The 112,175-nt window shown below is 72.4% G+C and carries 103 protein-coding genes (2 of these 103 cut by a window edge); 45 read left to right on the top strand and 58 right to left on the bottom strand.

Features of this window, described 5'->3' with window-relative positions; translation table 11 throughout:
- Nucleotides 1-18 carry the 5' end (the start) of an ABC transporter substrate-binding protein gene (locus tag ABD140_RS06185; RefSeq protein ID WP_344237661.1) on the bottom strand. The gene continues 1,506 nt to the left of window position 1, outside the view, so the window shows 18 of its 1,524 coding nt (coding positions 1-18); its start codon is at nucleotides 16-18; the stop codon falls past the left edge of the window.
- A 203-nt stretch (nucleotides 19-221) separates the two neighbouring features.
- On the opposite strand from ABD140_RS06185, the gene ABD140_RS06180 reads away from it, so the two are divergent.
- Genes ABD140_RS06180 through ABD140_RS06165 form a run of 4 tightly spaced genes read left to right on the top strand, consistent with a single transcriptional unit; the run spans nucleotide 222 to nucleotide 4,966 of the window.
- Nucleotides 222-908: a TetR/AcrR family transcriptional regulator gene (locus ABD140_RS06180; protein WP_344237659.1), complete on the top strand. Its 687-nt coding sequence runs from the start codon at nucleotides 222-224 to the stop codon at nucleotides 906-908.
- 19 nt (nucleotides 909-927) lie between these two features.
- Complete coding sequence (locus ABD140_RS06175; RefSeq protein ID WP_344237657.1) at nucleotides 928-3,165, top strand: glycoside hydrolase family 3 C-terminal domain-containing protein; 2,238 nt, start codon at nucleotides 928-930, stop codon at nucleotides 3,163-3,165.
- 10 nt (nucleotides 3,166-3,175) lie between these two features.
- Nucleotides 3,176-3,754, top strand: a complete 579-nt coding sequence (locus ABD140_RS06170) for a TetR/AcrR family transcriptional regulator (protein WP_344237655.1) — start codon at nucleotides 3,176-3,178, stop codon at nucleotides 3,752-3,754.
- A gap of 21 nt (nucleotides 3,755-3,775) precedes the next feature.
- On the top strand, nucleotides 3,776-4,966 hold the full coding sequence (locus ABD140_RS06165; protein WP_344237653.1) for a serine hydrolase domain-containing protein: 1,191 nt from the start codon (nucleotides 3,776-3,778) through the stop codon (nucleotides 4,964-4,966).
- 51 nt (nucleotides 4,967-5,017) lie between these two features.
- On the opposite strand, the gene ABD140_RS06160 is transcribed toward ABD140_RS06165, so the two are convergent.
- Nucleotides 5,018-6,547 (bottom strand): CocE/NonD family hydrolase, encoded by a 1,530-nt coding sequence (locus ABD140_RS06160; RefSeq protein WP_344237651.1) that lies wholly within the window; start codon nucleotides 6,545-6,547, stop codon nucleotides 5,018-5,020.
- 144 nt (nucleotides 6,548-6,691) lie between these two features.
- Between ABD140_RS06160 and ABD140_RS06155 the strand changes: the two genes are divergently transcribed.
- Complete coding sequence (locus ABD140_RS06155; RefSeq protein WP_344237649.1) at nucleotides 6,692-7,402, top strand: trimeric intracellular cation channel family protein; 711 nt, start codon at nucleotides 6,692-6,694, stop codon at nucleotides 7,400-7,402.
- A 7-nt stretch (nucleotides 7,403-7,409) separates the two neighbouring features.
- Here ABD140_RS06155 and ABD140_RS06150 read toward each other — a convergent pair whose 3' ends face one another.
- A complete protein-coding gene (locus ABD140_RS06150) occupies nucleotides 7,410-8,831 on the bottom strand; it encodes an MFS transporter (RefSeq protein ID WP_344237647.1) in 1,422 nt (473 codons plus the stop codon).
- Nucleotides 8,828-10,024, bottom strand: a complete 1,197-nt coding sequence (locus tag ABD140_RS06145) for a M20 metallopeptidase family protein (protein WP_344237645.1) — start codon at nucleotides 10,022-10,024, stop codon at nucleotides 8,828-8,830. Before ABD140_RS06145 ends, ABD140_RS06150 begins: the two co-directional genes overlap by 4 nt.
- Before the next feature lie 58 nt (nucleotides 10,025-10,082).
- Here ABD140_RS06145 and ABD140_RS06140 point away from each other — a divergent pair, with 58 nt between their 5' ends.
- Together ABD140_RS06140 and ABD140_RS06135 are read left to right on the top strand one after the other, a co-directional pair.
- A complete protein-coding gene (locus ABD140_RS06140; protein WP_344237643.1) occupies nucleotides 10,083-11,270 on the top strand; it encodes an Lrp/AsnC family transcriptional regulator in 1,188 nt (395 codons plus the stop codon).
- Nucleotides 11,243-11,860, top strand: coding sequence for a TetR/AcrR family transcriptional regulator (locus ABD140_RS06135; RefSeq protein ID WP_344237641.1), 618 nt, complete (start codon nucleotides 11,243-11,245; stop codon nucleotides 11,858-11,860). The genes ABD140_RS06140 and ABD140_RS06135 overlap by 28 nt, the downstream gene beginning before the upstream one ends.
- Here ABD140_RS06135 and ABD140_RS06130 read toward each other — a convergent pair.
- Entirely contained in the window at nucleotides 11,829-12,494 is a 666-nt protein-coding gene (locus ABD140_RS06130; RefSeq protein ID WP_344237639.1) for a TetR/AcrR family transcriptional regulator, read from the bottom strand. The genes ABD140_RS06135 and ABD140_RS06130 overlap by 32 nt on opposite strands.
- Before the next feature lie 258 nt (nucleotides 12,495-12,752).
- Here ABD140_RS06130 and ABD140_RS06125 point away from each other — a divergent pair, with 258 nt between their 5' ends.
- Nucleotides 12,753-13,568 carry a hypothetical protein gene (locus ABD140_RS06125; RefSeq protein ID WP_344237637.1) on the top strand — a complete coding sequence of 272 codons (816 nt, stop codon included), beginning with the start codon at nucleotides 12,753-12,755 and terminating at the stop codon, nucleotides 13,566-13,568.
- 31 nt (nucleotides 13,569-13,599) lie between these two features.
- On the opposite strand, the gene ABD140_RS06120 is transcribed toward ABD140_RS06125, so the two are convergent.
- Together ABD140_RS06120 and ABD140_RS06115 are read right to left on the bottom strand one after the other, a co-directional pair.
- A complete protein-coding gene (locus tag ABD140_RS06120; protein ID WP_344237635.1) occupies nucleotides 13,600-14,421 on the bottom strand; it encodes a cytochrome c biogenesis CcdA family protein in 822 nt (273 codons plus the stop codon).
- Nucleotides 14,422-14,979, bottom strand: a complete 558-nt coding sequence (locus tag ABD140_RS06115) for a TlpA family protein disulfide reductase (RefSeq protein ID WP_344237633.1) — start codon at nucleotides 14,977-14,979, stop codon at nucleotides 14,422-14,424. It abuts the gene before it with no gap.
- Nucleotides 14,980-15,282: 303 nt separating this feature from the next.
- On the opposite strand from ABD140_RS06115, the gene ABD140_RS06110 reads away from it, so the two are divergent.
- The 5 genes from ABD140_RS06110 (at nucleotide 15,283) to ABD140_RS06090 (ending at nucleotide 19,481) form a co-directional block, all read left to right on the top strand.
- Nucleotides 15,283-16,200, top strand: a complete 918-nt coding sequence (locus ABD140_RS06110) for an alpha/beta hydrolase family protein (protein ID WP_344237631.1) — start codon at nucleotides 15,283-15,285, stop codon at nucleotides 16,198-16,200.
- A 79-nt stretch (nucleotides 16,201-16,279) separates the two neighbouring features.
- Entirely contained in the window at nucleotides 16,280-16,486 is a 207-nt protein-coding gene (locus ABD140_RS06105; RefSeq protein ID WP_344237629.1) for a hypothetical protein, read from the top strand.
- Nucleotides 16,487-16,568: 82 nt separating this feature from the next.
- Nucleotides 16,569-17,981 (top strand): MFS transporter, encoded by a 1,413-nt coding sequence (locus ABD140_RS06100; RefSeq protein ID WP_344237627.1) that lies wholly within the window; start codon nucleotides 16,569-16,571, stop codon nucleotides 17,979-17,981.
- 138 nt (nucleotides 17,982-18,119) lie between these two features.
- On the top strand, nucleotides 18,120-18,611 hold the full coding sequence (locus ABD140_RS06095) for a hypothetical protein (protein ID WP_344237625.1): 492 nt from the start codon (nucleotides 18,120-18,122) through the stop codon (nucleotides 18,609-18,611).
- A 99-nt stretch (nucleotides 18,612-18,710) separates the two neighbouring features.
- Nucleotides 18,711-19,481, top strand: coding sequence for an SDR family oxidoreductase (locus ABD140_RS06090; protein ID WP_344237623.1), 771 nt, complete (start codon nucleotides 18,711-18,713; stop codon nucleotides 19,479-19,481).
- 122 nt (nucleotides 19,482-19,603) lie between these two features.
- Here the strand turns inward: ABD140_RS06090 and ABD140_RS06085 are convergent, their stop codons facing one another.
- Nucleotides 19,604-20,803: a CaiB/BaiF CoA transferase family protein gene (locus ABD140_RS06085; protein ID WP_344237621.1), complete on the bottom strand. Its 1,200-nt coding sequence runs from the start codon at nucleotides 20,801-20,803 to the stop codon at nucleotides 19,604-19,606.
- On the bottom strand, nucleotides 20,800-21,441 hold the full coding sequence (locus ABD140_RS06080) for a GntR family transcriptional regulator (RefSeq protein WP_344237619.1): 642 nt from the start codon (nucleotides 21,439-21,441) through the stop codon (nucleotides 20,800-20,802). The genes ABD140_RS06085 and ABD140_RS06080 overlap by 4 nt, the downstream gene beginning before the upstream one ends.
- A 95-nt stretch (nucleotides 21,442-21,536) precedes the next feature.
- Between ABD140_RS06080 and ABD140_RS06075 the strand changes: the two genes are divergently transcribed.
- Both ABD140_RS06075 and ABD140_RS06070 read left to right on the top strand, forming a co-directional pair.
- A complete protein-coding gene (locus tag ABD140_RS06075) occupies nucleotides 21,537-22,415 on the top strand; it encodes a hydroxymethylglutaryl-CoA lyase (protein ID WP_344237617.1) in 879 nt (292 codons plus the stop codon).
- 148 nt (nucleotides 22,416-22,563) lie between these two features.
- Nucleotides 22,564-23,370: an SAM-dependent methyltransferase gene (locus ABD140_RS06070; protein WP_344237615.1), complete on the top strand. Its 807-nt coding sequence runs from the start codon at nucleotides 22,564-22,566 to the stop codon at nucleotides 23,368-23,370.
- A gap of 88 nt (nucleotides 23,371-23,458) precedes the next feature.
- Here ABD140_RS06070 and ABD140_RS06065 read toward each other — a convergent pair whose 3' ends face one another.
- The 13 genes from ABD140_RS06065 to ABD140_RS06005 all read right to left on the bottom strand — a co-directional run bounded on the left by ABD140_RS06065 (nucleotide 23,459) and on the right by ABD140_RS06005 (nucleotide 37,346).
- Nucleotides 23,459-24,265 carry a MaoC/PaaZ C-terminal domain-containing protein gene (locus ABD140_RS06065; RefSeq protein WP_344237613.1) on the bottom strand — a complete coding sequence of 269 codons (807 nt, stop codon included), beginning with the start codon at nucleotides 24,263-24,265 and terminating at the stop codon, nucleotides 23,459-23,461.
- A gap of 17 nt (nucleotides 24,266-24,282) precedes the next feature.
- The gene (locus ABD140_RS06060) at nucleotides 24,283-25,458 is read right to left on the bottom strand and encodes a lipid-transfer protein (RefSeq protein ID WP_344237611.1); all 1,176 of its coding nucleotides are present in this window, start codon (nucleotides 25,456-25,458) and stop codon (nucleotides 24,283-24,285) included.
- The gene (locus ABD140_RS06055) at nucleotides 25,455-25,877 is read right to left on the bottom strand and encodes a MaoC family dehydratase (protein ID WP_344237609.1); all 423 of its coding nucleotides are present in this window, start codon (nucleotides 25,875-25,877) and stop codon (nucleotides 25,455-25,457) included. The genes ABD140_RS06060 and ABD140_RS06055 overlap by 4 nt, the downstream gene beginning before the upstream one ends.
- On the bottom strand, nucleotides 25,874-26,968 hold the full coding sequence (locus ABD140_RS06050; protein WP_344237607.1) for an acyl-CoA dehydrogenase family protein: 1,095 nt from the start codon (nucleotides 26,966-26,968) through the stop codon (nucleotides 25,874-25,876). Before ABD140_RS06050 ends, ABD140_RS06055 begins: the two co-directional genes overlap by 4 nt.
- Nucleotides 26,968-27,924 (bottom strand): bifunctional MaoC family dehydratase N-terminal/OB-fold nucleic acid binding domain-containing protein, encoded by a 957-nt coding sequence (locus tag ABD140_RS06045; RefSeq protein ID WP_344237605.1) that lies wholly within the window; start codon nucleotides 27,922-27,924, stop codon nucleotides 26,968-26,970. The genes ABD140_RS06050 and ABD140_RS06045 overlap by 1 nt, the downstream gene beginning before the upstream one ends.
- Nucleotides 27,921-29,090 carry an acyl-CoA dehydrogenase family protein gene (locus ABD140_RS06040; RefSeq protein ID WP_344237603.1) on the bottom strand — a complete coding sequence of 390 codons (1,170 nt, stop codon included), beginning with the start codon at nucleotides 29,088-29,090 and terminating at the stop codon, nucleotides 27,921-27,923. The genes ABD140_RS06045 and ABD140_RS06040 overlap by 4 nt, the downstream gene beginning before the upstream one ends.
- Before the next feature lie 21 nt (nucleotides 29,091-29,111).
- Entirely contained in the window at nucleotides 29,112-30,767 is a 1,656-nt protein-coding gene (gene casI / locus ABD140_RS06035) for a steroid-22-oyl-CoA synthetase (protein WP_344237601.1), read from the bottom strand.
- 229 nt (nucleotides 30,768-30,996) lie between these two features.
- On the bottom strand, nucleotides 30,997-31,359 hold the full coding sequence (locus tag ABD140_RS06030; protein WP_344237599.1) for a hypothetical protein: 363 nt from the start codon (nucleotides 31,357-31,359) through the stop codon (nucleotides 30,997-30,999).
- A 5-nt stretch (nucleotides 31,360-31,364) separates the two neighbouring features.
- Nucleotides 31,365-32,111, bottom strand: a complete 747-nt coding sequence (locus ABD140_RS06025) for an ABC transporter ATP-binding protein (RefSeq protein WP_344237597.1) — start codon at nucleotides 32,109-32,111, stop codon at nucleotides 31,365-31,367.
- Complete coding sequence (locus ABD140_RS06020) at nucleotides 32,108-32,839, bottom strand: ABC transporter ATP-binding protein (RefSeq protein ID WP_344237595.1); 732 nt, start codon at nucleotides 32,837-32,839, stop codon at nucleotides 32,108-32,110. The genes ABD140_RS06025 and ABD140_RS06020 overlap by 4 nt, the downstream gene beginning before the upstream one ends.
- On the bottom strand, nucleotides 32,826-35,090 hold the full coding sequence (locus ABD140_RS06015; protein ID WP_344237593.1) for an ABC transporter permease: 2,265 nt from the start codon (nucleotides 35,088-35,090) through the stop codon (nucleotides 32,826-32,828). The genes ABD140_RS06020 and ABD140_RS06015 overlap by 14 nt, the downstream gene beginning before the upstream one ends.
- Before the next feature lie 90 nt (nucleotides 35,091-35,180).
- Complete coding sequence (locus tag ABD140_RS06010; RefSeq protein ID WP_344237591.1) at nucleotides 35,181-36,557, bottom strand: ABC transporter substrate-binding protein; 1,377 nt, start codon at nucleotides 36,555-36,557, stop codon at nucleotides 35,181-35,183.
- Between the two features lie 48 nt (nucleotides 36,558-36,605).
- Nucleotides 36,606-37,346, bottom strand: a complete 741-nt coding sequence (locus ABD140_RS06005) for an SDR family NAD(P)-dependent oxidoreductase (RefSeq protein WP_344237589.1) — start codon at nucleotides 37,344-37,346, stop codon at nucleotides 36,606-36,608.
- Between the two features lie 246 nt (nucleotides 37,347-37,592).
- On the opposite strand from ABD140_RS06005, the gene casG reads away from it, so the two are divergent.
- Nucleotides 37,593-39,260: a steroid-24-oyl-CoA synthetase gene (casG, locus tag ABD140_RS06000; RefSeq protein ID WP_344237587.1), complete on the top strand. Its 1,668-nt coding sequence runs from the start codon at nucleotides 37,593-37,595 to the stop codon at nucleotides 39,258-39,260.
- Nucleotides 39,261-39,283: 23 nt separating this feature from the next.
- Here the strand turns inward: casG and ABD140_RS05995 are convergent, their stop codons facing one another.
- From ABD140_RS05995 to ABD140_RS05975, 5 genes are all read right to left on the bottom strand, one after another.
- Complete coding sequence (locus ABD140_RS05995) at nucleotides 39,284-39,883, bottom strand: TetR/AcrR family transcriptional regulator (protein ID WP_344237585.1); 600 nt, start codon at nucleotides 39,881-39,883, stop codon at nucleotides 39,284-39,286.
- Between the two features lie 125 nt (nucleotides 39,884-40,008).
- Nucleotides 40,009-40,620: a PaaI family thioesterase gene (locus tag ABD140_RS05990; protein ID WP_344237583.1), complete on the bottom strand. Its 612-nt coding sequence runs from the start codon at nucleotides 40,618-40,620 to the stop codon at nucleotides 40,009-40,011.
- Between the two features lie 5 nt (nucleotides 40,621-40,625).
- The gene (locus ABD140_RS05985; RefSeq protein ID WP_344237581.1) at nucleotides 40,626-42,836 is read right to left on the bottom strand and encodes an acyl-CoA dehydrogenase family protein; all 2,211 of its coding nucleotides are present in this window, start codon (nucleotides 42,834-42,836) and stop codon (nucleotides 40,626-40,628) included.
- An 8-nt stretch (nucleotides 42,837-42,844) separates the two neighbouring features.
- On the bottom strand, nucleotides 42,845-44,005 hold the full coding sequence (locus ABD140_RS05980; protein WP_344237579.1) for a steroid 3-ketoacyl-CoA thiolase: 1,161 nt from the start codon (nucleotides 44,003-44,005) through the stop codon (nucleotides 42,845-42,847).
- On the bottom strand, nucleotides 43,998-45,641 hold the full coding sequence (locus ABD140_RS05975; protein ID WP_344237576.1) for an acyl-CoA synthetase: 1,644 nt from the start codon (nucleotides 45,639-45,641) through the stop codon (nucleotides 43,998-44,000). Before ABD140_RS05975 ends, ABD140_RS05980 begins: the two co-directional genes overlap by 8 nt.
- A 169-nt stretch (nucleotides 45,642-45,810) precedes the next feature.
- Between ABD140_RS05975 and ABD140_RS05970 the strand changes: the two genes are divergently transcribed.
- The gene (locus tag ABD140_RS05970; protein WP_344237574.1) at nucleotides 45,811-46,737 is read left to right on the top strand and encodes a 3-oxoacyl-ACP reductase; all 927 of its coding nucleotides are present in this window, start codon (nucleotides 45,811-45,813) and stop codon (nucleotides 46,735-46,737) included.
- Nucleotides 46,738-46,807: 70 nt separating this feature from the next.
- Here the strand turns inward: ABD140_RS05970 and ABD140_RS05965 are convergent, their stop codons facing one another.
- The 3 genes from ABD140_RS05965 to ABD140_RS05955 all read right to left on the bottom strand — a co-directional run bounded on the left by ABD140_RS05965 (nucleotide 46,808) and on the right by ABD140_RS05955 (nucleotide 49,035).
- Nucleotides 46,808-47,584 (bottom strand): SDR family oxidoreductase, encoded by a 777-nt coding sequence (locus ABD140_RS05965; RefSeq protein WP_344237572.1) that lies wholly within the window; start codon nucleotides 47,582-47,584, stop codon nucleotides 46,808-46,810.
- A 16-nt stretch (nucleotides 47,585-47,600) separates the two neighbouring features.
- Nucleotides 47,601-48,350 (bottom strand): SDR family NAD(P)-dependent oxidoreductase, encoded by a 750-nt coding sequence (locus ABD140_RS05960; RefSeq protein WP_344237570.1) that lies wholly within the window; start codon nucleotides 48,348-48,350, stop codon nucleotides 47,601-47,603.
- Between the two features lie 64 nt (nucleotides 48,351-48,414).
- On the bottom strand, nucleotides 48,415-49,035 hold the full coding sequence (locus ABD140_RS05955; RefSeq protein ID WP_344237568.1) for a TetR/AcrR family transcriptional regulator: 621 nt from the start codon (nucleotides 49,033-49,035) through the stop codon (nucleotides 48,415-48,417).
- 150 nt (nucleotides 49,036-49,185) lie between these two features.
- Between ABD140_RS05955 and ABD140_RS05950 the strand changes: the two genes are divergently transcribed.
- The gene (locus ABD140_RS05950) at nucleotides 49,186-50,727 is read left to right on the top strand and encodes an FAD-dependent oxidoreductase (protein WP_344237566.1); all 1,542 of its coding nucleotides are present in this window, start codon (nucleotides 49,186-49,188) and stop codon (nucleotides 50,725-50,727) included.
- Nucleotides 50,724-51,896: an alpha/beta hydrolase family protein gene (locus tag ABD140_RS05945; RefSeq protein ID WP_344237564.1), complete on the top strand. Its 1,173-nt coding sequence runs from the start codon at nucleotides 50,724-50,726 to the stop codon at nucleotides 51,894-51,896. Before ABD140_RS05950 ends, ABD140_RS05945 begins: the two co-directional genes overlap by 4 nt.
- 109 nt (nucleotides 51,897-52,005) lie before the next feature.
- Here the strand turns inward: ABD140_RS05945 and ABD140_RS05940 are convergent, their stop codons facing one another.
- Nucleotides 52,006-53,931: an acetate--CoA ligase gene (locus ABD140_RS05940; RefSeq protein ID WP_344237562.1), complete on the bottom strand. Its 1,926-nt coding sequence runs from the start codon at nucleotides 53,929-53,931 to the stop codon at nucleotides 52,006-52,008.
- Nucleotides 53,932-53,989: 58 nt separating this feature from the next.
- A complete protein-coding gene (hsaA, locus tag ABD140_RS05935; RefSeq protein WP_344237560.1) occupies nucleotides 53,990-55,156 on the bottom strand; it encodes a 3-hydroxy-9,10-secoandrosta-1,3,5(10)-triene-9,17-dione monooxygenase oxygenase subunit in 1,167 nt (388 codons plus the stop codon).
- A 148-nt stretch (nucleotides 55,157-55,304) separates the two neighbouring features.
- Between hsaA and ABD140_RS05930 the strand changes: the two genes are divergently transcribed.
- The 5 genes from ABD140_RS05930 to ABD140_RS05910 all read left to right on the top strand — a co-directional run bounded on the left by ABD140_RS05930 (nucleotide 55,305) and on the right by ABD140_RS05910 (nucleotide 58,672).
- Complete coding sequence (locus ABD140_RS05930) at nucleotides 55,305-56,456, top strand: 3-ketosteroid-9-alpha-monooxygenase, oxygenase component (protein WP_344237558.1); 1,152 nt, start codon at nucleotides 55,305-55,307, stop codon at nucleotides 56,454-56,456.
- Nucleotides 56,453-56,698: a ferredoxin gene (locus tag ABD140_RS05925; protein WP_344237556.1), complete on the top strand. Its 246-nt coding sequence runs from the start codon at nucleotides 56,453-56,455 to the stop codon at nucleotides 56,696-56,698. The genes ABD140_RS05930 and ABD140_RS05925 overlap by 4 nt, the downstream gene beginning before the upstream one ends.
- Nucleotides 56,691-57,497, top strand: a complete 807-nt coding sequence (locus tag ABD140_RS05920) for an SDR family NAD(P)-dependent oxidoreductase (RefSeq protein ID WP_344237554.1) — start codon at nucleotides 56,691-56,693, stop codon at nucleotides 57,495-57,497. Before ABD140_RS05925 ends, ABD140_RS05920 begins: the two co-directional genes overlap by 8 nt.
- Nucleotides 57,494-58,288, top strand: a complete 795-nt coding sequence (locus ABD140_RS05915; RefSeq protein WP_344237552.1) for an SDR family NAD(P)-dependent oxidoreductase — start codon at nucleotides 57,494-57,496, stop codon at nucleotides 58,286-58,288. Before ABD140_RS05920 ends, ABD140_RS05915 begins: the two co-directional genes overlap by 4 nt.
- A 201-nt stretch (nucleotides 58,289-58,489) precedes the next feature.
- On the top strand, nucleotides 58,490-58,672 hold the full coding sequence (locus tag ABD140_RS05910) for a hypothetical protein (RefSeq protein WP_344237550.1): 183 nt from the start codon (nucleotides 58,490-58,492) through the stop codon (nucleotides 58,670-58,672).
- A gap of 623 nt (nucleotides 58,673-59,295) precedes the next feature.
- Here ABD140_RS05910 and ABD140_RS05905 read toward each other — a convergent pair.
- Complete coding sequence (locus ABD140_RS05905) at nucleotides 59,296-60,423, bottom strand: TetR family transcriptional regulator (RefSeq protein ID WP_344237548.1); 1,128 nt, start codon at nucleotides 60,421-60,423, stop codon at nucleotides 59,296-59,298.
- Nucleotides 60,424-60,513: 90 nt separating this feature from the next.
- Between ABD140_RS05905 and ABD140_RS05900 the strand changes: the two genes are divergently transcribed.
- The 6 genes from ABD140_RS05900 to ABD140_RS05875 all read left to right on the top strand — a co-directional run bounded on the left by ABD140_RS05900 (nucleotide 60,514) and on the right by ABD140_RS05875 (nucleotide 66,638).
- Entirely contained in the window at nucleotides 60,514-61,479 is a 966-nt protein-coding gene (locus ABD140_RS05900; RefSeq protein ID WP_344237546.1) for an ATP-binding cassette domain-containing protein, read from the top strand.
- The gene (locus ABD140_RS05895) at nucleotides 61,476-62,273 is read left to right on the top strand and encodes an ABC transporter permease (protein WP_344237544.1); all 798 of its coding nucleotides are present in this window, start codon (nucleotides 61,476-61,478) and stop codon (nucleotides 62,271-62,273) included. The genes ABD140_RS05900 and ABD140_RS05895 overlap by 4 nt, the downstream gene beginning before the upstream one ends.
- Nucleotides 62,270-62,548: a hypothetical protein gene (locus ABD140_RS05890; protein ID WP_344237542.1), complete on the top strand. Its 279-nt coding sequence runs from the start codon at nucleotides 62,270-62,272 to the stop codon at nucleotides 62,546-62,548. Before ABD140_RS05895 ends, ABD140_RS05890 begins: the two co-directional genes overlap by 4 nt.
- Nucleotides 62,545-63,171 carry a transcriptional regulator gene (locus ABD140_RS05885; RefSeq protein WP_344237540.1) on the top strand — a complete coding sequence of 209 codons (627 nt, stop codon included), beginning with the start codon at nucleotides 62,545-62,547 and terminating at the stop codon, nucleotides 63,169-63,171. Before ABD140_RS05890 ends, ABD140_RS05885 begins: the two co-directional genes overlap by 4 nt.
- Nucleotides 63,168-64,574: a PEP/pyruvate-binding domain-containing protein gene (locus ABD140_RS05880; protein WP_344237538.1), complete on the top strand. Its 1,407-nt coding sequence runs from the start codon at nucleotides 63,168-63,170 to the stop codon at nucleotides 64,572-64,574. The genes ABD140_RS05885 and ABD140_RS05880 overlap by 4 nt, the downstream gene beginning before the upstream one ends.
- Nucleotides 64,575-64,709: 135 nt before the next feature.
- Nucleotides 64,710-66,638 (top strand): primary-amine oxidase, encoded by a 1,929-nt coding sequence (locus ABD140_RS05875; protein ID WP_344237536.1) that lies wholly within the window; start codon nucleotides 64,710-64,712, stop codon nucleotides 66,636-66,638.
- Between the two features lie 23 nt (nucleotides 66,639-66,661).
- On the opposite strand, the gene ABD140_RS05870 is transcribed toward ABD140_RS05875, so the two are convergent.
- On the bottom strand, nucleotides 66,662-68,284 hold the full coding sequence (locus ABD140_RS05870) for an AMP-binding protein (RefSeq protein ID WP_344237534.1): 1,623 nt from the start codon (nucleotides 68,282-68,284) through the stop codon (nucleotides 66,662-66,664).
- A gap of 158 nt (nucleotides 68,285-68,442) precedes the next feature.
- Nucleotides 68,443-69,873 (bottom strand): MFS transporter, encoded by a 1,431-nt coding sequence (locus tag ABD140_RS05865; protein ID WP_344237532.1) that lies wholly within the window; start codon nucleotides 69,871-69,873, stop codon nucleotides 68,443-68,445.
- A 161-nt stretch (nucleotides 69,874-70,034) separates the two neighbouring features.
- Between ABD140_RS05865 and ABD140_RS05860 the strand changes: the two genes are divergently transcribed.
- On the top strand, nucleotides 70,035-70,637 hold the full coding sequence (locus ABD140_RS05860) for a TetR/AcrR family transcriptional regulator (RefSeq protein WP_344237530.1): 603 nt from the start codon (nucleotides 70,035-70,037) through the stop codon (nucleotides 70,635-70,637).
- Nucleotides 70,638-70,734: 97 nt separating this feature from the next.
- Nucleotides 70,735-71,118: a hypothetical protein gene (locus tag ABD140_RS05855; protein WP_344237528.1), complete on the top strand. Its 384-nt coding sequence runs from the start codon at nucleotides 70,735-70,737 to the stop codon at nucleotides 71,116-71,118.
- A 73-nt stretch (nucleotides 71,119-71,191) separates the two neighbouring features.
- Here ABD140_RS05855 and ABD140_RS05850 read toward each other — a convergent pair whose 3' ends face one another.
- A complete protein-coding gene (locus ABD140_RS05850) occupies nucleotides 71,192-71,566 on the bottom strand; it encodes a YybH family protein (RefSeq protein ID WP_344237526.1) in 375 nt (124 codons plus the stop codon).
- A 71-nt stretch (nucleotides 71,567-71,637) separates the two neighbouring features.
- On the opposite strand from ABD140_RS05850, the gene ABD140_RS05845 reads away from it, so the two are divergent.
- Nucleotides 71,638-72,528 carry a LysR family transcriptional regulator gene (locus ABD140_RS05845; protein WP_344237524.1) on the top strand — a complete coding sequence of 297 codons (891 nt, stop codon included), beginning with the start codon at nucleotides 71,638-71,640 and terminating at the stop codon, nucleotides 72,526-72,528.
- Between the two features lie 94 nt (nucleotides 72,529-72,622).
- On the opposite strand, the gene ABD140_RS05840 is transcribed toward ABD140_RS05845, so the two are convergent.
- The 5 genes from ABD140_RS05840 to ABD140_RS05820 are packed head-to-tail and all read right to left on the bottom strand — an operon-like array spanning nucleotide 72,623 to nucleotide 77,185.
- Nucleotides 72,623-73,432 (bottom strand): SDR family NAD(P)-dependent oxidoreductase, encoded by an 810-nt coding sequence (locus tag ABD140_RS05840; RefSeq protein WP_344237522.1) that lies wholly within the window; start codon nucleotides 73,430-73,432, stop codon nucleotides 72,623-72,625.
- A gap of 22 nt (nucleotides 73,433-73,454) precedes the next feature.
- Nucleotides 73,455-73,916, bottom strand: coding sequence for a nuclear transport factor 2 family protein (locus tag ABD140_RS05835; protein ID WP_344237520.1), 462 nt, complete (start codon nucleotides 73,914-73,916; stop codon nucleotides 73,455-73,457).
- Complete coding sequence (locus ABD140_RS05830; protein WP_344237518.1) at nucleotides 73,913-74,800, bottom strand: LLM class F420-dependent oxidoreductase; 888 nt, start codon at nucleotides 74,798-74,800, stop codon at nucleotides 73,913-73,915. Before ABD140_RS05830 ends, ABD140_RS05835 begins: the two co-directional genes overlap by 4 nt.
- 7 nt (nucleotides 74,801-74,807) lie before the next feature.
- Nucleotides 74,808-76,271, bottom strand: a complete 1,464-nt coding sequence (locus ABD140_RS05825; RefSeq protein ID WP_344237516.1) for an FAD-dependent oxidoreductase — start codon at nucleotides 76,269-76,271, stop codon at nucleotides 74,808-74,810.
- Between the two features lie 5 nt (nucleotides 76,272-76,276).
- Entirely contained in the window at nucleotides 76,277-77,185 is a 909-nt protein-coding gene (locus tag ABD140_RS05820) for a VOC family protein (protein WP_344237514.1), read from the bottom strand.
- Nucleotides 77,186-77,358: 173 nt separating this feature from the next.
- On the opposite strand from ABD140_RS05820, the gene ABD140_RS05815 reads away from it, so the two are divergent.
- The 3 genes from ABD140_RS05815 to ABD140_RS05805 all read left to right on the top strand — a co-directional run bounded on the left by ABD140_RS05815 (nucleotide 77,359) and on the right by ABD140_RS05805 (nucleotide 80,110).
- A complete protein-coding gene (locus tag ABD140_RS05815; RefSeq protein ID WP_344237512.1) occupies nucleotides 77,359-78,192 on the top strand; it encodes an SDR family NAD(P)-dependent oxidoreductase in 834 nt (277 codons plus the stop codon).
- A gap of 104 nt (nucleotides 78,193-78,296) precedes the next feature.
- Nucleotides 78,297-78,884, top strand: coding sequence for a TetR/AcrR family transcriptional regulator (locus tag ABD140_RS05810; protein ID WP_344237510.1), 588 nt, complete (start codon nucleotides 78,297-78,299; stop codon nucleotides 78,882-78,884).
- Nucleotides 78,881-80,110, top strand: coding sequence for a cytochrome P450 (locus tag ABD140_RS05805; protein ID WP_344237508.1), 1,230 nt, complete (start codon nucleotides 78,881-78,883; stop codon nucleotides 80,108-80,110). The genes ABD140_RS05810 and ABD140_RS05805 overlap by 4 nt, the downstream gene beginning before the upstream one ends.
- Before the next feature lie 100 nt (nucleotides 80,111-80,210).
- Here ABD140_RS05805 and ABD140_RS05800 read toward each other — a convergent pair whose 3' ends face one another.
- The 4 genes from ABD140_RS05800 to ABD140_RS05785 are packed head-to-tail and all read right to left on the bottom strand — an operon-like array spanning nucleotide 80,211 to nucleotide 85,000.
- Nucleotides 80,211-81,395, bottom strand: a complete 1,185-nt coding sequence (locus ABD140_RS05800) for an acyl-CoA dehydrogenase family protein (RefSeq protein ID WP_344237506.1) — start codon at nucleotides 81,393-81,395, stop codon at nucleotides 80,211-80,213.
- 31 nt (nucleotides 81,396-81,426) lie between these two features.
- Complete coding sequence (locus tag ABD140_RS05795) at nucleotides 81,427-82,458, bottom strand: 2Fe-2S iron-sulfur cluster-binding protein (RefSeq protein ID WP_344237504.1); 1,032 nt, start codon at nucleotides 82,456-82,458, stop codon at nucleotides 81,427-81,429.
- Nucleotides 82,455-84,131: an FAD-binding protein gene (locus ABD140_RS05790; RefSeq protein WP_344237502.1), complete on the bottom strand. Its 1,677-nt coding sequence runs from the start codon at nucleotides 84,129-84,131 to the stop codon at nucleotides 82,455-82,457. The genes ABD140_RS05795 and ABD140_RS05790 overlap by 4 nt, the downstream gene beginning before the upstream one ends.
- Nucleotides 84,128-85,000 (bottom strand): alpha/beta fold hydrolase, encoded by an 873-nt coding sequence (locus ABD140_RS05785; protein WP_344237500.1) that lies wholly within the window; start codon nucleotides 84,998-85,000, stop codon nucleotides 84,128-84,130. Before ABD140_RS05785 ends, ABD140_RS05790 begins: the two co-directional genes overlap by 4 nt.
- A 236-nt stretch (nucleotides 85,001-85,236) precedes the next feature.
- On the opposite strand from ABD140_RS05785, the gene ABD140_RS05780 reads away from it, so the two are divergent.
- Nucleotides 85,237-85,791, top strand: a complete 555-nt coding sequence (locus ABD140_RS05780; protein WP_344237498.1) for a flavin reductase family protein — start codon at nucleotides 85,237-85,239, stop codon at nucleotides 85,789-85,791.
- A gap of 5 nt (nucleotides 85,792-85,796) precedes the next feature.
- On the opposite strand, the gene ABD140_RS05775 is transcribed toward ABD140_RS05780, so the two are convergent.
- Nucleotides 85,797-86,696, bottom strand: a complete 900-nt coding sequence (locus ABD140_RS05775; protein ID WP_344237496.1) for an IclR family transcriptional regulator — start codon at nucleotides 86,694-86,696, stop codon at nucleotides 85,797-85,799.
- 203 nt (nucleotides 86,697-86,899) lie between these two features.
- Here ABD140_RS05775 and ABD140_RS05770 point away from each other — a divergent pair, with 203 nt between their 5' ends.
- On the top strand, nucleotides 86,900-87,775 hold the full coding sequence (locus ABD140_RS05770) for a TIGR03619 family F420-dependent LLM class oxidoreductase (protein WP_344237494.1): 876 nt from the start codon (nucleotides 86,900-86,902) through the stop codon (nucleotides 87,773-87,775).
- Entirely contained in the window at nucleotides 87,772-88,275 is a 504-nt protein-coding gene (locus tag ABD140_RS05765; RefSeq protein ID WP_344237492.1) for a nuclear transport factor 2 family protein, read from the top strand. The genes ABD140_RS05770 and ABD140_RS05765 overlap by 4 nt, the downstream gene beginning before the upstream one ends.
- A gap of 94 nt (nucleotides 88,276-88,369) precedes the next feature.
- Here ABD140_RS05765 and ABD140_RS05760 read toward each other — a convergent pair whose 3' ends face one another.
- Nucleotides 88,370-88,954, bottom strand: coding sequence for a TMEM165/GDT1 family protein (locus tag ABD140_RS05760; RefSeq protein ID WP_344237491.1), 585 nt, complete (start codon nucleotides 88,952-88,954; stop codon nucleotides 88,370-88,372).
- Between the two features lie 249 nt (nucleotides 88,955-89,203).
- Nucleotides 89,204-89,995, bottom strand: a complete 792-nt coding sequence (locus ABD140_RS05755; protein WP_344237489.1) for a TetR/AcrR family transcriptional regulator — start codon at nucleotides 89,993-89,995, stop codon at nucleotides 89,204-89,206.
- A 92-nt stretch (nucleotides 89,996-90,087) separates the two neighbouring features.
- Here ABD140_RS05755 and ABD140_RS05750 point away from each other — a divergent pair, with 92 nt between their 5' ends.
- A complete protein-coding gene (locus ABD140_RS05750) occupies nucleotides 90,088-92,394 on the top strand; it encodes an ATP-binding cassette domain-containing protein (RefSeq protein WP_344237487.1) in 2,307 nt (768 codons plus the stop codon).
- A 15-nt stretch (nucleotides 92,395-92,409) separates the two neighbouring features.
- On the opposite strand, the gene ABD140_RS05745 is transcribed toward ABD140_RS05750, so the two are convergent.
- The 4 genes from ABD140_RS05745 to ABD140_RS05730 form a co-directional block, all read right to left on the bottom strand.
- Nucleotides 92,410-93,213: an SAM-dependent methyltransferase gene (locus ABD140_RS05745; protein ID WP_344237485.1), complete on the bottom strand. Its 804-nt coding sequence runs from the start codon at nucleotides 93,211-93,213 to the stop codon at nucleotides 92,410-92,412.
- A gap of 105 nt (nucleotides 93,214-93,318) precedes the next feature.
- The gene (locus tag ABD140_RS05740) at nucleotides 93,319-94,380 is read right to left on the bottom strand and encodes an AI-2E family transporter (protein ID WP_344237483.1); all 1,062 of its coding nucleotides are present in this window, start codon (nucleotides 94,378-94,380) and stop codon (nucleotides 93,319-93,321) included.
- 62 nt (nucleotides 94,381-94,442) lie between these two features.
- Nucleotides 94,443-95,081 (bottom strand): response regulator, encoded by a 639-nt coding sequence (locus tag ABD140_RS05735; RefSeq protein WP_344237481.1) that lies wholly within the window; start codon nucleotides 95,079-95,081, stop codon nucleotides 94,443-94,445.
- A complete protein-coding gene (locus ABD140_RS05730) occupies nucleotides 95,069-96,307 on the bottom strand; it encodes a sensor histidine kinase (protein ID WP_344237479.1) in 1,239 nt (412 codons plus the stop codon). The genes ABD140_RS05735 and ABD140_RS05730 overlap by 13 nt, the downstream gene beginning before the upstream one ends.
- A 172-nt stretch (nucleotides 96,308-96,479) precedes the next feature.
- Between ABD140_RS05730 and ABD140_RS05725 the strand changes: the two genes are divergently transcribed.
- From ABD140_RS05725 to ABD140_RS05715, 3 genes are read left to right on the top strand one after another with little or no spacing between them, the layout of a single operon-like run.
- A complete protein-coding gene (locus tag ABD140_RS05725; RefSeq protein WP_344237477.1) occupies nucleotides 96,480-97,208 on the top strand; it encodes an ABC transporter ATP-binding protein in 729 nt (242 codons plus the stop codon).
- Nucleotides 97,205-99,628 carry an FtsX-like permease family protein gene (locus ABD140_RS05720; protein WP_344237476.1) on the top strand — a complete coding sequence of 808 codons (2,424 nt, stop codon included), beginning with the start codon at nucleotides 97,205-97,207 and terminating at the stop codon, nucleotides 99,626-99,628. The genes ABD140_RS05725 and ABD140_RS05720 overlap by 4 nt, the downstream gene beginning before the upstream one ends.
- A gap of 12 nt (nucleotides 99,629-99,640) precedes the next feature.
- Nucleotides 99,641-99,808 carry a hypothetical protein gene (locus ABD140_RS05715; RefSeq protein WP_344237474.1) on the top strand — a complete coding sequence of 56 codons (168 nt, stop codon included), beginning with the start codon at nucleotides 99,641-99,643 and terminating at the stop codon, nucleotides 99,806-99,808.
- A 40-nt stretch (nucleotides 99,809-99,848) separates the two neighbouring features.
- On the opposite strand, the gene ABD140_RS05710 is transcribed toward ABD140_RS05715, so the two are convergent.
- Complete coding sequence (locus tag ABD140_RS05710) at nucleotides 99,849-102,128, bottom strand: hypothetical protein (protein ID WP_344237472.1); 2,280 nt, start codon at nucleotides 102,126-102,128, stop codon at nucleotides 99,849-99,851.
- Nucleotides 102,121-104,805, bottom strand: coding sequence for an MMPL family transporter (locus ABD140_RS05705; protein ID WP_344237471.1), 2,685 nt, complete (start codon nucleotides 104,803-104,805; stop codon nucleotides 102,121-102,123). Before ABD140_RS05705 ends, ABD140_RS05710 begins: the two co-directional genes overlap by 8 nt.
- A gap of 285 nt (nucleotides 104,806-105,090) precedes the next feature.
- Between ABD140_RS05705 and ABD140_RS05700 the strand changes: the two genes are divergently transcribed.
- Both ABD140_RS05700 and ABD140_RS05695 read left to right on the top strand, forming a co-directional pair.
- Nucleotides 105,091-105,531 carry a YunG family protein gene (locus tag ABD140_RS05700; RefSeq protein ID WP_344237469.1) on the top strand — a complete coding sequence of 147 codons (441 nt, stop codon included), beginning with the start codon at nucleotides 105,091-105,093 and terminating at the stop codon, nucleotides 105,529-105,531.
- A gap of 125 nt (nucleotides 105,532-105,656) precedes the next feature.
- A complete protein-coding gene (locus ABD140_RS05695; RefSeq protein WP_344237467.1) occupies nucleotides 105,657-107,969 on the top strand; it encodes a PASTA domain-containing protein in 2,313 nt (770 codons plus the stop codon).
- A 100-nt stretch (nucleotides 107,970-108,069) separates the two neighbouring features.
- Here ABD140_RS05695 and ABD140_RS05690 read toward each other — a convergent pair whose 3' ends face one another.
- The 4 genes from ABD140_RS05690 to ABD140_RS05675 form a co-directional block, all read right to left on the bottom strand.
- Nucleotides 108,070-109,503, bottom strand: a complete 1,434-nt coding sequence (locus tag ABD140_RS05690) for a family 2B encapsulin nanocompartment shell protein (protein WP_344237465.1) — start codon at nucleotides 109,501-109,503, stop codon at nucleotides 108,070-108,072.
- A 61-nt stretch (nucleotides 109,504-109,564) separates the two neighbouring features.
- Nucleotides 109,565-110,431: a geranyl diphosphate 2-C-methyltransferase gene (locus ABD140_RS05685; RefSeq protein ID WP_344237463.1), complete on the bottom strand. Its 867-nt coding sequence runs from the start codon at nucleotides 110,429-110,431 to the stop codon at nucleotides 109,565-109,567.
- An 11-nt stretch (nucleotides 110,432-110,442) separates the two neighbouring features.
- Nucleotides 110,443-111,576 (bottom strand): family 2 encapsulin nanocompartment cargo protein terpene cyclase, encoded by a 1,134-nt coding sequence (locus tag ABD140_RS05680; protein WP_344237461.1) that lies wholly within the window; start codon nucleotides 111,574-111,576, stop codon nucleotides 110,443-110,445.
- 156 nt (nucleotides 111,577-111,732) lie between these two features.
- Nucleotides 111,733-112,175, bottom strand: partial view of an AI-2E family transporter gene (locus ABD140_RS05675; protein ID WP_344237459.1) — the end only. It continues 619 nt past the right edge of the window; the window shows 443 of its 1,062 coding nt (coding positions 620-1,062); its start codon lies beyond the right edge, outside the window; the stop codon is at nucleotides 111,733-111,735.

The following is a 112,175-nucleotide window of genomic DNA, read 5'->3' as shown; positions in this document are numbered from 1 at the left end:
CCTCGCGGATCTCTGCATGTCACTCACTCCGGATCAGGGGCGGAAATGGGGGATTCCGCCTGGATGTTGGGCGAGCATACACACGGAACTAACCACGTGGTAGGTTTTGCGCCATGAAATCTACCAAGTGGTAAGTTCCGCTCTCGACCTGGGGTGATCACCAAGGTCGTAATGTCTTACGGCGACCCTCACCGAGCCGAGCAGCATCCCAGGAGCCCTCCGTGACCGACCAGATCAGCCCGACGGAACCGGCGAAACCCGCCAAGCCCACGAAGGGGCAGCGCACCCGCGCCCGCGTTCTGGACGCCGCCGCCGAGCTGTTCTCCGGCTCCGGCTTCCACGCGGTCTCGCTGCGGGACATCGCCGCCCGGGCCGGGATGACCCACGCCGGGCTGCTGCACCACTTCCCCGGCAAGGAGGCACTGCTCATCGAGGTGCTGGGGCGGCGCGACCGCGAGGACGCCCACGTGATCTTCCGGCTCGACCCCGACACCGAGCCGAGGGACTTCCTGGCCCAGCTCGTCGGCATCGCCCACCGCAACATGAACACCCCCGGCCTCGTCGGCCTCCACGCCAAGATCTCGGCCGAGGCCGCCGACCCCGAGCACCCCGCCCACCGCTACTTCGTCGAGCGGTACCGGCTGCTGCGCGACCGCCTGACCCGCGCCTTCGCCGCGCTGGCCGCCCGCACCGACCCGCCCGGCGACTACGACCCCGCGCTGACCGCGCAGATGCTCCTCGCCCAGATGGACGGCCTGCAGACCCAGTGGCTCCTGGAGCCCGACGCGGTCGACATGCGCGCCGCCATGGTCGCCTTCTTCGCCCGGCTCGGCCTGGACTTCAGCGACGTGCCGGCCTTCCCCAACCTCCACTCCGGCGCGCCGCCGGAGCCTCCCCACCACCCGTGACGACCAGAGGCCCGAACGTATGAACCTCCCCGCACCCAGCGACCTCACCCTGGCCGAGAAGGCGTCCCTGACCTCGGGCGACAGCACGTGGGAGACGTCCGCCGCCGGCGGCCGGGTGCCCGCGGCCGTCCTGGCGGACGGGCCGCACGGCATCCGCCGGCAGGACCCCGCCTCGGGCGACGCGCTCGGACTGCGCCACAGCGTCCCGGCGACCTGCTTCCCGCCCGCCGTCACGCTCGGCTCGTCCTGGGACGCCGAACTGGCCCGCCGGATCGGGGCGGCGCTGGCCGCCGAGGCGTCCGCGCTGGACGTCCACGTCGTCCTGGGGCCCGGGGTGAACATCAAGCGCTCCCCCCTGTGCGGGCGCAACTTCGAGTACTTCTCCGAGGACCCGCTGGTCAGCGGGGTGATGGGCGCGGCCCTGGTCACCGGGATCCAGTCGCTGGGCGTCGGCGCCTGCGTCAAGCACTTCGCGGTCAACAACCAGGAGACCGACCGGATGCGGGTGAGCGCCGACGTCGACGAGCGGACGCTGCGCGAGATCTACCTGCCCGCGTTCGAGCGCATCGTGCGCGAGGCGCGGCCGTACGCGGTGATGACCTCCTACAACAAGATCAACGGCGTGTACGCGAGCGAGAACCGCTGGCTGCTGACCGAGCTCCTGCGCGAGGAGTGGGGCTTCGACGGGCTGGTGATGTCCGACTGGGGCGCCGTCAACGACCGGGTCGCCTCGCTGGCCGCGGGCCTGGACCTGGAGATGCCGCCCACCGGCACCGACGAGCGGATCGTCGCGGCGGTCCGCGCCGGCGACCTGGACGAGGAACTGGTCACCGCCGCCGCCGAACGCGTCATCCAGCTGGTGCGGCGCGTCCAGGACGTCCCGCGCCGCGACGGCTGGGACGTCGACGCCCACCACGAACTGGCCCGCGAGGCCGCCCGGTCGGCGGCCGTGCTGCTGAAGAACGACGACGGCCTCCTGCCGCTCGACCCCGGGGCCGCCCAGCACGTCGCGGTCATCGGCGAGTTCGCCCGCACCCCCCGCTACCAGGGGCACGGCAGCTCCCACGTCGTGCCCACCCGGCTGGAGAACTCCTGGGACGCGCTGCGGGCGGCCGTCGGCCCCGCCACCGAGCTGGCCTTCGCGCCCGGCTTCACCCTCGACGGGAAGCCCGACGCCGCGCTGCTCGCCGAGGCCGTCGCCGCGGCCCGCCGGGCCGACACCGCCCTGGTGTTCCTCGGGCTGCCCGACCAGGCCGAATCCGAGGGCTACGACCGCACCACGCTCGCGCTGCCCGCCGACCAGATCGAGGTGCTGCGGGCCGTCTCGGCCGTCTGCCCCCGGGTCGCGGTGGTGCTGGCCAACGGAGGCGTCGTCGACGTCGCGTCCTGGCGGGACGCCGCCGGGGCGATCCTGGAGGGCTGGCTGCCCGGGCAGGCGGGCGGGGCCGCGCTGGCCGACCTGCTCCTGGGCTTCCACAGCCCGTCCGGGCGGCTGACCGAGACCATCCCGCTCCGCCTCGCCGACACCCCCGCCCACCTGCACTTCCCCGGAACCGACGGGCACGTCGTCCACGGCGAGGGCCGCTATGTGGGCTACCGCCACTACGACACCCTCGACGTCGAGGTCGCCTACCCCTTCGGCCACGGGCTGAGCTACTCCCGCTTCTCCCACACCGACCTCGAGGTCACCGGGACCGGTGACAACACCTGGACGGTCGAGGCGACCGTCACCAACACCGGCGATCGGTTCGCGCACGAGGTGGTGCAGCTCTACATCGCCTTCGACGAGGAGGCTCCCTCCCGTCCCCGGCACGAACTGCGCGGCTTCACCAAGGTGGGGCTGGCGGCCGGGGAGTCCCGGCGCGTCTCCTTCGCCCTCACCGGACGCGACCTCGCCCGCTGGTCCCCGTCCCGGCACTGCTGGCGCGTCGACCCCGGCACGTTCACCGTGGAGATCGGCGCCTCCTCCCGCGACATCCGGCTGCGCGCCGAGGCCGCCACCCCCGGCGACGGCCTGGTCGACGAGCTCGGGCCGATGTCCACGCTCGGCGAGTGGCTGGACCACCCGGACGGCGGGCGGGTCCTCGGCGAGCACCTGAAGCGCGCGGGAGCCGCGGGGCTGGCGCGCGAGGACTCCCCGCTGATCGGCCTTGCCCGCGGCATCCCCCTCATCAAGTTCTCCACCTTCGGCATCGGCCTGAGCCCCGGGACCGTCGCCGAACTGGTGGCCGCGGTGCGCGGGACCGCCACGCATTAGAGTGCGGGTCATGACCAAGCGCGGCCCCTACCGGAAGGGCGAGACCAAGCGCGCCGAGATCCTCCAGGCGGCACTGGAGATCTTCGCCGAGGAGGGGTACCGGGGGACGTCGCTGCGCAAGGTCGCCGCCCGGTGCGGGCTGAGCCTGCCGGGCGTCATGCACTACTTCGAGTCCAAGGAGGACCTGCTCGTGCAGGTCCTCCGCAGGCGCGACGAGGTGGAGAAGGAGCGGCTGGCGGAGCTCACCGGCCTCGGCGGCTCGCTGGACACCCTCCGCGAGGGCATGCGCACCCCCGGCCTGGTGGAGCTGTTCGTCTCCCTGGCCGCGAGCGCGGGAGAGCACGGGCATCCGGCCGCCGAGTTCTTCCCCCGGCGCTACGAGGAGCTGCGCGCGATGCTGACCCGGCGCGTCCAGGAGGCCATGGACGAGGGGCAGTTCGCCTCGCCAATCCCCGCGGAGCGCCTCGCCGTCCTGCTGCTGGCCGTCGCCGACGGCATCCAGCTCCAGTGGTTGTCGGACCGGTCCCTCGACATGCGCACACCGGTCGCCGACGTCCTGCGTCTGCTCAAGCCGTCCGACGGCGGCTGAGCTCCCCGAGGAAGGGTTCCCATGGCCGAGATCCACGGCACCGCCGTGCCCGGTTTCGAAGAGGTCCGCGAGGGCTTCTCGCTGGGGCAGCGCGACGACGGGGGCGCCGCCCAGCTCGCCGTCTACCAGGACGGCGAGCTCGTGGTGGACCTGTGGACCGGCGGCGACCCGGTGTCCGGGCGCGCGGCCGGCGGCGACGCGCTGACCGTCGTCATGTCGGTCACCAAGGGCGTGCTCGCCACGTGCGTCCACATGCTCGCCCGGCGGGGCCTGCTGGACCTGGACGCCCCGGTCGCCGCGTACTGGCCCGAGTTCGCCGCGCGCGGCAAGGCCGGGATCACCGTGTCGGACCTGCTCGCCCACCGGTCGGGTCTGTCAGGTCTCGTCCGCGGCGGCGAGCCCGACTGGTTCGACTGGGACGCCTGCGTGCACGCGCTGGCGGAGGCGGCGCCGCTCTGGGAGCCGGGCACCGCCGTCTGGTACCACACCTTCACCTACGGCCACCTGCTCGGCGAGGTCGTCCGCCGGGTCACCGGCCTGACGCCGGGCGAGGCGGTGGCGGAGCTCGTCTCCCGGCCGCTGGGCCTGGACCTGTGGATCGGCCTGCCCGAGGAGCAGGAGCACAGGTTCGTCCCCCAGTACTCCGACCGCCCGCCGACCACCGAGGCCGAGGCCGTCGCCCTGCTCTCCGGCTGGGGTTTCGACCCGGAGGACCCGCTGGTCGGCGCCACCATCGGCGCCCACCTGTCCGTCGACGCGTCGATCTCCGGCTTCAACACCCGCCGGGCGCACGCCGCGCAGGTCCCGGCGGCCAACGGCGTCTCCGACGCCCGCTCCTTGGCCCGCATGTACGCCGCGGTCATCGGCGAGGTGGACGGCGTCCGCCTCCTCGACGACGCCGCCGTGGCGCGGGCCGCCGCCCCTCGGACCGACGGCCTGCCCGCTCCGGCGCCCTTCGACCGCCTGCCTTCGCAGGACCCGACCCGGTTCGGGCTCGGTTACGAGCTGCCGCGCGGGGGCCTGCCCATGCTCGGTCCCGGTTCCTTCGGCCACGCCGGGGCCGGCGGCCGCCTCGCCTACGCGCAGCCCGCCACCGGGACGGCCGTCGCTTACACGTGCGCCCGCATGACCTGGCCGAAGACCGGACCGGACCCGCGGTGGGCGCCCTGGACCGAGGCGCTCCGGCGCGCCGTGCCCCCGGGCGGCCGCTGACCGCCGCGCCCCGGCCGCGCCCTCTTCCGGGCGGCCGGGGCGCGGGGTGTGTCAGCTTCGGGGGCCGGGCTCGACCAGCGGGAGGGTGACGTCGGCGGTGAGGTCGACGCGGCCGGTGGCGCGCTGCCAGTCGAAGAGGCCGGTGATGGGCACGATCTGGAGCTCCAGGCGGCTCGCGGGGGTCAGGGACCAGGCGACGGCCTCCAGCTCGCGGGTGACGGTGCGCTCCCTGCCGTCGAGGACGACGGGCAGCGGGGTCGCCTGGTTGCCGACGACCAGGCCGGTCCCGCGGTCGACGAGCTGGGCGAACAGGGCGGTGCGCGGCTTGTTCGCCGTGCCGCGGTACCGGAGGGTGACGCGCGGCGTGCCGACCGTCTGGGCGGCCGCCTCCACGGAGGGGAGCGCCACGTTGACGGCCTTGGCCTGCGGACGGGCGGCGACCATGTACTCCGGGATGCCGTTACCGGACTTCTCGCCCTTCTTGCTCTTGAGGTAGATGTCGGCGTCGCGGCGGGAGAACTCCAGCGCGCCCGACGCCTCGGCCCGCAGCGGGCGCAGTGTCTTCAGCGGGTAGGCGGGCGCGGAGCGGTAGACGCCGTGCTGGTCGATGTACTCGAAGCCCGGTCCGGTCTTCACCTCGCGGTCGCCCTTCAGGTACCGGTCGAACCAGGCGATGGTGGCCTTCGTCAGCTTCTTGGCGGGACCCGGACCGGTGTCGCACGTTCCGTGGCCGCCGCAGAACCAGATCATCTTCACCGGCGCGCCGTTGCCCTTGACCGTCCGGTACGTCGCGATGCCCTGGCGCAGCGGGAAGAGCGTGTCGACGGTCCCCTGGAGCACCAGGGTGGGGACCGTGATCCGCCGCACCAGGTGGTCGGGGCCGTGCTCGGCGAACCAGCGGCGGGTGTCGTCCGGCAGCCGCCCGCTGGCCAGGCCCGTCAGGCAGCCCTTCTGCACCTGGGGAGCGAGCCTGTTGCCGCCCATGAGGCCGCCGCTGCACAGCATCACCCCCCAGCTCGCCCGGAAGACCTCGTCCCGGTAGAGGGTCTCCTCCAGGTCGTTGAAGGCGATCGACGGGACGATGGCGTCGACCCTGCGGTCCAGGCCCGCGGTGACGAGCTGGATCGCACCGCCGTAGCTGCCGCCCGCCATGCCCAGCCGGGGGTCGCCTCTGCGGTCGAGCCGCACCTCCTTCCGCCGCGCGACCCAGTCGATGATCTTCCGCATGTCGCGGCCCTCGACCCGCGGATCGTCGACGTGGGCGGCGCCGCCCGAACCGAACCCGCGCGGGTTCCACGTCACGACGTTGTAGCCGGCGCGCAGCAGCGGGCCGAGCTGGCCGTCCTTGGCCTTCGGGTCGGTCTCGCCCCGCCCGGCCCAGCCGGTGCCCAGCAGGACCACCGGCCGCCGCTCCCCCTTGCGCAGGCCGGGCGCCCGGAAGAAGTGCGTCGTGATCCTGACGCCGTCGAAGGAGGCGATCTCGACCGTCCGGTGGGCGGGTGCGGCGGCGGAGGCCGGCGGGGCGACGGCCAGTGCGCAGGCCGCGGCGACCGGGGCCGCCAGGGGGAAGGGACGGAGCACGGGGGGTTCTCCTCTGGTTCGGCGAAGACACCCATTACTTACCACTTGGTAGAAAAAACGGGAAGGGGGCTTTCGTGCCGCAGGCCGCGCTTCCGGTGCTCCCCTCTCCCAATGTCACACAACGTGATCCCTACAATGATCGTCGTGCGGATCGAGACGGTCACCACGGGGCTCGACCTGGCAGGGGTGTTCGCGAACGCGCTGCTCGGCGGGGCCGTCGCGCGCCGGTACGGGCTCGACCTGTTCGGGTTCGTGGTGCTCGGGCTGGTCTCGGGGCTGGGGGGCGGCATGATCCGCGACGTGCTGCTGCAGAACGGGCCGCCGGTCGCGCTGACCAACTCCGCCTACATCCCCACCGCGCTGTGCGGGGCGGGACTGGCGTTCGTGCTCCACATCTCCGAGCGGGACTGGGACCGGGTGTTCACGGTGCTCGACGCCGCCGCGCTCAGCCTGTGGGCGACCGTCGGGGCGCAGAAGGCGCAGGCCGTCGGACTGGGGTGGCTGCCGGCGATCCTGCTCGGCACGATCACCGCGGTCGGCGGCGGCGCCTGCCGCGACCTGCTCCTCCAGCGCATCCCGGCGGTGCTGGGCGGCAACGCGCTGTACGCGACGGTCGCGGTGCTGGTCGCGGCGATCCAGGTGCTCGGCACGGAGTTCGGGTCGCCCCTCACCGGAACGGTGCTGGGGATCCTCGCGGGCGCGGTCCTGCGCGTCCTGGCCGCCTGGCGCGGCTGGAACCTGCCCAACGCGCCCGACTGGCAGCCGCGCACCTTCCTGGGCCGGCTCCCCCGCCCCGTCTACCGGCCCCGCCGCCGCGGGCCCAGGCCCCGGCCGGACGACGGCGGCGCGCGGTAGACCCCGCTCAGTGCGCGGGGACGGGCGCCTGCGCGTCGGCGGACTCGGTGCGGCGGGCGAAGAGGACCAGGACGCAGGCCGCGACGCAGCAGGCCGCGCACAGCAGCCAGACCGTGACGTAGGCGCCCTCGGTGGGGACGGCGCCCAGGGCCATGGTGGCCAGGACGGAGGCGACGATGCCGCCCGCCACCGCGCCGCCCAGGGTCTTGACGTTGTTGTACAGGGCGGTGGCGATGCCGGCGCGGGCCGGGTCGGCGCCCTCGACGATCACGGTGGGCATGGCGCCCAGAGCGATGCCGGTGCCCAGGCCGATGAGCGGCTTGAGGACGACGAAGTGCCACAGGGCGTCGTGCGCCACCGCCTGGCCGAGCAGGCCCAGGGCGACCAGCGCGAACGAGGCGACGAGCGCGGGCCGGTAGCCGACGCGGCGCGCGATCACCGCGGTCCCCGCCGCGCCGATCACCGAGGTGAAGGCCGCGGGCAGGGCGACCGCCGCCAGGTCCATGGACGACAGGCCGAACCCGTAGCCGGTCTCGGCCGGGTCGGCGGCCATGAAGGTCGTGTCGGGGGTCTGCGTGCCGAAGAACGCGATGCCGAACACGAACGCGACGCCGTAGAACGGGGCGACCCGGCGGTCGGCCATCTCCCGCAGATCCACCAGCGCGTCCTTCGCGCGCAGCTCGACCCGCACCCAGACGGCGAGCAGGACCAGCCCGCCCAGCAGCGGCAGCAGCGTCGCGGCGCCCGTCCAGCCGGCGGAGGCCGCGCGGGAGACGCCGGCCAGGATCGCGATCATCGCCAGGCCGAGCAGGACCAGGCCCGGCCAGTCGGCGCGGCCCTCGGCCCGGCTCAGGCTCTCGGGGACGGCGAGGAAGGACAGCGGGACGCACACTCCCGCCAGGACGGCCGGGATCAGCAGCGACGCCCCGACGTTCCCGATGGCCTCGTGCGCCGCGCCCATGACGACCATGCCCAGCACGCCGCCGAGCGTCAGCGAGCCGACCAGCCAGGCGATGGCGCGGCGGGCGAGGTCGGCGGGGAGCCGGTCGCGGACCAGCGCGATCTCCAGCGGGAGCAGCGCGGCGAACGTCCCCTGCAGGGCGCGGCCGAGCAGGAGCACGCCGAGGTTGGGGGCGAGGGCGACCAGCAGGGTGCCGACGGCCATGGCGGCCAGGGCGACCCGCAGCATGCGGCGGTGGCCGTGCAGGTCGCCGAGCCGCCCGAACAGCGGGACCATCACCGCGGCGGCCAGCAGCTGCACCGAGGAGATCCAGTTGAGGTCGGAGTCGGCCAGGCCGTGCAGGTCGCCGACGGCCGGGAGCAGCGGGGTGATGCTCATCTGCAGGAACCCGCTGGTCAGCTCGAAGAAGACGAGGATGCCGACGACGGCGCGGATCGACTTCGCGGAGGACTTCGCCGGCGCGTTCACTCGGCGGCCCCTTCCAGGCGGCGGGCGGCCAGGGTGGCCAGCAGCAGGGCGGCGTCGGGCAGGACGGAGTCGTCGAAGACGGCCTGCGGCGCGTGGTTCATCGGGGCGGCCGCGGGGTCGGGGACGGGCGGGCAGGCGCTGAGGAAGAGCATCGCGCCGGGCACCTTCTGCAGGACGTAGGAGAAGTCCTCCGAGCCGGGGATCGGCTGGGGCGACTCGAACGTGCGGCCCTCGAACAGCTCTCCGGCCACGTCCAGGGCGAACCGCGCCTCGTCGGCGGAGTTCACCGTGACGGGGTAGTCGTGCCGGTAGTCCACCTCGGCCTCGACCCGGTAGGCCGAGGCGATGCCCGCCACGGTCTCCATGACCAGCTCGCGGACGTCCTGGCGGGCCTGCTCGGAGAACGTGCGGACCGTGGCCTCCAGCAGCCCGTCCTCGGGGATGACGTTGCGGGCCGTGCCCGCCCGCAGGGTCCCGACGGTGACGACGGCCGGGTCGAGGACGTTGATGGAGCGGGCGACGCGCGTCTGCAGCGTCGTCACGATCTCGCACAGCGGCGGGATCGGGTCGCGCACGGCGTGGGGGCTGGAGCCGTGGCCGCCCTTGCCGACGACCCGGACGTCGAAGGAGTCGCTGGAGGCCATGAACGTGCCGCCCCTGGACCCGACGAACCCGGCGGGCATCCCGGTGGAGAAGACGTGCACCGCGTAGGCGGCCACGGGCGGGTCGCCCGCGGCGTCCAGCAGCCCCTCCTCGATCATGATCTCGGCGCCGCCGTAGCCCTCCTCACCGGGCTGGAACATGAAGACCACGTCGCCCGCGAGCTCCTCCCGGTGCGCGCTCAGCAGGCGCGCCGCGCCCACGAGCCCGGCGACGTGCAGGTCGTGGCCGCAGGCGTGCATCGCGCCGGGGAGGCGGGAGGCGTAGTCGACGCCGCTGTCCTCCTGGATGGGCAGCGCGTCCATGTCGGCGCGCAGCAGCACGGACGGGCCGGGGCGGCCGCCGCGCAGCACCGCCGTCACCGAGCTGAGGCCCTTTCCGGTGGTCACCTCCAGCGGCAGCCCGTCCAGGGCCCGCAGGACCCGCTCCTGGGTGCGCGGCAGGTCCAGGCCCACCTCGGGTTCGCGGTGCAGCTCACGGCGCAGCGCGGACAGCTCCTCGCCGAGGGAAACGGCGTCGTCATGCGTGAACATGGCGGTAGTCTGCGGAGTCAGCCACCGGACGCCGTCAAAACGCTGGGATCTCGCAGAGATGACCGATCATTTGCAGGAATCCGCCACCCTCGACGAACTCGACTACCTGCTCGTCACCGCCCTGCAGCGCGAGCCCAGAGCCGAGTGGCGCCGGATCGGCGGCGAGCTCGGCATCGACCCCTCCACCGCGGCCCGCCGCTGGGCACGGCTCACCGAGGCGGGCCTGGCCTGGCTGTCGTGCTACCCGGCCTGGCTGCCGCCGGGCGCGCTGATCGCCTTCATCGAGCTGGACTGCGCGCCGGGACGGGTGCACGAGGTGGCGCTGGAGCTCGCCGACGACCCCCACCTGTTCACCATCGAGCACGTCACCGGCGGGCGCGACCTCCTGCTCACCGCGACGTTCACCGGCCAGGCCCAGCTCGCCAGCTACATCGGCTTCCGGCTCGGCGCCGTCCCCGGCGTCACCGCCACCCGCACCCACGTGGCCAGCACCCTGCACGCCGAGGGCAGCCGCTGGCGGCTGGACCGCCTGGCCTTCCCCGCCGCGCGCACCTCGCCCGCGCCCGGCTTCTCCGGCCGCGGCGCCCTGACGCCCGACGACCTCGCGCTCATCGACGTCCTGGCCCGCGACGTCCGGCAGAGCGCCGCGGCGCTGGCCGAACGCACCGGCTCCAGCCCCACCACGGTCCGCCGCCGCCTGGCCCGGCTGGACCGGGAGGGGCTGATCGCCTACCGCTGCGAGGTGAGCCGCCCCCACTCCGGCTGGCCCGTCTCGGTCACCTTCTGGGGCACGGCCCCCGCCGACGGCACCGGCTCGGTCGCCGCGCGCATCACCCGCCTCCGCGAGACCCGCATGTACGTCTCCCTCTCCGGCGCCCACAACGTCCTGCTCACCGTCTGGCTCCGCGACGTCGGCGACCTCCCCGCCTTCGAGTCCTCCCTCGCCTCCCGCATCCCCGACCTGGCCATCACCGACCGCACCCTGACCCTGTGGAACCTGAAGTTCGCCGGCCAGCTCCTCTCCCCCGAGGGGCGCCGCCTCCGCTCGGTCCCGCTGAGCATGTGGGACCCCGGACCCGCCCGCGCCGCCGAGGCCGCCTTCGTCTCCGCCCTGGCCACCCCGCCCATGCTGCGCGGATCCGTACCCGCGGCCGGTCGGACGGCCGGCAGCGCCTCGGGCCAGATGGTCGGCGGGGCCTCCGGCGGTAGGCTCGGGGCATGGGAAGGGCGGGGCGCAGGGAAGTGATTCTGGCGGAGGCCATGCGGGTCTTCTCCGCCAAGGGGTACGCGGGCACCTCCCTGGGGGACGTCGCGGCGGCCGCTGGGATCACCCGCAGCGGCATGTACGACTACTTCCCGTCCAAGAAGGCACTGTTCCTGGACGTCCTGAAGGACCAGACGGAGGCCGCCGTCGCCTACGTCGGGCCGAAGGTGACGGCCTCGGGGACGGGCGAGGCGCGGATGAGGAGCGTGGTGGCCGCCTGCTTCGGCTACGCGCTGGACCATCCGGCGGCCTGGCGGCTGATGTTCGACCGCAGCCGGGAGGGCGACTCCGAGGTCCGGCAGGTGCGCTGGGAGGCCCGCAGCGCCTCCACCGAGATCATCCGCAGGCTGCTGCGCCCGGACTTCGCCCAGATGGACATCGACGCGGACACCACGGCCGGGCCGGTGATCGTCGAGCTGATGGTCTCCGCGCTGGACGGCGCCACCCGCTGGTGGGAGCGCCACCCCGAGACACCGGTCGACGACCTCGTCGACGCCGTCATGCGCGTGCTCTTCCTGGGGCTGCGCGACAGCGACGAGTTCACTCCCGGAGCGCCTGCTCCTCCCCGGTGACGTCCCTGCGGGAGAGGCCGGTCCAGAAGACGCGGAGGGCGGTGTCGACCAGCTCGTCGCGGGACGCGCCGGGGTTGTGGTCCCACCACCGGGCCAGGCCGTCGAGGCCGGAGAGCAGGATCTCCACGTGCAGGGCCGCGGCCGGGGAGGCCGGATCCAGGCCGAGGACGCGCAGGTCCTCGCCGAGCAGGAGGGTCAGGACGCGGGTGCGGCTCTCGCTGACGCCCCAGCGGGCGACCCTGATCTCCGGATCGTCCTCTCCGGAGAAGTCGAAGAGCAGGCGGCGCGCCTCCGGATGGCGTTCGGCGAACTCCAGGTAGCCGCACACGACCGAGCGGAGCCGGGCCTCCCGGCCGGGGCGCACCGAGACGGGCGCGCCCATCGCGGTGAGCGCGGCCATGTGCTGCTCCTGGAGCAGGCTGAGGAAGAGCACCCGCTTGGTGGGGAAGCGGTCGTAGACGATGGAGCGGTTCACTCCCGCGGCGCGGGCGATGTCGCCCATGGAGGTGTCGCGGTAGCCCTTGTCGGCGAACACCCGCAACGCGACGTCGATGAGGTGGGCCCGCCGCTGACCGGGCGTCATCCGCCTGCGCGTCCCCGCCTCCGGCTTGGTCGTCGCGTCCGGCTGGCTCACGGAACCCAGTCTAGGGACCGTTCCGGGAACTGAGCGGTCCGAGTCCCTCCGGTCGCCGCACCAGTGGCTACCGACCGGTAACCGGCTCGGATCTTTCGGTGATCCCCGGAGGTCGGGACCGGTCCCGATTTCGGTCACGAATTTTATTCCGTCCGCAATCTTGATCGTGACATTGATCACTGTCTAGTCTGCGCTCACCGGTCATACGCATGATGACCGGTGAGCGCCCACCCCCCACCCCTTGGAAAGGCGGCTCACATGCGTTTTCCGTCCTCCCGGATCACCTCCAGGCTGCGCGCCTCCGCGCTCGCCGCGCTGTTCGTCCCGGCCTCCCTGCTCGCGACGGCCGCGCCCGCGTCCGCCGAACCGGCACCGGTGACCATCAGCTACGCCGACTGCCCGGCCGCTCCGCCCGCCGTGGGCGACCCGTCGGAGTACATCTGCGAGGTCTTCGTCCTGGCCTCGGGCAACATGCGCTTCGGCAGGATCGACCAGCCGATCGACCAGCCCATCACGATGACCGCCCTCGCGCACATCGACCCGAAGACCGGCGAGGCCACCGAGACCGTGCTCAAGTGGCGCGCTCCGCAGCTGTCCGTGCCGGGCGGCCTGCTCGGCATCCCGGGCACCGACTCCCTGAGCGTGCTCAAGCTCAAGGCGACGCCCGAGTACGCGGGCAACTTCAAGTGGGGGCTGGCCGAGGACAACACCACCCTGAGGGCCACCGTGGACCTGCGGTTCAAGGTCGGCAACCTGCTGCTCCCGGGCACCTGCGGCATCGGCTCCGCCACGGACCCGATCAAGCTCAACCTGATCATCGACCCGAAGTCCCTCAAGCTCTATGACGGCGACATCCTGGGCGGGACGGTCTCCGACAACACCTTCGCCGTGCCCGCCACCAGCGGCTGCGGCCTGTTCGGCCCGCTGGCCGACTGGCGCTCGGGAGTGCCGTCGGCAGGCGGCCAGAACAGCACCACCCAGCAGATGTACCTGGGCGCCAAGGTTTACGGCCAGGGCGTCAGCAAGACCGCCGTGCCGGGCCTGTCCACGCTGATGGCCGACCGGCGCAACTGACGGCCGCCTCTCCCGGACCACGGACGGCACATCATCTGGAGCCGTGCCGTCCGTGGTTCCTCAGCGCCGCGGCGAGCAGGAGCAGGAGGACGAGGACGGCGGCCACCGGGAGGACGCCGAGCTCGATGAGGTGGCCGGTGACGGCGCCTTGGACCTCGGTGAAGGTCCTGATGACGGGGTCGTCGGCGGCGGCTCCGTTCAGGAGGCGGAATTCGTACCAGCCGTAGTAGGCGACGTAGAGGCCCGCGGCCAGGAGAAGGACACCGCTGAGGCGGGAGACGTACGGAAGGACGCCGCGGAGTTTTCGAACGGCTGCTTCCTGGGCGAAGGCCACGAGAAGAGAGAGCACCGCGACGATCAGGCCCATGCCCAGGGCGTAGGCGAAGAAGGCGGCAAGACCGTCCATGGCGTTTCCGGTGCCGGAGGCCAGTCCTGTGACGGCCAGGAAAGGGCCGATCGTGCAGGAGAGGGAGGCCACCGCGTAGGAGGCCCCGTAACCGTAGAGGGCGGCGAAGGAGCCCGCGGGGCCTCGTGTTCCCAGGCGCGGGACGCGGACGAGGAGTTCCCTGCCCGTCAGTAGCCAGACGCCCAGAAGGACGAGAGCGACGCCCATGACGACCGTCGCCCAGGGTAGATGGCGCTGGAGCGGAGCCGTCACCAGGGAGATCAGCAGGCCGAACGTGCCGAAGACGGTGACGAAACCGGCCGTCATGGCCGCGGCCAGGCGCAGGGCGTGCCACAGACCGCCGGGACCCGCCAGGAGCAGCGCCAGATAGCCCGGCAGAAGAGCGAACCCGCATGGGTTGAACGCGGCGACGAGGCCCGCGGCCATGGCGAGGGCGAAGGTGTCCATCTACAGGGCGAACTGGTCGATCAGTTCGGACAGGGCGTCCTCGCTGAGCGGGCCGATGGCCGAATGGGTACCGCCTTCGGGGTTCACCAGCAGGTAGGACGACTGCGCCTTCACCTTGAAGTGCTTGTACAGGGCACCGGTGCGGTCGTCCAGGTGGACGAAGTTCGCCGTGCCGGTGCGGGAGACGAACGCCTCCATCTGCTCCTTGTTCTTGTCGAGTCCGGCCACGCCCACGAACTCCACCCTGCCGTCGTACTTCTTCGCCGCGGCGGAGACGGCGGGGCCCTCGCCCTGGCAGGTGGGACACCAGGGGGCCCAGAACCACAGCACCACCGGCTTTCCCTTCAGGCTGGCCCCGTCGAACGGCCTCCCGTCCAGGGACGTCGCCTGGAACTTCCACAGGGCGGGCATCTCCATCGTCAACGGGTCCGGGGCGGGGGCCGTCGCCGCGGGGGCCGTCGCCGCGGGGGACTCTGTCGGCGGCTTCTCCTCAGCCGCGCCTCCGCACGCGGCGACGGTCGAGAAGACAACGACCAGCGCCGAAATCAGCTTTCTCATGAAAAGCACACTATTGCGCGCGATGCCGGTGAAGCCTTTGCGGCCTGATGGCGGCGGAGCGGGCGCGCTCCCTGCGCCGCCGACCGCCCCGGCCGGTGCCGCCCGCGGCGCCCGCCGGGGTCGCGCGGAGGATGCGCGGTTTTTCCACAGGCCGTGCTCGCGGCGGTGCGGCCGGTGATCGGATGGGCGTGCGGCGGACCGCGAAACCGGCGCGGATCGGTCTTGACCCCTGCGCGCCGGTGAACGAAACTGTGTCCGCCAGAGCGAAACGATGTTTCGCCAGTGGTGACGAAAGGAACCCTTGTGGGTCTTCGCCGCATGCTCCGCCTCATGCTCCCCGCCGCGCTCTCCGCCGCCTTCCTGACGGGCCTCCCGGCGCCCGCGCAGGCCGACGCCCCCGTCTCCTCCTTCACCAGCGCCGTGGGCGGGGACCCCGCCGACGTCTACTACCCCAGCGCCATCACCGAGCGGACGCCCGTCGCGCTCATGCTGCAGGGCGCTCAGGTCGGACGCGCCCACTACTCCGCCTACGCCCGCGCCGTCGCCGCGTACGGGTTCATCGTGGTGGTGCCCGACCACAGGCGGCTGCTGTTCTTCGACGACGACTTCTACCCCGAGCAGAAGCAGGCCGCCCAGACCGTCGCGTGGATGAAGGCCGAGGACGACCGCGACGGCTCGCCGCTGGAGGACCGCGTCAAGACGACCAGGCTCGTCCTGCTCGGCCACTCCTTCGGCGGCGCGGCCGGCCTGTCGGTCGTCGGGGAGAAGTGCGTCTTCCCCTTCTGCACGGGCCTGACGTACACGATGCCCACCCAGGTGAAGGCCGCCTCGCTGTTCGGCACGAACAACAAGGACTACCTGACCGGCGCCTTCGCCACCGTCGACCTGCAGGTCCCGACCCAGCTCGTCCAGGGCGTCCAGGACGGCGTCGCCCTCCCCGCCGACGCCGAGACGACCTACACGAAGCTGACGAACGACCCCAAGCAGATCGTCCGGGTCTCCGGCACCAACCACTACGGCATCACCGACACCCAGAACCCGGCCGGAGCCGACCCCGAGACGGGCGCCCAGTCCCTCCCCCAGGCGCAGAGCATCGAGATCGCCGCCCGCTGGGCCGCGCGGTTCCTCCTGGCCGCCATGGGCGACGCGGCGGCCGAGGACTACGTCTGGAACACCGGCGACGCCGCCGACCCGAACGTCACCGTCACCGGCGACGACTGACCGCTTTCGAAATCCGGCACGAATCCGCGAGAACAGCTCCCCCGCCCGGGAAACCGGGCGGGCGGATCCCGGAGGTGTGATGCAGGACAGGACGGCGACCACCGACCCGGCGGACGAGATCCGCCTCTGGTGGCCGGGAGCACGCATCTGGTACGGCCGCGTGACCGGGACCTGGTGGGCCTTCCTGCCGGGCCATCCCGACCTCCTGCTCGACTTCCTCGACCCTTCCGAGCTGATCCGCGCGGTCGCGAGCCTCCGGAAGAACATGCCCCTCACATACCGGTGACCCGCCGGACCGCCCCCTTCCGACGCCGCCCTTCCGCCCCGGGTCGGTTCTGATCCGCTCGTCTCGACAGGAGTAGACCCGTATGACCGACACGCACGACAAGGCGGCGGACCCGCCGAAGGACCGGGCCGCCCCGGCCGACGGCATCGTGGAGATCACCGTCCTCCCCCGGCGGCCCGCGCGCACGGTCGACCTCGGCAAGGCGGCGCCGCTGGGATGGTGGCCCGCGATCGTGGTGGCGCTCGTCGCCTTCATCGACCGGGTCGAGATCAACCTCATCTCCGGGGCGCTGCCGGCGATCCAGGACCACTTCGGCTTCAGCGACACCGCGGGCGGCGCGATCCCGACCGCCGCCAGCATCGCCGCCGCGCTGCTCCTGCTCCCCGCCGGGCGGCTCGCCGACCGCGCCCCTCGCGTCGCCACGATCGCGATCGTGGTGCTCATCTGGTCGATCTGCTCGGTCCTGAGCGGCCTGGCCACCACCTTCGTGATGTTCTTCGCCGTCCGCGTCCTCATCGGCGCCGCCGGGCAGCTCTACAACCCGCCCGCCTCCAGCCTCCTGGCCGACTACTACCCCGCCCGCAGCCGCGGCAAGGCCTACGGCTTCGAACGCGCCGGCTACTACATGGGCCTGCCCACCGGGGTCATCCTCGGCGGCGCCATCGCCGAGGCCCTCGACTGGCGCGCGGTCTTCTTCATCGCCGCGATCCCCGGCCTGCTGATCGCCGCGCTCGTCCTCACCGTCAAGGAGCCGCTGCGCGGCCTGGGCGACCGCCTCGACAGGCTCCGCAACGGCGAGCCCGACGACGACGCGGGCGCCCCCCTCAAGGCGGACGGCGCCTCGCTCCTCTCCGAGGCGCGCACCCTGCTGCGCATCCGCACCCTCAAGGGCATCATCATCGGCCAGGCGCTGCTCTCCCTGGCCGTCGCGGGCCTGTTCTACTGGCTGCCGACCTTCCTGGAGCGCACCGAGGACCTCGGCTACGACGCCGCCTCCGGTCTGGCCGGCGGTGTCGGCGGCACCGGCATCGTCGTGGGCATCGTCATCGGCAGCCGGATGGGCGACCGCTTCCACGGCGTCCGCCCCGGCTGGCGCGTCAAGGTCGCCACCGGCTTCCTTCTCATGGGCGCGGTCGCCCTCACCGGCGCCGTCCTCCTGCCCGGCCTGTGGCTGCGCGTCACCCTCATCGCCGTCGCCTGCGCCGGTTTCGCCGCCGCCATCCCCAACCTCACCGCCGCCTCCGCCGACGTCGTCCCCGCCGCCCGCCGCGGCATGGGCTTCGCCCTCCTCACCTTCCTCATCACCCTCGGCGGCGCGCTCGGCCCCTTCCTCATCGGCCTCACCTCCGACCTCGTCGGGTCCACCGGCTACGGCGGCGAGCCCCTGGCCCTGGCCATGCTCGTCCTGGTCCCCGCCATGTTCCTCGCCGTCCTCGCCCTCCTGGGCATCCGCGCCGCCTTCGAGGACGACGCCCGGGCGGCCGCCACCGGCTGAGCGGCCGGACGCCCGCCGATCCGGGCCGGAAATGTCCCGGTAGATGATCCCGGCGACCGGGGACCACGGCATCTGGTGGTTCCCGGGCCGCCCGGAAGAACATCGCTCCCGCCTTGTTCTTCTCGGATCGGAGTGGCGATGACCCATGACCATGCCGCCGCCGGCCGGACGCGCAGGTCCACCGCCGGACTCTTCCTCCTCCTGCTCTTCGGAGCGTCGATGTTCATGCTGCCCGCCTACGACAGCCTGCCGTACGCCTTCGGGCTCAAAGGCGTACCGGGCGTGTACGAGCTGGACTCCTGCCATCACGGCACCTTCACCCCCGACGACCCGTCGATCGAGCCCACGAGCGGCCTCAGGTTCGGCGCCTTCTACGACCAGGGCGACCGGGTGCGGGCGAGGAGCGACGGCGTGAACGGCTACGAGACGGGTTTCCGGGGAGTTCCCGCCGTACTGGTGTTCCCGTCGCTCGCCATGTCCGTCCTCCTCCTTCCCCTCCCCTCCCTGGTGAAGTCCTTCATCCGCCCCTTCGCGGGCAGGAGCCGCTGGCAGACCGTCTACGAGAACATCACCGCCACGGCGCTCGCGCTCCTCTTCCTCAACGCGTGCATCACGATTCTGACCCGCTGACCCCGGTCGGATCCCGGTGAACGGTACGCAGTGGTGTGGAGGGGGGACGGGCGGATTAGGGTCCGGGCGGGCATGGTTGTCGAAAGGAACGGATCGGCGATGAACACGACGGTGGATCTCAAGGGGCGCGCGGTGCTGGTCACCGGGGGGACCAAGGGGATCGGAGCGGTGATCGCGCGGACGTTCCTGCGGGCCGGGGCCGACGTGATGGTGTGCGGGCGCAACGAGCCCGAGGCGCTGCCGGAGGCCGGGGGGCGCACCGCGCAGTTCCTGTCCGCCGACATCCGGGACGCGGCGCAGGCCGCGGCGCTGGTGGAGCAGACGGCCGAGCGGTTCGGGCGGCTGGACGTGCTGGTCAACAACGCGGGCGGCTCCCCCGACGCGGACTCCGCGACGGTCTCGCCGCGGTTCGTGGAGCGGATCGTGTCGCTGAACCTGCTCGCGCCGTTCTACGTCGCGCAGCCCGCCAACAAGATCATGCAGGCCGGGGAGGGCGGCTCGATCATCAACATCGGCAGCGTCTCCGGCATCGACCCGCAGCCGGGCACCGCCGCCTACAGCGCGGCCAAGGCCGGCCTGCTGATGTTCTCCAAGGCCCTCGCCCTGGAATGGGCGCCGAAGGTCCGCGTCAACCACATCACCACCGGCCTGGTCCTGACCGAGGCCGCCGCCCACAACTACGGAGCGGACGGCGGCGCGTCGACCGCCGCCCTGGTCCCCATGCAGCGCATGGCCGACCCCCAGGACGTCGCCGACGCCTGCCTCTACCTCGCCAGCGACCTGGCCTCCTACGTGACCGGCGCCGACCTCGCCGTCCACGGCGGCGGCGAGGTCCCGGCCCGCTACCTGGTCAAGCAGCAGCAGAGCTGAACCGCGCCCTCCCGGCCGGGCCTCGCACCCCCGAGGCCCGGTTTCGCCTTCTCCCCTGACGCGCCGCCTCGCCCTGCCCACCGACCGCACCGTCGGGCTGCGGCCGTACGGCAGGGCGGGTGTCAGACGACGCCGTCGGCCTGGAGCTTGGCCAGGGCGTCTTCGGTGAGGCCGAGGAGGTCGCCGTAGATCTCGGTGTTGTTCGCGCCGAGTTCCGGGCCGACGGAGCGGACCTGGCCGGGGGTGCCGGAGAGCTTGGGGAAGACGTTCTGCATGGGGAACTCGCCGAACTCGGGGTGGGCGAGCTTGATGATGGCCTCGCGGGCCTTGAAGTGGGGGTCGGCGAGCATGTCCTTGGCACGGTAGGTCAGGCCCGCGGGGATGCCGTTGGCGTGCATCTTCTCCAGGACCTCGTCGCTGGTGAGGGAGGCGGTCCAGGCGCCGATCAGGTCGTCGAGCTCCTCGGCGTTGGCGCCGCGGGCGCCGTGGGTGGCGTAGCGCTCGTCGTCGGCGAGTTCGGGGCGGCCCATGACCTCGGCCAGGCGGCGGAAGACGGTGTCCTGGTTGGCGGCGATGAGGACGGGGCCGTCGGAGGTGGGGTAGACGTTCGACGGGGCGACGTTGGGCAGGACGGAGCCGGTGCGCTCGCGCTGGTAGCCGGCGAGCTCCCACTCGGGGACGAGGGACTCCATGAGGGCGAACACGGCCTCGTACAGGGCGGAGTCGACGACCTGGCCCTTGCCGGTGCGTCGCCGGGCGTGCAGGGCGACCAGGGTGCCCAGGGCGGCGAACGTGCCCGCGAGCTCGTCGCCGAGGGAGATGCCGGCGCGGGCGGGCGCGCTGTTCGGGTCGCCGGTGACGTAGCGGATGCCGCCCATGGCCTCGCCGATGGAGCCGAAGCCCGCGCGCGGCGAGTAGGGGCCGTCCTGGCCGTAGCCGGTGACGCGGGTGATGACCAGGCCGGGGTTCAGCTCCCACAGCCTCTCCGGGGACAGGCCCCAGCGCTCCAGGGTGCCGGGGCGGAAGTTCTCCACCAGCACGTCGGCCTGGGCGATGATGCGGCGGGCGAGGTCCTGGCCCGCCTCCTCCCGCAGGTTCAGGGTCACCGACTTCTTGTTGCGCGCCAGGATCGGCCACCACAGGGACTGGCCGTGCGGCTTCTCCCTGCCCCACTGGCGCATCGGGTCGCCCGTCACGGGGGGCTCGATCTTGATGACCTCGGCGCCGAAGTCGCCGAGGAGCTGGCCGCAGAACGGACCGGCCAGGAGCTGGCCCATCTCGACGACGCGCAGATCGTCCAGGGCGCGGGGGGTTTCGGTCACTGGTCCTCCTTGAGGGTGGCGGCGGCGGCGCGCAGGTGCGAGCGCATGACGGAGGCGGCCCACTCGGGGTCGCGGGCGGTGATCGCGTCGACGACCTCGCGGTGGTGGCCCATGCTGCGGGCCATGGTGGCGGGGTCGTAGCGGTGGAACGTTCCGAGGATGAGGGGGGCGTGCATGACGGACGTCAGCATGCCGGGCAGCCGGCTGTTGCCCGAGGCGTCGATGAGGGCGGCGTGGAAGCGGGAGTTCAGCCGGGCGACCTCGGCCATGTCCTTGCGGTCCGCGGCCTCCTCGGTGGCCGCGCAGAGGTCGCGCAGCGCGGTGAGGGCCGCGGCGTCCAGGCCGACGCGGGCGGCGCGGGCCGCGGCGTAGGGCTCCAGGAGGGTGCGCAGCTCGAAGATCTCGGTCAAGTCGGTGTCGGTCCAGGCCACCACCCGGGCGCCGCGGTGCGGCAGGACCTCGACGAGGCCGTCGGCGGCCAGGCGCTGCAGCGCCTCCCGGACGGGGGTGCGCGAGAGGCCGAGCGTCTCGGCCAGCTCGCTCTCGCCCAGGCGGTCACCGGGAGCGGCGGACCCGTCGAGGATCATCTGCCGCACCGTCTCGTAGGCGGTGTCGGCGGCACGTCGCCCTACAGACATCTTTCCCCCTCTCGGCTATATTGCATGCAACATAGCTGAATCTCCGCTCAGAGACCAGCGTGGATGCCGAAAGAGGAGCCGAATTGCATACAACAGTGGTGGAAGTCGGTCCGCGCGACGGTCTCCAGAACGAGGCGCGCGCCCTCTCCCCCGACGACCGGATCGCGTTCGTCACCCGCTGCGTGGACGCGGGCCTGCGCCGCATCGAGGCGGTCTCCTTCGTCAACCCCAAGCGCGTCCCGCAGATGGCCGGCGCCGAGGAGGTCATGGCGGGCGTCCCCCGCCGTGACGGCGTCTCCTACAGCGGCCTCGTGCTCAACCGCCGCGGCCTGGACCGCGCCCTGGAGGCCGGGGTCGACGAGGTGAACGTCGTCGTGGTCGCCTCCGACACCTTCTGCACGCGCAACCAGGGCTGCACCACCGAGGAGGCCCTCGACGCCTGGGACGGCATCGCCGCCGCGGCCGCCGCCGCGGGCGTCCCCGCCACCATGACGATCGCCGCCGCCTTCGGCTGCCCCTTCGAGGGCGAGACCCCACCCGAACGGATCGCGGCGATCGCCCTCCGCGCCGAGGCCGCGGGCGCCTTCGAGATCGCCCTCGCCGACACCATCGGCGTCGGCGTCCCCGCCCAGGTCCGCGACCTGACCCGCCGCGTCCGCGAGGCGGCCCCCTCCGCGGCGCTGCGCTTCCACTTCCACAACACCCGCAACACCGGCTACGCCAACGCCCTGACGGCCGTGGACGAGGGCGTCACCGTCCTGGACGCCAGCGCGGGCGGGTTCGGCGGCTGCCCCTTCGCCCCCGCCGCGACCGGCAACATCGCCACCGAGGACCTCCTGTACGCCCTGCACCGCAGCGGCGTCGAGACGGGCGTCGACATGGCGGCCGTCGCCGAGGCCGGCACCTGGCTCGGCGGCCTCCTCGGCACTCCCCCGCCCGCCCTCCTCGGCCGCGCCGGCGGCTTCCCCGCCTGAAACGGCGCAGGTCCGCCGATCGGAAGGCCGGCGGACCTGCGAACGCGGCGGGAAGCGGCCGCAACCGGTCAGATGGAGCGCTCCCTGAGAGTTTCCGATCATGACAGGCTTCGACCGGTGCCAGCAGCCGATCACCAGGAGCGCATCCGTGACCTCAGCCGCCGTCCCCGGCCTGGACGTCTCCCGCCCGCATCCCGCCCGGATGTACGACTACTACCTCGGCGGCAAGGACAACTTCGCCGCCGACCGGTCGGCGGCCGACGAGATCCTCCGGCGCTACCCCGAGACCCGCGTGATCGCCCGCCAGAACCGCGCCTTCATGCGCAGAGCCACCGCGGCCATGGCGGCGAGCGGGGTCCGGCAGTTCCTCGACCTGGGCTCCGGGCTGCCCACCGCCGACAACCTCCACCAGGTCGCCCAGCGCGTCGCCCGCGGCTCCACGGTCGTCTACGTCGACAACGACCCCATCGTCCTCAACCACGGCCGCGCCCTGCTCGCCGGTGACCGCAGCACCAGCGTCATCACCGCCGACCTGCGAGAGCCCGACGAGATCTGGAAGCTGGCCGAGCACACCGGCCTGCTGGACCCGGCACGGCCGATCGGCCTGCTGATGGTCGCGGTCCTGCACTTCGTGCCCGGCGACCTGGCCGGCCTGATGCGCTCCCACCTGGACCGGCTGGCCCCCGGCTCCCATCTGGCGCTGGCCCACGGGACCGCCGACGGCCTGGACGCCGACCGCACCCGGCAGGCCGACTCCACCTACCAGAAGACCTCCTCCGGCCTGTACCTCCGCGGGGCCCGCGAGATCGAGGCCCTGTTCGACGGCACCCGCCTGCTGGAGCCCGGCGTGGTCCCCACCTGGGACTGGCGCCCCGGCCCCGCCGAGCCGGACCCGGCGCCCACCGGCCCGTCGGCCTTTCCCGGAGTCCTCGCCGGCGTCGGTCTGGTCCCCTGAGGGCCTCCGCCCGGACCGCGAAGAAAGAAGCCCGGCCCCGCCGACCGGGAGGTCGGCGGGACCTGGGGCCGGGCAGCGGAACCGGCGGCTACTCCGGCGAGCCGAAGAGGACGCGGCCCGCGGAGAGGACCGTCCTGCCGTCGACGGAGGCCTCGAAGAGGAGGGCGCCGTCGGACTCGCGCCAGGCCTCGACCTGGAGGACGTCGCCGGGGAAGACCGGGGAGGCGAAGCGGCCGTCCAGCTCCACCAGGTCGGCCGGGTGGGAGCCGGCCAGGTCCGCCAGGGGGAGGGTGACGGCGGCGAGGGTGCACAGGCCGTGCATGAACGGCCTGGGCATGCCTGCGGCCTTGGCCGCCTCCGGGTCGATGTGCATGTGGTGGCGGTCGCCGAGGAGGCGGTAGAGGGCCGCCTGCTCGGTGCCCATCGGCAGCGTGAACACGTGGTCGGGCTCCCGCTCGGGACGGCGGGCCGCGGACGGGCCGCGGTCGCCGCCGAAGCCGCCGCAGCCGGGCGCGAAGATCGACCAGGTGGCCTCGAGGTACTCGGTGTCGACCGCGACCTCGAAGACCGCGGCGCCGCCCTTGTCCCAGACCTCCGAGACAACGGCCTTCATCTCCAGGTCACCGGAGCGCGGCAGCGGCTTGCGCACCCGCAGGCGCTGCGAGCCGTGCACGGCGGTGCCGGTGTCGAAGGCGCCGGCCGAGCCGAGCACGTCCGGGGCCCACTGGGCGCGGGTGAGCGCGAAGGTCGGCAGGACCTTCAGCTTCTCCTCGAAGACGAGCTCGAGGTCGGTGGCCTTGGCACCGACGGCCAGCGCGTAGAGGATCGCGTCGGTCTCGCCGTACGCCTCGGTACGGGTGCCGAGGTCGCGGCTGCGCCATTCTCCGGAGTTCACGGTCTCTTCCTTCCCGCTCACGTGTCCGCCGCCAGGATCAGGCCGCTGGTCGGCACGCCGGTCCCGGCGGTGACCAGGACGTTGTGCACGTCGCCCGGCTGGTTGACGGACGTGCCGCGCACCAGCCGGACGGCCTCGGCGATGCCGTTCATGCCGTGGATGTAGGCCTCGCCGAGCTGGCCGCCGTGGGTATTGGTCGGCAGCCGGCCGTCGAGTTCGAGGTTGCCGTCGGCGATGAAGTCCTTGGCCTCGCCCTTGCCGCAGAAGCCGAGCTCCTCCAGCTGCGGCAGCACCAGCGGCGTGAAGTGGTCGTACAGGATCGCGGCCTGGATGTCGGCCGGGGTGAGCCTGCTCTGCGCGTACAGCTGCTTGCCGACCAGCCCCATCTCCGGGATGCCGGAGATCTCGGGCCGGTAGTAGCTGGTCATCATCAGCTGGTCGGGACCCGAGCCCTGCGCGGCGCCCCAGATGACGGCGGGCGGGTGGGGCAGGTCGCGGGCCCGCTCGGCGGAGACCACGACGATCGCCTGGCCGCCGTCGCTCTCCTGGCAGCAGTCCAGCAGGTGCAGCGGCTCGGCGATCCAGCGGGACGCCTGGTGCTCCTCCAGCGTGATGGGACGCCCGTGGAACCAGGCCTTGGGGTTGGTCGCGGCGTGCTTGCGGTCCACGACGGCCACGCGGCCGAAGTCGGCGCTGGTCGCGCCGTACTCGTGCATGTACCGGCGGGCGAACATCGCCACCCACTGGGCGGGCGTGGACAGGCCGAACGGCGTCATCCAGGAGTAGGCGGCGCGGTCGGCGCTGACGTCCATCGGCCGCTCGGCCTGGCCGAGGCCGTAGCGCTCGCCCGAGCGCTCGTTGAACGCGCGGTAGCACACGACCACGTCGGCGACGCCGGTGGCGACGGCCATGGCGGCCTGCTGGACGGTGGCGCAGGCCGCGCCGCCGCCGTGCCCGATGCGGGAGAAGAACTTCAGCTCGCCGATGCCGAGGTTGCGGGCGATGTGGATCTCCGAGGAGGTGTCGGCGGTGAAGGTCACCATGCCGTCCACGTCGGAGGGCTCCAGGCCCGCGTCGACGATGGCGGCCAGCACCGCCTCGCAGGCGAGCTGCAGCTCGCTGCGGCCGGACTCCTTGGAGAACTCGGTGGCGCCGATCCCCGCGATCGCGGCGGCTCCGGGCAGCACGGTCACGCTTCACTTCCTTCCGGGAGCTGGACCACGACGGTGCCGGTGACGTGCGGGCCGATCGCGTTGACGCCCTTCACCGAGATCTCGACCCGCCGGCCGTCGTCGTCCTTGGCGGTCACGCTGCCGGTCAGCACCATGGTGTCGCCGGGGTAGTTGGGCGCGCCCAGCCGGATCTTGATCTTCTTGACCACGGCCGCGGGCCCGGCCCACTGGGTCACGTACCGGTCGACGACCCCGTTGCTGGTCAGGATGTTCATGAACACGTCCTTAGAGCCGCGCTCGGCGGCCAGGGACGGATCGTGGTGCACGTCCTGGTAGTCGCGGCTGGCCAGCGCGGTCGCCACGATCATGGTGCGGGTGAGCGGGATGCTCAGCTCCGGCAGCGCCTCCCCCACCTGCACGTCCTGGTAGGCGCGGCTCATGACGCCGCCTCCGCCAGGAGGTCGCCGAGCTCGGCCAGGTCGGCCGAGGCGCCGCCGAGGACGCCCGAGAGCTGCTTGCCCCACAGGAAGTAGCGGTGCACCGGGTAGTCGACGTCCACGCCGATGCCGCCGTGCAGGTGCTGGGCGCGGTGGACGGCGTTCAGGCCGCCCTCGTCGGCCCACCACTTGGCGGTCAGGGCCGCGACGGTGGCGTCCTCGCCGGCTTCGAGCAGCGAGACGGCCTTCCACAGGCACGCCTGCATCGCCTCGATCTCGATGTAGGTGTCGGCGAGCTGGTGCTGGACGGCCTGGAAGGTCGCCAGCGGGCGGCCGAACTGCTCGCGCTCGGACAGGTAGGAGCCCGCGAGGCGCATCGCCCCGTCGGCGACGCCCGCCTGCGCGGCGGTGACCGCGATCCGGGTGAGGTCGAGGACCGTCCGCAGCGCGCCCTCGCCCAGCGCCTGGGCGGGCACGCCCTCCAGCGTGAGGTTCCCGGCCGCGTCGTAGGTGGTGGACCGGGTCCACTCCCACTGCGCGCCCGCCGCGGAGGCCTCCACGACGAACACGCCGGGGCCGTCCTCGGTGCGGGCGGTGACCAGCACGTACTTCGCGCCGACGGCCGAGGGCACGACGGCCTTGACGCCGGTCAGCCTCCAGCCGTCGCCGTCCGGGACGGCCGAGCACCGCGGGTCGGCCGGGTCGGCGGGCGCGAACTCCTCGAGCGCGACGGTGAAGCGCTCGGCGCCCTCCGCGATGCCCGGCAGCAGCGCCTCGCGCTGGGCGGCGTCGCCGTGCCGCGCGATGGTCAGCCCCGCCACGAGCGCGGGCCACACCGGGGCGGGCGCGACGTGGCGGCCCTGCTCCTCCAGCAGGACGCACAGCCCGCCGACGCCCAGGCCGGCGCCGCCGTCCTCCTCGGGCAGCGCGATGCCGAGCAGCCCGGCGTCGCCCAGCGCCTTCCACAGGCCGTCGTCGACGCCGCTCTCGCTCTGCTCGGCGGCGCGCAGCCGGTCGGCGGTGGCGTAGTCGGTGAAGATCTGCCGGGCCAGTCCCCGGACCTCTTCGAGTTCCTCGCCAAGGGTGAAGTCCATCAGTCTTCCTTCTTCGGGACGGCGGGCCGGAAGACCGGCAGGGTCAGGTCGGGGTCGGCGTCCAGCCACTCCAGCGAGACCGGCATGCCGATCTCGACGTCCTCGGGGGAGACGCCGGTGAGGTTGGCGGTCAGCCGGGTGCCCTCGGGCAGCTCGATCACCGCGATGAGCAGCGGGTAGTCGAACGCCGGGTGCCGCGGGTGGTGGGCGACCACGTAGCTGTAGACGGTGCCCTCGCCGGTGGACTCCACGGTGTCCCACTCGAACGAGCCGCACACCGGGCAGCACGGGCCGGGCGGGTGCCGCAGCGACTCGCAGGCCGAGCAGCGCTGGATGACCAGCCGGTGCTCCTTGGCCGCCTCGAACCAGAAGGCGTTGTCCGGGTTGATCGCGGGGCGGGGGCGCTTGGCCTTGGGCGCGACTTTCGCCGCGGGCTTGAAGCGCAGCAGGCGCCAGCGCTGGACGGCCACGGTCTCGCCGTCGGAGTCGCGGTAGGTGCGCACCGTGGTGATGAAGCGCCCGGCGCCCAGCCCGGTCTTCTTCTCCGGGGAGATCGACTCGATGGTCTCCGAGACGCTGACGTGGTCTCCGGGCACGAGCTCGCGGTGGAACTCGAACTCCGAGTCGGTGGCGACCACCGAGGTGTAACCGCCTTCGGCCAGCAGCTCCGTCAGCTCGTCCATCCCGGTGGAGGCGTTCCCGTCGGGGCGCACGGTGGCGGCGTACCCGCGCATCGTCCAGGCCTGCACCATCGACGCGGGTGCCACGACGCCGGGGCGTCCGGTGGCCTTGGCCGCCTCGTCGTCCAGGTAGACCGGGTTGGCGTCCTCCATGGCCTCGACCCAGTGCCGGATCATCGGCACGTTGACCGGGTCCTGGCCGCGCCGCTCGGCGACCGCCTCCCGGCCGACCCAGGCCTGGAGCCGGGCTTCGTAGTCGGGGTAGCCCTCGCTCATCGGCCGGCCCTCGCCCTCGGCAGGCCCAGGCCCTGGACGGCGACCATGTCGCGCAGCACCTCGTTGACGCCGCCGCCGAAGGTGTTGACGATGCCCTGGCGGGAGAGCTGCTCGATCTGCCCGAACAGCACCGCGCCCGGCGACTCGGGGCGGATCCGCCCGGCCGCGCCGAGGATGCCGGTGAGGGTGCGCTGCACGTCGATGTGGGTCTCGGTGCCGTAGGCCTTGGTGCCGCCGGCCTGGGCGCCCGACAGGTCGCCGGTGGTCTCCACCGCCCAGGTCATCTTCCAGTTGAGCAGCGCCATCGCCTCGAGCTTGGCGTAGGTGCGGGCCAGGTCGCGGCGCACCCACGGCAGGTCGATGACGCCGTTGTCGCGCGCCCAGTCCCGCACGTCCTCCCACAGGCGGATCATGCGGCCGCCGAGCGCGGCCAGGCCGATGCGCTCGTGGTTGAGCTGGTTGGTGATCAGGCCCCAGCCGCCGTCGACCTCGCCGACGACGTTCTCGGCCGGAATCCGCACGTCCGAGTAGTAGGTGGCGGTGACGATCATGCCGCCGACGCACTGGATCGGGCTCCAGGAGAACCCTTCGGCGTCGGTGGGGATGATGACGATGGAGATGCCCTTGTGGCGGGGCTTGTCCGGGTCGGTGCGCACGGCGGTCCACACGTAGTCGGCGGTGTTGGCGCCGCTGGTGAAGATCTTGCTGCCGTCGACGACGAACTCGTCGCCGTCGCGGACCGCCTTGGTGCGCAGCGACGCCAGGTCGGTGCCGGCGTCCGGCTCGGTGTAGCCGATCGCGAAGACGATGTCGCCGGAGAGGATGCCGGGCAGGTACTTCTTCTTCTGCTCCTCGGTCCCGTACTTCATCAGGGTCGGGCCGACGGTGTTGACGGTGACGAACGGGAACGGAAGGCCGGCCCGCTGCACCTCGTCGAAGAAGATGTACTGGTCGGAGAGGGACCGGCCCTGGCCGCCGTACTCGACGGGCCAGCCGATACCCAGCCAGCCGTCGTTCCCGAGCATCTTCACGACCTCGCGGAACTGGCTGCCGCCGACGCCCTCCTCGCCGACCCGGCGGCGCACGTCCGCGGGCAGGAGGTTGGCGAAATAGGCACGAAGTTCCGCGCGCAGCTCCTGTTGCGCTGCGGACTCACGCAGATCCATGGGCACTCTCTCTCTGGATGGTCAGGGCAGGAAGCGCAGTCGGCCGCTGGCGACGAACTCCTCGCGCAGCGCCTCCTTGTCGGCCTCGGTCATCGGGGTGTAGTCGGGGGTGCCCCGTCCCACCCACCGGTAGACGGGCTCGCCGGTGCGCCAGCCTTCGTTCTGCAGCTGCTTCTTGGCCAGCTTCCCCGAGCCGGTGGTGGGCAGGGAGTGGGAGAAGCGCACGAAGCGGGGGGCGCCCTTGGTGCCCAGGTCGTCCTGGGCGGCCAGGAACGCCGGGAGGTCCAGGTCGTCGAAGGAGACGCCCTCGGGCACCTCGACCGCGGCCATCACCTGGTCGCCGGAGCGCGAGTCGGGCACCGCGAACGCGACGGCGTCGATGACCTTGGGGTGGCGGCGCAGCACGAGCTGGGTGTGCAGGGAGGAGATGTTCTCCGAGTCCACCCTGATCCAGTCCCCCGACCGCCCGGCGAAGTACAGGAAGCCGTCGGCGTCGAGGTAGCCCAGGTCGCCGGTCCAGTACCAGCCGTGGCGGACGCGCTCGGCGTCGGCCTCGGGGTTCTTGTAGTAGCCCTCGAACTTCTCCGCGCCGTCGGTGTCGACGATCTCGCCGATGGCCTGCTCGGGGTTGGCGACCTTGCCGTGGGCGTCCAGGACGGCCGGAGGGCACTCCTCGCGGGTCTGCGGGTCGACGATCCGCACCCCGGCGTGCATGGGGCGGCCGAAGGCCGTGGCGGGGGTGTCGGGCGTCTGCTTGATCATGCCCGCGCCCTCGCTGGAGCCGTAGCCCTCGACGAGCCGGGCGCCGAAGCGGCGCAGGAACTCGGCGCGGTCCTCGGGCGAGGCCTCGGTCCCGAAGCCGTGGGTGAGGGTGTTCTCGGCGTCGTCGTCCTGCTCGGGCCGGGCCAGGATGTAGCCGATGGCCTTGCCGACGTAGGTGAAGAAGGTGGCGCCGTAGTGCCGCACGTCCGGCAGGAAGCCGGAGGCGGAGAACTTCGGCGTGAGCGCGACGGTCGCGCCCACGGTCAGCGCGGGCGCCCACAGGGCCATCAGCGCGTTGCCGTGGAACAGCGGCATCGGGCAGTAGCAGACGTCCTCGCGCTTGACGTCGTACTTGGCGCTGTTGTTGCGGCCCAGCTCGGCGAGCCTGCCCTGGGAGCAGCGGGCGGCCTTGGAGGCGCCGGTCGTGCCGGAGGTGAACAGCAGCAGCAGCTGCGTCTTCGGGTCGATGGACGGGTCCGCGGCGGGCTCGCAGGCGTGCCCGGCGACCAGGGCCGGGTAGTCCTCGTCGTCGACCAGGAGGAACCGCTCGCGCGGCACCCCGATGTCGAGGCTCTCCAGCAGTGCGAGCCCGGCCCGGTCGGTGACGACCAGCTGCAGGTCGGTGTGGCGGACCTCCTGCTCCAGGTAGGCGCCGCGCCGGGTGGAGTTGATCCCGACGACGGTCGCCCCGCCCAGCGCCGCGGCGCCGAGCCACAGGACGTACTCCGGCACGTTGTCCAGCAGGACGCCGATGTGGAAGGGGCCCTCCCGGCGCAGCTTCGCGGCCAGCGAGGCGCGGGCCGCGCTCTCCCGTACGACCTCGTCCCAGGTCCAGGAGCGGTCACGGCTGAGCAGCCCGGGGCGGTCGTCCCCGACCCGGGCCAGCAGCAGTTCGGCGATCGTCTCGTTGCGCAAAGTTCGTTCCCTCAGGCGGCGGCCGTGTGGGGAGGCGCGCGGTGCGCGCCGCCCCGGCCGTAGATCTTGATCATGCACTTGTTGCAGCGGATGCACTGCGACTTACCGGGCCAACGGAATGTCCTTCAAACGAGCACCCCGCATGAGGGTGCGCAGTCAAACTAAGTCAGCGGGATGCCCCCGGTACGAGGGCATCCCGCTGACTGGGAGCAAGGGCCTTACCTGCGGATCAACGCCGGGTGAGCGCCTCGGTGATGGCCTCCGTGTGGGACTGGGACTCCGCCAGCTGGCGCATCAGCCACAGGCGCAGCACCCGGGTGACGGCGGCGGCGACGTACAGCGCCGCGCCCAGCACGGTGACGGCCAGGAACGCCATCGCCAGGATCTGGTTCGAGGCGACGTCCCGGTTGTCGTCCAGGGCCAGGGAGTTGCTGTAGGAGACGAAGGTCCCCACCACGCCGAGGATCATGACGACCAGGCCGAGGATCCGGAACCTGCCGTCGGCGGCGGAGGCGTTGCCCGCGCCGATCTTCTGGTCCGCGACGTCCTGGGCGAACTTCGCACGGCGCTCTTCGCTGTGGGTCGTGGTCATGGGGGTCAACCTCCTAGGTATTCGCTGGAAAGACGGCCTTCGATCTCGTCCGGCGTGCCGGTGTCCACGATGCGGCCGTGAAGCATGAGGGCGGCGGTGTCCGCGATCGGCAGCACCACCCGGGCGAACTGCTCGGCGACCAGTACCGACAGGCCGCCCGCGACGAGCTCGGCGACCGTCTCGTACATCTGGGTCACGATCATGGGCGCCAGGCCCATGGACAGCTCGTCGAGCAGCAGGACGGCCGGGTCGGTGGCCAGCGCCCGCGACAGGGCGAGCATCTGCTGCTCGCCTCCCGACATCGAGCCCGCGAGCTGGTTGCGCCGCTTGCCGAGGATGGGGAAGCGGTCGTAGGCGACCGCTTCGAGCTTCTTCAGGTCGGTGCCGGTGCCGGTGGCGATCCACAGGTTCTCCCGGACCGTGAGGTTCGGGAAGACGCCGCGGCCCTCGGGGATCGCGCACACGCCCAGCTTCGCGATCTCCTGCGCCGACAGGCCGTTGACCCGGCGCCCGGCCAGGCGCAGCTCGCCGCCGTTCAGGGGCAGCAGCCCGGTGCACACCTTCATGGTGGTGGACTTGCCGCCGCCGTTCGGGCCCAGCAGCGCCACCACCGAGCCGGGGTGGACGACCAGGTCGACGCCGTGCAGCGCCTGGATCGCGCCGTAGCCCGCGCGGACTCCGGCCAGTTCGAGCACGGGCGTCCGCTGCTCCGCCTCCGCGACGGCGCCCGGCGCCCCGGTCTCCGTGCTCATGCCACCTCCTCGGTTCCGATGTAGGCCGCGATGACCTCGGGCGACTCCTGGATCTCCCGCGGGGAGCCCGAGGCGATGACCGAGCCGTAGTCGAGCACGTGGATGGTGGTGCACAGCCGCATCACCAGCGGCAGGTCGTGCTCGACCAGGCAGATCGCCAGGCCGTCCTCGGCCAGGCCGGTCAGCAGCTCGGCGAACGCCTCGGTCTCCTGCTCGGTCTGGCCGGAGGCCGGCTCGTCCAGCAGCAGCACCCGCGGCGAGGTCATCAGCGCCCGCGCGACCTCCACCACCCGGGCCCGGCCGGTCGGGATGTCGGAGACGTCCCGGTCGGCGATGTCGGTGAGGCCGGTCAGCTCCAGGATCCGGTCGGTCTCGGCGTCCAGGTCGATGCGCTTGCGGGTGGTGGCCCGCAGGATGTCCCCGGCGACCTTGACGTTGTCGCGCACCGACAGCGACAGGAACAGCTCCAGCTGCTGGAAGGTGCGGGCCAGGCCGAGCTTGGCGCGCTTGGCCGGGGACATCCCGGTGATGTCGACGCCGTCGATGAGGACCTTGCCCTCGGTGGGCTTCTGCAGCCCGGTGACGGTGTTGAACAGCGTGGTCTTGCCCGCGCCGTTCGGGCCGATCAGCCCGGTGATCCGGCCTTCCTCGGCCCCGATGCTCACCTGGTTCACCGCGGTGTTGCCGCCGAAGCGGACGGTGACTCCCTGGGTCTCAAGCAGGGGCATTGACTTCCTCTCCCTTCTGCGCAGCGGCCGCCCGGACGCCGGGGACCCGCGCGGGCAGGCCCAGCGCCAGGTCGAGCCGGTCGCGCAGCGTGGCGGTGAACGGCTCGTCGTCGCGGATCTCGTCCGAGTGCCCGTGGCCCTCGACGGGGGCGACGGCGTGCGGCATGAGCTTCTGGCCGACGGCCGGCAGCGCCATCACGACCACCAGGGCCAGCAGCGTGAACGTCCAGCTGCCGTAGAGGCCGGCCAGCGCCAGCGCGTACAGCACCGCCACGAGCACGGCCCCGCCGATGAGGACGGGCCTGGCGCCGCGCAGGGAGCGGTAGCCGTCCATGATCCCCTGCACCGAGCCGCTGGGGGTCTTGCCGACGCCCATGCCGACCAGGGCGGTGCCGACCATCACCACATTGCCCAGCAGCTCGAAGAAGGTCGCCGCCTGCGGCTGGGAGATGGCCAGGTCGTTGAAGGTGCCGACGAGCAGGGTGAAGCCGATGCCCGACATCACGCCGCCGAACAGGGCGCCGCTGATGTAGCCGATGCCGCCGACGACCACCAGCATCACCAGCGCGAGGCTGGCCATGAGGCCGAAGCTCTCGCCCTCCACCGAGCCCATGGCGGAGCTCATCAGGATGCCGCCCAGGCCGGCGATCGCCGCCGAGAGCATGAAGACGCTCAGCTTCAGCTTGACCAGGTTCTGGCCCAGCATCGCGGTGGCGGCCGGGCTGTCCTTCATCGCGGCCAGCCGGCGGCCGTAGCCGCTGTTGCGCAGCACGGCCAGGCCGGTCGCGATCAGCGCGAACAGCGCGGTGGCCACCAGGAGGAACGTCAGCGGGTCGCCCAGGTCGACCGGGCCGAACCTGGGCTTGGGGATGATCAGCGTGCCGTCGGGGAACAGCGTGAAGGTGAAGCCCGCCAGGGTGTGCTCGACGGTGTCGCGCAGCACCATGTTCGACAGCAGCGCGCCGAAGGCCAGGGTGGCCAGCGCCAGGTAGAGGCCGCGCAGCCGCAGCGCCGGCAGGGCCACCAGGCCGCCGACGACCGCGGTGGCCACGACGGCCAGCACGATGCCCGGGAGGTTGAGGCTGGCGTCCAGGCCGCTGCCGGTGATGCCGAAGTGGAAGACGATGACCGTGGCGATCGCGGCGAAGGACATCGGCGCCAGGTTCATCTCGCCCGCGTAGCCCGTCAGCAGGGTGAGGGACAGGGCGATGATCGCGAACGCCATGCCGAGGCCGAGCGTGGTGATGCCCGAGTCGGCCAGCAGCAGCGAGTACAGGAACACGATCCCCAGCAGCACCAGGCCCCACGTCGCCGCGGCGCGCACGCTCGGCACCCGGTAGCGCTCGCGGGTGCGGGTGGCGGCGCCGCGCAGCCGGTCCTGCGGCAGCACGACGATCACGATGAACAGCAGGATCATCGGGAGCGAGACCCGGAAGTTGCCCGTCCAGGTCCAGTCGCTGGGGAAGTAGGCGGTCACGTAGGCGCCGAGGAGGCCGAGCACCATCGCTCCGGCGAAGGCCGGGGGGATGTTGCGCAGGCGGCCGAACATGGCGGCGGCGAAGGCGTCGATCACCAGCAGGGTGAGCGCGTTCGCCTCCAGCGAACCGCCGCTGACCGGGGTGATGAGGATGCCGGCGAGCACCGCGAGGGCCGAGCCCAGCGCCCAGGAGATCGCCGCGACCCGCGCCGGGTCGTGCCCGTTGAGCCGCAGCAGGTCGGGGGAGTCCACGGTGCCGCGCATGACCACGCCCACCCGGGTGCGGTGGAAGAGCATCCGCAGGCCCAGCGCGATGGCCAGGGCGACGACGAGGCAGAGGATCTCGTGGATCCGGACGACCACGCCCGCGATCTCGATGGAGGCGTCGGACCCGAAGAACATCGTCAGCGTGCGGGGCTCGACCGGGTCCCAGATCCACTGGGACAGGTAGACCATGCCGAGCATGACCGCGACCGTCACCACGATCTTGGCGACCTCGGCGGTGTCCCGCAGCGCGCCCATGATCAGCTTGTGCAGGAGCAGGCCCATCAGCGGGCCGAAGACGCCCACCACGAGCAGCAGGGACAACCACACCGGCAGTCCCCAGCCCACGGAGAGCTGCCAGTACAGGAAGGTCCCCAGCATGGCCTGCGCGCCGTGCGCGAAGTTGAAGATGCCGGAGGTGTTGTAGGTCAGGACCAGACCGGAGGCGGCGATGGCGTAGACCGACCCCAGAACGAGCCCGAGGATCGTGAAGGTAAGGAAGGTGGTCATGGTCGCCCTTGTGGAGATGAGGGAGAGGGGCGGGCGGGCCGGCCGCCGGAGCGGCCGGCCCGCGGGGTCCGTGCGCGGGGCACGGTCACATCAGGACTTCAGGAAGGTGGTGGCGATCCGGTCCTTGTTGAGCTCGGTGCCCCACAGCGACTTGTCGGTGTCGACCACGGCGTTCTCCGGGCAGGCGAACTCGCCCTTCTCGGCCGGAGCGATCTGCTCGTACTTCGTGCCGGTCAGCTTGAGCATCATGGAGCACTTGGCGGGCAGGTTGGCGCCGGGGTCGGTGGCCGCGTGCAGGCCGCCGCCGGTCCACTCGTGCACCTGGGAGATCTCCTTGGCGACGCACTCGCGGGTGAGGTCGGAGCCGCAGGCCTTGGCCGCGTTCGCCCACAGCAGGAACGCCGAGGTGGCCTGCATGCCCAGCAGCGCGGTCTTGCCGCCCGCGCCCTCGACGATCTCCAGGTACTTCTTGACCGCCGGGACCTTGTCGGCGTTCTCGAACGGCTGGAAGATCATGCTCAGGTGGATGTTGTCGCCCTGGCCGCTGGTGTTCCACTTGGAGATGAAGTCGGTGTACCAGGTGGCCTCACCGATGAACGGGACGTCGACGCCCACCCGGTCCAGGGCCTCGAGCATGCCCAGGGCCGCGGGGTCCGGGGTCTTGGACGTCCACAGCGCCTTGACGTCGCACTTCTTGAACTTCTCGGCGAACGGCACGAAGGTCGCGTCGCCCTTGACGTTGAGCTGGACGCCGCAGTTCTTGAACTTGACGTCCATCCCGTTGAGCACGCTCTCGATCTTCCGCGTGCCGGTCGTGATCGCCGGGGAGGTCGAGTTGATCGCGTCGAGATCCGTCTTCATCTCGGGGAACTTCTCCATGGCCAGCATGAGGCCGGAGGCGTTGTAGCGGTCCACCGGGTAGGGGACGGCCTCGAACTTGTTCGGGCCCATCGCGGCGTTGGGGCCGACGGTGAAGCCCGCGACCGTGGGCAGCTCGCACGCGGCACGGTACTGCTCGGCCGCCTCGTCCATGGCGAAGCCCTGGCCGACCAGCATGAAGTCCTGCTTGCAGGCCTTCTGCATGACGCTGACCGACTGCATGTAGGCGGCGTCGTACTGGTTGCCCTTGATCTTGCGGCCGTTGATGCCGCCCTGCTCGTTGCACCAGTCGATCATCGCCTTGACGGCGTCGCCCATGTCCTTGTTCAGGCCGGGGGACTGGGCGAAGCCGCGGTCGTCGCCGTAGCCGATGACGATCTCGGAGTCGGTGACCCCCTGCGCGGTGGCGCCCTTGGCGTCCCCGGCCCCGCACGGGGAGGCGAGCGTGCCGAACATGTTGTCGGACGCCTTGGTCTCGGACTTGGTGTCCGAGCCGTCCGAACCGGAACGCTGGCCGGCACAGGCGGTGCCCAGCAGCATCAGAGACAGGACGCCTGCGGTGATGCGCCCGAACTTGCTGGCTTTCATAGGGGGTTGTGCTCCTTCGAAAAGGTGGGGGTGAGGGTGGCGGAGGGTTCAGCCGAAGAAGGCCTGGCCTCCGTCGAGGGGGAGGGTCGCACCGGTGAGGTAGCGCATGTCCGGCCCCACGAGCGCGACCACCGCGCGGCCGATGTCCTGTTCGCATTCACCGATGTAGCCCAGGGGAATCGTCTTGCGGAACTCCTCGGCCTCCTCGGGGAAGGCCTCGGTCCACTGCTTCAGCCCGGGTGACAGGGCGTGCGGTGCGATGGAGTTCGCGCGGATGCCGTCGGGCCCCCATTCCGCGGCCGCGGTGCGGGTCAGTGACCGCAGCGCCTGCTTGGCCGCCGCGTACGCGCCGTACGTGGTCGGGTCCCAGCGCACCATGGAGGAGGACACCAGGTTGACGATGTTCCCGCCGCCCCGCGCCTTCATGTGCGGGTGGCAGGCCTTCATGAAGGCGAAGGCGGCGAAGGGGCCGCTCACGAAGCCCTTCTGGAAGGCCCTGTCGTCCATCGACAGCAGCGGCCCATAGGTTCCCGAATAAGCGTTGTTGACGAGGATGTCGACACCGCCGAAGGTCTCGACGACCTGGTCGACGACACCGGGGATGGTCTCGGTCTTGAGGACATCGCAGGTGAACGGCTCCGCGCGGACGCCCCGCTCGCGGAGCAGCTCGCAGGTCGTCTCGAGTTTGGCGGCCGTGCGGCCCAGGACCGCTATCTCGACTCCCTCGGAGGCGAGGGCCAGTGCGATCCCCTGGCCGACGCCCTGGCCCGCGCCCGTAACGATCGCCACCTGGCCGGATAGGCTTCGCAATGGTCCTCCTAGTTATCCAGGTCACAACGGATCGCCATAGTGATGTGACCCCCAACACCTGGAGGGATCAGTCCCACTCAGCGGAACGCTGCGTGAAGAGCCCTCTCATCAGCGACATCCCACTGATCGAGACAACTTGGCGATGTTTGCCAGAGCTGTCCAGAATGAGCTTCGATGGCCGTTAAAGTGACGTGCGTCATGCGGCAGAGGAGGAAGAGGTAACCGATGAGTGACGTGGCGACGATGATGGCCGAGGTCATGGGACGGCTGACCGGTCCCGGTGGCGATTTCGCCCTGGTGGAGACCCCGGGACAGCGAGCCCCCGGCTTCGCCGGCGCCGCACGCGATCTCGGCGAGGTGCTCACCGCCTCCCTCGCCTACGGAGACCGCGACTACATCGTCACCGCCACCGAGCGGCTCAGCTTCACCGAGCACGCCGCGCGGGTCGCCGCCCTGGCCGAGGCGCTGCGCACCGAGTACGGCGTCCAGCCGGGCGACCGCATCGCCATCGACGCCGCCAACTCCCCGGACTGGATCGTCTCCTTCTGGGCGACGGTCGCGGTCGGCGCCATCGCCGTCGGCTACAACGCCTGGTGGGCGCCGCTGGAGATCGAGTACGCGCTCGGGCACACCACCCCCAAGCTGGTCATCGCCGACGCCAAGCGCGCCGCCCTCATCGGGGACCGGGCGCGGGTGCTCACCCTGGAGGAGGACGTCCCGGCCGCGGTCGCCCGCCACCAGGGCGCCGAACTGGTCGTGCACGCCGCCGAGTCCGACGACCCGGTGATCATCCTCTACACCAGCGGGACGAGCGGCCGGCCCAAGGGCGCCGTGCACTCCCAGCGCAACCTGGTCTCGGTGATCGAGTACCACCGGCTCAACAACGCGATGTCCGTCGAGCTGGCCGCCCAGTGGGGCATCAAGATCGACCCGGCCGACCAGCGCCACCTGCTGGCGCTGCCGCTGTTCCACATCGCCGGCCTGCACAACCTGGCGGTGGCCCGGCTGGCGACGGGCAGCGCGGTCATCATGCACCAGGGCGCGTTCGACGTGGACCGGGTACTCAGCCTGATCGAGAAGGAGAAGGTCACCAACTGGGGCGCCGTGCCGACCATGGCGAACCGCATCGTCGAGCACGGTGACGTCTCCAGCTACGACCTCTCCTCGCTGACCGCGTTCGCGCTGGCCTCGGCGCCCTCCTCCCCCGCCTTCAAGGCCAAGCTGCGCGAGGCGTTCCCGCCGGCCCGCGACGCGCTGGTGGACAGCTACGGGCTGACCGAGTCCTGCACCGCGATCGCCGTCGCCACCCCGATGGACCTGCAGGAGGCCCCCGGTTCGCTGGGCCGCCCCGTCACCGGCGTCCGGCTGGAGATCCGCGACGCCGACGGCAACGCGCTGCCCGACGGCCAGGAGGGCGAGATCTGCGTCCTCAGCCCGTACATGATGACCGGCTACTGGGCCGACGAGGAGGCCACCGCCAAGGCGATCGGCCCCGACGGCTGGATGCGCACCGGCGACATCGGCATGATCGACGCCGGCCGGCTGCGGCTGACCACCCGCCGCTCCGACCTGATCATCCGCGGCGGGGAGAACGTCTACCCCGCCGAGATCGAGAACGCGCTGGCCGAGTTCCCCGGCGTGCGCGAGTGCATCGCCCTGGGCGCCCCCCACCCGGACCTGGGCCAGGAGGTCATGGCCGTGGTCGTCTTCGCCGACTCCCCCGCCTCCGAGCAGGAGCTGGTGGACTTCGCCCGCGAGCGCCTGGCCTACTTCAAGGTCCCGTCGCGCTGGAAGATCACCTCCGCGCCGCTGCCCCGCAACGCCACCGGCAAGGTGATCCGCCGCGCGGTCGAGGAGTCCGTCGGCCTCGCCGCCGCTCCCGCCGCGGGCTGACGCGCGCCTCGGGGGAGGCGGGATCACCCCGTCTCCCCCGTGTAGAGCTCGACCATCTGGTGCAGGTGGCGGCGGAACCTGTCCACCGCCTCCGGGTCGTCGGAGCCCATTGGGACGCCGGCGTCGTCGAAGATGCCGTTGCGGACGAAGTCGTGCACGGACCAGAAGAGGTCCTGGAGGATGAGCCCGGAGTCCAGGTGCGGCAGGAAGACGCCCTCCGTCAGCGCCAGCGTCCGGGTCAGCTGGGGGCCGGCTCCCTTCCTCTCGACGTCCGTGAAGTCCGCGGCGTCCTGCATCCGGCGCTGTATCCACAGTCCCGCGTCCTGCGGGCGGCGGAGGAAGTGGTCGAGGGTGCTGTCGACCAGGTGGTGGACGCCCGACGCGTCCGGCGTGTAGTTCTCGACCAGCTTCCGGAGGGTCTTCTCACCCTCCGTCCGTACGTTCTCCATGACCTCCAGGTAGAGCTGCTTCTTCCCGCCGAACTCCTCGGTGACGGCCTCGACCGGCGCGCCCGCCGCGTCCGCGATCAGCTGCGCGGTCGTCTGGTCGTATCCGAGCTCGGCGAAGAGATGCTCGGCCGCACTGAAGATCGCCTCGTGCGCCGGTTTCCCCATTCTGCTCATGGCAGGACCCCCTGACCATGCTAGCCGTGCGCCTTCCCCGCACATCTGCACGAAAAGGTAGCCTCCCGGCAAAAAGCCCAAGGCCCCGCCGTCCCTGAGGACGGCGGGGCCTTGGAGCGTTCCCGTCAGCGGGGACGGGGCGGATGCTTGGCGATGAACAGGCCCTCGGCCGTGACGCACTCGCGGCCGCCGGCCGAGATCGAACCCACCGTGCGGATCTTGGAGCCGTCGACCGAGACCTGGCGGCCCGTGACGGTCAGCGGCTCGAACAGCGGGGTGGTGTGCCGGTAGCGCAGGGTCAGCTCCGCCGTCATGCCCGACACCCCGGCCCAGCCGTTGGCGACGCCCAGGGTGTGGTCCAGGATCAGCGCCGAGATCCCGCCGTGGACGCAGCCGGGCGGGCCCTGGTAGGGCAGGTCCAGCACCACCTCGGCCGTGATGGAACCGTCCGGCCCCGGTGCGTAGTCCAGCGGCGGGGCCAGCGGGTTCTCCGTCCCGGCGACCGCGTCGTGCCTGGTACGGCCGTCACCGCGCCACATGTCCACCATCCGCTCCTGCAGCTCGGGAGCGGTGGCGTCCAGATCGTCGGCGATGGCGTTCAGGCGGCCGGCGATCTCGTCCATGTCCGCGCCGGAGATGTCGCCGGCGCGCATGAGACCCGCGATGACCCGGCGGGCCGCGGCGGCAGCCGCGTCCGCGCCGGTTCCCCGCACGGGAGCGGAGAGTTCCATCGTCATTCCGGTCAGCCCTTCCCCACCGGCTCGGGGTCGCGGGGCAGGCCCAGCAACCGCTCGCCGATCACGTTGAGCTGCACGTCGGTGGTGCCGCCGGCGATCGACATGCAGCGCGAGTTCAGGAACATCCAGGTGGCGTCCGGGCTCCCGGTGGACAGGGAGCGCCCGGTGGTGGCCAGGGCCGAGGGGCCCGCCCAGTCCATGGCGGTCTCCCACACCTGCTGGATGTGCTCCACTCCGATCAGTTTACTGATGCTCGCCTCTGCTCCGGGCTGCGCCCCCGACAGGGAGCGCAGCGTGGTGCGCAGGCTGAACAGGCTGCTGGACTGGGCGTCGCAGAGGATCTTCCCGAGCGTGGTGAGCCGCTCGTCGTCGGCCTGCCCGCCCTCGGCGGCGACCAGGCCCAGCAGCGCCTCGCCGCCGCTGCCCAGCGAGGAGTCGTGCGACAGCGAGACGCGCTCGTTGGACAGGGTGGTGCGGGCCAGCTTCCAGCCGTCGCCGGTCCCGGCGACCAGCAGGTCGTCGGGGATGAACACGTCGTCGAGGAAGACCTCGTTGAACAGCGCCTCGCCGGTCAGCTCGCGCAGCGGCCGGATGTCGATCCCGGGCGACTTCATGTCCAGCAGGAAGTACGACAGGCCCTTGTGCTTGGGCGCGGCCGGGTCGGTGCGGGCCAGCAGGATGCCCCAGTCGGCCTCGACGGCCATGGACGTCCAGACCTTCTGGCCGGTGATCTTCCAGCCGCCCTCGACCTTCTCGGCCCGGGTGGACAGCGCCGCCAGGTCCGAGCCGGCGCCGGGCTCGCTGAACAGCTGGCACCAGCGCAGCTCGCCGCGCAGCGAGGCGGGCAGGAAGCGCTCGTGGTGCTCGGGCGAGCCGTGCGCGATGAGGGTGGGCACCACCCAGTTGCCGATGATCATGTCGGCGGCGCGCAGCCCGGCCCCGCGCATCTCCTCGGCGATCACCAGCTGGGTGACCGCGTCGGCGCCCTTGCCCCACGGCCGGGGCAGGTGCGGGGAGGTGTAGCCGCGCTCGGCCAGGTAGGTCAGGCGCTCCTGGCCCTCCAGCGCCTTGGCGGGCTCCAGCTCGGCGCGGATCTCGGCGCGGATCCGCTCGGCCTCCTCGGGCAGCTCGACGCTCAGCTCGCGGCGGACGCCGTCCAGGGTGAGCCGGGCGACGCGGCGGCGCCACTGCGCGGTGGAGCCGAGCAGGAGGCGCAGGCTCTGGGCGCGGCGCAGGTAGAAGCCCGCGTCGTGCTCCCAGGTGAAGCCGATGCCGCCGAGGGTCTGGATGCAGTCCTTGGCGGTGCTGAAGGCGTTCTCGACGCTGGTCGCGCCGGCCACGGCCGCGGCCAGCGAGGCCTCGGCCGAAGCCGCGTCCTCCTCCTGGGCGCGGGCGGCGTCCCAGGCGCAGGCGCGGGCCTGCTCGGCCAGGGACAGCATGCGGGCGCAGCGGTGCTTGACGCCCTGGAACTGGCCGATGGGGCGGCCGAACTGCTCGCGGACCTTGGCGTAGTCGGCGGAGGTGGCGGTCGCCCAGTCGGCCAGGCCCGAGGCCTCGGCGGAGAACAGCACCGCGGCCAGGTCCAGCACGTCCTGGGCGGCCAGGCCGGTGAGGACGGCGTCGCCGGCCACGACCGCGCCGTCGGCCTTCACCGCGGCCAGGCGGCGGGTGACGTCGTGGCTGGGCAGCGCGGTGACCTCGACGGCGTCGCGCGGCAGCACGACCCAGGCGGTCTCCTCGCCGTCCCGGGCGGGCAGCACGAACAGGTCGGCGACCTGCCCGGCGAGCACCGGCTCGGACTCGCCGTCCAGCACGGTCCGGTCGCCGTCGCGGGTCAGGGTCAGGCCGCCGGGGCGCAGCGCGACCGCGCCGACGGTGCCGCCCTCGGCCAGGCCCTCCAGGTGGGCGGTGTGCCCGGCGCGGTGCAGGACCGCGCCGGCCAGCGTGGTGGCCAGGAACGGGCCGGGGGTCAGGGCGCGGCCCAGCTCCTCCAGCACGACGGCCAGCTCGACCAGGCCGTAGCCCGCGCCGCCGTTCTCCTCGGGCAGGTGCAGCCCGATCAGCCCCTGCTCGGCCAGGCCCTTCCAGAAGGGGGGAAGCTCCTCGCGCTCGGCCTCCACCGCGGCGCGCAGCACCTGCGGTGTCACCTCGCGGGAGGCGAAGGTGCGCACCGCGTCGCGCAGGTCGCGGTGCTCCTCGGTCAGTCCGATCGTCATGGTCTCTCTCAGATGCGTTCGATGATGGTGCCGGTGGCGTGTGCCCCGCCCGCGCACATGGTGATCAGGGCCGTCGACCTGTCCGTGCGCTCCAGCTCGTAGAGGGCCTGGGTGATCAGGCGCGAGCCGGTGGAGCCGACGGCGTGGCCGAGCGCGATCGCGCCGCCGTTGACGTTGACCTTGTCCATGTCGGGCTCGTGTGCCTGCGCCCAGGACAGGACGACCGAGGCGAAGGCCTCGTTGATCTCGACCAGATCGATGTCGGACAGCTTCATGCCCGCCTTGTTCAGCACGTGGGTGGTCGCCGCGATGGGGCCGTCCAGGTGGTAGTACGGGTCGGAGCCGACCATGCCGGAGGCGATGATCCGGGCGCGCGGGCGCAGGCCCAGCTCGGCCGCCTTCTCCTCGCTCATCAGCAGCACCGCGGCGGCGCCGTCGCTGATCTGCGAGGAGTTGCCGGCGGTGTGGATGCCGCCGGGGTAGACCGGGTTCAGCCCGGCCAGCTTCTCCATGCTCGTCTCGCGCAGGCCCTGGTCGCGGGTGACCGTCGCGGTCTCGCCGGTCGGCCCCTCCGGGCCCATCACCGGCGCCTCGACCGGCAGGATCTGGCCGGCGAAGCGGTCCTCGGCCCAGGCGCGGGCGGCCTTCTGCTGGGAGGCCAGGCCGAGCGCGTCGGCGGCCTCGCGGGTGATGCCCTTGTCCTTGGCGATGCGCTCGGCGGCGGTGAACTGGTCGGGCATGTCGAGGGCGAAGCCCTCGGGGACCGGCATGCCGCCCCCGGGGACGAGGGCCGCGCCGAGGAAGACCCGGCTCATGGCCTCCACGCCGCAGCCGATGCCGACGTCGATGGCGCCGGAGGCGATCAGGCCGGCGATGATGTGCACCGCCTGCTGGCCCGAGCCGCACGCGCAGTCGACGCTGGTGCAGGCGGTCTGGTAGGGCAGCCCGGCGACCAGCCACGCGTTGCGGGTGATGTTGTTGGCCTGCTCCGAGGCCTGGGTGACGCAGCCGCCGACGGCCTGCCCGACCAGCGCCGGGTCGACCCCGGCCTTGGCCAGCAGCCCCTTCTGGGTCAGGCCGAGCAGCTCGGCCGGGTGCAGCCCGCTCAGGGCGCCGTTGCGCTTGCCGACCGGGGTACGGACGGCATCGACGATCACTGCCTCAGGCACGGGGGGTCTCCTTCTCGTCGTTCTGGCTGGTCAGGTACTTCTTGGCCCACCGGTAGTCGGCCTTGCCGCTGGGAGAGCGCATGATGGACTCACTGAACGTGATCAGTGTCGGGATCTTGTAGCCCGCCAGGTGGGCGCGGCAGTGGTCGCGCAGCTCCTCGACGCCGGGGACGGGGGCGCCCGGGCGCAGCTCGACGACGGCGGCGACGCGCTCGCCGAAGCGGCGGTCGGGCACACCGGCCACGAGCACGTCCATCACCGCGGGGTGGGCCTTGAGCGCCTGCTCGACCTCTTCGGGGAAGACCTTCTCGCCGCCGGTGTTGATGCAGCCGGAGCCCCGGCCGAGCACCACGATGGTGCCGTCCTCCTCCACCCGGGCCATGTCGCCGAGGATCGACCAGCGCACGCCGTCGATGACGGGGAACGTGCGGGCGGTCTTCTCCGGGTCGTTGTAGTACCCCAGGGGGACGTGGCCGCTGCGGGCGATGGTGCCGGTCTCCTCGGAGCCGGGCGGAATCGGCTTGAGGCCGGTGTCCACGACGCTGACGCGGGGGTTGGGCGCCAGCCGCATGAGGCCGTCGGCGCCGATCTGGATGGTGCCGTCGACACCGGACTCCGACGCGCCGAAGCCGTTGTTGATGAAGAGGTCCGGCCGCAGCAGCTCCTTGAACTCCTCCTGGATGCTGCGGGAGAGGATCGCCCCGCCCGAGCCCAGCACGAACAGCGAGGAGAGGTCGAACTCCGAGCGGTGCGCGCGGAGGGTGTCGGCCAGCGGCCGCGCCATGGCGTCGCCGACGACCATGATGATGCCGACCTTCTCCTCGTCGATGAGCCGCAGCGCCTCCAGGGGTTCGAAGCGGCGCATGATGACGATCTTCGCACCGCCGAGCAGCGAGGTGAAGAGGTTGTAGGAGGCCGCTCCGTGCATCAGCGGGGCGGTGAGCATGTAGGTGAAGCCCTCGGGGCTCGCGGCCGCGGCGGCGGCCAGCTCCTCCGCGGTGAGGTACGGCGGGCCGTAGTGGTTGCCGCCCTTCAGGGCGGCCATGTAGAAGTCCTCGTGCCGCCAGACGACGCCCTTGGGCAGGCCGGTAGTGCCGCCCGTGTAGACGATGTAGCGGTCGTCGGAGCTGCGCTCGTCCGCCAGGGGCGGGGTCACCGGCTGCCCTTCGAGGGTCTCCTCGTATCCGGAGGGGCGCACGTGGGACGGCCAGGACGGCTTCTCGTCCGGAGTCTCGCCCGCGCCCACCACGACGGCCGCGCGGAGCTTCGGGCACCGGTCCGCCACGCGGGCGGCGGCCGCGGCGAACTCCTCGTCGACGACGAGGCCCGTGAGGTCCGCGTTGGTGTAGAGGTACTCCAGCTCCCGGTCGGTGTACCGGTAGTTGATGTTGACCGGCACCACCCTGATCTTCAGGCAGGCCAGGAGCGCCTCCACGTACTCCGCGCTGTTGACCATGTGGAGCCCCACGTGGTCGCCCGGCTCGATCCCGGCGGCGAGCAGCCCGTGCCCCAGAGCACTCGCCCGCTCGTCCAGGGCCTGGAACGTCAGCCTGCGCCCGCCGCACACCACGGCCGTACGCTGGGGGACGGCGGCGGCGACCGCCTCCTGGAGACTCGCGAGATTGAGCGTCGTCATGCCAGGAATCTAGAATTCGTTTCGTTGGCCGACAAGGGGGGTCCCACTCAGTGAGTCTTCCCTGGACAACTCAGCCGATCGACCCACTGAACGGGACGGCCGCATTCGGAGAACTAGAATTCGTACTAGTGTCTGGTAGCCATCTTTCGAACCTGAGCGGGAGCAACCGATGAACGCAGACCTCTCCCTGGCGGGCCGCACCGCCGTCGTCACCGGCGCGGGCGCCGGGCTCGGCCGGGCCGAGGCCCTGGCCCTGGCCGCGCAGGGCGCGAACGTCGTCGTCAACGACATGGGGCCGGCGGCCGAGGGCGTCGTCGCCGAGATCAAGACGGCCGGCGGCCAGGCCATCGCGGTCACCGGCGACGTCAGCGACTGGTCGCTGGGCGAGCAGCTCGTCTCCGCCGCCGTCGACTCCTTCGGCTCGCTGGACATCGTGGTCAACAACGCGGGCGTCCTGCGCGACAAGATGCTCTTCAACCTGAACGAGTCCGACTGGGACGACGTCATCAAGGTCCACCTCAAGGGCCACGCCGCCGTCTCCCGCGCCGCCGCCGTGTACTGGCGCAGCGCCAGCAAGGCCGCCGGCGGCCCCGTCTACGGCCGGGTCATCAACACCGCCTCCGAGGCGTTCCTGTTCGGCAGCGCCGGCCAGCCCAACTACTCCGCCGCCAAGGCCGGCATCGTCGCCCTCACCCTCTCCACCCACCAGGGCCTGGCCCGCTACGGCGTGAAGGCCAACGCGATCTGCCCGCGCGCCCGCACCGCGATGACCGCCGAGTCCTTCGCCGAGGGCACCGCGCCCGGCGGCCTCGACTCCATGGCGCCCGAGCGGGTCGGCACGTTCGTGGGCTACCTGGCCTCCCCCTCCGCCGAGGGCATCAGCGGCCAGGTCTTCATCGTCTACGGCGACATGGTCGCGCTGATGGCCGCCCCCGTGGTGGAGCAGAAGTTCACCGCCGCCGAGGGCGTCTTCTCCGTCGAGGAGATCAGCTCCCAGATCACCCCGTACTTCGAGGGCCGCGACCCGTACCAGACCTACGCCGCCTACAGCGTGGCCTCCCTGGACACCACCGGCACCACCAAGTTCGGCGGCTGACCCCCGCGCGTACCGCCGAGGCCGCCCCGTCCCGCACGCGCGGGAGGGGGCGGCCTCGTCCGTCACCGCGTCAGAAGACCTCGGAGCCGCGCAGCACGGCCTCCGCGCCGCCGTCCACGTAGATGACCTGCCCGGCCATGTGCGAGTTGGCCGGGGAGACCAGCCAGGCCAGCGCCTCGGCGATCACCACGGCGTCGGCGTAGCCGTTCAGCGGCATCGGGACCGCCTCGTCCATCACCTTGCGCATCCGCTCGTCGGCGAAGAGCGGCGCGCTCATCGGGGTGAGGACCACGCCCGGCGCGATCGCGTTCAGCGCGATGCCCTCCCCCGCCCAGGCGGGCGAGACCGCGGACCGGCGCAGCCACTGGGCCAGCGCCGCCTTGGACGAGGGGTAGAGCGTGCGGCCCCGCCCCTTGTCCACCGCCTCGTCGGCCGCCTCGACCGCGGCCCGCTCGTCGCCGTTCAGGCAGGAGCGCAGCACGATCTCGTCCACCGGCTGGGTGCCGGAGATCGAGCCGACCGCCGCCGCCCGGGGCCGCTCGGCCCGCGCCAGCGCCGGCCGCAGGCCCTCCAGCAGGGCGACCGCGCCGAAGTAGTTGACCTTCACCGCCAGCGTCAGCGGCCCGGACAGCCCGGCGCAGGCCACCACCCCGTCCAGGGTGCCGCCCGAACGCTCCAGCACCCCCTCCACCGCGCCGGCGCGGCCCTCCTCGGTGCTCAGGTCCGCGACGACCTCGGCCTCGACGAGATCGATGCCGATCACCTCGTCGCCCCGGGCGCGCAGCAGTTCCGTCAGCGCCTTGCCGATGCCCGACGCCGATCCGCTCACCGCGATGGTGCGTGTCATGTTCCTTGGTCCTTACTCACATGTGGGAACCGCCGTCGACCCGCAGGTCGAGGCCGGTCAGATAGGAGGCGTCGCTGGAGGCGGCGAAGGCGATCACCGAGGCGATCTGCTCCGGGACCGCCGCGCCCAGGGGCGCCCGCACCTTGCTGAAGTACCTGTGGTCCAGTCCCGGGGGCAGCATGTCCGGGCGCCGGGTCAGCGGGGTGTCCGTGGTGCCCGGCGAGACCGGCACCACCCGGATCCCGCGCCCGCTCAGCTCGGCGGCCAGGCTCAGCGAGAACGACAGCACCGCGCCCTTGGACGCCGAGTAGGCGCTCATGTACGGGTTGCCCTGGGTCGCCGACAGCGAGGAGACGTTGACGATCACGCCCGAGCCGTCGGGCAGGTGCCGCTGGGCCTCCCGGCAGAACAGGGCGGTGCCCACCAGGTTGACGGAGAACAGGAAGGTCAGGTCCGCGACGCTCAGCGTGTCGATCGGCGTGGTGCGGTGCGCGCCCGCCACGTTGACCAGGACGTCGATGCCGCCCATCGCCTCGGCGGCCTCGGCCACCGCGGCGACCACCGCGGGCTCGTCGGTGACGTCCACGACCCGGGTCGTGAGGGCGCCCGGCGCGTCCGCGGCCTCGACCGTCCCGGCGAGCCCCTCGGCCGACAGGTCCACCGCGAAGATCGTCGCCCCCTCGGCGGCGAGGCGGACCGCGGTGGCCCTGCCGATCCCCGACGCCGCCCCGGTGAGCAGCACTTTCACACCGTCAAAACGCTTCATGCCCGGAAAGTACCCGGTGTGACCCCGGTCTCCTCCCGCCGTCCCGGTCAACGGAACGCGGCGGTCACTGCGGCTTCGGCGCGTTGGAACGGGGGGCCAGCAGCAGCCGGCAGGCCATCCGGATGTCGTTCTCCACGTCGGACATGGACATGCGCCCGTTCAGGCTGGACTGCAGCACCCCGTACCAGCACTGCATCATCAGCCGGACCAGGGTCACGTCCTGCACGCTGGGCACCTCGATGCCCAGGGACTCCAGCACTATCGCGCTGAACATGCGGTCTATCTTGAGGGCGTCCGCCACCGTCGCCACGTTGGCGGTGTTGGCCGACTGGAGCATCGACGTCGCCAGCACCGGCCGGCGCAGCAGCTCCCGGCTCGCGGCCACCAGGAGGTCGGCCACCACGTCCTCGGGGACGGCGGCGAGCGCGGGCGGGCGGATCTCGTCGCGGAAGCGGTCGACCTGCGCGGCCATCACGGCGGCGAACAGGTGGATCTTGGAGGGGAAGTAGCGGTACAGGGTGCCGATGGCCACCCCGGAGGCCTTGGCGACCTCGTGCATCTGCACGCGCTCCAGCGGCTTCTCCGAGCCGATGCGCACCGCCGTGCGGAGGATGCGCTGCCTGCGGTCGTGCTGCTCGGGCGAGCTGGGCTCGGCAGGCGGCCTCGCGGCTGCGATCCTCGGCACGGCTCCCCCTGTCCACCTCGATGTCTGCCCCACCATCTTGACGCGGGCGCGGCTGCGGGCCCGTCCACGATACCGGTGAGTGGGATGAGGGGTACTCCAGTGTATAAGCGGCTGCTTGCCTGGGGTCCGCACAACGTGAAAGGACATCGCATGGGGATTTCCGGGGCTCCTTGGGACGAGCACGCCGATGTGATCGTGGCCGGATCCGGAGCCGGAGCCATGGCCGGCGCGCTCGCGGCCGCGGCGAACGGCCTGCGGACCGTCGTCCTGGAGAAGACGCCGCTGCTGGGCGGCACGTCCGCCTACTCCGGCGCGGCCATCTGGCTGCCCGGCAGCCAGGTGCAGGAGCGGGACGGGGCGGGCGACTCCACCGAGTCGGCGCGCACCTACCTGAAGGCGCTGCTGGGCGAGGAGAACGCCGAGCACCGCGAGACCTTCCTGGCCACCGCGCCCGAGGTCGTGGCGTTCCTGGAGGACGACCCCGCCATCGAGTTCAAGTACCAGCCGTTCCCCGACTACTTCAACGCCCCCGGCCGGCTCGACATGGGCCGCTCCTTCATCCCGCGCGCCCTGCCCCGGGAGCGGATCGGCGAGCTGGCGGCCCTGGTGCGCCCGCCGGTCGACCGGGACCGGGCCGGACTCGGCCACGACCCCGAGGCGCCGCTCGTCCAGGGCCGCGCGCTGATCGGGCGGCTGCTGCTGGCCCTGACCGCCACCGGCAACGCCGTCGTCCGCACCGGCACCGCGCTGACCGGCCTGGTCGTCGAGGACGGGCGTGTCGTCGGCGTCGAGGCCGAGGGCCCCGACGGGCCGGTGCGGGTGCGCGCCGAGCGAGGCGTGCTGCTGGCCGCGGGCGGCTTCGAGCGCGACGCCGCGACCCGCGAGGCCCACGGCGTCCCCGGCTCCGCGGAGTGGACCATGGCCCCCGCCGGATCCAACACCGGCGGCGCCATCGCCGCCGCGGCGGGGATCGGCGCCGCCACCGGCCTGATGGACCAGGGCTGGTGGTGCCCCGGTACGGCCACCCCCGACGGCGGCGCCGCCTTCACCCTGGGCTTCCGCGGCGGCCTGATCGTCGACGCCGCCGGGAACCGCTTCGCCAACGAGTCGCTGCCGTACGACCAGATGGGCCGCAAGATGGCCGAGGCGCCCGGCCGGGTGCCCGCCCACCTGATCTTCGACTCGCGCTCCGGCGGGCTGCCCGCGATCACCGTGCCCCCCTCCGTGCCCGAGGAGCACCTGGCGGCCGGCACCTGGGTCCAGGCCGACACCCTGGCCGAGCTGGCCGGGAAGCTGGGCCTGCCCGCCGACGCCCTCACCGCGACCGTCGAGCGCTTCAACGCCTTCGCCGAGAAGGGCGTCGACGAGGACTTCCACCGCGGCGAGGACGCCTACGACCGGTTCTTCGCCGCCGGCAAGGGCCCCAACCCCGCCCTCGTCCCCGTCGATCAGGCGCCCTACTACGCCGCCAAGATCGTCCTCAGCGACCTCGGCACCAAGGGCGGCCTGCAGACCGACCCCGACGGCCGCGTCCTGGACACCGGCGGCGCCCCCATCCCCGGCCTGTACGCCTCGGGCAACAGCAGCGCCTCCTTCACCGGCCCCTACTACCCGGGTCCCGGCATCCCCATCGGCACCGCCATGGTGTTCGCCTACCGCGCCGTCCAGCACATGCAGGGAGAGGGCAGATGAGAACCTTCAACACACGCGCCGCAGCCCTGGCCGCGGCGGCCGCCACCGCCGTCGCCGTACTCTCCCCCGCTCCGGCCGCGGCGGACGTCCCGCCGGGCCAGCGCGGGCGGGTCGTCGACGCCAAGGCGCTCGCCGGGACGGCGGCGCTGCCCAGCGCGTCGGCCAACCGGCTGGTCTCCTACACCTCCCAGGGCGTGAACGGCAGGCGGATCACCGTCTCCGGAACCGTCTCCCTGCCCCAGGGCGCGCCCCCGCGCGGCGGCTGGCCGGTGATCAGCTGGGCGCACGGCACGACCGGCACCGCCGACGTGTGCGCGCCCTCCGCCTCGGTCCCCGGCGGGCCCGTCGACGACTACGTCTCGATCACCTCCGCCTACCTGGACAGGTGGGTGGCGCGGGGCTACGCCGTCGTCCAGACCGACTACGAGGGCCTGGGCACCGAGGGCGGCCACCCGTACATGAACGGGGAGAGCGCCGCGAACACCGTCGTGGACCTCGTGCACGCCGCCCGCAGGCTCGACCACCGGATCGGGCGCGACTGGTTCGCGGTCGGCCACAGCCAGGGCGGCCAGGCCGCCCTGGCCACCGCCGCGGCCCGCCAGCGGACCGGGCAGCTGAACCTGAAGGGCGCGGTGGCGGCGGCGCCCGGGGGCTACGACCTCCACCTGACCGTCGACTACATCCGGCAGCAGCTGCCCGGCGCCCAGTACGCGCTGGCGTTCCTGCCGACCCTCATCACCGGGGCCGAGGCGGCCGACCCCTCGATCGTGCCCGAGGAGCTGCTGACCGACGAGGCGATCGCCACGCTGCTGAAGGCCGGCCGCACCGAGTGCACCGCCCGGCACCGCGAGATCGCCCTGACCTTCCCGCTGGACAAGGTCTTCCGCCCCGGCGCCGACCTCGCCCCCCTGACGGCCTACCTGCGCTCCCAGGACCCCGTCGACTTCGACCTCCGGGTGCCCACCCAGGTCGTGCAGGGCACCGCGGACGTGCTGGTCTCCAAGGCCACCACCGACCTGCTGGTGGACGCCCTGCGCGACGGCGGCGAGATCGATTACAAGGTCTACCAGGGGGTCGACCACCGCGGCGTCCTGGACTCCTCTTTCGAGGACTCCTTCACGTTCGTCGAGAAGCTGCGCGGGGACCGCCACCCGGGCGGCACTCGCTGATCCCCGTCCCGGAGGCCTCCGCCTCCGGGGCGACCGCTATGAGGCCCCGTACCCGCCCGGGTACGGGGCCTCGCCCTTCCCTCCAGGACGCGCCGCCCGGCGGCCCGCCTCAGGGATGCGGCTCGGTCCGGCGCAGGAGGGGCTTCAGGGACTCCAGGACGGCCGGGTCCTCGATCGTGGGCGGTGGCTGCTCGTCGCGGCCCGCGGCCAGGGCGCGCATCGTCTTGCGGAGGATCTTGCCGGAGCGGGTCTTGGGCAGGGCGGGGACGACGGTGACGTCGCGGACGGCCGCGACGGGGCCGACGTCGCGGCGGACCGCGGCGACGAGCTCGGCGCCCAGGTCCGCCGCGTCGGCGTCCGCGCCCGACTTCAGGACCACGAGGCCGTGCGGGACCTGGCCCTTGACCGGGTCGGGGACGCCGATCACCGCGCACTCGGCGACCGCGGGGTGCGAGGCGAGCGCCGCCTCGATCGCGCCGGTCGACAGGCGGTGGCCCGCCACGTTGATGACGTCGTCGACGCGGCCCATGACGCTGAGGTAGCCGTCCTCGTCGAAGCTGCCGGAGTCTCCGGTGGTGTAGAAGCCCTCGTGGCGGCTGAGGTAGGACTCGACGAAGCGCTCGTCGTCGCCCCACAGGGTGGCCAGGGCGCCGGGCGGCAGGGGGAGGCGGATGACGATCTCGCCCTCCTGGCCGGCGGGGAGCTCTTCGCCCTCGGAATCGACGATCCGCACGTCCCAGCCGGGCATCGGGACCGTGGCCGAGCCCGGTTTGACCGGCATCGGCTCCAGGCCGCGCGGGTTGGCGGCGATCGCCCAGCCCGTCTCGGTCTGCCACCAGTGGTCGATCACCGGGACGCCCAGCATGTCGGAGGCCCACTGGTAGGTCTCCGGGTCCAGGCGCTCGCCCGCCATGAACAGCCCCGTCAGGGAGCCGAGGTCGTACTTCGCGAGCTCGGCGCCCCGGGGGTCCACCTTCTTGATCACGCGCAGGGCGGTGGGCGCGGCGAAGAGCCTGCGCACCCCGTACTCGGAGACCACCCGCCAGAACGCGCCCGCGTCCGGGGTGCCGATGGGCTTGCCCTCGTAGACCACGGTGGTCGCGCCCACCAGCAGCGGCGCGTAGACGATGTAGCTGTGGCCGACGACCCAGCCGACGTCGGAGGCCGTCCACCAGACGTCGCCCTCGCGCACGTCGTAGACCGCGCCCATCGACCAGGCCAGCGCCACCGCGTGGTCGCCCGCCGTGCGCAGCACGCCCTTGGGCTTCCCTGTCGTGCCGGAGGTGTAGAGGATGTAGAGCGGGTCGGTGGAGGCGACGGGCACCGGGTCGGCGGGCGCGGCGCCGGGGACGACGTCCTGCCAGTCGTACTCGCCGTGCCGCAGCTCGGCGCGCGCCTGGTCGCGCTGGAGGACGACCACGTGGTCGGGCCGGTGGGAGCTCAGCTCCAGCGCCTCGTCGAGGATCGGCTTGTAGCGTACGACCCGGCCGGGCTCCAGCCCGCAGGAGGCGGCGACGACCACCTTGGGGCGGGCGTCGTCGATGCGCACCGCCAGCTCCTTGGCGGCGAACCCGCCGAAGACCACCGAGTGCACCGCGCCGATCCGGGAGCAGGCCAGCATGGTGATGACGGCCTCGGGGACCATCGGCATGGAGACGACCACCCGGTCCCCCTTGCCCACGCCCAGCGAGGCCAGCGCCCCGGCCGCCCGGGCCACCTCGTCGCGCAGCTCGCGGTAGGTGTAGCGGCGCCGGGCGGGGACCATCGCCGAGTCCCAGATCAGCGCGTCACGGTCGCCGTGGCCGCGTTCGACGTGCCGGTCGAGCGCGTTGTAGGAGGTGTTCAGCTCGCCGTCGGGAAACCAGCGGTAGAACGGCGCGCCCGAGTCGTCCAGCGCCCTGGTGGGAAAGGAACTCCAGTCGATCAGACGAGCCGCGTCCAGCCAGAACCGCTCCGGATCGCCCAGGCTCAGCCGGTATGCCTCCGAGTACGCTCCCACCCTCACACCCTCCCGCTCCGTGTGGATCTCCCTCACACCATACGCGCGGGCGCGCGGGGGCCCGCCGCCGTCTTCGAGCGGGGGAAGGGCGGGCTCAGACGAGGTTGTCCTCGATGGTCAGCCCGAACTCCCCGCGGCCGTACATCGCCAGGGCGCGCTCGGGGTCGTTGGCCACATGGCTGCGGCCGGCGTGGGCGTCGCGCCAGGCCCGCTCGATGAGGTTGCCGCGCCGCAGGGAGTTGCCGCCCGCGGTCTTGAACAACAGGTCGACCGCCTCGACCGCACGCTCGGTGCCGCGCACCTGGTCGCGGCGCGCGCGCAGCCGCAGCTCCATCGGGATCTGCTCGCCGCGCACCGTGTGCCCGCGCATCTCCTGCAGGTTGCGCTCGATCTGCAGGACCGCCGCGTCGACCTCCGAGGCGGCGCGGCCCACCGCGACCTGGGCGAACTGGTCGTCCACGAACCGCCCGCCGCCCAGGCTGAGCCGGATGCGGTCGCGCATCGAGGCCACGTAGAAGTCGTAGCAGCCGGCCACCATGCCGATCACCGCGGACGCGACGGTGGTGGTGAAGACCGTCCCGAACGGGATCCTGTACAGCGCCCCGGTGTTGACCTTGAGGCCGGGGGCGCGCAGCTGCGCCTGGTCGTAGTTGCGCACCACCCGGTGCGAGGGCACGAACGCGCGGTCCACCACGATGTCGTCGCTGGCGGTGCCGCGCAGGCCGGTGGTGTCCCAGACCCGGTCGATCCCGTAGTCGCTCTTGGGCACCAGCACCGTGAGGAAGTCCACGGGCTTGCCCTGCGCCCCCACGACCAGGCCGCCCAGCAGCATCCAGGAGGCGAACTCGCATCCGGAGGCGAACCCCCAGCGGCCGGACAGCTCGTAGCCGCCCTCCACCGGGGTCAGCCGCCCGATCGGCGCGTAGGAGGAGGCGAGCAGCACGTCCGGGCTCCTGCCCCACACCTCGTCCTGCACCTCGTCGGGGAAGAGCGCCAGATGCCAGGAGTGCACGCCGAGCACGCCCGCCACCCAGCCGGTGGACCCGCAGGTTCCGGAGATCTCCCGGACCGCCCGGTAGAAGTCGATCAGATCGCCCTCCGCGCCGCCGTACCGGGCGGGCAGCAGCATGCGAAAGACCCCGGCCTCGGTCAGCTCGCGAATGGACGCGGCGGGGATCCGCCCCTTGTCGTCCACGGTCCTGGCCCGTTCGGCGAGTTTCGGCAGCAGTCCGCGCACCGCCTGCAGGACCTCGTCACTCATGGCCCTCCTCCTCATTGGCTCGGGTCACCTCAGCAGCAGACCACGGTGCCCGGAGGGCCCTGGCAAGGCGTCCCGGCCAATGAGACTCGCCGATTCCGGGTCATGACCTGCGAATAGCGTTCTGTCCATCAGAAACGCCCCTGAAGGGATGATCATCGTGGCTGCAGCTGACACCGATGCTATCCGCGCCATCGAAGCGGAGGCGGTGGGCAACCGGTTCGCCCGAGGCTGGCACTGCCTGGGCCTGGCCGAGACTTTCAAGGACGGCAAGCCGCACACCATCAACGCCTTCGGCCAGAAGCTGGTGGTCTTCCAGGGCGAGGACGGCAAGGTCAACGTTCTTGACGCCTACTGCCGGCACATGGGCGGCGACCTGTCCCAGGGCACGGTCAAGGGCAACACGATCGCCTGTCCGTTCCACGACTGGCGCTGGGGCGGCGACGGCCGCTGCAAGCAGATCCCCTACTCCCGCCGTGTGCCGCTGCGCGCCCGCACCGCCTCCTGGCCGACGCTGGAGCAGGACCACCTGCTGTTCGTCTGGAACGACCCCGAGGGCAAGCAGCCCCCGGCGGACGTGACGATCCCGCGCATCGAGGGCGCCACCAGCGACAACTGGACCGACTGGCGCTGGACCACGACGATCGTCAACACGAACTGCCGTGAAGTGATCGACAACGTGGTCGACATGGCCCACTTCTTCTACATCCACAACTCGTTCCCGACGTACTTCAAGAACATCTTCGAGGGTCAGACCGCCTCCCAGGTGATGAAGGGCAAGACCCGCCCCGACGTGGCGCGCCCCGACGCCGAGGGCAACAAGATGATCGGCAACACCTCGGTGGCGACCTACCACGGCCCGTCCTTCATGATCGACGAGCTGACGTACCACTACGAGGGCTTCGACCTGCACTCGGTGCTGATCAACTCGCACTACCCGATCGACGAGAACTCCTTCGTCCTGCACTCGGGCATCATCGCCAAGCACGGCGAGAACCTCCCCCGGGAGGCCGCGGAGATCATGGCGGGCAAGCTCTCGACCTTCATCCTCAAGGGCTTCGACCAGGACATCCAGATCTGGAAGAACAAGACCCGCATCGACAACCCGCTGCTGTGCGAGGAGGACGGCCCCGTCTACCAGCTGCGCCGCTGGTACGAGCAGTTCTACACCGACGCCGCGGACGTCACCCCGGAGATGACCGACCGCTTCGAGTTCGAGATCGACACCACCCGCCCGGTCGAGTCCTGGTCCCGGGAGTGCGAGGAGAACCTCGCCCGCGCCGCCGCCGAAGGGCAGTCATGACCGCCGTCCGCCCCGACAACCGGCTGGCCGACGCGCCCATGCAGGCGCTGCGCTGCCGTCGGTGCGACGGGCCGGTGCTGGTGCGCAAGTCCAGCTGGGAGCAGACCTCCATCCAGTGGAGCGAGCAGGCCATGGACGACTGTCCCAACCTGCGCACCGACCGGTACGAGACCTGCCCCGACCTGCGCGCGACGATCCAGCAGGCGACCCTGGACGGCGCCGTGAAGGTCGTCGATGAGTGATGGAGCGCTGGCCGGACGCACGGCCATCGTGACCGGTGCGGGCGACGGCATCGGAAAGGGCGTCGCCCGCCGCTTCGCCGCCGAGGGGGCCAAGGTCCTGGTGGCGGAGCTGAACGCCGAGACCGGCGCGCGGGTCGCCCGTGAGCTGGAGGAGGAGTTCGGGGCGCAGGCGCTCTTCCTGCCCACGGACGTCACCGACAAGTCCCAGGTCCAGGCCATGGTCGCCACCGCGGTCGAGGCCTGGGGCTCGGTGGACGTCCTGGTGAACAACGCCTGGGGCTCCCTGGGCGTCCCCAGCCGGGTGGAGACCAAGACCGACGAGAACCTCCAGCGCGGCTTCGCCATGGGCTACTACGGCCCGCTGTGGGCGATGCAGGCGGCCTTCCCGCACATGAAGGAGCGCGGCTGGGGCCGCGTCGTCAACATGTGCTCGCTGAACGGCGTCAACGCCCACGTCGGAACCCTGGAGTACAACTCGGCGAAGGAAGCTCTGCGGGCCCTCACCCGTACGGCCGCCCGCGAGTGGGCGCCGACCGGTGTCGTCGTCAACGCGGTGTGCCCGGGAGCCAAGAGCGCCGCCTTCGAGCGCGTGGCCTCGACCAACCCGGAGATCGCCGCGGCCGCCGACAGCGCCAACCCCATGGGTCGGCTCGGGGATCCCGAAACCGACATCGCCCCCGTAGTGGTCTTCCTCGCCAGCGACGGAGCCCGCTACCTGACCGGAAACACCCTGTTCGTGGACGGCGGCTCGCACATCAACGGCGTCGCCTGGACCCCGAACCTGGACGGAGAACAATGATCGACAGCGACAAGTACGGGCCCTGGGCCGTGATCGCCGGCGGTTCCGAGGGCGTCGGATCCGCCTTCGCCCACCGCCTGGCCGACGCGGGCATCAACCTGGTGCTCATCGCCCGCAAGCCCGGCCCGCTGGAGGAGACCGCCGAGCAGGTCCGCGCCAAGGGCGTCGAGGTGCGCACCCTGCAGCTCGACCTGGTCGCTCCCGAGCCGCTGAAGGCGGTCCGCGAGGTCACCGACGGCCTCGAGGTCGGCCTGCTGATCTTCAACGCGGGCGCCAACACCTACGGGCACGAGTTCGTCACCGGCGACCTGGACCGCTTCCAGGGCGTCATCGACCTCAACATCACCGCGCAGCTGGCCCTGACCCACCACTTCGGCGCGCTGATGAAGGAGCGCGGCCGCGGCGGCATCATCCTGGTCGGCTCGATGGCCGGCTACATGGGCCAGGCCCAGATCAGCATCTACTCCGCCGTCAAGTCCTTCGGCCGCGTCTTCGCCGAGGGCCTGTGGCTGGAGATGCGCGAGCACGGCGTCGACGTCCTCGAGCTGATCCTCGGCGTCACCCGCACCCCCGCGATGGCCCGCGCCGGCCTCAAGATGGACATCCCGGGCATGAAGGTCGCCGAGCCGGACGACGTCGCCCGCGAGGGCCTGGAGCACCTCACCGAGGGGCCCATCTGGGTCGCCGGCGGCAACTACGAGGACGTCCAGAAGCGCGCGGGCTTCCCCCGCTCGGTCCTCGTCGCCAAGGCCCACGCCGCGATGAAGCGCATGCTCCCCCCGGCGAGCTGACGCTCCCGCGACGAAGAAGGAGGGCGGCCCCGTGCCGCCCTCCTTTCTCGTATGCCCTCTCCGCCCGTCAGGCTCCGCGTCCGGAGCGCCGTTCGGCCGCGGCGTCGAGGAGGGCGCCCACGGTGCGCCGGGGCCCTCGGCGGGGAGGGGCGCCGCCTGGAAGCGGTTCAGGAGTTCCAGGCGGACCCGGGCGGCCTCGTCGTGGACGACGCGCAGCAGCAGAGCGTTCTTCTCTGCCTCGGGGAGCGAGCCGATCCGGTCGGGCCAGCGCCGGTCGTCGTCCGCGGCGGACGGCAGGGGCGGGCTCTGCGCGGCGGCCACGGCCAGCAGGTCGGGGTCGAGCCGCAGGACCTCGGCCAGCGTGCGCTGCGGCTCGGTCAGTGAGCCCAGCCCCGCCGGGACCGGCGGCTCGCACCGGGCCTCGTGCTCCTCGTCGAAGGCGTCCTCGTCGCGCTCCCAGGTTCCGTAGGCGGCCAGCCAGGCCAGGTACAGCGGCCGGAGGTCGCCTCCGGCCAGCTCGGCCCGGACCTCGGCGAGCGTCTCCAGCAGTTCCCCGACCTGCTCCGGCCAGTCGCCGTCCTCTTCCTCCTCGCTGGTCAGCTCCACGATGACGTGCTCTCCGCGGACCCACGCCGCCACGTATCCCTCGACCAGGAACCCGCCCAGGGCCTCGGAGGGGAGCAGCCCCTTCGGCAGGCGCAGCATCACCTGGCGGGTGCCCCAGTCCGCCAGGTACAGGTGGGCGTCGTAGTAACGCTCCACCAGCTGCGCGGGATCCCCCTTGAAGTCACTCCGTTCGTCCTCGTCGACGAACCCCGTCGCGGTGATCCGCGCCCGGGTGGACAGCTCCCGCGCCTCGGCCTGCTCCACCGCGCTCAGCGGGCGGTCCACCGCGAGAAACTCGTAGTACTGGTACTCCCCCAAAGTGGGCCCTCTCTACGAAACACAACAGACCACCTTTGTACCGCCGCGGGCGGGCTCCAGGGCGTCATTGACCGGCGCGCGGCTCAACGGCCCGCAGGACCGCCGCCCGCCTGCTCGGCCGGTGCGGGTGAAGGACGCCGCTCGCCGGACCTCGCCGCGGCGTGGCCGGAGCGGCGGCCGTCCGCGCGCGCCACGACCAGGCCGTCGCGGACGCGGACCGCCGCCTCGGTGAGGTCGTCGGCCGCCGCCAGGCCGAGGGCGGCGGGGACCTCCGCGCCGTCGTCCACCACGACGCGCGGCCACGGGAGGTCGTCGGCCGCGAACACCCGGCGCAGGCAGCCGACGAGGTCGGCGATCCGCAGCCTGGCCAGCCTTCCGGTCTCGGCGGGGTCGCCCGTCACGACGGCGAACGTCACCGCGTCCCCGGAACGCGCCGAGTGCACCGCCTCCTGGGCCGCGGAAAGACGTCCGACGCCCAGCACGACGACCACTCCGTCGTCTCCGAGGTCGACCGGGCGGCCGGTGATCTCGTCGTGGAGGCCGCGCGGCGGCGTCCACCGGTCCGCCGCGGGCCGGGCGGGGTCGACGAAGGGCAGATGCGCCGGGTCGGCGCCGTCGGTGAGGGTGATGCCGGCGAGGTGTTCGGCGGCGCGGGCCAGATCGAACGGGTCTCCGGCGCCGGGCGCGCTCTCGGCGAGGTGGGCCGCGCCGTGCAGGAGGGTCTGCGCGAGGCCCGCCAGCCGGACGGTCCGCGGCCGCGGCGCGCGGCGCGGTTCGAGCGCCAGCGCGAGCAGCAGCGCCTCGAACCTGACGAGTTCGGCCAGTGCCGTCCGCGCCTCCTCGGTGTCGAGGACTCCGGTCAGCGAGCGCAGCCGGAGATGTCCTTTCCCGGGAGTCTCGCCCACGAGCGGCAGCCGTTCGAGCCAGACCCGGGCGAACGCGCCGAGCGCCGCGGCGACGGAGCCGGGCGACGCCTCGGGGGGCTGCGCGGAGGCGCGGGCCTGCTCGGCGGCGTCGGTGAGCACCGCGAGGTAGAGCGCGCGCTTGCCGGTGAAGTTGGAGTAGACCGCGCCCCTGGTCAGGTCGGCCCGCTCGGCGATCCGGTCGACCTTGGCGTCGGCGTAGCCGTGCTCGGCGAACTCGCGCCGCGCCGCGAGCAGCACCGCCGCCCGGGTCCGCTCCTGCTGTTCGGCACGGGTCAGCCTCGCCATCGTTCTCCCCTTCCGCTCCGCCCGTGTCATGATACAAACAACATCCAGATGTTGACGTCATCCGAAAACAGTGACCATCGGAGTTGGAACATGACCGACCACGGCCTGGAGATGGACGCGGTGCGCCGGAGCTTCGGCCGGACGACGGCGCTGGACGGGGTGAGCCTGTCCGTCGCCCGGGGACGGGTCCTCGGACTGCTCGGCCCGAACGGCGCGGGCAAGACCACCCTCGTGCGCGTCCTGGCCACCCTCCTGCGCCCCGACTCGGGCACGGCGCGCGTCGCCGGGCTCGACGTCCGGCGCGACCGGGCCGAGGTGCGCCGGCGCATCGCCCTGTCCGGCCAGCACACGAGCGTGGACGACGAGCTCTCCGGCCGCGCCAACCTCGTCATGATCGGCGGGCTGCTCGACCTCGGCCGCGCCGGCGCCCTCCGGCGGGCCGGCGAGCTGCTGTCCCGGTTCGGGCTCGAAGAGGCGGCGGACCGGCCCGCCGCCACCTACTCGGGCGGGATGCGGCGCCGCCTCGACCTCGCCGCCGCCCTCGTCGGCGAACCCGAGGTGCTCTTCCTCGACGAGCCGTCGACCGGTCTCGACCCCGCCAAGCGCGACGAGCTGTGGCAGATCATCCGCAAGCTCGCCCGGGACGGCGTCACGGTCCTGCTCACGACCCAGTACCTCGAAGAGGCCGACGCCCTCGCCGACGAGATCGCCGTCCTCGACCACGGACGGGTGATCGCGTCCGGCACGCCCGCCGACCTCAAGCACCGGGTCGGCGGGCACACGGTCGTCCTGCGGCCCGCCGACACCGGCGACAGCGGCGCCTTCGAACGCGCGGCGGCGATCCTCGCCCAGGTCACCGGACAGGACCCCGACCGGACCCGCCGCCACGAGCTCGTCGCGCCCGTCACCGGGGACACCGCGTTCTTCGAGATCGTCGGCCGCCTCCACGCGCAAGGCGTCGCCGTCGGCGAGCTCGCGTTCCGCCTGCCCAGCCTCGACGAGGTCTTCCTCTCCCTGACCGGAGCCCCCACCCGCGACGCCAAGGAGGCGGCATGACCACGATCCACCCCCGCACGGCGCGGCCCCGGCCGTTCGCCGTCCTGCGGCACAGCGGCATCCTCGCCCGGCGCAGCCTCGCCAAGTCCGCCCGCAATCCGGGCCCGATCGTGAACGGCGTCCTCACCCCCGCGCTGTTCATGGTCCTGTTCCTCTACCTGTTCGGCCGCCCCGTCGCGGGCTCCACCGCCGAGTACCTCCGGTACCTCTTCCCCGGGATCCTCGTCATGGGCGCGGGACTGGCCGGGATGATCTCCACCGGGGCGGCGATCAACCTCGACCTGAAGAACGGCGTCACCGACCGGTTCCGCAGTCTGCCGATCAGCCGTACCGCGCCGCTGCTGGGCTCGGTGCTGGCCGACATCCTCCGGTACGCGATAGCGGTGGCCGTCCTGTTCGGCCTCGGGGCGCTCCTCGGGTTCCGCCCGCAGGGAGGAGCCCTCGCCGCGCTGGGCGCGGCCGGGCTCGCCGTCCTGTTCGGGTTCTGCCTCAGCTGGGTCACGGTCTTCCTCGGCGTGCTCGTCCGGAGCGCCGAAGCCGTGCTGGCGTTCGGCTTCCTCGCCTTCCTGCCGCTGCAGCTCGGCAGCAGCCTCGCCGCGCCGACCGACACCATGCCCGGATGGCTGCGGGCCTGGGCCGACGTCAACCCCGTCACCCACGTCATGGACGCCTGCCGCGCACTGCTCAACGGCACACCCGACGACGGGAGCACCAGCCTCGCCCTCCTGTGGTCGGGCCTCCTGTTCGCCGTCTTCTGCCCCCTGGCCGTCCGCGCCTACGGCCGCCAGGAGTGACGGCGCCGCTCGTCCCGGGACAGCCGTCCCTCGGACGGCTGATCTCCCGCGTCACCGCGTGGAGCCCGTCCGGGACCGCCCGTCTGGCCGTGGCGAGCGCGCTCGCCGACGCGCTGGACGACACCGCTGATGCGCTCGTCGAGCACTTCGTCGGGAACGCGCGCTGCGCGGGTGCGTCCTGGAGCACGATCGCGGCGGTCCTCGGCGTCTCCAAACAGGCGGCTCACCAGAGATTCGCCTCACGACCGACCCCTTCCGAAGGGAACAGAACTTGAACCGGCCACGAACCCCTCAGACGGACCCGCGCCTGCTGGTCCTGCACGCGCTGCGCTGCGCGGGCGCGTGCGGGCTCGCACGCCTCCGCGCGGTGACGGGCCTGGACGCGGCCCGGCTCGACTTCGTCCTCATCGACCACACGGTGGACGGGCTCACCGCCCGGGTGTCCGACGACCCGCCCTGCTGGCGACTCACCGACGCCGGGCGCGCCGAGCACGCCCGGCTGATCGCCGACGAGCTCGCGGCGGCCGGGGCACGCGCGTCCGTGGAGGCCGCTTTCGACAGGTTCCTGGTGCTCAATCCGGAGCTCCTCGACCTCTGCACGGCCTGGCAGCTGCGCACCGTCGACGGCGCCATGGTCGCCAACGACCACGGCGACGCCGCCTACGACGCGCGCGTCCTCGACCGGTTCGCCGACCTCGACCGGCGCGCCGCGGCCGTCTGCGCCGAACTGGACGAGGTGCTGCCCCGCTTCGGCCGCTACCGCGTCCGGCTCGCCGAAGCCCTCGACCGCGCCTCCTCGGGCGCGCTGGAGTACGTGACCGACAGCACCACGTCGTATCACACGGTGTGGGCCGAGTGGCACGAAGACCTTCTCCTCACCCTCGGGAGGAGCCGGTGAGGTGGATTCGCGCGCTCTCCTCCCAGGTCGAGGAGAGCGCCGAGAACCTGGGCGGCAAGGCGCTCGGCCTCGTCCTTCTGCGCCGCCTCGGGCTGCGGGTGCCGGACGGCTTCGTCGTCACCGCGGAGGCGTGCCGCTTCTTCCTCCGGGAGGGGCGGCTCCCCGAGGGTCTCCGCGACGAGCTCGCAGCGGCCGTCGCCGACCTCGAACACCGCACCGGCCGCGTCTTCGGCGCGCAGGAGAGGCCCTTGGCGGTCTCGGTCCGCTCCGGCGCGCCCGTGTCGATGCCCGGCATGCTCACCACGATCCTCAATCTCGGCCTCACTTCCGAGGCCGAGGACGAGGACGAGGCCGCCGCGCCCGACGACCTTGCCTCCGCCGCACGGTCGCGCCTCCATCCGCTCGTACGCGCCGTCGAGGCGGTGTTCGCGTCGTGGGACGTGCCACGCGCCCGGACTTACCGCGTGTTGAACGACATCTCGGACGACGTCGGCACCGCCGTGATCGTGCAGGCGATGGTGTTCGGGGACAGGGACGAGCACAGCGGCACCGGTGTCGCGTTCAGCCGCGACCCCAACACCGGGGAGAACGTGCCGTTCGGCGAGGTCCTGTTCGAACGGCAGGGGACGGACGTCGTCTCCGGCGGGGCGACGACCCTGCCGCTGCGCGAGCTCGCCGGGCGGGAGCCTGCCGTGTGGGCGGAACTGTGCGACGCGCTGCGCCGGATCGAACGGCACTACCGCGACGCCTGCTACGTCGAGTTCACCTATGAGGCAGGAGAGCTGTGGTTCCTCCAGCTCCGGCCGGGCCGGTTCGGCGGGGCGGCAGCCGTCCGCCTGGCCGTCGAACTCGTCGACGAGGGGGTCATCGGGCGGCGTGAAGCGCTGCGGAGGGTGTCTCCGCAGCATCTCCGCCACGCCCGTACGCCGCGCCTGGACCCGGCGGAGGCCGAGATCCTCGCCCGGGGCATCGGTGCGTGTCCCGGCGTCGCGACCGGACGGGTCGCGACCAGTTCGGACGAGGCGGCGCGCATGGCGGCGGCGGGCGTTGCGGTCGTCCTGGTGCGCCCGGAGACCTCCCCCGACGACATGCGCGGCATCGCCGTCGCCGCTGGGATCGTCACCGCGCGCGGCGGACCGGCCAGCCATGCCGCCGTCGTCGCCCGGTCCATGGGCAAGCCCGCCGTCGTAGGCGTCGGCGGCCTAGCCTTCGACGCCGCGAACGGCTCCGCGACGATCGCCGACCGCCTCCTTTCCCCCGACACCCTCCTCACCATCGACGGAACCGGCGGCGACATCGCCGCGGGCAGCCCCCGGGTCCTCCTCGACCCCGCCGGCACCCACCTCCGGCGCTTCCTCGCCTGGTCCGACGAGATCTCCTCCGACGCGCCGCCACCGCCCTGACCGGCCGTTTCGCGCGGCGCGGACCGTGCGGCGCCGAAGGCGAGAGCCGGGGATACATCGCTGTGTCTTACTGCGGCGTGAGATGTCGTCGACGCCCTTTGGTTCCTACCGTGAGAGAAACCAGAGGAGATGCCCATGGCCATCCACCCGCTGTCCTCTCTCACCGGTGATGAGATCACCGATATTCGCCGGATTCTCACCGACGCCGGACTCGTCCGTGACACGACGCGGTTCGTCTACGTCGGGCTCGACGAGCCGACCAAGGCCGAACTGCGCCGCCGCGAAGCGGGCGAGCCGATCCCCCGGCGAGCGCGCGTCATGCTCCACGACGTCGCCGGGGTCGCGCCGAAGGACGTGCGGGTGGACGTCGGCGCCTCGGCCGTCCTCAAGGCGTACGACCTGGACGGGGCCGTCGACGGCCAGCTTCCCGTCCTGGACGAGGAGTTCCAGCTGATCGAGCAGGTCCTCGCGGGCGACGCGCGGTGGCTGGCGGCCCTGGAGGCGCGCGGCCTCGACGTCGCCGACGTGCGGGTCGCGCCCCTGTCGGCGGGGGTCTTCGAGTACGCGGAGGAGGCGGGCAGGCGGATCCTGCGCGGGCTCGCCTTCCGCCAGGACCACGCGGCCGACCACGCCTGGGCGCACCCGATCGACGGGCTCGTCGGCTACGTCGACGCGGTGTCCCGCACCGTCACCGAGGTGATCGACACCGGGGCCGTCCCCATCCCCGCGGGTTCGGGGAACTTCGACGACCCCGCCGTGCGCGGCGAGTACCGCACCTCGCAGAAGCCGATCCTCATCACCCAGCCGGAGGGGCCCTCCTTCACCCTCGACGGCGACCTGCTGACCTGGGAGAACTTCTCCGTGCGCGTCGGCTTCGACGCCCGGGAGGGCCTGGTGCTGCACCAGATCTCCTTCCGCGACCGCGACCAGGGCGGACGGGAGCGGCCCATCGTCCACCGGGCGTCCATCTGCGAGATGGTCGTGCCGTACGGGGACCCCTCGCCCATCCGGTCATGGCAGAACTACTTCGACACCGGCGAGTACCTCGTCGGCCGCTACGCCAACACCCTGGAGCTCGGCTGCGACTGCCTGGGCGAGATCACCTACCTGGACGCCGTCATCGCCGACGAGTTCGGTGCTCCCCGCACGCTCGCCAACGCCGTCTGCATCCACGAGGAGGACCACGGGATCCTCTACAAGCACACCGACGTCTGGGCGGGTTCGTCGATCGTCCGGCGCCAGCGCAGGCTCGTCCTGTCGTTCTTCACCACCGTCGGCAACTACGACTACGGCTTCTACTGGTACCTCTACCTCGACGGCACCATCGCGTTCGAGGCCAAGGCCACCGGCATCGTGTTCACCTCCGCGCATCCCGGAGGCGACCACCCGTACGCGTCGGAGATCGCGCCGGGACTGGGCGCCCCCTACCACCAGCACCTGTTCAGCGCCCGTCTGGACATGACGGTGGACGGCGACGCCAACCGCGTCGAGGAGGTGGACTTCCGCAGGGTGCCCGTCAGCGAGGGCAACCCGCGCGGCAACGCCTTCACCACCTCCACCACGCCGCTGCGCACCGAATCCGAGGGCCACCGGCTCGCCGACGCCTCCGTCGGCCGCACCTGGCACATCGTCAACACCGAGAAGCGCAACGCGCTCGGCCGTCCCCTCTCCTACGTCCTGCACCCCGAAGGGCAGCCGCCGCTGCTGGCGGCCGACGGCTCCTCCATCCGGCGCCGCGCCGGCTTCGCCGCCGAACACCTGTGGGTGACCCGCTACGACCCGGCCGAACGCTACGCCGCCGGGGACTTCGTCAACCAGCACCCCGGCGGCGCCGGGCTGCCGTCCTACGTCGCCGCCGACCGCGACATCGACGGCCAGGACATCGTCGTGTGGCACACCTTCGGCCTCAGCCATGTGCCGCGTCCCGAGGACTGGCCGATCATGCCGGTCGACCACACCGGCTTCACGCTCAAGCCCGTCGGCTTCTTCGACCGCAACCCCACCCTGGACGTCCCGCCGAGCGGGGGCGGGCACTGCGCCGCCGAGGAGGACCACTGCGGCTGAGCCCCCCCCCCGGAGGAAGGCCCTTACGCGCGCCATCGGCGGTAGGCGCCGTCCTCGAGGCGGTAGAGGGGGTCGGTGGTGTGCCAGGCCGCCGTGCGCAGGGGGCGTTTGACCACTTTGCTGGTGGCCGTGCGCGGTAGTGCTTCAGTGAGCCGGATGTACCGGGGAGACCACTTGGTGCCGAGATCAGGCTGGGCGAGCAGAAAAGCGGCGAAGGCCGCGGGATCGAAGGCCGAGCCGGGCTTGAGGACCGCCGCGGCCATGACCTGGTCGCCCACGTGCTCGTCCGGGACCGCGTAGACCGCCACATCGGCGAAGGGCTCGAAACGGGCGAGGAGGCGTTCGACGGGGGCGGCGGCGAAGTTCTCGCCGTCCACGCGGAGCCAGTCGCTGTCGCGGCCGGCGAAGTACCAGAAGCCGTCGGCGTCGCGGTAGGCCAGGTCGCCGGACCAGGACCAGCCGTTGCGGATGCGCTTGGCGGTGGCCTCGGGATTGTTGTAGTAGCCCTCGAAGACCGCGGCTCCGGCCTTGTTGACGATCTCGCCGATCGCGTCCTCCGCGTTGAGGAGGGTGCCGTGCTCGTCGAAGACGGCGCGGGGGCATTCCTCCAGGGTCGCCGGGTTCACGACGACCGTGCCCTCCTCGGCCACGCCCAGGGAGCCGGGCGGGGTGCCGGGGACGCGGACGATGCGGATCTCGCCCTCGCTGGAGCCGTAGGAGTCGAAGACCTTGCAGCCGAAGCGGCGGGAGAACGCCTCGATGTCGCGCTGCGCGGCCTCGTTGCCGAAGGCGATGCGCAGCGGGTTGTCGGCGTCGTCCGGCTTTTCGGGGGTGGCCAGGATGTAGTTCAGCGGCTTGCCCACGTAGTTGAAGAACGTGACGCCGTAGCGGCGCACGTCCGGCAGGAAGCCCGAGGCGGAGAACTTCCGGCGCAGCACCACGCATCCCCCCGCGCTGACGGCCGGAGCGATGCCCGCCATGAGGGCGTTCGAGTGGAACATGGGCATCACGACGTAGAAGACGTCGTCGGCCGTGAGGTTCCGGCGCTGCTGCTGCTGGACGGCGATCCGGCCGAGCCTGCCCTGGGTGCAGATGACGGCCTTGGGCGCCGACGTCGTCCCGGAGGTGAACACCAGCGAGAAGATCGCCTCCGGCCGCACCTCCGCACCTGCGACGTCCGCCGGTTCGGTCTTCGCCAGCGTCTCCGCGTACGCCTCGCCGTCCACGACCAGCCGGGGAACGTCCGGTACGAGCCCTTCGAGCAGCGACGCCCGGCTCGTCTCGGTGACCAGCACCCCGCAGTCGGTGAACGTGATGTCCCGCGCCAGCTCCGCGCCCCGGCGCGTCGGGTTCAGCTCGACGACCGGCACCCCCGCCAGGGCGGCCCCCAGCAGCCAGAACACGTGCTCGGGCCCGTTCTCCAGGAAGAGCCCCACGTGCCAGGCTCCCTCTCCCCTCATCCCGAGCACGATCCCCGCGCGCAGCCGCGCCTGCTCGACGACCTCCCGCCAGCTCCAGGACCGCTCCTCGAACCGCAGACCGACCCGGTCGTCGTCCCCCCGCGCCTCGACCAGCCCGGCGAAGGTCACCTCCTCGGCGGGCCTGTCATCGGCCAGAACCCCGCTCGAACCCCTGCCCTGCGGCATGCCGCTCCTCTCCCGAGAGACCTCCCACAGGAAACCCGGTGGCCGCCTCCCACCGCAGGGACCGATCCCGCTGAGCGGAAACCGCCGAACGGCCTCGGCCGCCCCTGTCGGGAGGAGGGCCGAGACCGTACGGAGGTCGCCGCGCCGGGCACGCCGCCTCAGGTGCGCCGGGTGCGCAGGGCCGTGGCGGCGATGAGGACGCCGAGGAGGACGAGGGCGGTGTTGGCGGCGATGGCGAGGGTGACGCCGTGCAGGATCGCGCCGGCGGTCATCGCGCCGGCCGTGGCGGCGGCGACGATCGCGGACATGATCGGGGTGCCCAGGGTGATGCCCACCTGCTGGGACATGGACGCCAGGCCGGTGGCCAGGCCCTGCTCGCGGTCGGGCAGGCCGGTGGTGGCGGTGACCATGAAGCCGACGATGACCAGCATGTTGCCCGCCCCGCCGAGGAAGGTGGCGGGCAGCAGCAGCGCCATCGACGCCGGGGTGCCGCCGAGGAGCAGGAGCGCCGCGGTGAACGCCGCCTGAAGGAGCCCTCCGGCGACCAGCGCGGTCAGGGTGGAGGTGCGGGCGATGAACCTCGCCGCGAGCAGGCCGCCGGCCACGGTCCCGGCGCCCAGCACGCCGAAGGAGATCCCGGCGGCCAGCGCGGAGAAGCCGAGGGTCTCCTGCATGTACAGGGTGAGGAGGTAGACGAGCGAGGTCTCGGTGGCGAAGGCGAGCAGGCCGAGCACGTTGCCCCAGGCCACGGTGCGCTTCTTCAGGACGTGGACGGGGACGAGGGGCTGCGCCGCCCTGCTCTCGATGCGGTAGAAGGCCGCGAGCAGCACGGCGCCGGCCGCCAGCGCGACGAGGGCGACGGGGTGGCTCCAGCCGTGCTCACCGGCCTGGGTGAGGCCGAAGACCAGCGCGAGCAGGCCGAGGGTGACCGTCAGCGCGCCGGGCAGGTCCATCTTCGGGCGCTCGGCGGGGCGCGACTCCCGGATGACGCCGGGGGCGATCAGCAGGACGGCCGCGGCGACGGGGACGTTGACGAAGAACGCCCAGCGCCAGGAGAGCAGGTCGGTGAGGACGCCGCCGAGGACGGCGCCCGCGGTGAAGCCCGCGGACATCAGCGCGCCGTTGAGGCCGAGCGCCTTCTGCCGCAGCGGCCCCTCGGGGAAGGAGGTGGTGAGCAGGGCGAGGCCCGCCGGGGTGGCGGCGGCGGTCGCGAGCCCCTGGGCGACACGGGCGGCGATGAGGACCGCGGGGCTGGTGGCCAGCCCGCCGACCAGGGAGGACAGGCCGAGCAGCGCCAGGCTGCCCAGGAAGACGCGCTTGCGGCCGACGAGGTCGCCGACCCGGCCGAAGAAGAGGGTGAAGCCCGCGGCGGCCAGGGCGAAGGAGGTGGCGATCCACTGGAGGCCGGACAGGGTGAACCCGAGGCCGTCCCCGATCGCGGGGAGCGCGACGTTCAGGATCGAGAAGTCGACGGCGAGCATGAACTGGGCGACCAGCAGCACCGTGAGGACCACCTTCTGGCGGCCCGTCAGCCGCTGCGGGAGGCGGCCGGAGGTCTCGGCCTCCGGGAGGAGTTCGGCGGTGGACATGGGGGCGGTCTCCTTTCGGCCGCCGCCGTGGCGCGGCGGCGGAGAGGGCAGGGGGCGGCAGAGCCACAAACGGGACCTTGGTTCCGTTACGATGAAGACCGTAGCACCCGACCACCCCGTAAGGGAACTACAGTTCCATTTATCCGGAGAAGGAGCTGATCATGACCGACACAGCGCCGCACGGCACCGTCCGTCCCGGCGGGCGCACCGCCCGCGTCCGCGCGGCGGTCCTGGAGGCGGCGGGCGACGCCCTGGCCGAGCACGGCTTCGCCGCCCTGGACCTCACCCAGATCGCCCGCGCCGGCGGCGTCGGCAAGACCACCGTCTACCGCCGCTGGGGCACCCCCGGAGCCCTCGCCGCCGACCTCCTGGCGGACATGGCCGAGCAGTCCCTCCCCCGCGCCCGCACCGGCGACGTCGCCACCGACCTGCGGGAGAACGCCCGCCTGGTCGCCGGCTCGCTCACCGACCCCCGCCAGGGCCGCCTCTTCAAGGCGCTGATCGCCGCCTCCCTCTGCAACGGGCAGGCCGCCGAGGCCCTGCACCGCTTCTACGCCGTGCGCATCGACGAGTGGGCGGGCTGCGTCACCGACGCCGTCGCCCGCGGCGACCTCCCGGCGGGCACCGATGCCCGCCGCGTCGTCGCCCAGGTCTCCGCGCCCCTGTACTACGCCCTCCTCAACACCGGCGAACCGCTGACCGAGGAGCTCGCGGACCGCGCCGCCGCCGCGGCCCTGGCGGCGGCGCGGGCGGGCGCGCTGTGAGGGGGTGATTCGTATGACTTCTGCGGGAACCCGGCACCCGAAAAGCCCGTCATACCCGTCAGATCCGGCAGCGAGCCGGGCGGACGCGGGAGCGAAGATGGGATTGTTCGGCAGGATCACCCGGGGCCTGGGCGAGCTGATCGGGGCCGTGGACGCCGAGACGGTGCGGATCGGCCGCGCCGCGCGGGCGGAGCTGCTGGAGGTCGTCCCGCTGGGCACCGGCGTGCGGCGCGGAGACGGCGTGACCGAGCGCGTCTGCGAGTTCCTCGTGGAGGTCACCGCCGACGACGCCGCCCCCTACCGAATCCGGGTCCGCCAGCGCATGGCCGAGGACCTCCTGGAGCAGCCCCTCCCCCACGACCTGTCCGTCGTCACCGCCTGGGTCCACCCGCGGGACCCGCGACGCGTCGCCCTCGACTTCGACTTCCCGCCCCCGAGCCTCCGCCCCCGCCCCCGCCCCCGCCTGAGCGCCGCCGTCTGAGCGCCCCCGTCCGACCCGGGCCCCGCGGCCTGCCGCGGGGCCCGGCCCCGCCATGGGGCCCGCGCCTCCCGGGTCAGCCCGCCGGGTTCACGAACTCCGGCTGGTCCAGCAGGCGGAGCCAGCTTCCGTCGGGCTGGCGGCGGACGACCTGCGCCCGCGCCCCGGCACCGTCCCGCGGCGGCGTCGAGGTGAGGGCGATGCCGCCGCTGACCAGGGTCGGCAGCGGCTCCTCCGGCTCGAAGCGCGGGCGGTTCGCCAGCACCTTCGCCCACAGCTCCCGGATCGCCTCGCGGCCCACCGTCCGGCCGCCCGGCGGGTAGGCCAGCACGGCGTCCTCCTCGTACAGCGCCGCGACACCGGCGGCGTCGCCCGCGTTGGAGCGCTCGACGAAGAACCGGGTGATGTCCTCGGGGCGCATGGCCTTCTCGTACTCGTCGTAGTTCGTCATGGCTCCAGCCTGCCCCGGTGCCTTATCAGAAGTCCAACAGATGATTCTTCTGGAAACTAGAATCCATGCTTATGGAACTGCACCAGCTGGAGTACTTCGTCGCGGTCGCCGAGGAGCGGAACTTCACCCGCGCCGCCGAGCGGCTGCACATCAGCCAGTCCGGCGTCAGCGCCCAGATCCGCCGCCTGGAACGGGAGCTCGGCGCCGAGCTGTTCGACCGCTCCACCCGCGCCGCCGCCCTGACCGTCGCCGGGAAGGCCGCCCTCGACCACGCCCGCGCCGCCCTCGCCGCGGCCCGGGCCGTCGGTCAGGCGGTGGACGAGGTGAACGACCTGGTCAGCGGCAGCCTCACGGTCGGCATGGTCGTCGGCTGCACCATCACGCCCCTGTTCGACGCCTTGGCCGCCTTCCACCGCGCCCACCCGGGAGTCGAGATCTCCCTGCTGGAGGCCGACTCCGACCACCTCACCGAGCGGGTCCGCGCCGGAACCCTCGACCTGGCCCTCGTCGGCGCGGCCGCCGCCCCCGAGGACCTGGAGTCCCTGACGATCATCAGCGAGCGCCTCGTCGCCGCCGTCCCTCCCGCGCACCCCCTGGCGGAACAGCGGCGGGTCACCCTGAACGACCTGTGCTCCCACCCGCTCATCTGCATGCCCCCGGGCACCGGCCTGCGCACCGTCTTCGACCAGGCCTGCGCCGCCCGGAACCTGGCCCCGCGCATCGCCCTGCAGGCGGGCGCCGCCGAAGCCATGGCCGATCTCGCCTCCCGCGGCCTGGGCGTCGCCGTCCTCAGCGAGTCCATGGCCGCCTCCTACCGCGACCGCCTCACCGCCCTCCCCGTCGACGACGCCCGCTCTCCCGCCTTCCTCCTCCTGCTCTGGAAGAACACCCGCACCCCCGCTCTCCGCGCCCTCCTCCCCCACACCCGCCGCGCCTTCTCCGCCCCCGAGCCGCAGATCTGAGATCGCGCTCAGCCGAAGTGCTCGACGCAGTCGCCGTACCCGTCACCCGGCAGGTGGTCGAAGGCCGGGGTCGCAGGGTGGGTGGGGCGGTGGGTCAGGTGCGTCGGGGGCGGTTGGTCCAGCCCTTGCCGTCGGCTCGGCTGAACCAGCCGGAGGCGGCCAGGGTGCCGCCGTCCACGGGGATGGTGTGGCCGGTGACGAAGGCGGCGTCGTCGGAGGCGAGGAAGGCGATGACGGAGGCGTAGTCCTCGGGCTCGCCGAAACGGGCGAGGGGGACCCAGGTGTGCATGAGGGCCGGGTCGTGGTCGCGGAGCATCCAGGCGGCGGGGGTCTGCTCGGTGTTGGCCAGGTCGGGGGCGATGGCGTTCACGCGGACGCCCTGGTTGCCCACGGCGACCGCCAGGCTCTTGGTGAAGGCGGAGACGCCGGCGTTGAAGGCCGAGTAGACGGGGTGGGCGGGGATGCCGCGGAATGCCTCGACGGTGGAGTTGTTGACGATGCTGCCCTTGCGCTGCTCGACCATCGTGGGCAGGAGGGCGTGGGTGAGCTTGAAGACGTGCAGCAGGTTGAGCTCGTAGAGGCGCTGCCACTGCTCGGGGGTGCTGTCCTGGAAGGTCAGGGACGCCGGGCGGAAGTCGCCGACGTTGTTGACCAGGACGTCCACGCGGCCGCCGCCGACCTCCAGGGCCGTCTCGGTGACGCGCTTGACGGTGTCGTCCTCGACGATGTCGCCGATGACCGTGACGCAGCGGCCGCCGGCGGCCTCGATCTGCGCGCGGGTCTTCTCGGCGGCCTCGGCGTCGATGTCGTTGAGGACGACGAGGTCGCCGTCGGCGGCGAGGCGGCGGCTGGTGGCGCCGCCGATGCCCAGGGCTCCGCCGGTCACGATGCTGGTGCGGGTCATGGGGCGTTCCTCACCGGCCGGGTCAGCCGCGCATGCGGCGGACGGGCCTCGTCTCGATCCAGTCGATGTGCAGGGCGCGGCGCGTGAAGCGCCAGACGCCCTCCTCGTGCCGGTAGGCGTCCTCGTAGCGGATGTGCCACACCAGGTCGGCGGGGGCGCCGTCCTTGCGCACGGAGAGGTGGTGGGCGGCGCACCTCACCCAGCCGGTGGCCGTGCCGGGCTCGGGGCCGGGATCGAGGACCTGGCCGCCGAGGAAGTGCGAGGTGACGGGGAAGAACTCGACGCGGCCTATCGCCGCGCGGATCTCCTCCGGCCCGTGGTACTCCAGGACGGGCTCCAGCGACGCGGGCGGGTCCGGCAGCACGAGCACCGCGTCGGCGGCGAACAGCCCTGCCAGGGCCTCGAACTCACGCGCGTCGGTGAGCAGTGCGTACCGGGCGACCAGGTCGGTGAGTTCGACCCGGTCGCCCGTGGAGAGCGTCAAGAACCCGCCAGGCCGAGCCGCTCGGCGCACGCCGACAGCTCGTCCTTGGCCTCGGAGAGGTCCTTGGTGGGGGTGGAGCGCAGCACGAGCCGGCCCGCGCCCTGGACCGCCAGCTTCTCGGCCTTCTCGGGCGTGACGACCGAGAGGGAGTGACCGAGGGTCAGCTCCAGCGCCTCGGGGTCGCGGCCGGCCTTCTCGGCCTCGTCGCGCATCAGCTTCAGCACCGACTGCAGCTCCTCGCCCATGAGGCCGAGCGGCTGGATGCCGTCGCCGTACCGGCCCGCGCGGCGGGCGGCGGCCTTGGTGTGGCCGCCGATGTGGATCGGCACGCCGCCTTCCTGCACGGGCTTGGGGTAGCTCATCAGGTTCTGGAAGCTGAAGAACCTCCCGTCGAACGCCGCCCCCTCGGGAGCGGTGTCCGCCCACAGCGCCCGCAGGATCTGGAGCTGCTCGTCGGCGCGGCGGCCGCGGGTGTCGAAGTCGACGCCGCAGGCCTCGACCTCCTCCTTCATCCAGCCCATGCCCACGGTCAACCGCACCCGGCCGCCCGACAGGGCGTCCAGGGTCGCGACCCGCTTGGCGAGCACCACCGGGTGGTGGTTGGGCAGGACGAGCACGCCGGTGGCGAGCCCGATCCGGCTGGTGCGGCCGGCCAGGAACGCCAGCAGATCCAGCGGGTCCGGAATGTCCAGATCGTCGGCGAGCTCCATCTTCCCCGACTTGTCGTAGGGGTAGACGCTGGAGTAGCTGCTGGCCACCACCGCGTGCTCGACGACGACGATCGACTCGAACCCGCAGGCCTCGGCGTGCTCGGCGTAGGCGCCGATCCACGCGGGGTCTGCGGTGACGCCCGCCGCGACGGGCGCCAGAACCGCGTACTTCACTCTTGCCCTATTCCTCTCGTGCGGCGGCCTTGCCCGCGCGGCGGCCGAAGAACGTGCCGTCGCCCAGGGAGGTGCCGCTGATGTAGCCCTCTCCGTGCATGCCGGAGGAGGCCCGTCCCGCCGCGTACAGGCCGGGGATGTGCTCGCCGGAGACGTTGAGGACCTCGCCGTCCACGGTGGTGTGCAGGCCGCCGAGGGTGAACCCGGCCGCGCCGGAGCCCTTGCCCGCGCCGGTGCCGAAGAAGCCGTCGCGCGGGTCGACCGCGGCGAACGGGCCCTTCAGCGGGCGCAGCCAGCGGGCGTCCTTGTGGAAGTGGGGGTCCTCGCCGTTCTCGGCGTGCCGGTTGTAGACCTCGACGGTGTGCTCGAGGGTCCCGGGCAGCATGCCCAGCGCCTCCTCCAGCTCGGCGAGGGTCTCCTCGACGTACTTGGGCTGCACCTGCCACAGGTCGCCCGGCGGGATGGACTCGAAGCCCTCCTCGTCGATGATCCCCCAGTAGGGGCCGGGCTCCTGGAGGATGGCGTGGGTGCTGTAGATGCCGGGGTAGACGTCCTCGTTGACGAAGCGCTGTCCCCTGCCGTTCACCAGCATGCCGCGGGCGACGAGGGCGGGCAGCGCGGTCATCGAGATCTCCACGACGCCCATGCGCCGGGTGGCCGCGCCGATCGCGGTCGCCATCCGGATGCCCGAGCCGTCGTCGAGGCCGTCGCTGACCTTGCCGAGCCCCAGCAGCGCCGGGGCGTGGTGGGCCAGCATCTCCTCGTTGTCGACGAACCCGCCGGTGGTGACGATGACGGCCTTGCGCGCCCGGTAGGTGACGGTCTGGCCGAACTTGCGTGCCACCAGGCCGGCGACCCGCCCGCCGTCCATCACGAGGTTGGCGGCGACGGTGTCGGTGTGGGTGACGGCGCCGGCCGCGGTGACGGCCTCCTCCAGCTTCTGCATGAGGAGGTTCCCGGCGAAGCCGGGGGCGGCCGGACGGTGCCCGCGCGGGGCCGCCTTGGCGACGGTGTTGTACGGCCAGGCGTTCTCGCCCAGCCACATCAGCCCGTCGTCGGTGAACGGCATCCAGGCGTGGCCGGTGAAGAAGGTGTGCTTGAACTCCACGCCGCGCGCGACGAACCAGTCGTGGTGCTCGACGCTGCCGTCGCAGTACAGCCGCAGCTTCTCGGTGTCGGCGTGGGGGCCGAGCGCCTTCTCCAGGAAGGCGTACATGTCCTCGGGCGTGTCGTCGAAACCGAGCGCCTTCTGCGTCCCGGTGCCGCCGCCGAGGTACAGCTCGCCGCCGGACTGGCCGGAGGAGCCGCCCGCGCCGCTCGCGCGCTCCAGCACGATCACGTTCGCGCCGGCCGCCGCGGCCTCGTACGCCGCCGCGGCGCCCGCCGCGCCGAACCCGACGACCAGGACGTCGCACTCGTGGTCGAACGCGCCGACCTCGGCGAGCGCGACCGCTTCAACGGAAGAGGTCACCGGCGTCACTTCCCCGGGGGGACGAACGCGGCCAGCGGCTCGGAGCCGGACCAGTCGTGGCCCCAGTAGCTGTCGGCGGTGATCTCCTCGGCGGTGTAGTGCGCCTCGTCGACGAGCATGCCCTCGCAGCCGTACTCGATGTCCCAGCCGCCGGGCGCCCGGACGTAGAAGGAGACCATCTTGTCGTTGGTGTGGCGGCCCAGCGTGGAGGAGAGCGAGAAGCCGCGCTTGTTGATGTTGTCCAGCGCGCGGCCGACGGTGTCGAGCTCCTCGGTCTCGACCATCAGGTGGACCATGCCCGGGTCGCCGTCGTGCGGGGCGGGGCAGACCGCCAGGCTGTGGTGGCGCTGGTTGACGCCGAGGAAGCGCACCCGGGCGTGGCCGCCGCCGACCTTCATCGCGCCGCGCGGCAGGAAGCCCAGGACCTCGCAGTAGAAGTCGTAGGTCGCCTGGAAGTTCGGGCTGGGCAGCACGACGTGGCCCATGCCGTGGTCGCCGGTGACGAACCTGTGCGCCAGCTTGTTGACCAGCGGGCTGTGGTCGAGGACCGGGGCGTAGAACACCTCGACGGGGGTGCCCGCCGGGTCCTTGAAGGTGATGGCGGCCTCGACGTCCAGCGCCGCGGCCTCCTTCGGAGACAGGTCGGTCACCTCGACGCCGGCCTTCTGCACGGCCTCGCGGACGGCGGCCAGCGCGAACTGGTCGCGCACCTCCCAGCCGACCGCCAGGACGCGGTCGTGGTCGCCGGGCAGCAGCGCCAGCCGGTACCTGCGCTCGTCCATGCGCAGGTAGAGCCCGTCGGGATCGGGTCCCGACCCCTCGGCGAACCCCAGCGAGTCGATCGCCAGCTCGCGCCAGCGGTCGATGTGGGCGGTCTGGACCCTCAGATAACCGAGTCCCCGGATCTGCGTCATGTAGCGTCCTCGATCCCATCCTCAACGATGCGCGGCCGAACCTCCGCCCGCAGGATCAAGCTCTCAAAGCGCGCGGACCTCCGGGCGGCCTTTCCCGCTCAGTGAGAGTCGTCACCTCCGCCCTCCGCGAGCCCGGTGTCATCGGCGGACACCACGAACGAGAGCGAGGTCGGATGACGGCATCGAGCAGGCCGGTGGCCCTGGTGACCGGGGCGAGCCGCGGTATCGGCAGGCACATCGCGCTGGCCTTGGCGGGCGCGGGGTACGACGTGGCGTTCACCGCCCGCACCGTCGCCGAGGGGCAGGGCCGCATACCTCCGAGGCAGGGGAGCGGGACGGGATCGGAGATCTCCGTTCCGGGCAGCCTGGAGAAGAGCCGGGCCGAGATCGAGGAGCTCGGAGCACGCGCCCTGCCCGTCCGGATGGACCTGCTCGACCTGGAGAGCGTCCGGGAGGCGGCCCGCACCGTGCTGGCGGAGTGGGGACGCGTCGACCTCCTGGTGAACAACGCCGTGGCGCACCTGGCGGGCAACCACGACCGCCTGCTGGACCTGGATCTCGACGTCGCCGCCCGCACCATGACCGGCAACCACCTCCACCAGCTCGCCCTGATCCAGGCGGTGGTCCCGGCCATGCTCGAACAGGGCGGCGGCACGATCGTCAACCTGTGCTCCGGCTCGGCCACCACCGACCCGCCCGCCCCGCCCGGCGAGGGCGGCTGGGGCGTGGCCTACTCGGCGTCCAAGGCGGCGTTCGGCCGCCTCGCCGGGGCGGTCAACGCCGAGTACCTGGACCGCGGCGTCCGCGCCTTCAACCTGGATCCCGGTTTCGTGGTCACCGAGGCCGGCGCGGCCAGGGGAGGCACCTCGGCCATCGCCGACAAGGGCTTCACCCCCACTCCCGAGGACGCCCCCGGCCGTGCCGTCGTGTGGCTGGCCTCCTCCCCCGAGGCGGACCGCTTCCTCGGCAGGGTCGTCTGGACCCCCAAACTCGTCTCGGAGCTCTGACCGCGCCCCGCCCCGGGAGCATGGCCGCACCCGGCCGGAGGGGGTGACGCCTCGGGGTGTCCCGGGTCATCATCGGTTCGTCCAAACAAGTGATTGGAAGAACCGTGGTCGACGGTACTCGAGAACGGATCGTCGTCGAGGCGCTGCGGTTGTTCGCGGCGCAGGGATACGCGGCGACCTCCGTGGCGGCGATCGAGAAGGCGGCGGGACTGTCGCCGAGGTCGGGATCGCTGTACACCCATTTCGGGTCGAAAGAGCAGGTGATGGTCGCGGCGGTCGAGCGTGCCGCCGGGGTGGCCGAGCGCCTCGACCTCTCGGCGATGCTGCCGCTGGGGGACCTGCGGGCCGAGCTGACGCTGATCGCGCGGTGCTCGCTCCAGCTCATGAGCGGCTGGCGCGACCTGATCCGGGTGATCATGAAGGAGTCGGAGCAGTTCCCCGAGGTGATGGCCACCGCGCGGGCCCGGCTGTTCGCCGCTTCCTACCGGTTCTTCGCCGACTACCTGGCCGTCGCCGCCCCCGACCGGGCCGGCCACGACTTCGAGGCTCTCTCGGCGATCTGGCTGGGCGCCGTCGAGAGCTACTGGATCATGCGCGACATCTACGAGGCCGCCCCGTTCGCGATGGACGACGAACGGTTCATCGGCCAGTGGGTGAACACCCTGATGACGACGTTGGGAGCATCCAGATGACCGCCACGGCGTTCCGGCTCAACGATCCCGGCACCATCCACGACCCCTATCCCCGCTACGCCGCCCTCCGCGACTCCGCGCCCGTGCACTACGACCCCGAGCTCGACCTGTGGTTCCTCAGCCGGTACGAGGACGCGGCCGTCGCCGTGCGCGACGCCGGGCGGTTCTCCTCCGACCTCGGCCGCTGGTCCAACATCACGGACAACCCGTTCGCTCCGGATCAACGCCCCTCGCGTCCGCTCGCCGCGGTCCTGCGGCGCCTCCCCTCCCCCCGGATCCTGCTGAGCATCGACCCGCCCGACCACACCATGCTCCGCCGCAAGGTCAGCCGCGCGTTCACCCCGCGCGCCATCGCCTCCTGGGAGCCCCGCATCAGGGAGGTCACCGACGGGCTCGTGGCGGACATGGCGGCCCGCGGCGCCGACCGGCCGTCCGTCGACCTGGTCCACGAGTTCGCCTCGCCGCTGCCCACGGTCGTCATCGCCGAACTGATGGGCATCCCCGCCGACCGCCGCGACGATTTCAAACGCTGGTCCGACGGGCTCATCGACGGCCTTCTGACCAGCGGCGGCGGTCTCCGGTCGGCACGCAGCGCGCTGGCGATCTCCTGGTTCTTCACGAAGACGGTCCGTGAACGCCGCAAGAACCCCGGTGACGACCTCATCAGCATGCTCGTCGCCGGCGATCCCGAAGAGGCGCTGACCGCCTCCGAGATCGTCGCGTTCTGCGTCCTGCTGCTCGTCGCGGGAAACGAGACGACCACCAACCTCATCTCCAACGCCGTCAACGCTTTGTTCACCCACCCCGAGGCGGCGGACGGCCTGCGCGCCGATCCCGGATCGGCCCCGGCCATCGTCGCCGAGACCCTCCGCCACGACGGCCCCGCCCAGGGCCTGATCCGCATGACCACGACCGACGTCGTCTTCGACGGGGTGACGATTCCGGCCCGCAGCCGCGTCCTGGCCCTCATCGCCTCCGCCAACCGCGACCCCCGCCGCTGGCCTGACCCCGACGACTTCCGCCCGGACCGCGACCACTCCGGGCACCTCGCCTTCGGCACCGGCATCCACCACTGCCTCGGCCACGCGCTGACCCGCCTGGAGGCGTCCATCGCGCTCGAAACCCTCTACCGCCGCTTCCCCGGCATCGCGCCGGCCGCCCCGCCGACCCGCATCGACAGCCCGGTCCTCCGCGGCTTCCGCACCCTCCCCGTCCGGCTCGCCTGAACGCGGCCGCGGCGGGCACGGCCGGGGATCCGCCCGTCCGGCGCCCGACGGGAAAGGCCCCGCTCCCTTCCGGGAGCGGGGCCTCGACGTGTCCGTGCCGTCAGATCATGGAGCGCATCGGGCCCACGGGGGGCTCGATGTCCATCTGGGTGAGGGCGGAGACGTGGTAGACCGAGCCCGGCACGTGGATGGCGTGGGCCAGGCCCATGTGGGCGTCGCGCCAGAAGCGCTGGATCGGGTTGTCCTTGCGCAGGCCGTTGCCGCCGGAGCGCACGACGATCTCGGTCATGGCGTGGACGGCGCGCCAGGCCGAGCGGACCTGGGTGCGGCGGGCCGCGGCGCGCTCGGCGAAGGTGAACTCGTGGCCCGCGGCGGCCTTGTCGTACATGCGGGAGATGTAGTCCAGCAGCAGGACGCGGGACGCCTTGATCTCCTCGGCGGCCTCGCTGATCGCGTACAGGACGTACGGGTCGTCCTTGATCTTGGTGCCGGTGATCTGGACGCGGGAGCGCTGGTAGGCCAGGTGCGCGGCCAGGGCGCCCTCGGCGATGCCGACCACCGCGGAGGTGATGCCCAGCGGGAAGATCGAGGTGTAGGGCACGTGGTACAGCGGGTTGGTCAGCCCGGCGCGGCGGACCGCGGTGCCGTCGATGACCTCGTTGTACTTCAGCACCCGGTAGTCGGGGATGAAGGCGTCCTTGACGATGATGTCCTTGGAGCCGGTGCCCTCCAGGCCGACGACGTTCCAGGAGTCCTCGACGATCTGGTAGTCCGAGCGCGGCAGGATGACGTGCAGCGCGGCCGGCGGCTGCGCGACCTTGCCCTCGGCGTCGCCGACCATGGCGCCCAGGAAGATCCAGGTGCAGTGGTCGGTGCCGGAGGAGAACTGCCAGCGGCCGTTGAGGATGTAGCCGCCGTCGACGGGGCGGGCCACGCCCATGGGGGCGTAGGGGGAGGCGATCCAGGTGTCCTGGTTCTCGCCCCAGATCTCCTGCTGCACGCGCTCGTCGGCGTAGGCCATCTCCCACGGGTGGAGGCCGACGATGCCGGCGACCCAGCCGGTGGAGCCGTCGAGGGAGGCGATGCCCATGACGGTCTCGGCGAACTCGCGGGGGTGGACCTCCAGGCCGCCGTGCTTGGCCGGCTGCAGCATCCGGATGGCGCCGGCGTCGCGCAGCACCTTGGCGGCCTTGTCGTCGAGCCGCCCGAGGGACTCGTTGGAGGGGCCGCACTCGCGGATCTCCTCCGCGCGTTCCATGATCTTGTCGAGCACGCTTTCGCTCATCGCCTGATCTCCCGGTGGGTGTCTGTGGATGTCAGCCGTCGTAGCTGATCTTGAGTCTGTCGCTGACGGATTTCGCCTGGCAGGCGAGAATGAGGCCGTCCGCGAGGTCCTGGTCGTCCAGGACGGTGTTGGCGTCCAACGTGACCTCCCCCTCCAGCACCACGCAGGCGCAGGCGGAGCAGGAGCCCTCGCGGCAGGAGAAGGGCGCGTCCAGTCCGGCGCGCAGCAGCGCGTCGAGCAGGTAGCCGGATCCGGACCAGGCGACGGTGCTGGTCTGGCCGTCGAGGTCGACCTCGACCTCGACGGCGCCCTCGCCCGTCTCGGTCTCCGGCTCCGGCGGGTTCTCGGCGAACGGGTCGCCGCCGAGCGAGAAGAACTTCTCCACGTGCACCCGCTCGGCGGGCATGCCCACGGCGGCCAGCGCCTCGGACGCCAGCTCCATGAACGGGCCGGGGCCGCAGATGAAGGCCTCGCGGCCGGCGAAGGGCTCGGTCAGCGCCCGGACCGCGGCGGCCGTCGGCAGGCCCTGCACCGACACCAGCCAGTGCAGGACCGACAGCCGCTCGGGGTGCGCGGCGACGAGCTCCCGCAGCTCCTCGGCGAAGATCACCGCCCGGTCGTCCTGGTTGGCGTACAGCAGGGTGATCTTCCCCGTGCCCCGCGCCAGCGCCGACTTGAGGATCGACAGCACCGGGGTGATGCCGCTCCCCGCCGCCACCAGCAGGAAGTCGCCGTCCAGCGAGGCCGGGACGAACGTCCCGGCGGGCCGCAGCACCTCCAGGACGTCGCCTTCGGTGACGTGGTCGCAGATCCAGTTGGAGCCGAGACCGCCCGCCACCCGCTTGACGGTCACCTTCAGCCGGTCGTCGACCTCCGGTGAGCTGCACAGCGAGTAGCAGCGGGCCGCCCATCCCTCGCCCGCGGGCACCCGGATGGTGAGGAACTGGCCGGGCCGGTAGGAGAAGCGGTCCTCCTGACCCTCCGTGGGCTCCAGGACGAGCGAGTGCGCGTCCTCCGTCTCACGGACGACCTGCGCGACCCGGACCTTGAGGGATCCCGTCATCGACCTTCTGCCTTGCGCTTGGCCGCGGCGTGCTTGGCCGCGATGTACCCGAAGACCATCGAGGGGCCGATGGTCGCGCCCGGACCGGCGTACTCGTTGGCCATCACCGACGCCGAGGTGTTGCCCGTGGCGTACAGGCCCTCGATCACCGAGCCGTCCGTGCGCAGCACCCGGCTGTTCTCGTCGCAGACCAGGCCGCCCTTGGTGCCCAGGTCGCCGACCTCCAGGCGGAAGGCGAAGTAGGGGGCGGTCTCGATCACGTCGAGGTTGGGGTTCTTCAGCGTCGGGTCGCCGTAGTAGCGGTCGTAGGCGCTGTCGCCCCGGCCGAACTCGGGGTCCTTGCCGTCCCGGGCGTACCCGTTGAACGTGCGGATGGTCTCGGTGAGCGCGTCCGCGGGGACGCCGATCTGCTCCGCGAGGCCTTCCAGGGTGTCGGCCTTGTAGACGATCCCCGCCTCGAAGAACTTCTTGTGGATGGGGGCGCCGGGCAGGATCTGCGCGAACGGGTAGCGGGACCGGGCCGTGGCGTCCATGATGAACCAGGCCGGGACGTGCTTGCCCTCGAGCTGGTCGTGGACGAAGTTGACGTACGGCGAGGCCTCGTTGGTGAAGCGCTTGCCGTTGCCGTCGACGATCACCTGCCGGGGGATGGCGCGCTCGGACACCAGGGGGATCACCGCGCCGAGCGGGTGCCGCACGGCGGGCATCCACCAGGCGTCGTCCATGAAGTCCACCGCGGCGCCGAGCTTCTCGCCCAGCGTGATGCCGTCGCCGGTGAGCTCGCGCGCGCCCATCGCGAAGTCGTCCTGGCCGCCCTCGGGCAGGTACTTCTTGCGCATCTCCAGGTTGTGGTCGAACCCGCCGGTGGCCAGCAGCACGCCGTGGCGGCCGCGCAGCCGGTGGACCTTGCCGTCGCGCTCGGTGGCCACGACGCCGGTGACGGCGCCGTTCTCGTCGGTGATGATGTCGGTCATGCTGGTGCGCACCCACAGCGGGACGTTCGCGTCCTTCAGCGCCATGCGCAGCCGCGCGGCCAGCGCCCGGCCGCCCGTCGACATGTGGCGGCGCAGCACCATGTTGGACGCCACGCGCCAGGCGGCGACCAGGGAGGCGCGGCGGCCCGCCCAGGTGCGCTTGACCATCGCCAGGTCGTGGTAGTCCTTGCTGGTGATCCACAGGCCCAGCGGGCCCTTCATGTTGTTGGGCCGCTGGTACTTCTCGTCCTCGCCCAGCTTGCGGGTGTCGAACGGCTTGGCCTCGATGGACCGGCCCAGCGGCCGGCCGCCCTCCAGCTCGGGGTGGTAGTCGGCGTAGCCCTTGGTCCAGAAGAACTTCGCCCACTTGCTCTTGCCGACCAGCTCCATCGTGGCGGGGCCGTTGTCGACGTAGGCGTCGAGCCGCGCCGCGGGGACCTTGCCCTCGGTGAGCAGGTCGAGGTAGCGGCGGATCGACTCGCGGCTGTCGTTGTGCCCCTTGGCCCGCAGCGTCGGGTTGTTGGGGATCCAGATGCCGCCTCCGGACATGGAGGTGCTGCCGCCGAACTTCGAGCCCTTCTCGATGATCAGGACGCTCATCCCGGCGTCGGCGGCGGTCAGCGCGGCGACCATGCCGCCGCCGCCGCTGCCCACGACCACCAGGTCGTACTCGGCGTCCCAGCCCTGGTTCTCCGTCATGCCTTCCGCTCCTCACGGGTCAAGAAGGCCAGGACGGCGCTCTCCCACGCTTCCTTCTGCTCGATCATCACCCAGTGACCGCAGTTGGGGAAGATGTGCACCTCCACGTCGGGGGCGGTGCGCATGGGCACCAGGGCCATGTCGACCGGGCTGACCCGGTCGTCGCGGCCCCAGGTGATGAGCGTCTTGGCCTTGAGCTTGTGCAGCATCGCCCAGTAGGGCGGCTGGGTGGAGGCGGCCGCCATCTTGGCGCGCGCCGCCATGGCCTTGGTCCCGTACATGCGGCGGGCGCTGGCCAGGGTCTCGGGGTCGGTGGCCTGCTGCCAGCGCTCCTCGATCAGCTCCTCGGTGACCAGGGCGGGGTCGTAGACCATCGAGTGCAGCCAGCGGACGAGCTTCTCGCGGCTGGGCTCGTCGGTGAACTCCGCGAGGAGCTTGATGCCCTCGCCCGGTCCCGGGCTGAAGATGTTGGTGCCCATGCCGCCGATCGTCACCAGCCGGCCGACCCGCTCGGGGTTGGCCATCGCGAACTGGGTGCCGATGATGCCGCCCATGGAGTTGCCGATGACGTCGACCTTCTGCAGGCCCAGGCCGTCCAGGAAGCGGGTGATCGCACCCGCGGCGGCGACCATCGGGTGGTCCTCGGTCGGGTCGCTGACGCCGAAACCGGGGAACTCCAGGACGAGGCAGCGGAAGTGCCGGGCGAACAGGGCGAGGTTGCCGCGGTAGTTGCGCCAGCCCGTGACACCGGGGCCCGAGCCGTGCAGCATCAGCAGGGGCGGTCCCTCACCGGCCTCGTGATAGCGCAGCACGCCCTGGTCGGTGGAGAGCTCGCGCAACGTCGATTCGTAGGTCGGCTCTGTGGTCATCGTCCCTCGGTCCTCCGGATTCTCAGGGTGTTCGGAACGTAGATGAGGGGTCCGCCGCGATGTCCGCGGCGATCCCGTTGAGCGGGATGCCCGCCTTTCCCGGGCGCGTGCGGGTCGGATCGCGACTTTCTTCCACTCATCGGGATGCCCGACCCTGGTTACTGGACAGGAGTCTTACTTTCGATGCGCCGAGCCTTCGCCGGCCGCGCCCGCCACGAGGACCCGAGGTGATCCCCATGACAGCCGAACCCGCGCTCACCGGTCTCCCCCAGCTCGACCCCGCCGCCTTCCGGCGCGCCATGGCGGAGTTCGCCAGCGGCGTCACCGTGATCACCGGCATGGACGGCGCCGAGCCGGTGGGCTTCGCGTGCCAGTCCTTCGCGTCGGTCTCCCTGGAGCCGCCGCTGGTGCTGTTCTGCGCCGACCACCGTGGCCGCACCTGGCCACTCATCCGCGCCTCCGGCCGGTTCTGCGTGAACATCCTGGGAGAGGACCAGCAGGACCTGTGCGGGAGGTTCGGGTCGAGCAAGGGGTTGAAGTACCAGGGACTGGACTGGGAGACGTCCCGGTGGGACACGCCCTCCCTGCCCGGCGTGCTGCTGCGCGTCCACGCCTCGGTGCACTCGGTGCACGCCGAGGGCGACCACGACGTGGTGATCGGCCGGATCCTGGAGGTCGAGCACGTGAACGACGGCCGGCCGATGGTCTTCTTCCGCAGCAGGTTCGGCCTGGACGAGCCGGCCCCGCTGCTCACTCCCGAGATGTGGTTCGGCAGCGGGCAGTGGGGCTGAGCCGCTCACATCCAGTCGCCTCGGCCGTCCAGGGCCAGCAGGCGGTTCATGGTCTCGGCCGACCAGGTGCCGCTCTCGTGGGCGGCGGCCGACCGGCTCCGGGGGGCGCGACCCGGGGCCCGGCGCGGCGAGGCGGTGCCGGGGAAGAGGGTCTGGGCGATCTCGCGGGCGGCGGACGCCACCAGCGGCGCCACCTTCTCCAGGGGGGTGTTGAGGGTCCCGACCAGCGAGATGCCGGCTACCGGCCCCTCCGGGCCGCGGACGGCCGCCGCCACGCAGGCGATGTTGGGGACGGACTCGCCCCGCTCGAAGGCCAGGCCGCGGCGCTGGCGCACCCGGTAGAGCTCCTGGTGCAGGGTGCCCAGCTCGCCGATGGTGCGGCTGGTCAGCCGGCTGAGCCCGCCGCCGGTCTTCTCGTCGACCTCCTCGGGCTCCAGCCAGGCCAGGATCGCCTTGCCCAGCGCGGTGGAGTGCGCGGGGGCGCGGCCGCCGACCCGGGAGGGCACGGACGAGGCGAACCGGCCGCCGACCTTGTCCAGGTAGAAGATCTCCGAGCCGTCCAGGACGGCCAGGTGGGCGACGAGACCGGTGGTGATCTGCAGTTCGTGCAGCAGCGGGGCGGCGGCCTCGCGGAGCTTGCCGTGTCCGCGGTCCTGCCCACCGAGACCGAGGGCGCGGCGGCCCAGGGCGTAGCCGTAGGAATTGTGCTCCAGCCAGGACTGGCGGACCAGCTGGTCGAGGATCCTGTGGGCGGTGGAGCGCGGCAGCCGGGTGTGGCGGGCCACGTCCTCCAGGGTCAGCCGTGCCGAGCGCCCGTTGAAGGCGTCGAGGATGAGGGTCATTCGCTCGACCATCGACGGCGGCGGTTCGTCGCGCACCGTGGTCTGTGTGGTCTGCTCGCTCACCGCACCCTCCCATGCGACTGAAATGAATTCTCGTTAACCAGAATGTAGCAATCGCTCCCCTGCTTGGGAAGAGGATACGTCTTGCCTGGTTAACTCGTTACCAGCAGGTTTCCGGCAGGTGGGAACACCCCCCTCGACCTCGGCCTCCACAGACTAGAACGTTTTCTGATAACTGGCTCATCGCCGACGAGGAAGGACCACGGATGCGGATCGGCATCATCACCCCCGTGGTGGCTCAGCCACCCCTGGGCCACGGCGCGTGGGAGGCCACGGCGGGCATCGCGGAGATCGGCGCGATCGCCGAGACCGCCGACCGGCTGGGCTACCACCACCTCACCTGCAGTGAGCACGTGGCGGTCCCCGCCGAGGCCGCCGCCCAGCGCGGAGGCGTCTACTGGGACCCGCTGGCGACCTTCGGCTACCTGGCCGCCCGCACCCGGCGCGTCCGCCTGGCCACCCAGGTCCTCGTGCTCGGCTACCACCACCCGCTGGAGATCGCCAAGCGCTACGGCACCCTGGACGCCGTCAGCGGCGGCCGCGTCGTCCTCGGCCTGGGCGTGGGCAGCCTGGAGGAGGAGTTCGCGCTGCTGGGCGCCGAGTTCGCCGGCCGCGGCGCCCGCGCCGACGACGCCCTGGCCGCGCTGCGCGCCGCCCTGTCCCGGCGGGAGCCGTCCTACCAGGGCGAGTTCTACTCCTTCTCCGGCATGGTCGTCGAGCCGCACGCCGTCCAGGAGCAGGTGCCGCTGTGGATCGGCGGACGCACCCTGCGCTCCCTGCGCCGCGCCGCGAACGCCGACGGCTGGGTGCCGTTCGGGCTGCCGCTGGAGGCCCTCAAGGAGATGCTCGGCAAGGTCGAACTGCCGGACCGCTTCGACGTGGTGCTCTCCCCCACCCGGGCACTGGACCCGCTGGGCTCCCCCGAGGCCGCCGGATCCGCCCTGCGCGCGCTGGGCGACGCGGGCGCGACCATCGCCGGCGTCCGGATCAAGGCGACCTCGGCCGAGCACTACTGCGAGCAGCTCGCCGCGCTGCGCGGCCTGGCCGACAAGTGGGAACTGACCTTCGAGGAGGAGCTGTGAGCGACGTCGAGCAGCGCCTGGCCGCCATGGAGGCCCGCCTCCGGCGGCTGGAGGACGAGCAGGCGATCACCAGGCTGATCCTCTCCTACGCCCCCCTCGTCGACAGCGGCTGCGACCGGCAGGTGGCCGAGCTGTGGGAGGAGGACGGCGTCTACGACGTCGACGAGATCTACATGCAGGGCCGCGACCAGCTCTCGGGCATGGTCCGCTCCCGCAACCACCAGAACTGGATCAGCGGCGGCTGCGCCCACTTCGCCGGGCCGCCGCACATCACCCTGGACGGCGACGAGGCCACCGCCGTCTGCTACACGCTGATGATCGTCAACACGCCCGACGGCTTCACCGTCCGCCGCGCCACCGCCAACCACTGGCACCTCCGGCGCGGCACCGCCGGATGGAAGGCCGTCAACCGCATCAACCGCGTCCTCGACGGCCGTACGGAGTCCCCCGACCTCCTGGCCTCCCACTTCCCCGAGGCCGTCCGGCACCGTCCCGCGTGACACCCCGCGGGGAGGCCCGTCCTCCCCGCGGCTCCCCCCGAGGGCGAGAAGGCGTTTTCACCGCCTTCTCGCCCTCGGGCGTACCGGAGGCGGATCAGCCGGTGAAGGCCTCGATGAGGGTCCAGGTGGCGAGGGCCGCCATGCAGACGCCGCCGAAGCGCTGGACGACCTTGAGGGGGACGCGGGAGGCGATGAAGCGGCCGGCCAGGAGGGCCAGGGCGGAGACGGTCATGAGGGCGGCCGCCGAGCCGATGGCGGTGGACAGCAGACCCTTGGAGGCGGCGAGGTTGGCGGTGGTGATCTGGGTGAGGTCGCCCCATTCACTGATGAAGACGGCCATGAACGCCGTCGTGTAGACGGGCCAGAAGCCGGTGATGATCTTGCCGCCGCCCTCGGCCTCGTCGTCATCGCCGCCGCCGCGCAGCAGGACGAAGGCGCCGAAGGCGAACAGGGAGGCGGAGACCAGCTTGACCGCCATGTCCGGCAGCAGGCCCAGGAGGCCGCCGGCGCCGACGGCCAGGGCGACGTGCACGAGGAACGCGGTGGAGGTGCCGAACCACACGTACAGCGGGCGCATGCGGGTGCCCATCGCCAGGGAGGCGAACATCGTCTTGTCCGGGAGTTCGGCCAGGAAGATCAGCCCGAAGGCGGCCAGGATCGCCAGGGGGTCGAGAGTCATGCGCGAGCGCTTTCTGCAGGGCCGGGCCTGCGGGCTCGGGCGACGCCCGGCGGGGCGGCGGGGGAACCGTTCGGCCCGGCATGAGGGAGCCGCCCGCGCACCTCGCGCGGGCAGGGTCATGCCTTGGCCGAAGGTCTCGTCCACCCCTTGACGGGGCCCGGTGGCCGGGAGCTCCGTAGAGATCCAGTATGTCGACCAGCCGGTGTTTCGGGACTACTCCCCTTCGCTGCCCCCACTGTAACACCGGGGTCAAGGCCCGCCCCGCCCGGCCGAGGCGGCCTCGACGCCGTCGAGGAGCGCGGCCAGGCCCGCGGTGAAGGCCTCCCGCGCCTCCTGCTCCAGATAGGGGGCGGTCTCGTCCGCCATCTGGAAGGCGCGCTCGCTCTCCATCCAGCTGAGGACGGGGAAGCGGTCGGTGAAGTCGGGGACGACCTCTTCGAAGGCCGCGGAGCGCGCGTACCACCACTCGTCCTCGGCGAGGCCGGTGGCCGCGGTGGCCAGGCGGGCCTCCGCGGCCGTCCGGGCGGCGCCGCGGACGAAGTGGTGCAGAGCCGAGATGTGGCGGCGCAGGGCGGGTGCGGGGAGGCCGCTCTCGCGCAGGATCCGCACGGACGTCTCGAGCGCGCGGTACTCGTACGGGCCCAGGATGGGACGGGCCTGCGACACCTGGAGCGTCCAGGGGTGGCGGAGGTGGAAGTCCCACAGGTCGTCCGCCCAGGCCGCCATGGCGGCGCGCCAGCCGTCCCCGAGGCCGTATTCGGCGGGCAGTTCGGCGTGGACGCGGTCGTACATGAGGTCGACCAGCTCGTTCTTGCCGGGGACGTAGGTGTAGAGGGCCATGGCCGTGCGGCCGAGGCGCTCGGCGACGGCGCGCATGGACAGCGCGGCCATCCCCTGCTCGTCGGCGACGGCGACGGCCGTCGCCACGATCAGCTCGACGCTCAGGCCCTGCTTGGGACCGGGGCGCCGGCCGGGGTCGCGGGCGCCCCACAGCAGGGCCATCGAGCGGCGCGGGTCGCCCTGCGCGGCGTAGACCGTCAACGCGAACTCCTTAGAGCATAAAGTGTCCGACCCTTCTCCTAGTATGCCATCCTTAACTCTATACGCCCTAAAGTGTTCGGAGGACGCCCGGTATGACCCTGTCCAGCAGCACGTCCGACTCCCCCGGCGCGCGCTCCCTGCCCGCCGACGGCCACGACGTCATCGAGGTCCGCGGCGCCCGGGAGAACAACCTCGCCGACGTCTCGCTCGACCTGCCCAAGCGGCGGCTCACCGTCTTCACCGGGGTGTCCGGCTCGGGCAAGTCCTCCCTGGTGTTCGGCACCATCGCCGCCGAGTCGCGCCGCCTGATCGACGAGACGTACACGGCGTTCATCCAGTCGTTCATGCCGAGCCCGGGGCGGCCCGACGTGGACGCGCTGCGCAACCTCAGCGCGGCGATCATCGTCGACCAGGAGCGCATGGGCGCCAACGCCCGCTCCACCGTGGGCACCGCCACCGACGCGCACACCATGCTGCGCATCGTCTTCAGCCGGATCGGCGAACCGTACGCCGGCACGTCCAGCGCGTTCAGCTTCAACAACGCCGAGGGCATGTGCGCCGAGTGCGAGGGGCTCGGCCGCGTCTCCCGGATCGACGTGGACGAGCTGGTCGACCGCGACAAGTCGCTCAACGAAGGCGCCATCACCGTTCCGAGCTTCGGCGTCGACACCTGGTACTGGCGGACCATCGCCGAGTCCGGCCTGTTCGACCCGGACGCCAGGCTCCGCGACTACACGCCCGAGCAGTGGGCGGACCTCCTGCACAAGCCGGCCACGAAGATCAAGCACGCGGGCATGAACATCACCTACGAGGGGCTCGTGGTGAAGGTGCAGCGGCTGTTCCTGGCCAAGGAGCGCGAGTCGATGCAGGCGCACGTCAAGGCGTTCGTCGACCGGGCGGTGAAGTTCGAGCGCTGCCCGGCCTGCGGCGGGGCGCGGCTCAACGAGGCGGCGCTGGCCTGCCGGATCGACGGCCGCAACATCGCCGACTGCGCGGCGATGCAGATCAGCGACCTCGCCGAGTTCGTCCGCAAGATCGACGACCCGTCGGTCGGCCCGGTGCTCGCCGCCCTCGGCGACACCCTCGACTCCCTGGTCGAGATCGGCCTGGGCTACCTCAGCCTCGACCGCGAGTCCGCCACCCTGTCCGGCGGGGAGGCCCAGCGGGTCAAGATGGTCCGGCACCTGGGCTCCGGCCTCACCGACGTCACCTACGTCTTCGACGAGCCGACCGTCGGGCTGCACCCCCACGACATCCGGCGGATGAACGACCTGCTGCTGCGCCTGCGCGACAAGGGCAACACCGTGCTGGTCGTCGAGCACAAGCCGGAGGTGATCGAGATCGCCGACCACGTGGTGGACCTCGGCCCCGGCGCGGGCGCGGCGGGCGGCCGGATCTGCTACACCGGCGACGTCGCCGGGCTCCGCGCGTCCGGGACGCTCACCGGCCGGCACCTGGACCACCGCGCCCGGCTGCGCGAGAAGGTGCGCCCGCACCAGGGCGCCCTGGCGATCACCGGCGCCTCGCAGCACAACCTGAAGGACGTCAGCGTCGACCTCCCGCTGGGCGTGCTGACCGTCGTCACCGGGGTGGCGGGCTCGGGCAAGAGCACCCTGATCCACGGCTCGCTCCGCGGCCGCGAGGACGTCGTCACCGTCGACCAGTCGCCCATCCGGGGATCGCGCCGCAGCAACCCCGCCACCTACACCGGCCTGCTCGACTCCGTCCGCACCGCGTTCGCCAAGGCCAACAAGGTCAAGGCCGCGCTGTTCAGCGCCAACTCCGAGGGCGCCTGCCCCAAGTGCAAGGGCATCGGCCTGGTCTACACCGACCTGGCGATGATGGCGGGCGTCGCCTCGGTGTGCGAGCAGTGCGAGGGCCGCCGCTTCACCCCCGAGGTCCTCACCTACAAGCTGCGCGGCAAGGACATCAGCGAGGTCCTGGCCATGCAGGTCGCCGAGGCCCGCGACTTCTTCCCCACGGGCCGCGGCCGCGCCGTCCTCGACCGCCTCCACGACGTCGGCCTCGACTACCTGAGCCTCGGCCAGCCCCTCACCACCCTGTCCGGCGGCGAGCGCCAGCGCCTCAAGCTCGCCATCCGCATGGCCGAGCAGGGCCGGACCTACATCCTCGACGAGCCGACCACCGGCCTGCACCTGGCGGACGTCGACAAGCTCCTCGCCCTCCTGGACCGCCTCGTCGACGCCGGCAACACCGTCATCGTCATCGAGCACCACCAGGCCGTCATGGCCCACGCCGACTGGATCGTCGACCTGGGCCCCGGCGCCGGCCACGACGGCGGCCGCGTCGTCTTCACCGGCACCCCCGCCGACCTGGTCGCCACCGCCGACACCCCCACCGCCCGCCACCTGCGCGCCTACGTCGGCGCGGGCGCCTGACCGATCCCCCGGCGGCTACCTCTTGACCGCCACCCCGCAGACCGAACCGATCTCCTCGACCGGCCCGGCCTCCCCCTCCGGCCGCCACCGGGGGGTGGAGACCAGGCCGGGCTCCACCAGCTCCAGGCCGTCGAAGAACGAGGCGATCTGCTGCGGGCTGCGGTTGTGGTACGCCGAACCGGAGTGCCGGTCGTTGTGCCGCGCCGCGGCCGCCACCCGCTCAGGCGTGTCGATCCCGTCGTTGACGACCAGGTGGCTGCCCGGCACAAGGCCCGAGGTGAGCCGCTCCACGATCGAGGCCGCCTCGGCGTCGTCGGCGATGTTGCCCAGGATGCCGAGCATCAGCACCGCGACCGGCCGGGAGAGGTCCAGCACCTCGGCGGCCCGCCCGAGGATGTACGCCGTGTCCCTGACATCGGAGTCGACGTACCGGCAGCCCCCCTCGGTGCGGGAACCCGACAGGGCGAGGACGAGCGGGTCGTTGTCGACGTAGACGACCCGTGGCTCCGGCGCGACCCGCCGGGCGATCTCGTGGACGTCGGCATCGGCGGGCAGCCCGCACCCCAGGTCGAGGAACTGCCGGATGCCCGCCTCCTCGGCGAGGTAGGTGACCGCGCGGCCCAGGAACCGGCGGGCCTCGCGGGCGATGCGCGGGATCTCGGGATAGAGCGAGGCCGCCGCGTCGGCGGTCTCCCGGTCCACGCGGTGGTAGTGCTGGCCGCCGGCCCAGTAGTTCCACATGCGGGCCGAGGAAGGCACCGACGTGTCGGGAACGGCGGCCTCGGGCCGCGGCGGGAGGGTGTTCGGACTGTCGCTCATGCTCCACCGGAATCACGAAGGCGAAAGGGAAGATCGATCTTACGCCGTCGGTCAGGGGCGAACAGGGTCGAACGCCGCGGCGTCCGGGCCGTCCCGCAGGCGGGGTCAGTCCGCGGGCTCCGGGCCCTTGCGGGCGGCCTGCCGGAGTTCGGCGCGGTGGTGCAGCAGGGCCACCACCGCGGAGGTCACGGGGGCGGCCAGGAAGGCGCCGGCGATGCCGGCGAGGGTGCCGCCGAGGGCGATGACGATGAGGATGACCGAGCCGGGCAGGTCCAGGGCGCGCCCGTAGATCTGGGGGGCCAGGATGTGGCCCTCGATCTGCTGGACCGCGACGGTGAGGGCGACGACGATCAGCGCGGCGAGCCAGCCCTTGGCGACGAACGCCACGACCGCGGCCAGGAGCCCGGCGAGGAACGCGCCGACGATCGGCAGGAAGGCGCCGATCCAGGTCAGCATGGCCAGCGGTATCGCGAGCGGGATGCCCAGGATCAGCAGGCCGAGGCCGATGAAGAACCCGTCCACGAAGCCCACCAGCGCCACGCCCCGCATGTACCGCCCGACGACGTGGAAGACGATGGACCCGCCCGCGCGGGTCTCCTCGCGGGACGACTCGGGCAGCAGCGCGGTGAGCCAGGCGACCAGGTTCGGCCCGCCGTGGGTGAAGTAGATCGCCAGGACGAGCGCGAGCACGGCGCCGATGACGACCTCGCCGGTGGCGATGACGCCGGTGAGCGCGCCCCCGGCGATCCGCCCGGACCGCTCGGTGACCCACTGCCGCGCCTGGTCGCCCAGGTCGGTCAGCTGCCCCTGGTCCACGCCGAACCTGGCGGCGGTGCTCTGGATCCCGGCGATGAACGTGTCGAGGTCGAACGCCAGGTCGTCGATCCCGTCCCGGGTGATGGGGATGAGCAGCGTCACCAGCAGCGCCCCCACGGCGATCAGCCCGAGCCATACCACGGTGGTGGCCACCGCCGGATGCACCCCGCGCCGCATCAGCCAGTGCGCGGGAGGCACCGTGGCCGAGGCGATGAAGACCGCCAGCAGGACGGGGATCGTCACGGTCCGCACCTGCCACAGCGCCCAGACCGCCAGGGCCGCCAGCAGCACCAGCAGCAGCCGGTGCCCCGCCTTCAACGTCTTGCGCCGCAGTTCGTCCTCAACGTCCACGCATCTGAGGGTCCCCGGACGGGGATCTCTCCTAACCGCGTGCGGCGCGCGGGCTCGTCGCGTCAGGCGTTGAGGTAGGCCAGGACCGCCAGGACGCGGCGGTGCCCGCTGTCGGTGGGCGGGAGTCCGAGCTTGGCGAACACCGCGCCGATGTGCTTGCTGACCGACCGCTCGGTGATGACCAGGGCGGCGGCGATGGTGGTGTTGTCCAGGCCCTGGGCCATCAGCCCGAGCACCTCGCGTTCGCGCGGGGTGAGCGCCTGGAGGGGGTCGCGGCGGGCGGTCATCAGCTGGGAGACGACCTCGGGGTCCAGGGCGGTGCCGCCGCCGGCGACGCGGCCGAGGGCGTCCAGGAACTCGTCGACCCGGCTCACCCTGTCCTTGAGCAGGTAGCCGACGCCCGCCGCGCCTCCGGCGAGCAGCTCGGCGGCGTAGGTCTCCTCGACGTACTGGGACAGCACCAGCACGGGCAGGCCCGGCAGCTCCCGGCGGGCCCGGATCGCGGCGCGCAGCCCCTCGTCGCGGAACCCCGGCGGCAGCCGGACGTCCAGGACGGCGGCGTCGGGCCGGTGCTCCAGCAGGGCGGGGAGCACCTCGGGTCCGGTGCCGGCGACGGCGACGACCTCGTGGCCCTCGGAGTTCAGGAGCAGGACGAGCCCCTCGCGCAGGAGGACGTTGTCCTCGGCGATCACAACCCGCACGGCAGTTCCACTTCGATCGTCGTCCCTTCCCCGTCCGGGCTGTCCAGGCGGGTGGTCCCGTCGAACGCGGCCACCCGGCGGCGGATGCCCGCCAGGCCGCTGCCGCCGCCTTCGTCGGCGCCGCCCTTGCCATCATCCCGCACGGTGATCAGCAGCCGGTCCGGTGCGCGGCGGACGGCGACGGACGCGCGGGAGGCGCCGCTGTGCCTGGCGATGTTGGTGAGGGACTCGGCGACGACGAAGTAGGCGGCCGTCTCGACGGGCGCGGGCACCCGCCCCTCGTCGACCTCGGTCTCGACGGGGATGGGCTGCCCGGCGGCGAGGGCGCGCAGGGCCCCGGCCAGGCCGCGGTCGGCCAGGATCGGCGGGTAGACGCCGCGGATCACGGTCCGCAGCTGGGTGAGCGCCTCCTCGATGCCGTCCCTGGCCTCCAGGAAGAGGGCGCGGGCCGCCTCCGGGTCGGTGGCGAAGCGGCGGTCGGCGAGCCCGAGGCGCAGCGCGACGGCGACGAGCTGCGCCTGGGTGCCGTCGTGCAGGTCGCGTTCGATGCGGCGCAGCTCCGCTCCGTGCGCCTCCAGGGCCTCGGCGCGGGTCTCGGTGAGCTGTTCGACCCGCTCGGCGAGGCTGGTCCGGGAGACGGGCCGCAGCATCAGCTCGGCGAACCGCGCCTGCCAGCGCGCGAGCCGCGGCACCAGCCAGACCAGGATGAGGACGTAGAAGGCGCCCTGGACGAACGGCATCGTCAGCGCCTTCGGCCAGCTGTCCAGAGTGATGAACGCGCTCTGGGAGCCCTCGGGCGCCGCCCACCACCACAGCGGCAGCGACAGGGTGAACGGGATCCCCGCCCACACTCCGACCGCGAGCACGGCCGCGATCAGGCCGGTGAACCCGTGCACCGCCATCCAGACGGCGTCCCGCCAGAAGGTGGCGGTCCGCACCATCATGATGCCCTGCTGCAGTTCGGAGGCGTGCGAAGGCCGGTACGGCTCGGGGATCTCGCGGCCCAGCAGGCGTCCGGCCCTGCGCCGTTCGGTGTTCGCCAGCGCCTGCAGCGGCCGTGCGGCCTGCGGCAGCCACGGCAGCGTGGCGAACAGCAGCAGCAGGACCGCCATGAGCGGCGCGAGGCCGAGCATCGCGGGCAGTGCCGTGCGCAGGCCCGAGACCAGGTCTCCCGTCGCGTCCGCGCTGCGCCGCAGCACCTTCTTGATCTTCGTTGCGTGGTTCATGCTCATCTCGCCGTCCACGGTAGGCGCAGACCGGCGCCGGTACAGCACGCTCCGCTCCCGGGCCGATGGTGTAGCCCGCTACACCATCGATTCGGGAGAGCGCGCCCATGTGCCCTGAGCCCGCGAAATCTAGATTCGACCAGGTGAGAGACAGTGTCGACGGAGGAGGATCATGACCATCACGGCCGAGGCGACCGCGGAGGCGGTCGGCCTGGACGCGGTCACCAGGACCTACGGCTCGGTACGGGCGCTGGACGGTGTCACGTGGACGTTCCCGCGCGGCGGCTTCACCGCCGTCATGGGGCCGTCCGGGTCGGGCAAGAGCACCTTCCTGCACTGCGCGTCCGGGCTCGACCGGCCCACCGGGGGCACCGTCCGGATCGGCGGCGTGGACATCGGCCGGCTCGGCGAGACGAAGCGGACGCGGCTGCGCCGGGAGCGCATCGGCTACGTCTTCCAGGACTTCAACCTGATCCCGTCCATGGACGTCGAGCAGAACATCACGCTCCCGCTCCGCCTCGGCGGCGTCCGTCCCGACCGCGCCTGGCTGGAGGAGGTCGTACGCCGCGTCGGGCTGTCCGACCGGCTGCGGCACCGCCCGTCCGAGCTGTCGGGCGGCCAGCAGCAGCGCGCCGCCCTGGCCCGCGCGCTCGTGACCCGGCCCGAGGTCGTCTTCGCCGACGAGCCGACGGGCGCGCTGGACCCCCGCACGGCCCGCGACGTGCTGCGGCTCCTGCGCGAGACGGTCGACGCGACCGGACAGACGCTCATCCTGGTCACCCACGATCCCGCGGCTGCCGCCTGGGCCGACTCCGTCCTCTTCCTCAGCGGCGGGCGGATCGTCGACGAACTGGCCTCCCCTTCCGCCGCCACCGTCGCGGCCCGTTGGGAGACGCTGTGAAGAAGGGTGCTCTCACCGGGGTGTTCGTGGCGCTGACGTTCGCCGCGGCGCTCATCGGGGCGTGCGGGGTGCTGCTGGAGTCCGCGTGGCGGGCGCACGCACCGGTCGAGCGGTTCGGTGCGGCCGCCGCCGTCGTGACGGGGCCGCAGAACGTCGAGACGCGGGTGAAGCGGCTCGGTGAAGGGCCGGCGAAGCAGTCCCGGCCGTTGGCCGAGCGGGCTCGTGTGCCGGTCTCGGCCGTCGAGCGGCTGCGGGATGTTCCCGGCGTCGAGAACGTGGTGGCGGACGTGTCGTTCCCCGTCCTGGCGGAGTCGGGGCGGATCCTGGCGGGGCACGGCTGGGAGTCCGCGGCCCTTCGTCCCTATGAGCTGAGTGCCGGGCGGGCTCCGCAGGCGGCGGACGAGGTCGTCCTTCACGCGTCGGCGGGAACCGCCCTCGGGCAGGTCGTCCGGTTGCAGGCCGATGGAAGGCCGCAGCCGTACCGGGTCGTCGGGCTGGTCTCGTCGGGGCCTGACACGGCGTTCTTCACCGCGAAGACGGCGGCGGCGCTGTACGGGCATCCCGGTGAGGCCGATGTTCTGGCGGTGTTCGCGGGCTCCGGGGTGTCCTTGGACGCTCTGCGTGCGGCCGTACCCGGGCTCACCGTGGCCACGGGATCGGCGCGCGGTGACGCCGAGGACCTGTCCGTGGCCTCCGCCCGTGGGGACGTTCTCGAAATGGGCGCGTCGCTCGGCGGTGCGTCCGTCATGACGGCGCTGGTGGTCGTGGGCGGGCTGCTCGTCCTGGTGGTGCGGGAACGGGCGCGGGAGTTCGCGCTGCTCCGTGCCGTGGGAGCCACGCCCGGTCAGGTGCGTCGGCAGCTGATGCGCGAGACGTGGGCCGTCGGGGCGCCCGCCGCGCTGCTCGGCGGGCTCGGGTCGCTCGCGCTCGGTGCCCGGATGCACTCGGCGATGGTCGACAGGGGCGTTCTGCCGCGGGGGTTCGGGGTGTCGCTCAGCCCGCTGCCCGCGCTGGCGGCGTTCGCGATCACCCTGCTCATCGCCGTACTCACCGTGCTCGTGGCGTCCTCGCGCCTGTCGCGGATCCGGCCCGTGCAGGCGCTGGGCGAGAGCGCGGCCGAACCCTCCGGCCTGCCCCGGTGGCGCGTCGCCACCGGGACGGTGTTCCTCTTCCTCGGGCTGAGCGCGCTCGGGACGTCGATGGCCGCGGGCGGAGCCGTCGCCCTCGCCTCGGTCAGCGGCCTGGTCCTCTCACTGATCATCGCCACCGCCCTGCTCGGCCCGCTGGCGGCGCGGCTCGGCGGCCGGGTGCTGGGAGGCGCGGTCCGGCTGGCGGCGCCCGTCACCGGCCGGCTGGCCCAGCACGCCGGTGCCGCGGCGGCCCTGCGCGCCGGTTCGATCATCACGCCGGTCGCGCTGGCCATCGCCTTCGCCGGGACGCAGCTGTTCGCGCAGTCCACGGTCGTGCGCGCGACGACCGCGCAGGCCGCGGACGGCAATCTCGCCGACCAGATCCTGATCGCGCCCGGGCTTCCCCGCGAGGCCGCCGATGCCGTCCGCCGGCAGCCCGGCGTCACGGCCGCCACCCCGGTCAAGTCCACCACGGTGGTCATGGCCGTCCGCGAACTGGGCGAGCAGACCCTGAGGTCCCTGTCCGCCCGCGGCGTCGGCGCGGACGCCGCGGCGACGATGGACCCGAAGGCGTCCGCCGGACGCCTCGCCGACCTGCGCGGCGACACCGTCGCCCTCAGCCGCGAGGTGGCCGGAGGCCTGCGCGTCGGCTCGACGGCCCCGCTCTGGCTGGGAGACGGCACCCGCGCCGACCTCCGCGTGGTCGCCGTCTACGACCGCGGCCTGGGCTTCGGCGACGTCCTCCTGCCGCACGACCTCGTCACCGCGCACTCCACCACGGCCTTGGACGACCACGTCCTCGTCAAGGGGAACGCCGACCTCCGCCCGGTCGCCGCCGCCTACACCGGCGCGCGGGTGGTGGACCGCACCGCGTTCGACGCCGACCTCTCCCGGACGCTCCGACTCCAGGGCTTCTTCAGCCAGGTCGTCGTCGTGGCCATCGCCGGTTTCATCGTCATCGGCCTGGTCACCACCCTGGCCCTGGCGACGGCGGCCCGCCGCCGCGAGTTCGCCCTGCTCCGCCTCGTCGGCGCCACCCGGCGGCAGGTCCTGCGCATGGTGCGCCTGGAGGCCGTCATCGTCCTGGGCACCGGCGTCGTCATCGGCTCCCTCATCGCCGCGGTGACCCTCACGGCCTTCGCCTGGGTCGTCGCCGGGCTGCCGCTCCCCGCCGTCTCCCCCGTGAGCGCCGGGCTGCTCTTCCTGGGCGTCGCCGGTTCCGGCGCCGCCGCCATCGTCCTCCCGGCGCGGTTCGTCCTGCGCCGCCGCACCTCCCCGAACCTCTCCTGAAAGGCATCCTCTGTGAACAACACCCTCCGCTGGCTCCTCCTCGGCCTCGTCATCGCCGTCAACGTCGCCGTGAGCATCCTGTTCGACGGCACCTGGTACGGAACCGTCGTCAACGTCATCAGCGGCCTGACCGTCATCGGCCTCGTCCTCGACTACCTCGTCCGAGGCCGCGAGAACTGAGTCCCGAACGCCCCGCGCCTCGCCACGGCCTGATCCGGAATCAGGCCGTGGCGAGGCGCAGGTCCCTGGGACGCAGGGAGCGGCGGCGGACGACCGTGAAGGCCAGGGCGGCCAGGGCCAGGAGAAGCCAGGTCAGGAGGTGGAGCAGGCCGGTGGGCAGGCCCGGAGCGTGCAGGACCAGGGCGCGGACGGCGAGCACCGCCCCGTGGGTCGGCAGCAGGGTGCTCAGGGACGCCACGGCGCCGGGAATCGAGGACAGGACGCCCGCCGCCAGGGTGAGGACGAGGACGGCCGCGGCCAGCAGCAGGCCGAGGCCGCCGAGGGCCGCGGCGAGCGCCCGGCAGACGAGGGTGAAGGTCAGCGCGATCAGGGCGGACGCCGCCGCCAGGGCCGCCCAGCGACCGGGGCCGAGGCCCAGCGGCGGGCCCAGGACCGCTCCGGCGGCCAGGCCGATCGCGGCGGCCGGGACGGTGGAGGCCACGGTCCGGTAGAGGAGGCGCCGGATGGACGAGCGCGAGGTGAGCAGGCCGGGCGGCAACGCGCGCAGGAGCAGCGAAGCGCCGAGCGCGCACGCCCACAGCGCCGGTATCAGGAAGAAGGCGGCCGCGGCCCTGCCGAAGCCGGCCTCGCCCGTCCACCGGCTCTTCATCGGGGTGGCCGCGACGGTCTTGAGGTGGTTCCGTTCGGCCTCCGTGTAGGACGGGACCTCGTTCTGGGCTTCGGCCAGGCCCTTGGAGAGCGTGCGCGCCCCCGTTTCGAGGCGTCCGGCGCCCTTGGCGAGGGTCTCGGTGCCCGTGACCAGTGAACGCGAGCCCTCCGCGAGGGTGCCCGCGCCGGTCTGCAGGGACTCCGCGCCGGAAGCGAGCCGCCTGGAACCGGCGAGTGCTTGACGGGTTCCGGTGGCGAGTCTCCCGGCTCCGGCCGAGAGCCGGGAGACGCCCGCGGACAGGGTCTCCGTTCCCGCTTCCAGCCGGTTCACGTCCCGGGCCAGGGTGCCGGTGGCCGAACGGAGCCGGAACAGTCCGGCGTCGAGCCGTCTGGCGCCCGTCGCGGCCTGTTCGAGGTCCCGTGCCAGAGCCGGTGAGGAGACGACGAAATCCTCGGCGTCGACCGCGGCCCTTCCCCCGGATCCTTCCAAGGAGCGAAGCCTCTTCTTGAGCCTGACGGTCCTGGCGCGGACCTTCGCCCTGAATGCCGTGGTGGTCTTCGCCGTGGCGGCGAGCCGGTGCGAAAAGCCCTTCAGCGAACGGCAGAGCCTCCCCTGCCGGGGAGCGCAGCGGGTGGCGAGCCGGTGGAAGTCGGCGGAGAGCCGCTGCTGGGTGGGCATCCGGTCGACGGTCCGCAGCACCCTGTTCGCGACGGGAACCATCCGTCCGGCCGTGACGGCGTCGCCTCGTGCGGCCCTGCGCGTCCCGGTGGCCAGCCTCTCCAGGAGGCCCGGCAGCTCGGCCGCCCGGCTCTCCGCCCGGAGCAGGTTCCTGTCGACGGCGCCGACCCCGGCGGCCAGGCGGGTGCTTCCCGCCGCCAGCCGGCCGGCGCCGGTGGCCAGGTTCTGCGCCCCCTCGCCCAGCCGTTCCGTGCCCGCTTCGAGCCGCTCGGCCCCCGTGGTGAGGGAGCCCAGGCCCGTCGCGAGGGAGTCCGCGCCCTCGCCGAGCCGCCCGGCTCCGGCGTCCAGGGCCTCGGCTCCCCGCGCCAGCCGTGTCGCGCCGGAGCCGAGGCGCTCCGCCCCGCCCTTGAGCTCCTTGCCGCCCTCGGCCAGCTTCGCCGCCCCGTCCGCCGCTTCGCCGAGCCTGTCGTGCATCTCGGTGAAGGCGACGTAGATGCCGTCAAGGTAGGTCTCGACCACGGTCGTGTTCAGCGAGGCCAACGCGTCCTGCACCACGGCGTGGCTCAGCCCGGGGTCGGCGGGCCGGGCGGCCGCCGAGGTCCGGACGGAGAACACCGCCTGCGTCGCGTCCTTCGCGCTTCCCGCGATGAAGGAGGTCGCCTTCTTCGAGAAGTCCTCGGGCACCGTGACGACGGCCGCGTACCGGCCCGACCGCAGCCCCTCTGCGGCGTCCGAGGCGTCGGTGACCTCCCACGCGTAGCGCCGGTCGGGCCCGTTGACGAGCCTGTCGGCCAGTTCCCGGCCGAGCGGGATCGTCTTCCCCCCGACCGTGACGGGCCGGTCCAGGTCGACGACCGCGGCCTTGGCCGTCCCGTGGTCGACCGCCGGGTTCCAGAACGCCCAGGTCAGCGTGCCCAGCACCAGGAGCGTGAGCAGCAGCAGGCCGGCCCAGACCCGCCAGGCGGGCGATCTGCGGAGGTTCCCGTCAGGCACGTCCGGCCTCCTGGGGTACCGGGGCGAGGGACAGGACGCCCGTGCGGTCCGACGGCAGCAGCCCTTCGACCGAGGCCGCGTCCTGGCAGGTGACGACGGCGGCGGTCTCGGCGAACAGCTCCGCCAGCCGGGCCCGCTGGTGCGGCCCGGTGACCAGGTCGAGGTCGTCCACGAGGAGGAGCCGCGCCCCGTCCCGCAGCGCCGCGCCGAGCTCTCCGCCGGGGTCGGCCGACTCGCGGCAGCGCACCAGCGCCACCTCGCGGCGGACGGCTCCGGCGTGCTGCGGCAGCAGGTGGCCGCACGTCTTGAGGTCGCCTTCGAAGGACCTCACCCGTCCGGCGAGGGTGTGCAGCAGCGCCGACTTGCCGCACGCGCCCTCCCCCGAGACGACGAGCACCTGGCCGGGCCGCAGGTGCAGGCGCACATCGGTGAAGACGGGGGCGCCCCGGTCGTCGCGGGCGGTCAGCCCTTGGGCGCTCACCAGCTCGGCGGATCCCGGTTCCGGCCAGTCCGCCAGGCGCAGCTCCCGTTCCAGGCCCGCGCCTTCGACGTCGAAGTGCGGGAGCCTGCGGTCCAGCCGGGGCGGCAGCCACCAGGCGCGGTCGCCGAGCAGCCGCAGCACCGCGGGTACCAGCGTCATGCGCACGAGGAAGGCGTCGGTGAGCACGCCGACGGCCAGCCCGAACGCGATCGGCTTGATCGTCGCGCTGCCCTCGGGGATGAACGAGGTGAACACCCCGGTCATGATCAGCGCGGCGGCCGTGACCACGGTCGAGGCCGACACGAACCCGGACTCGATCGCGCCCGTCGCGTCCCCGGTGCGCACGTACGCCTCGCGGATGCGGGAGACGAGGAAGACCTCGTAGTCCATGGCCAGCCCGAACAGGACGCCCATCAGGATGATCGGCAGGAAGCTGATGACGCTGCCGGTGTGCGTCACCTTCAGCAGGCCGGTGAGGTGGCCGAGCTGGAACACGAACGCCACGGCCCCGAAGGCCGTCACCACCGACAGCAGGTAGCCCAGCGCCGCCTTGACCGGGACGGCGACCGACCGGAAGACCATGGCGAGCAGGACCAGTGAGACGCCGACGACCAGCGCCCCGAACGGGACGAGGGCCGCGCCGAGCTTGTCCGACACGTCGATCCCGACGGCGGTGATGCCGGTGACGGCCGTCCGCGTCCCGTACTCCCGCTCGAACCGGTCGCCGTCCGCGCGCAGGCGCAGCACCAGGTCCTTCGTCGACTCCGAGTCGCCGCCCCGCTCGGGGATCACCTCGACGACCGCGACGATCCCCTTCGGGTCGGGGGTGGCCAGCGGGACGGCCGCCACGCCCGGGATCCGCCGGACGTCGTCGGCGAGCCGGTCGGTCACGCCGACCGGGTCGTCGCTGTCCAGGACCTGCGCGGTCAGCAGCAGCGGGGAGTTGTATCCGGGTCCGAAGTACTCGGAGACCACGTCGTAGGTGGTGCGCGCCGCGCTGCCCGGTTTCTGGCTGCCGTTGTCGGGCAGCGCCAACTGCAGTTCGCGGGCGGGCAGGATGCACAGCCCCAGCCCGACGACGATGAGCGCGGTGGTCGCCCACGGGACTTTCGTGGCCAGGCGGACCCAGCGGCGGCTGAACGGCGTCCTGCGCTGGTGCGCGGCGGCCTTCTTGCGGGGCCGCAACCGCTCCCCCGCGGCCGAGAGCAGCGCCGGGAGCAGGGTGGCGGCGACCGATACCGCGATCACCACGCCCACCGCGGCGGCCAGGCCCATCGTCGTGAGGAAGGGGATGCCGGCGACCGACAGCCCCAGCAGCGCCAGGACGACCGTCGTCCCGGCGAAGACGACGGCCGAACCCGCCGTCGCCATCGCCCGCGCCACCGACTCCCGGACCTCCAGGCCCTGGGCGAGCTGGTCGCGGTGGCGGGAGAGGATGAACAGCGCGTAGTCGATGCCGACGGCGAGCCCGATCATCACCGCGAGCATCGGGGCGGTCGAGGAGATCGGGGTGAACCGCGTCGCCGCCAGGATGAGGCAGGCCGAGACCCCCACCCCGAACACGGCCGAGAGGACCGGCAGCGCCGCGGCGAGCAGCGACCGGAACACCGCGAACAGCACCACGAGCGCGATCAGCAGCCCGATCCCCTCGGTGGCGCTGATCCCCGGGACGTTGTCGGTGTAGGCGTCGCCGCCGGTGTACACGCGCGCCCCGCCCCCGATCCGGGCGGCGAGCCCCTCCCCGATCGCCGTCAGCTCGCTCTTCGTCCGCGGCTCGACCTGCGCCTGCTGGACCGTCAGCGGCACCGTGACGATCGCGGCCCTCCCGTCCGGGGAGACGGCGTCCCTGGTGATCCCGCCGAACGGGCTCGACACGCCCGCGACCTGGCCCACCGTCCGGATCTCCCCCACCGCCCCGGCGACCGCCGCCTCCACCCGCGGCGTCCGGACCCGTGCCCCTTCGGGCATCACCAGCACCATCTGCGCCGAGGTCCCGGCCAGCTCGGGAAAGACGTGCTTCAGCTGGGTCAACGCGGCCTGCGACTGCGACCCGGGGATCGTGAACGTGTCGTCCAGCCCCTTCTGCAGCACCAGCGCGGCACCCCCGGCCACCGCGAGCACCGCCAGCCACACGGCCGCCACCAGCGCCCACCTGCGAGCCGCCCACCGCCCCAGCCCGTACAGAAAAGACGACAATTCTTACTCCAGCTCCCAGCTCCCAGAAACCCCGGATTCCACCCCAAACCTCCGACCACCCCATGAACCACCCACTACAAGGCCTCGGCCCACCCCTTATCCCCGCCCCACCCGCCCCACCAGCCCAAGCGACCTTCAAAACCTGCACCGCACCCCGCCCCGCCCCCACCCGCCAAGCACCCCCGTACCGGGCACGGCCTTCGCACGCGACTCGCCGTGCCGGCCCGGCGGCCGGTCGTAGGAGCGGGCCCGCCGGTGTCACCCCAGGCTGGAATGCTCAGGGCCATGAGACCTTGGAGCCTGCTGGAGATCGATCAAGCGCTGCGCACCTCCTGGGCGGCCGACACCTGCTCGCCGGACGACGCGGAGCGGGCTCCGTGGACCACCGAGAATCCCGCATGGGGACACTGCGACATCACGGCGCTGGTCGTGCACGACCTGCTCGGCGGTGAACTCATGGTGGGAGACGTGTACTCCGCGGGCGGGCTGCCGCAGGGGTACCACTGGTGGAACCGGTTGGGCAGCGGGGTCGAGCTCGACATGACCCGGGAGCAGTTCCGGGAGGGGCAGGAGGTCGTCGGCGCCCGAGTCGTCGAGCGGCCTCGTCACCGGCGGCATCGGCGCGGGGAGGAGTACGGGGTGTTGCGCACGCGGGTGAGCGCACTCTTGGGGGTACTGCCCTCGTTCGTGGAGGAGGGTGAGACGTCTGGTCAGAACGGGGGATAGATCTAGTTTCGGAAACGTTGTCCCGCCTTCATGTTTCGCGGGCCCTTCGTGCGGTTTACTGCCGCAGGGCTGGCTGAACGTGCACGTTCTGTGCGACTGAGACTGGGATACGGATGGACCTTGCGGTGGGTGGGTGGGTTCCGGGGCGGCGGGATCTGCGGGAGGTGGGGGCGGGGGCTTCCGGACGCGTCGTGATGGCGGTGGACGGGGACGGGGCGTCGCTGGTGGCGGTCAAGTACCTGGCGGAGGGGCTGGTCGGCGACACGCGGTTCCGGGAGGAGTTCCGCAAGGAGGCGGAGCTGCTCGCGGGGGTGGAGTCCGAGCACGTCGTCGGGGTGCGGGAGTGCGTCGAGGGCGATGACGGGGTCGCGGTCGTGATGGACCTCGTCGACGGGGTTTCGTTGCGTGAGGTGCTCGTTTCGCGTGGCTCACTGGAGCCCGAAGCGGCGTTGGCCGTGTGGAAGGGGTCGTTGCGGGGGCTTTCCTGTGCGCATGAGGTGGGGGTGGTGCACCGGGATCTTCGGCCCGAGAACGTGCTCATCACCGCTGAGGGCGTGTCCGCGCTGGTGGATTTCGGGGTCGTGCCGCGGTCGGGGGAGCAGGTCGAGAAGGGCGGCGTGCCTGCGTACCTGCCGCCTGAGCGGTGGCGGTACCGGCTTGTGCTGCCGGTGGGGGATGTCTACGCGTCGGCGGTGATGTTCTTCGAGTGCTTGACCGGGCGGCCGCCCTATCCGGCGGACTCGGTCGCCGAGCTGGAGGAGCTGCATTCTCGGACGCCCATTCCGGTGGATGACGTGCCGGAGGCGGTGCGCGGGCTGCTGCGGCAGGGGCTTGCGAAAGACCGCCGCGAACGTACGGCGAATGCGCTGGAGCTCGCTGAGGAACTGCAAGCCGTCGCGGACGAGGCGTACGGGGAGGACTGGGAGCAGCGCGGGCGGCGGTTCCTCGCCATTGCGGTCGCCGAGTTGGCCGTGCGGGCGTTGTCGGAGGATGCGGCCGAGTCGGCGGAGGTTGCGGAGTCCGCAGAGGAGACGTCGGGTGGTGAAGGGGCGACCGTAGCGGAGGAGAAGGCGGTCCCGGTCGCCGCGGTGGCCGCCGCCGAGCGGACGCCGAGCCGGTCCGGGAAGGCCTCACTGCTGTCGGGCAGGGTGGGGAAAGCCCTCCTGGTGGCCGTGGTCCTCGGCCTGCTCGCCTGTCTCATCGTGTTCCTGACGCGGCCGTCCGGCGTCTCGGAGGACTCGAAGGCCATCATGCGGCCGTCCGCCTCGTCCCTCGCGGCCGAAGCGGAGACCGGCACGGTCCCGGACGTCGTCGGCGCCCCGCAGGCGGCCGCCGAGAAGAAGCTGCGGGCCGCGGGACTCGTGCCGTACGTGATGTTCAAGCAGTCCCTGAAGCACGAGGCCGGCACCGTCATCGAGACCGATCCGGCGGCGGGCACGAAGGTCGGCCGCGACGCGCTGGTGGGCCTGGTCGTCGCGCAGCGGTCACCTGTCTACGCGGTGACCGTCCCCGACGTCCGGGGAAGCTCCTACGCCCAGGCCGAGACCGTCATCCAGGGTCTGGGGCTGACGCTTCGCCGCGTGGATCGGGAGGACGCAGGCGAGCCGGGAAAGGTGCTCTCCACCGCTCCAAGCGCCGGTGCAGAGGTCGAACGCGGCTCGCAGGTGACCGTCTACGTCGCCAAGGCGGCCGCGAACACGACCGTCCCCGTCCCGAACGTCACGCTCATGCCGCAGGAACGGGCCGCGCAGACCCTCCGTGACGCGGCCTTGAAACCCGTCGTCGTACCGCAGCGCAACGGCTCCGTCCCTCAAGGCCAGGTCATCTCGACCGACCCGAAGCCCGGCGTACGGCTCGCGGCGGGCGCTTCCGTGACCCTGTACGTCGCCCAGACCCCGCCGGTAAAGGACGTCAACGTCCCCGACGTCGCCGGTTCCTCCTACGAGGCCGCCGCCCAGCGCCTGCAAGCCGCCGGGCTCGTCCCCGAGCGCGCGGTCAAGGAGACCACGGAGGCCGCGGAAGGCACCGCCCTCAGCACCACGCCGCCCGCCGGATCCTCCGTCAAGCCCGGCTCCAAGGTGACCGTCCTCATCGCCCAGACACCGCCCCTCACCCTGTCGGCCGCCGCGTCCGTCTCCCCCACCGCCTCCTCCTGCCGCCGCCGAGGATCCGCCTTCACCTTCTCCGGCTCCATCTCGGTCTCCCGAGGCCCCGTCACCGTGACCTACCGCTGGACCCGCAGCAACGGAACCTCCGACCTCGCCCGCACCCTGCACTTCCCCGCCCCCGGCCCCCAGACCCTCCCCGTCGACCGGAGCTTCTGGCGCATGGACGGCCGCGGCTACACGGGCTGGGCGAAGGTCCAGGTCCTTTCCCCGAGCCCCGCCCTGTCCGACGCCGCGACCTTCACCTACGACTGCCGCCGCGGCCGCCACTGAGGCTCTCCTCCGTCAACGCACTCCCCGCCCCCACCCGCGATCAGGCTTGTACGGGGCCCGCCCGGGACGCGGCACCGCCCGGCGATCCGTCCGGTCGAGGTCAGGTGCGGGGTGCGGCTATGTCGACGTTCTCCAGGACGCCCAGGGCGTCGGGGACGAGGATGGCGGTGTTGAAGTAGGCGCTGACCAGGTAGCGGGCGATGGCTGCTTCGGTGATGCCCATGAAGCGCACGTTGAGGGAGGGCTCGTACTCGTCGGGGATCCCCGTCTGGCGGAGGCCTATGACGCCGGCGTCGTCTTCGCCGGTGCGCAGGGCGAGGATCGAGCTGGTGTGGTCGGCGGAGACGGGGATCTTGCCGCAGGGGTAGAGGGGGACGCCCCGCCAGGACAGGACCTCGCGGCCGTCGTCGGTGGTGCGTTCGGGATAGACGCCGCGTCTGGTGCACTCGCGGAAGAAGGCGGCTATGGCCTTGGGGTGGGCCAGGAAGAGGCGGGTGCCGCGGCGCATCGACAGGAGGTCGTCCATGTCGTCGGGGGTGGGCGGGCCGGACCAGGTGGAGATGCGCTGGGTGTCGTCCGCCTCGTGGAGCAGGCCGAACTCGGGGTGGTTGAGCAGCTCCCATTCCTGGCGTTCGCGTAGCTCCTCCACGACCAGGCGCAGCTGCTCCTCCGCCTGGTTCATCGGGTCGTTGTACAGGTCGCCGACGCGGGTGTGGACGTTCAGGATCGTCTGGGCGACCGACAGCTGGATCTCGTGCGGGGCCGGGTCGTAGTCGGCGAAGGCGTTCGGGATGACGGGCTCGCCCTGGTGGCCCGCCGAGAGGCGGATCGCGGACTCCCCCCTGCGGTTGGCGAGCCGCGCCGCGTCGGAGCGGTGGGCGTCCAGCCGGGCGCGCAGCACCGGGCTCGCCTCGCGCAGCCGCTGGAACGCCGGGGTCGGCAGGGTCAGGACCGTCGCGGACGTCGCCGCCCGGAGCGTCTGGTTCCAGACGGGGGCGTCGTCGGTGCCGGACGTGAGGGCCTCGTCGCCGAGGTGGCCGCCGTCGGTCAGGACGCCCAGCAGCGCCGTGCTTCCGTACCGGCCCGTGCCGAGTCGTTCCAGGCGGCCCCGGACCACGGCGAGCATCCCGGTGACCGGGGAGCCCTCCTCGATCACGACCTCGCCGGAGTCGACCTCCCGGAGGACGAAGCGGCTGGCCAGTTCGGCCAGCAGTTCCCGGCCCTCCGCGGTGGCGTCGAGGCCGTGCAGTGCCGGGAGGCCGCAGAGGGACTCGGGCACGACGCGGGCGCCGTCCGCGGTCCACACGAAACCGAGCCGGCGCGGACGCGCGGTGCGGACGCGCCGGCGGTTGATCCGGTACGTTCCGCCGGACACCTCGACCCACGGGAGCTTGCGCAGCAGCCACCTCGACGAGATCGCCTGCATCTGGGGCGGGGTCTTGGTGGTCGTGGCCAGGGTGCGGGCCCCCGCCGGGGACAGGCTGAGCCGAGGAGTCTCCTCCCCGACTTCACCGCGCGGGCTGATGGTCGTCATCGGTGCCTCTCCTGGGTTCGGCGGATGGTGCCGGCCGGCCTCGGCGCCGGCCGGCCTCGGGTCAGATCCGGTCGGCGGCGATGAGCAGGTAGTGGAAGCTCCCGCCGGTGTAGGCCTCCAGGAAGGCGTCCTCGATCCCGGTGACCAGGTGGGACCGCTCGCGCAGCCGCCAGTACGGGATCGTCGCCGCGGTCAGGTCGACGACGTTGATGGGCACGAGGCCGTTGGCCGCCATCGCCGCGAAGTAGGCGCTGCGCGGGTGGATGTCGCAGATGTAATGCGAGTTGATCTGGCTGACCGGCCGCGACGGCAGGCCGTAGACGTCGTTGTAGCAGCCGGTGATGCACACGTAGCGCCCGCCGGGTTTGAGCAGGCGGCTGTGCTCGGCGAAGAGGTCGTTCAGGTTCACGTACATCGTGGACTCGTTGTTCCAGATGCCGTCGAAGGACGCCGTCTCGAAGCCGGTGTCGAGCATGTTGCGGAAGGAGAAGCGGACCGAGTCCGCCACTCCGCGCCGCTCGGCCTGCTCCGTGGCGAACCTGACCTGCTCCTCGGAGATCGAGACGCCCTCCGTCCGGCAGCCGAACCGCAGGTTGGCCATCAGGCTGGTGCCGCCCCGCCCGCAGCCCGCGTCCAGGAGCCGTCCGGAGGCGGGGATGTCCCCCAGGTGATCCAGCAGGAGTGCGGCCTGCGCCGTCTCGAGCCGGTGCAGCTCCTCGACGAGACGCCGTTCGCGCGTCTCCTCCGGCCCCTCCAGGACCGTCCAGTCGGGTTCACCGATGCCGTAGTGGTGGTGGTAGGTCCCGTCGACGTCGCCGAGGAGCAGGTTGACGGGATTGCGCTCCTGGTTCCAGTAGTCGGCGACGGAGCGCTGGTAGGGGCTGGCGAGCACGGTCTTGGTGGTGGTGGCGTCGCTGGTCAGGGTCATCAGGGGTCCTCTCACTCGGACGATGTCGGAGACGGGGTGGATGACTGCGCGTAGCGTGTGTTCGTGGCGTGCCATTCGAAGCCGCCGCCCATCCACGCCCGCACCCCGCGCAGGAACCACTGCAGTTGCGGGGAGGGCACGGACGCCAGTTCCCCGTGGGCGGCCTCGAAACCGCGCACGAAGTCGTTGTGCAGGTCGACGGTGAGCTCGACGGCCTCCTCGGTCGTGCAGCCCCGGTCCGCGGCGGTCAGCAGGACCATGTTGCAGACGGGCTTCTCGTCGGCCGCGTCCTTCTCCACCGAGAACAGGTCGTTGAGCAGCACGGAGGCGGTTCCGGCCTGGAACAGGGCGTCGCGGACCCGCTGGTCGTAGAACAGCTCCGAGGGGAGCTCGTAGCCGCCGACGACGTCGATGAGCGTCATGGAGGTGTAGAAGCTGTCGTGCTGGCGGGCCGCCAGGTACTCCCACGCGGGAGGGTGCCCGGTCTCCCGCCAGGCGGCGTAGGCGGTCCAGCTCACGAACATCGCGAAGGTCGAGTAGCAGACCCGCTGGACCTGCGTCGGCGTCGCGTGCCTGCCGAGATGGCGGGTGGCCGAGCCGAGCATCCGCAACACGAGGTCGTCCTCGACGGCCTGCTCCAGCGGAGGGGTGAAGGCGCCGGCCGCGGGCGGCGGGTCCATGACCGCCATCACCAGCGCCAGCCGCGGGGGCAGCAGCTCGGGCACCGCTCCCAGCGACGTGTCGTCGGCGTAGTAGTCGTCCGCCGCCCACCAGCTCGCGTTGAGCTGGGCCGCGACGAGCAGCGCGTCCGGATCGTCGGAGTCGGGATGGGTGAGCACGGCCAGCCGCCCGAATCCCGCGGACTCCAGCGCGTCGAGTTCGTGCTCCTGGAACCCCTGCTCGGCGGCCCAGCGGCCCAGCCGCGCGTTCACCTCCGCGGCGAGCGCGTCGTCGGCCCGTTCGACCGCCGGAACGTAGAGGGGCGGCGCCTTCCCGTCCCCCCACTCCCGGTGCGTGTAGACGGAGGGCGTCCCCGCCGCCCGGCTCAGGAGGGTGGCGGCCGTGCCGAGCCCCGTCGGCCCCGGCATCCGCCACGCCGCGTCCTCCGCCGAGTGCCCATCCGCTCCCTTCCGCCCCACGAGCATGCGCCCTCCTCATCACGTCATCGCTTCCCCCCAAGAATCTCACGCACGGTAAAGATATGGACACGATATGTGCCTAACACCGAGGCGACACATGAGCCGCAGACGGGGCCATGGACACGGAAGGCGACCACTGATAAAGCGGAGCGCGCGGGAGGCTCAGGTGGCGGCGTTCTCCTCGGGCGCCTTGGAGTCCGCGGCGGGTGGACCGTCTTCGGCGGAGCGGTGGTGGTGGAGGAGGGCGGCCGCGGCGGCGGTGAGGGGTGTCGCGAAGAAGGCGCCCGCGATGCCGGCGAGGACGCCGCCCAGGGCGATGGCGACGAGGACGACGGGGCCGGGGAGGTCGAGGGCTCGGCCGTAGATCTGGGGGGCGAGGATGTTGCCCTCGATCTGCTGGACGGCGACGGCGAGGACCACGACGGCCAGGGCGATGAGCCAGCCCTTGGCGGCGAAGGCGACGATCGCGGCCAGCAGGCCGGCGAGGAACGCGCCGATGATGGGGAAGAAGGCGCCGATCCAGGTGAGGACGGCCAGCGGGATCGCCAGGGGAACGCCGAGAGCCCACAGCCCCAGGCCGGTGAGCGCCCCTTCCACGAGGCCCA

Origin of the sequence: Actinocorallia libanotica (genome assembly GCF_039525175.1) — a bacterium.
GTDB classification, from domain to species: domain Bacteria; phylum Actinomycetota; class Actinomycetes; order Streptosporangiales; family Streptosporangiaceae; genus Actinocorallia; species Actinocorallia libanotica.
This window is presented reverse-complemented; position numbering and strand designations above follow the sequence as displayed.

Bases quoted from the DNA above. Each gene is read 5' to 3' on its own strand.
- ABD140_RS06175 (WP_344237657.1), top strand. From the start codon at position 928: ATGAACCTCCCCGCACCCAGCGACCTCACCCTGGCCGAGAAGGCGTCC.
- ABD140_RS06170 (WP_344237655.1), top strand. From the start codon at position 3,176: ATGACCAAGCGCGGCCCCTACCGGAAGGGCGAGACCAAGCGCGCCGAG.
- ABD140_RS06165 (WP_344237653.1), top strand. From the start codon at position 3,776: ATGGCCGAGATCCACGGCACCGCCGTGCCCGGTTTCGAAGAGGTCCGC.
- ABD140_RS06145 (WP_344237645.1), bottom strand. From the start codon at position 10,024: ATGTTCACGCATGACGACGCCGTTTCCCTCGGCGAGGAGCTGTCCGCG.
- ABD140_RS06140 (WP_344237643.1), top strand. From the start codon at position 10,083: ATGACCGATCATTTGCAGGAATCCGCCACCCTCGACGAACTCGACTAC.
- ABD140_RS06135 (WP_344237641.1), top strand. From the start codon at position 11,243: ATGGGAAGGGCGGGGCGCAGGGAAGTGATTCTGGCGGAGGCCATGCGG.
- ABD140_RS06125 (WP_344237637.1), top strand. From the start codon at position 12,753: ATGCGTTTTCCGTCCTCCCGGATCACCTCCAGGCTGCGCGCCTCCGCG.
- ABD140_RS06120 (WP_344237635.1), bottom strand. From the start codon at position 14,421: ATGGACACCTTCGCCCTCGCCATGGCCGCGGGCCTCGTCGCCGCGTTC.
- ABD140_RS06115 (WP_344237633.1), bottom strand. From the start codon at position 14,979: ATGAGAAAGCTGATTTCGGCGCTGGTCGTTGTCTTCTCGACCGTCGCC.
- ABD140_RS06105 (WP_344237629.1), top strand. From the start codon at position 16,280: ATGCAGGACAGGACGGCGACCACCGACCCGGCGGACGAGATCCGCCTC.
- ABD140_RS06100 (WP_344237627.1), top strand. From the start codon at position 16,569: ATGACCGACACGCACGACAAGGCGGCGGACCCGCCGAAGGACCGGGCC.
- ABD140_RS06095 (WP_344237625.1), top strand. From the start codon at position 18,120: ATGACCCATGACCATGCCGCCGCCGGCCGGACGCGCAGGTCCACCGCC.
- ABD140_RS06090 (WP_344237623.1), top strand. From the start codon at position 18,711: ATGAACACGACGGTGGATCTCAAGGGGCGCGCGGTGCTGGTCACCGGG.
- ABD140_RS06080 (WP_344237619.1), bottom strand. From the start codon at position 21,441: ATGTCTGTAGGGCGACGTGCCGCCGACACCGCCTACGAGACGGTGCGG.
- ABD140_RS06055 (WP_344237609.1), bottom strand. From the start codon at position 25,877: ATGAGCCGCGCCTACCAGGACGTGCAGGTGGGGGAGGCGCTGCCGGAG.
- ABD140_RS06050 (WP_344237607.1), bottom strand. From the start codon at position 26,968: ATGGACTTCACCCTTGGCGAGGAACTCGAAGAGGTCCGGGGACTGGCC.
- ABD140_RS06045 (WP_344237605.1), bottom strand. From the start codon at position 27,924: ATGAGCGAGGGCTACCCCGACTACGAAGCCCGGCTCCAGGCCTGGGTC.
- ABD140_RS06040 (WP_344237603.1), bottom strand. From the start codon at position 29,090: ATGGATCTGCGTGAGTCCGCAGCGCAACAGGAGCTGCGCGCGGAACTT.
- ABD140_RS06030 (WP_344237599.1), bottom strand. From the start codon at position 31,359: ATGACCACGACCCACAGCGAAGAGCGCCGTGCGAAGTTCGCCCAGGAC.
- ABD140_RS06025 (WP_344237597.1), bottom strand. From the start codon at position 32,111: ATGAGCACGGAGACCGGGGCGCCGGGCGCCGTCGCGGAGGCGGAGCAG.
- ABD140_RS06020 (WP_344237595.1), bottom strand. From the start codon at position 32,839: ATGCCCCTGCTTGAGACCCAGGGAGTCACCGTCCGCTTCGGCGGCAAC.
- ABD140_RS06015 (WP_344237593.1), bottom strand. From the start codon at position 35,090: ATGACCACCTTCCTTACCTTCACGATCCTCGGGCTCGTTCTGGGGTCG.
- ABD140_RS06010 (WP_344237591.1), bottom strand. From the start codon at position 36,557: ATGAAAGCCAGCAAGTTCGGGCGCATCACCGCAGGCGTCCTGTCTCTG.
- casG (WP_344237587.1), top strand. From the start codon at position 37,593: ATGAGTGACGTGGCGACGATGATGGCCGAGGTCATGGGACGGCTGACC.
- ABD140_RS05995 (WP_344237585.1), bottom strand. From the start codon at position 39,883: ATGAGCAGAATGGGGAAACCGGCGCACGAGGCGATCTTCAGTGCGGCC.
- ABD140_RS05990 (WP_344237583.1), bottom strand. From the start codon at position 40,620: ATGACGATGGAACTCTCCGCTCCCGTGCGGGGAACCGGCGCGGACGCG.
- ABD140_RS05985 (WP_344237581.1), bottom strand. From the start codon at position 42,836: ATGACGATCGGACTGACCGAGGAGCACCGCGACCTGCGCGACGCGGTG.
- ABD140_RS05975 (WP_344237576.1), bottom strand. From the start codon at position 45,641: ATGACGACGCTCAATCTCGCGAGTCTCCAGGAGGCGGTCGCCGCCGCC.
- ABD140_RS05970 (WP_344237574.1), top strand. From the start codon at position 45,811: ATGAACGCAGACCTCTCCCTGGCGGGCCGCACCGCCGTCGTCACCGGC.
- ABD140_RS05965 (WP_344237572.1), bottom strand. From the start codon at position 47,584: ATGACACGCACCATCGCGGTGAGCGGATCGGCGTCGGGCATCGGCAAG.
- ABD140_RS05960 (WP_344237570.1), bottom strand. From the start codon at position 48,350: ATGAAGCGTTTTGACGGTGTGAAAGTGCTGCTCACCGGGGCGGCGTCG.
- ABD140_RS05950 (WP_344237566.1), top strand. From the start codon at position 49,186: ATGGGGATTTCCGGGGCTCCTTGGGACGAGCACGCCGATGTGATCGTG.
- ABD140_RS05945 (WP_344237564.1), top strand. From the start codon at position 50,724: ATGAGAACCTTCAACACACGCGCCGCAGCCCTGGCCGCGGCGGCCGCC.
- hsaA (WP_344237560.1), bottom strand. From the start codon at position 55,156: ATGAGTGACGAGGTCCTGCAGGCGGTGCGCGGACTGCTGCCGAAACTC.
- ABD140_RS05930 (WP_344237558.1), top strand. From the start codon at position 55,305: ATGATCATCGTGGCTGCAGCTGACACCGATGCTATCCGCGCCATCGAA.
- ABD140_RS05925 (WP_344237556.1), top strand. From the start codon at position 56,453: ATGACCGCCGTCCGCCCCGACAACCGGCTGGCCGACGCGCCCATGCAG.
- ABD140_RS05920 (WP_344237554.1), top strand. From the start codon at position 56,691: ATGAGTGATGGAGCGCTGGCCGGACGCACGGCCATCGTGACCGGTGCG.
- ABD140_RS05915 (WP_344237552.1), top strand. From the start codon at position 57,494: ATGATCGACAGCGACAAGTACGGGCCCTGGGCCGTGATCGCCGGCGGT.
- ABD140_RS05905 (WP_344237548.1), bottom strand. From the start codon at position 60,423: ATGGCGAGGCTGACCCGTGCCGAACAGCAGGAGCGGACCCGGGCGGCG.
- ABD140_RS05900 (WP_344237546.1), top strand. From the start codon at position 60,514: ATGACCGACCACGGCCTGGAGATGGACGCGGTGCGCCGGAGCTTCGGC.
- ABD140_RS05895 (WP_344237544.1), top strand. From the start codon at position 61,476: ATGACCACGATCCACCCCCGCACGGCGCGGCCCCGGCCGTTCGCCGTC.
- ABD140_RS05875 (WP_344237536.1), top strand. From the start codon at position 64,710: ATGGCCATCCACCCGCTGTCCTCTCTCACCGGTGATGAGATCACCGAT.
- ABD140_RS05870 (WP_344237534.1), bottom strand. From the start codon at position 68,284: ATGCCGCAGGGCAGGGGTTCGAGCGGGGTTCTGGCCGATGACAGGCCC.
- ABD140_RS05865 (WP_344237532.1), bottom strand. From the start codon at position 69,873: ATGTCCACCGCCGAACTCCTCCCGGAGGCCGAGACCTCCGGCCGCCTC.
- ABD140_RS05860 (WP_344237530.1), top strand. From the start codon at position 70,035: ATGACCGACACAGCGCCGCACGGCACCGTCCGTCCCGGCGGGCGCACC.
- ABD140_RS05855 (WP_344237528.1), top strand. From the start codon at position 70,735: ATGGGATTGTTCGGCAGGATCACCCGGGGCCTGGGCGAGCTGATCGGG.
- ABD140_RS05850 (WP_344237526.1), bottom strand. From the start codon at position 71,566: ATGACGAACTACGACGAGTACGAGAAGGCCATGCGCCCCGAGGACATC.
- ABD140_RS05845 (WP_344237524.1), top strand. From the start codon at position 71,638: ATGGAACTGCACCAGCTGGAGTACTTCGTCGCGGTCGCCGAGGAGCGG.
- ABD140_RS05840 (WP_344237522.1), bottom strand. From the start codon at position 73,432: ATGACCCGCACCAGCATCGTGACCGGCGGAGCCCTGGGCATCGGCGGC.
- ABD140_RS05820 (WP_344237514.1), bottom strand. From the start codon at position 77,185: ATGACGCAGATCCGGGGACTCGGTTATCTGAGGGTCCAGACCGCCCAC.
- ABD140_RS05815 (WP_344237512.1), top strand. From the start codon at position 77,359: ATGACGGCATCGAGCAGGCCGGTGGCCCTGGTGACCGGGGCGAGCCGC.
- ABD140_RS05805 (WP_344237508.1), top strand. From the start codon at position 78,881: ATGACCGCCACGGCGTTCCGGCTCAACGATCCCGGCACCATCCACGAC.
- ABD140_RS05800 (WP_344237506.1), bottom strand. From the start codon at position 81,395: ATGAGCGAAAGCGTGCTCGACAAGATCATGGAACGCGCGGAGGAGATC.
- ABD140_RS05795 (WP_344237504.1), bottom strand. From the start codon at position 82,458: ATGACGGGATCCCTCAAGGTCCGGGTCGCGCAGGTCGTCCGTGAGACG.
- ABD140_RS05790 (WP_344237502.1), bottom strand. From the start codon at position 84,131: ATGACGGAGAACCAGGGCTGGGACGCCGAGTACGACCTGGTGGTCGTG.
- ABD140_RS05785 (WP_344237500.1), bottom strand. From the start codon at position 85,000: ATGACCACAGAGCCGACCTACGAATCGACGTTGCGCGAGCTCTCCACC.
- ABD140_RS05780 (WP_344237498.1), top strand. From the start codon at position 85,237: ATGACAGCCGAACCCGCGCTCACCGGTCTCCCCCAGCTCGACCCCGCC.
- ABD140_RS05770 (WP_344237494.1), top strand. From the start codon at position 86,900: ATGCGGATCGGCATCATCACCCCCGTGGTGGCTCAGCCACCCCTGGGC.
- ABD140_RS05760 (WP_344237491.1), bottom strand. From the start codon at position 88,954: ATGACTCTCGACCCCCTGGCGATCCTGGCCGCCTTCGGGCTGATCTTC.
- ABD140_RS05750 (WP_344237487.1), top strand. From the start codon at position 90,088: ATGACCCTGTCCAGCAGCACGTCCGACTCCCCCGGCGCGCGCTCCCTG.
- ABD140_RS05745 (WP_344237485.1), bottom strand. From the start codon at position 93,213: ATGAGCGACAGTCCGAACACCCTCCCGCCGCGGCCCGAGGCCGCCGTT.
- ABD140_RS05730 (WP_344237479.1), bottom strand. From the start codon at position 96,307: ATGAACCACGCAACGAAGATCAAGAAGGTGCTGCGGCGCAGCGCGGAC.
- ABD140_RS05725 (WP_344237477.1), top strand. From the start codon at position 96,480: ATGACCATCACGGCCGAGGCGACCGCGGAGGCGGTCGGCCTGGACGCG.
- ABD140_RS05700 (WP_344237469.1), top strand. From the start codon at position 105,091: ATGAGACCTTGGAGCCTGCTGGAGATCGATCAAGCGCTGCGCACCTCC.
- ABD140_RS05690 (WP_344237465.1), bottom strand. From the start codon at position 109,503: ATGACGACCATCAGCCCGCGCGGTGAAGTCGGGGAGGAGACTCCTCGG.
- ABD140_RS05685 (WP_344237463.1), bottom strand. From the start codon at position 110,431: ATGACCCTGACCAGCGACGCCACCACCACCAAGACCGTGCTCGCCAGC.
- ABD140_RS05680 (WP_344237461.1), bottom strand. From the start codon at position 111,576: ATGCTCGTGGGGCGGAAGGGAGCGGATGGGCACTCGGCGGAGGACGCG.